Below are 115,343 nucleotides of genomic sequence, written 5' to 3'. Positions count from 1 at the left end.
CCCACGCCTTCGTGACCACCGCCGCGCTCGCGACCGTCGACCCCGCCGGTCTCGACGAGTTCACTCACGTGGCGTTCGGCGGCGAGGCGTGCCCGCCGGAACTGGTCTCCCGCTGGGCGCCGGGGCGCAAGCTCTCGAACGCGTACGGCCCCACCGAGACCACGGTGATGTCGAACATCAGCGCGCCCATGACGCCGGGGCAGCCGATCACCCTCGGCGGCCCGATCCGTGGCGTCCACGAGATGGTCCTGGGCGCGAACCTGCAGCCGGTCCCGGTGGGGGCGCCCGGCGAGCTGTACATCTGTGGACTCGGCCTGGCCCGTGGCTACCACCGCCGCCCCGGCTTCACCGCGGGTCGGTTCGTCGCCGACCCGAGCGGCGCGCCCGGGGAGCGGATGTACCGCACCGGCGACATCGTGCGCTGGGTACCGACGGAGGACGGTTCGCTCGCGCTCGAGTACGTGGGCCGCAGCGACTTCCAGGTCAAGATCCGTGGCTTCCGGATCGAACTGGGCGAGATCGACGCCGAGATCATGGCCCAGCCGGGGGTCGGCTTCGCGGTCACGGTCGCGGCAGTCGGACCGACCGGTGACACCGCCCTGGCGAGCTACGTACTCGCCGCCACCGGTCACCGGGTGGACCCCGCCGAGCTCACCGCGGGCCTGTCGCAGCGCCTGCCCGCCCACATGGTGCCCTCGAGCATTTCCATGCTCGACGAGATTCCACTCACCCCCGTCGGCAAGCTGGACCGCGCCGCCCTACCGGAGCCCGAATTCGCTTCCACACTCGGAGAATTCGTCGCCCCCGACACCGAACTCGAGGAGACGATCGCCGAGATCTTCGGCACCATCCTCGGCCTCGACCGGGTGAGTGTGGCAGACGACTTCTTCGAACTGGGCGGCAACTCGCTGATCGCCACCCGCGTCACCGCACGGCTGAGCTCGGCACTCGGAGCGTCGATCGGGGTGCGTGCCCTGTTCGAAGCTCCGACAGTTCGCGCGCTGGCCGAGCGGATCTCCGCCGCGGAGACCGGGACAGCCCGGCCCGCGCTGACCGCCACCGAGCGGCCGGGCCACATCCCGATCTCCCTGGCGCAACAGCGGATGTGGTTCCTCAACCAGTTCGACACCAGCTCGGCGGCGTACAACATCCCGCTGGCCGTGCGGCTGACCGGGGACCTGGACGTCGCAGCCCTGGGCGCAGCGGTCACGGACGTGCTCGACCGGCACGAGTCGCTACGCACCGTATTCCCGCTGGTGGACGGCAACCCGGCGCAGGTGATCCTGCCGGCCGACGAGGTGGCATCCGACCTCGAGACCCTCGAGGTGGACGAGTCCGAGCTGCCCGGCCGGGTCGCCGAGCTCGCCGCTGCGGGATTCGACGTGACCGCCGCGGTGCCGATCCGCGCGGCGCTGCTGCGGATCGGTGACCGCGAGCACGCCCTGGTCATCGTCGTCCACCACATCTGCGCGGACGGCGCGTCGCTGGCCACCCTCGCCCGCGACGTGATGGCCGCGTACGTGGCCCGCAGCGACGGCAACGCACCCGGCTGGGCTCCGCTGGCCGCCCAGTACGCCGACTACGCCCTGTGGCAGCGCCGGGTACTCGGCCGCGAGGACGACCCCCGATCCCTGACCTCGGCTCAGCTGGAGTTCTGGTCCCGGACGCTGGCGGGCCTGCCCGACGTGATCGGGCTGCCGACGGATCGCCCGCGCCCGCTGCAACAGACGCTGCGCGGGGACCGGATCGAGTTCGAGGTCCCGGCCGACCTGCATCGGGCACTGAACGCCGTGGCGCGCCAACAGGGTTCGACCGTGTTCATGGCCGCACACGCGGTGTTCGCGATGCTGCTCGCTCGGCTCGGCGACGCCGACGACATTGCGATCGGCACCCCTATCGCCGGTCGTGGCGACGCCGCACTCGACGACATGATCGGCATGTTCGTCAACACCCTCGTCCTGCGCACCCGGGTCGAGCCGTCGACCGCCTTCACCGACCTGCTCGACCAGGTCCGCGACGCAGACCTCGCCGCCTTCGGCCACGCCGACCTGCCGTTCGAGCGACTGGTCGAGCAGCTCAATCCCGCACGGTCGACGTCCTATTCGCCGCTGTTCCAGGTTTCGCTCGAGTTCCAGAACACCGAGCGTCCGCACCTCGAACTGCCCGGCCTCCGCGTCGAGGGGGTCGACCTGGCCCCCCGCGTCGCCAAGGAGGACCTCGAGCTGATCCTGGCCGAACAATTCGACTCCGACGGCGAACCGGCCGGACTCCGGGCGGCGTTCGACTTCGCCACCGACCTGTTCGACCCGGAGACGGTGCGCGGCTTCGCGGACCGCTTCGTGCGGATCCTCGATGCGGTGACGGCCGACCCGTCCGTGGCCGTGGGCGACATCGGCATCCTGGACGACGAGGAACTGTCCGAACTGGCCCCGGCACACGGCCGTTCCGGCGGCCGCGCGCAACTGTGGCCGGATCTGCTGTCCGCGGCGGCAGCGGTCGACCCCGACGCGGTGGCCATGACGTTCGAGGACCGGCGGGTCAGCTACCGCGAACTGAACGAGCAGTCGAATCGGCTGGCCCGCTTGCTCGTCGGCCGCGGTGTCGGACCGGAGACGTTCGTCGCGCTCGGACTGTCGCGGTCCATCGACGAGGTGGTCGCGATCTGGGCGGTTGCCAAGGCGGGCGCCGGATTCGTACCGGTGGACCCGACGTACCCGCGGGAACGGATCGAGTACATGCTGAACGACTCGGCCGCGGTGCTCGGACTGACCGTGCCGGCGCGACGCGCACAACTGCCCGACACGGTGCCCTGGCTCGTCCTCGACGGGGACCTCGAAGCGGAGTTGGCGACCTACGACACGGCCGCGGTGACCGACGCGGACCGCACCGCGCCACTGCATCTCGCGCACCCCGCGTACCTGATCTACACCTCCGGGTCGACCGGGTTGCCGAAGGGCGTGATCGTCACCCACCGGGGAATCGCGAACCTGACCGCGGAGGAGCACACCCGGTTCCGCGTCACCCCCGAATCTCGCGTCTCGCACCTGGCCTCACCCAGCTTCGACGCCTCGGTCTTCGAGCTGATGATGGCGTTCTGTGCGGGCGCACGGGTGGTCGTCGTCCCGCCGACCGTCTACGGCGGCCGCGAGCTCGAGGAACTGTTGCGCCGCGAACGCGTCACGCACGCGTTCATCACCCCCACCGCCCTGTCGTCCATGGACGACGCGGATCTCGACGACCTGCTGGTCCTCGCGGTCGCGGGCGAGGCGTGCCCCCCGGAGCTGGTGCAGAAGTGGGCCGGTTCGGGACGCCGAATGTTCAACGGGTACGGGCCGACCGAGACGACCATCCAGGCCAGCGTGAGCGATCCGATGAGCGCGGAGGAGCCGGTGAACATCGGCCGACCCGCCATCGGATTCGAGGAGATGATCCTCGACACCCGACTGCAGCCCGTGCCGGCCGGAGTACCGGGGGAGCTGTACATTTCCGGCCCGGGCCTGGCGCGCGGCTACCACCGCCGTGTCGGTCTCACCGCGGAGCGGTTCGTCGCCGATCCTTTCGGTACGCCGGGTCAGCGGATGTACCGCACGGGCGACATCGTCCGCTGGCACAGCCCCGGCGGGGACGCCACCCCGATCGTGGAGTACATCGGCCGCAGCGACTTCCAGGTCAAGGTCCGCGGATTCCGCATCGAGCTCGGTGAGATCGACGCCGTGCTCGCACACCATCCGGGCATCACCTACGCGGCGACGCTCGGCCACACCGGACCGTCCGGCGACACCCTGCTGGCCGCGTACGTACACGGCGCGGACGGTACGGCACTGGACCCGGGGGAGATTCGCACGTACGCCTCGGGCAGACTGCCGGCGCACATGGTCCCGGCCGCCGTGGTGGTGCTCGACGAGGTACCCATGACGCCGGTCGGCAAGCTCGACCGCAAGGCCCTGCCCGCGCCCGAGTTCGGCACCCGGTCCACGCATTTCGAACCGCCCCGGACCCCCACCGAGCGGGCCATCGCGGACGCGTTCGCCCGGGTCCTCGGTGTGGCCGAGGTGGGTGCGACCGACAGCTTCTTCGACCTCGGTGGCAACTCCATCGTGGCCACCCGGGTGGTCTCCGAACTGCAGACCAGGCTCGGCCGCACCCTCGCGCTGCAGTCGATCTTCCTCGACCCGACACCGGCCGGCCTGGCCCGGTTGGTGGACGAACCGGGGGAGGCCGCGCCGGTGGACGACGCACTGCGCGTGGTGATCCCGCTGCGAGCCGCCGACCCGTCGAGGAACGGACGCGGCAAGTCCCCGCTGTTCTGTATCCATCCCGGGATCGGGCTGTCGTGGGGCTACTCCGGTCTGATCCGGCACCTGGCCAGCGATCGTCCCGCCTACGGCCTGCAGCTTCCGGTCATCAGCGGCGGCCCCAGCTTCACCTCGATCGAACAGCTGGCGCACCGCTACGTGCAGGAGATGCGGTCGGTGCAGGAACACGGGCCGTACCACCTGCTCGGCTGGTCGCTCGGCGGGGTGATTGCGCACGCCGTCGCGGTGGAACTGCGGGGCCTCGGCGAGGAGGTCGCGACATTGGCGATCATGGACAGCTACGTGAGCGTCGACGACGACACACCGGAATCGCTGACCGTCCCGGAGCTGCTGCACGGCCTGGGACTGGACCTCACGGACGCGGACACCGCGGGCAACGGCGCCGGTGAACTGACCTACGCCCGGGCGGTGGAACTGCTCGACGAGTCGTTCGGTCAGACCACCGGCCTGACCGCCGCGCACCTCGAGCGGATCAGCGCAGGATTCACCGATTCGGCCCGAATCATGCGCAGCTTCAATCCGTCCCGGTTCGACGGCGAGATGCTCTTCTTCCGCGCCGACGGCGACGGCGACGACCACGGCGAGCACTCACCACAGGAGTGGCGCGATGCGGTGAGCGGCGCCATCACCGAGGTCACGGTGCACTGCGAACACAACGAGATGATCGAACCGGAGGCGTTGGCGGTGGTGGGTCCGGTTCTCGAGGAGTACCTGTCCAGTCACTGAGCGGAACCGGCGAAGGTCGCCGGAGAATGTCTCCGCGGAAGTCGAGAACCCCACAGCTCGGAGTCAATCCGTTATGTCGCCTTCACGCCACGCCGACGGCCAATTCATCGTCAACCATCACAACTTCAGGTTGAATGCATCAACACCGCCAGTCACCGAGAACCCGCTTCACTGTCAGGGTCGTGTGGTCCGACCGGCAATGGGAATGGGTGACGCTGCGTCCCGAGAATGCGAACTTCGAGGTCGACGGACACATCGACGTCGACGCTCGCGAGACATGGTTCTATCAGGCGATCGCCTCCTCCCCGGTGATGTTTCGACGACAAGCCGGGACCGGATCGCTGTACTGGTTCGTTGCCCGCGACGCCACTGGCGCCTACCTCGACGGCGGCCGCTCCTACCGGCTCCGTGTGCCCCTACCCGTCCCCGCTGGCTTGTTCTGGTCGCTGACCGTCTACGACGCCGAAACCCGCTCGCAGATCGACACCGACCAGGGCGCCGCTGCCGTCCGATCCTTGTTCGAGCTCGACGGCACACTCGATGGCGACCAGGTCGACATCGCATTCGGCCCGCAACCAGCCGAGGGAGACGCTGCTGCATGGGTGCAGACAATCCCGGGACGGGGCTGGTTCGCATACTTCCGCATCTACGGGCCTACTGTCGCCGCATTCGACGACAGCTGGATCCTCGACGATGTCACCGCCATCGGATAGCCCACGAGCCGACCGTTCGACGACGCTCAAGGCGCGGCGCGCGGCCCGTTCCGGCCCTCCAACTGTGCGCGCAGCCGGTCGATGGCACTGCAGTCCTGGACCAGCCGCCCGTCGCCGGGCCCCTCCGCGACCTCCCGCAGCATCTCGTCGGCACCGACCACGCCCACCGTCGCCAGGATCGCAGACCACACCGCGTAGTCGGCGGCGGTGAAGGCCGCGACGCCGTCGGCCATGCCCGCCAGCAGGATTCGGCGGTCGTCGGGGCGGAGCCGGTCGTACACGAGCGCCACCAGTTCAGAGGTCACCGCGGCGTGCGCTCGTTCGTCGCGACGGTGCAGCGCGACCGTCGCCTTGTTGACCGGTTGCACCGTCTCGTCGTCGGCGATCAGGCCCAGATAGGCGCCGATGGACGTCTCGGCGACGGTGGTGAATGCGAGCGTGACCAGCGCCGCCGACCGCGGATCTTCCTGACGCGCCACCGCGTCGCGCCGCCGTCGCACGGTCAGGCTCACCGGCAGTGTCCGCTCGGTCAGCCGCCACGGCCGCCGTCGGCGGGTCAGCGCGCTGGCGTTGAGATGCATGAGGGTGTGGTACTGCTCGTCGACCATCGCCTGGACCACCGACGACCGCGCGGTGTCGCCGAGTCCGGTGCGCAGCGAATCCTCCAGCAGCAGTTGGAAGCCCGGGTTGACGACGTGCTGCTCGATGTCGACGACGTTCTTGTTGTAGGCGATCCACGCCCAGGCGCGGATGCAGTCCCTGGTCGACTCGTCCAGCCCCAGGTACACCGGGTGATCCCGGAACGGGATGAGCTCCTCGGCGAAGTCTGCCTTGGCCGATTCGAACACCTCGTCCAGGTCCGGCTCGGACCTGCGGACGGTGGCACGGTGCGGCCAGCTGCGGACCAGCCCCCCGATCACCGCGCTCTCGACGGGGTCGTCGGGGTCGAACTCAGGCAGCTGCGGGGCGTGCGGTAGGTCCTCCACGCCGGGTGCGCGTCGGTCGTTCACGGTGTCCGCCCTCCCGCGGTGCGCACCCCGAGGGGAAGCGGAAGCGCGTCGAACAGTGCCGCACACAGGTCACCGTAGTGCGGTGCGTGCTCGCCCAACCGACCCCGCGCCTGCGCCATCAAGGCGGCGAACTCTGCCTCGGTGCCGGACTCGCACACCCGCGACAACCGGTCCAGGCCCGCAGCCAACGCGGCCCGCGCCTCGCGCGCAAACGGATTGGCCGCCTGCACATCCCAGTACACCGCCGGACTCCCGAGCGTGATGCGTGCGAGCAACGCGAGGGTGAGGGTGTGCGGCGGGGGCGCGGCGGCAAGTGATGCCTCGGTGCCGGCGTCGAGGTCGGCGAGCGCCAGCCCCAGCGCCAGCACCGACGCGTGCGTCGCCGCCTGCGTCGCCGCACACAACCGGTCGTGCTCGGCCGCTGTCACCGGCACGACCGTCGCGCCGGCCCGCCGCAGCAGGTCGAGAAACACCTCGACCGCGGCTCCGGGGTGGTGGACCACCGCGAGCACGGGCCTGCCCGCCATGCCGAGCGCGGGCGCGTACATGGGATTGATCCCGACCGCGGGCGTCCCCAGAGCCCGAATCGACTCGGCGACCCGCGACTTGACCGACAGGGTCTCCACCAGCAATGCCCCGGGGCGCAGCCGATCTCGCAGCACGACCGTCGCGGCCCGGGCGACGGTCTCGGGCACCGCGAGCAGGGCGGAATCCGCGTCCCCCAGCGCCGCGTCGAGCGCGTCGTCGGGCCGGGTGATGTCGAGCCCCCGCTCGTCCCGCGGATCCGCGACGACCACCTGCTGCCCGTCGGAGCGGAGCAGTTCGACCAGCATCGTGCCGACCGCCCCACGGCCGCCCGCGACGACCGTCGACGGAGCCCGGTTCGCGGTCACGGCCGGGACCGTCCCCCCGGCCTGTCCGACTCCGAAATGTCCGGCAGGGCATCGTCACCCGACGGCTCGTCCGCGACGGAGAGGCACCGCCGCATGGTCAGCGCCTTGACCATCGTCTCCTCGAACTCGTCGTCCGCATCGGACAGCGCGACGATGGCGCCGCCGACCCCGAACGTCACCTCGTTCTCCGCGGCGACCATCGTCCGGATGACGATCGAGAAGTCGGCGGTTCCGGTCAGCGAGAGGTACCCGATGGCCCCCGAGTAGACGCCGCGGGGACCGTCCTCGAGCTTGTCGATGATCTCCATGGTGCGGACCTTCGGTGCCCCCGTCATCGAACCGCCGGGGAAGGTCGCCCGCAGGCAGTCCACCGCGGTGGCATCCGCCCGCAACGTGCCGCGGACGGTCGAGACCAGTTGGTGCACCGGGGCGTACGTCTCGACGTCGAACAATCTCGGGACGTGGACCGAACCGGGTACGCACACCCTCGACAGGTCGTTGCGGACGAGGTCGACGATCATCAGGTTCTCGGCTCGGTCCTTCTCGCTCAAGAGCAGCCCGCGGCGCAGTTCCTCGTCCTCCCCGGGCTCCGACGCCCGCGGCCGGGTTCCCTTGATCGGCTTCGACTCGACGGTCCGATCCCCACCGATCCGCAGGAACCGTTCGGGCGAGGCACTGAGTACGGAGATGCCGGCGAACCTCAGCAGCGCGTTGTAGGGGGTGGGACTGATCTCCCGCAGGCAGGAGAACCCCTCGAGCGGATCCACCGTCCGATTCACCGACGCGACATTGGTCAGGCACACCTCGTAGGTCTCGCCGGAGCGAATCTCACCCAGACACTGGTCGATGAGGCCGAGATACGTGGCGCGGTCGTGCCGGAACCGGATGTCGATGTCGGCCTCCGCGGGAACGAGTGGGGGCGCCGGCGGGGACTGGTCGGGCACCTCGTCGAGCGTACGGATCGCATCGCTCGTCTCGCGCAGCCAGCGGTCGCCCTCCGGCTCGTCGGTGCCGTCGTCGAGGACCAGCAGGTGGCAACAACCCACGGAGTGGTCCACGACCAGCGCCCGGTCGGCGAAGACGACGGCGGCATCCGCACGCGCGGACGCGTGCACCAACTGTCCGCAGGTGTCGGCCTTGAGTTCGTAGCCGAGATAGCCGACGTAACCGAGGGTGAACGCGAACGGCAGGTCGAGCCGGGGTGCGACCGCCCGCGTACGCAGTTGCTCGTCGAGGTAGTCGAACAGGGTGGTGCTCAACTCGGTGGTCGGGTGGCCGTCGCGGTGCACTCGAACCGTTGTCTCCGCGACTCGGTAGGTGACGAATTCGGCGCGCGGACCGGACGAGTCGCCCATCACCGAGAACTTCGACTGCGCGTCGGATGCGGAACTGCCGTCGAGCCAGAAGCTGTTCGGGCCGCCGGCGAAGAGCCTCTCGTACACCGCACGCGGGTCGACCGCACGGTCGACCGTGACACTGCGCACCCGGTAGCGATGTCCCGGCTCGGGCGTCGCCGGCGGCGGTGCGGGGGCATCCACGCGGGGCATCCGGGACCGCGGGGGAGTCAGGTCACGGAAGTTCGTCAGGAGCTCACGCCCGTAGTCGGTACAGATCGACTCGGGATGGAATTGCACGCCCCACAACGGCAATTCGCGGTGGCGGACGGCCATCAACACCCCGTCGTCCGCCCAGGCCTCGGCCTCCAGGTCCGGCGACAACTCGTCGACCGCCAGCGAGTGGTACCGCACGGCACGGAACGGTGACGGGATTCCTGCGAACAGGTCACGGCCGGTGTGCTGCACCGAGCAGATCCGGCCGTGCATCGGCTCCGGGGCACCCGACACCCGTCCGCCGAACAGGTAGCACAGCCCCTGGTGACCGAGGCACACACCCAGCACGGGCAGCCCGGACTCGGTGACGGCGTTGCTGCTGATCCCGAAGTCCCGGCGCCGCTCGGGCCGGCCGGGGCCGGGGGACACGACGATGTTGTCGTACTCGGACCGCCGTACCGTCCCCCAGTCGACGTCGTTCGCGACCACCACGGGTTCACGACCGTTCACCTCCGTCAGCAGGCTGTACAGGTTGTAGGTGAACGAGTCGTAGTTGTCGATGAGCAGGGTCCGCACGGTTCGGCCCTCAGTCGCCGCCGACGGCGCGAACGCGCACGCCCAGTTCGTCCGGTGGCTCGACCGCGTCGATGATGGCGTCCTCGACGCGGCACGTCTCCGCGATCAGGAGGTCGTAGAGGTTCCGCAGAAAGTCCACCGACAGGTCGTGTCGCTGGGCATACGACCGTGCGTGCTCGTGCACGGCGCCGACCCTGCGCGGCTGCATCATCGGGATGGCGGACCGTCGTTTGACGACCGCTATGCGCGCACACACGTCGATCCGGTCTCGCACGCTGTCGAGGAGCTGGCCGTCTATCCGGTCCAGTTCCTCGCGGAGCGACTCGAGTTCGTCGTGGGCATGCGGGGCGGACACCTCTCGGTGGATCGTCCGATCCGTCCTCCCGGCTCCGTTGCGGCCGTTCGTGTCGTCCATGGTCGGCACCGCCTTGCATCGTCCGGGGCCGGCGCGTGCCCAGTTCGACATCGGCGCCGATCCACATCCGTCAGCTGCGTTCGTTGTCCATCCCCGACACGTTCATGTTCTCACGGGGCCGGAATCGGATCAGTTCATCGAACGTTCTCGAAGATCACGATCCCGACTCGACGGGTGAGCGCGCATTCCGCGGTGTGTGATGCCGGGATGCCCACCTCGAGTTCGTTCGCGGACACCGACCAGTCCTGCGCAACGACGCGGTCCAGTTCGGCGCCGAGCTCGTCCAGGACGTTCACCGGTCGCGAACAGCCCTGTCAACCCACGGTGAAGATGCTGGCGACACCAAGGGCTGCATCGCCACGACGTGCGACCGCGAGACCGAATTGCCTGGGTGAACCGCGAATGAAGGGACCGTCATCGGTGTTTACTGGTCTTGGCGAGACCCGCCGAACCGGGCCGAGAAGCCTCTTCCGCCAGCGGAGGTGTGTGCGAAATGTCGGTGTCCAGTGCATTGCTGCGAAGGTGCGGTCGGACAACTCCGCGGGCTCGGCTCAGAGCCGCGGCGCTCGTCGTTGCCGCGTTACTGTCCGGAACGGCCGGCGCGATCCCCGCCGCCGCGACCGAGCGGGCTCAGGCGCCCACCGAGGCCGGCTGCGCCTGGCAGTTCATGTCGAACAACACCGTGCTCAACGTCGCGTTCCCGGACGCGAACGCGACCTACTGGGTGCTGCCGTACGCACTCGGGGCCGGCGAGAGGATCGAGCTCACCGGCCAGTATCCGCACGCGCGGTACATGTCGCTGAACACCTACGGCACCAACTTCGACACCGTCGACACCCTCCGCGACAACCAGATCGCGCCGGATCCGGGCAGCGCCAACCCGTTTGCCGCCGCGAGCGCGACACCGGGCGCACCCGGATACTGGCACGCGACGGTGGTGCCCGGCGCCGCGGACCACGCCGCCAACCAGATCCGCGGCCTGCCGGCCGCGGGCCAGTCCACACCGTTGGGTTTCCTGATCATTCGGGTGTACGTGCCCGACGACCCGAACTCGGCGCCCGGGGGAGTGCCGCTACCGCAGGTCACGCTCGTGCGAGGTAACGGCGCGGTCCGCGCTACCGTCCCGACCTGTGCCGGACCGTTCGACCCGGCCGCCGCCCCGAACGGCCCGGTGAAGCAGGCCCTCACCACCGGCTTCGACAGCGTGATCGCGGGCGCCGCGGCCGGCGCGTTCCCCGGCAACGTGCCCGAGGCCACGTTCGTCAATCCGGCCAGCACGTCCGGCCTGTTCCCCAACGGAGACAACAAGTACCTCGGCGCCGGCCTGACGTACCAGCCGGGCCGGATCGTCGTGGTCCGCGGCCACGCGCCGACGTTCCCGGACACCCGCGCCGGGGCGCCACCGACCGAACCTGCCGCGCAGGTGCGGTACTGGTCGATGTGCCAGAACGATCAGGTCTCGCCCTATCCGGTGGTCGCGTGCGCGGCCGACTTCCAGACCCGCCTCGACGCGGCGGGGGACTACACGTACGTGGTCGCCGCTCCCGCCGACCTACCTGCGAGGGCCACAGCGGATCCGACGGTGACCGTGCTGCCGTGGGGTTCCACGACGGTGGCGAAGAAGGTGCTGTTCCTGCGGCACATGCTGCCGAGCGCACAGTTCTATCCGCAGTCGGTCCAGGCCTCGCAGGACCAGCACAGCGATCCCGCGACCTCCATGGGTGCGTACTACCCGGAGGCGACGTACTGCTCGACAGCGACCTTCGAGAGTGGCGGGTACCGCGCATGCTTCGATTCGGGAGGGCGGTAGCCATGGATCGGCGCACCCTGTTGCAACTCGTCGGCGTCGGAGTTCTCGCCCTCGTCGGTGGCATCGGGACGGCCACTGCCGATCCGCTGCCGATCGTCGACCCCGGATTCACCCTGCCACCGTTGCCGCCACTGCCACCGTTGCCGACAATTCCTGGACTGCCCGTGCCGTCCATGCCGCCGCTGCTCCCACGCGTGCCGGCGCCGTCAGGGGTGATCACCCAGCTACCCGGCGACGGCAACCTGCTCGCCCTGACCGTCGACGACGGCACCACCTCCGACGTGGTCGCCGCGTACGCCCAGCTCTGCCGCGACACCGGCTTTCGAATCACCTTCTTCCCGAACGGGGTCAACCGGTCCTGGACCGACAACGCGCCGGCCTTGCGGCCGATGGTCGAGTCCGGTCAGGTCGTGCTGGGAAACCACACCTGGTCGCATCCGGACATCACCACGCTGTCGGCGGCCGCCCTCGCCGACCAGATCAACCGCAATGCGGACTTCCTGCGAAACGTGTACGGGGTGAGCGGAACTCCCTTCTTCCGCCCGCCGTACGGTCGGCACAACGCGATGACCGACCGCGTCGCCGCAGACCTCGGCTACCGCACCGTCACGCTGTGGAACGGCACCATCGGCGACTCGCGGATCGTCACCGAAGCCGACGTCGTCGCCGCCGCGAAGCAGTCGTTCCAGCCGCAGGCAATCGTGCTGTGTCACGCCAACCAGCGCGTCGTCCCGCGCACGTTCCCGCGGCTCGTGGACATCGTCAACAGCCGGAGCCTGCGTACCGTCACACTGTCCGACGTCTACTCGTAGCGGCTCCGACCCGCGGTGCGGTCAGGCTCCGGCGGCGGTGACCACGGCGTCGGTGAGGAACCCCAGAATCACGCCGAGCAGGATGCCCCAGGTGACCAGCTCCTTCATGCCGCTCGCGCGCGCCACGGCGAGCAGTTCGATGACGACGTACAGGATCGAACCGGCGGCCAGGGTGAGGAAGCCGATCGAGAGGGTGCTGTTGGTGACGTGCTCGCCGACGACGGTGCCCAGGAAGGTCGGACCGCCGGCGATCAGACCGAGCAACCCCAGCCGGCCCCACGACGGTCTCGTGCCCGCCGCGGCGAGCGGCGCCACGATACCGAAGCCCTCGGTCGCGTTGTGCAGCCCGAACCCGATGATCAACAGGATGGCGAGTTGGAGCTCGCCGCTGGCCGCTGAGGTCCCGATGGCCAGGCCTTCCGCGAAGTTGTGCAGTCCGATGCCGACGGCGATCATCATCGACAGGGCGGCGAACCGGGATCGGACTGCGGCGCCGGCGGGGTACTCGGTGATCGAGGCCGCGCCCGGACCGTCCCTGCGTTGACCGGCAGCGGCAGCGACGCGATGCGCGACCCTGCGGTCGAAGTAGACGAGACCGAGCAATCCCAGCCCGAAGCAGCCGACGAAGACAAGGCCGTTGCCGATCGCCGGACCGTAGTCGTGCGCGCCCAGGGACGTGTCGATCGGTTCCCAGGCGTGACTGAGTACGTCCCAGAGCAGGAAGATCAGGATGCCGATGGCGAGCGCGTTGAGGAGCGCGCGGAGCCGGGGCGCGGGCGACCGGAGCCGACCGACCGGCAGTCCGAGGAAGATCGTGAATCCCGCGATTGCACCGAGCAGCGCGATACTGGTTGAACTCATTCTCGACCGCCTCCAGTCGATTGGTGCTGCCCCACCAAGCCTCGATTATTAGGTAAGGCTAGCCCGACACGGAGCGGAGTGTCGAGGGTCGTTGACGGATCGAAGGGACGACGCACCGGCCGCCGGGAACACACCCGATAAACCGTCACAGTGACGTATTGGGTGCGGGCAGCGGAACGCCGGGGGACTGCGAATCGGATTCGGCGATCCGGCAATTCGCAACGGACGGGGAGGCGGTAGACGCCCGGTCGCTTCCTGTCGGGCTCGCGGACACCCGACAGGAAGCGGCCGCGGTCGCAGGATCCAGCGACCGCGGCAGGGCCGTCGGACGGATCCGGCCGACGACGCCCAGAGGCGACGCCTCACACTCCGCCGCGCATGCGTCAAATCGTCACAGTGACGTTTCGACCCGGAGCGCCGGGACCTGAGGGGACCGCGAATCCGGTTCGACCGGAAGGGATTTCACGCGACAAGAGCACGTGCGTCCGGACGGGCGGCGCACATCGACAGTCGGCCGCGGGCGACTGCATCCGAGCCGTGCCGGGCGAGCGCGACGCATCGGCCCATCAGTTCGTCCGAGCTGGCATCAGTGGGGTACAGACCGAATCGAATGGCACGCCGGTCAGGTAACCACCGAGTTGAAGAAGGTACCGATAATCGACATTATGTCATTTCACGTGGCAATGGGTGTCCCCGGACTGGATGCGACGCGGGACCCCGAGATCTGCGAGACCACAAGTCACGCATGCGGTTCGGCCGCGGCGAGGCACCCTGCGCAGACACCGCCCCTGCTGAGTGGCGGTGCGTACCGAACCACGCCGGCATCAGGACAGCGCGTGCGTGCCAGTCGAATGTCGCCACGCACGCATCGGGATTCGACGCCAATGCCAATTCGGCGCCCGCCGACCGGATTGACCGGACTTCGGCGGATCCACGAGATTCCGCACTCCCCGGATCGCCCACACGGACCCCGATCGGACTTTCATGGATAATTGCGATTATCCATGAAATAGACAGTCCTACAACAGTATTCGACTTCCCACTCCTTCGCATCTTCGGAACCTGTTCACCACAGCGCGTAACACCCCCCCGACCACTCCGACCACGGACCGGGATCGACATCTCACTCCCCTCGACGGACAGGTGCGCCCTCATCGACACCCCCTTCCCCACTCAGACCGCCGATCACGACGACGTCGCGGCAGCACAAAGGGTGTCCGGGTGACTGCATCCGCCGTGTCTGCGCTCGATCCTTCGTCGTATCTCCTCGGAGACGAGTTCGTCGAAATCGATCACCCTGGTGTGCGAGCACTCGGCGGCGTACTCGCATCGCAGTCCGTCGACGACATCGACGTCGCACGCCGGGCCTACGAATGGGTCCGGGACGAGGTTGCGCATTCGTACGACGCGCAGGATCCCCGGGTGACGCTGCGCGCGTCCGATGTCCTCGAACAGCGAGTCGGTCTCTGCTATGCGAAGTCCCACCTGCTTGCCGCCCTCCTGCGTGGCCAGGGCATCCCGACGGCGCTGTGCTACCAGCGACTCGCCCACGGCGACGGGCATGTCCTGCACGGGCTCGTCGCGGTCTTCTGCAGGGCGCCTGGCATCGGCAGGATCCGCGCGGCAACCGGGAGGACATCTCCGCCGAGTTCTCGCTCGGCGAGGAACGACTCGCCTGGACCGCCGATCCGAGGCTCGGAGAGATCGACTATCCGACGCGGCACGTCACACCGGCCCGAGTCGTCGTCGACGCCCTGCGGAGCACGACCGATGTCCTCTCCCTCTACGACGCCGGCCTGCCGTCGGATCTCGACTGAGCCAGTAGCACTGCACAGGAGCCGCAGACCACCCCGTCCCTCTCCCTCCGCGACGGAGCACTGCGGCGACAATGGTCCGCATGGACCTGACCTTGATCGCCATCGTCGGCGTCGTCAGCATTGTTGCCGTGGCGGCCTTCTCGCAGTGACGATGCCCGCCCAGGACTTCCGGCGGAAATTCAAGGCGATCAGCGGTCTCGCGGCGCTGCTCGTGCTGGCCACCACCGCCGGCGCAGGCGTGCTGTTCCACCTGCTCATCCCCGACCTCGGGTGGGCGACGGCGTTCGCGCTCGGCGCGGTGATCAGCCCCACCGACGCCGTCGCGGCGACTTCCGTCGGACGCAAGCTCGGCCTGCCCTCCCGCTTGCTGACGGCGCTCGAAGGCGAGGGCCTCGTCAACGACGCGTCGGCCCTCGTGCTGCTGCGTTCCGCGATCGCCGCGATGGCCGGCGCGGTGTCGCTGTGGCACGTCGCCGGCGACTTCGTGTTCTCGGTCATCGTGGCGACCCTGATCGGCGTCGTCGTCGGCGTCGTCAATGTCCGCGTGCGCGGCTGGATCAACGACACGGTCCTCAACACGGCGATCTCGTTCTTCGTCCCCTTCGCCGCGTTCGTGCCCGCCGAGGAATTCGGCGCCTCCGGTGTGCTCACCGTGGTGGTCACCGGACACCTGAGCCCCCGCTACCTGCGTGCCCAGGACCGCATCGGCGAGGAGATGAACTGGCGCACCATCGCGTTCCTGCTCGAGTCGGTGATCTTCCTGATCATGGGCCTGAGCCTCGAGCACCTCCTGGACGAGGTCCAGGACGCCGGACTGCCCTCTCGAGCGGCGAGTCCACCGCACCAGCGCCGACATCGACTTCCTGCTCAACGAAACCCTCGGTTGGCGCGGAGGCGTCGTGCTCGCATGGTCCGGCATGCGCGGCGCGATCACCCTCGCCGCCGCCCAGACGCTCCCCCACGACACCCCGTACCGGGCCGAGCTGATTCTGATCGCGTTCGTCGTCGCCGTCACCACCCTGCTGCTGCAGGGGCTGACGCTGCCGGTGGTGATCCGCTGGGTGAAGGTGCCCGGCGACGACCGGGCCCGACTGCGCACCGAGTACGGCAATCTCCTGACCGAACTCACCGCCGCCGCCGAGGACGCCATCACCGAATCCGGCACCGGCACCGAGCCGGACGTCCTCGCGCGAGTCCGAAACGACAGTCTGATCGGCAAGCGCGAAGGTCGCCCCGTCTCCCCCGATCCCGAACACGACGAGCGCCGCGAAGAGTACATACGACTGCGGCTGGTCGCGATCGCCGCCGAACGCGACGCCCTCCTCGACGCCCGCTCGCACGGCCGATACAGCTCCCAGACGTTCAGCGCCGCCGCACGCATGCTCGACCTCGAGGAGACCCGCCTCGAATCGCTGGGTGATCGGCCCGCCCACTGACGGACCCCTCCCTCATCTCGGCTGTTTGAGACTCCGGTGGGGAACCGCGACATTCCATTCGATTGCCGATAACCCGCGTTATGACAGTATCTTGGCGCGTCGTCAGCGCGGAATCCTCACCCACTCCCGAAAGCTGCCTGCTACCAGCACACTTTCCCTCATCCACTCCGACCGGTGACGGTGAGCCTCCCTGTATCGACATGGTTGACGGGGACATACGGGCACTCCCCCGCATGTGGGCCCGCCCGGTCGTGTCCGCCGCCAGGAGGGCTCAGCGCCCCGCAGCGGAGGCGAACCGAGGACCCAAGGGCACAAAGTAGAAAATGCCGAGGCCGATGCAGACTGCCAGGGTCAGGTACGGCGTCAGCAGACCCGCGAGGGCTGCGAGCAGATACGCCGGGACGGCGACCGCGCCGCGGAGCAGGATCGACCGTCGCTGGACCGGCGTGAGCGGCTCGCTCAGCAGATACGGGCGACGCACCACCAGCAGCCACTGCAACGCCACGAATACCACTGACGTCACCAGGAACGACCCTGCGTAGATCACGGCGGCCAAGTGCGCCCCGGACCGGTCGTTCAGGTAGGTCGAGAACAGTGCCGTGGTGAACGGCAACGCCACTATGCACAGCAGGAGCAGCAGATTCAACACCAGGGCCGAATGATCCACGGCCATCAGACGCTTCATCATCGAGTGATGGTTGATCCACATGATGCCGATAGCCAGGAATGAGATGACGTAGGCCAGGTAGTTGGGCCACAGCTCACCGAGACTGTGCGCGAGGCTGACGCCTGCGATGGGCTCCGGAACCCGCAGGTCCAGCACCAGCAAGGTGATGGCGACCGCGATCACGCCGTCCGAGAACGCCTCGACCCTGCCAGTGCCGTACGTCTGCGCCGGCAATCGGGTGCGCTGATTGTCGCTGCCCATAAGGCATTAGGCCACAGTCGACGACCACACGCCAGGCAAGTCACCGCATGGCAGCGTCGACCTCTCCGCTTGCCACTTCTTCGGGCGGTCGCGCCTGTGCGGTGCGGGCGGCGCGGGCGGACAGTTGCGCGAAGGCGTCGACGAGTTCTGTCGGTCCGAGGACGTCTATCTCGGCATCGAACTGCGCGAGCGACGCAGCCAGAGCGGGCCAGCTCCAGGAGCCGAGTCGCAGGCGAGTTCGCTGTGCGTCCAGGGGTTCCGCTACGCCGTCGCGGGCGAACGGTGCCACGGCTGCAATTGGTGCGTGCAGGATCATCTCCCCCGCGCACGGCCACTCCGAGGAGGTGTCGTCGGCACCGTTGAACCGGGCCGAGAGGAACGCGCCGACATCTGCGCCCGGCACGGTGCGTGGCGTGAATCGAGGGCCGGTCGGGACTCTCGGGGTGATGCGATCGGCACGGTAGGTGCGCCACTGCTCTTTCCCTGGCACCCAGGCGACCAGGTACCAGCGGCCGGACCAGGGCACCAGGTGGTGCGGCTGGACCTGTCGTGGCGGCCGATCGTGCACCCCTGGTCGGCCGTCGGTGTCGTAGTCGAAGCGGAGTTCCTCGTGCGCGCGAATGGCCGCGCCGATCGCAAGCAGGACATCCGGGCTCGCTTGCAAGCCTGCTGGGCCGTCGGTGCGCTCGACCGCGGTGAGTTCCACCGCATCGACTCTTGCGCGCAGCCGGGTGGGAAGCACTCGGCGCACAGTCGCCAATGCGCGGGCCGCAGCCTCGGCGATACCGGCGCCGGTCCCGGACGCCGATCCGAGCGCGATCGCGATGGACACGACCTGATCGTCGTCGAAATACATCGGCGGGGTCGAGGATCCGGCCTGGAGTCGATATCCCCCGTCGGGACCTTTGGTGGCTCGAATCTCGTAGCGAGCTCGGCCCGGCCCAGTGGACACCTGCCTTCGGGATGCTGACCGACCGCTACGGCGTCACGTGGATCCTCGATGTGGCCACCGGCGACTGACCAGCGCTGGAGGGCGAGAAGGGGGTGAACCATCCCTTCCACTTTCAACATATAGCGCAACGGGGGGCTTGCGGCAAGGCCCCGGTCATGCCGCAGAATTGCCGGCCAAGGCCAGAACCTGCAGAAACAGGAGTCACGGCCTTGCCAGCGCTGTTTGTCGCATCAGATCGGAGCCGCTCACGTGACCTCTCTGGGTACCAGTGCGTTCAACCTTCCCGACCGCCTCGCCGCAAAAGCCGACCCGACGCTGATCGCCGAAGACGAGCAGCACTTCTCAGCGATCGCCGAGAGCCTCGAGCGTTCCATCGCGGACCTGTCCCGCCGCCTCGACTCCGCGCGCAAGGTGCCCGCCCGCTTGGGTCAAGAGGTGCTGGAGCGAGACCTGCTGGTCCACCAGCTGAGCGCCGAGCTGCGCGCCCGGCGTCGCTTCGGTCTGGACCTGTGCCTCGGACACATCGTCGGAGCCAGCGCGGAGCCCGTGTACATCGGACGCCTCGGCCTGATGGACGACGCGGGTAGTCAGCTGCTGATCGACTGGCGCTCCCCCGCCGCCGAGCCGTTCTTCGGTGCGACACACGGCAATCCGATGGGGCTGTCACGCCGCCGCAGGTATCGGTGGGCCCGCGACCGGATCAGCGACTACTGGGACGAGGTCTTCACCCGGGACGGGTTGGAGAACGACGCCGCGCTCGACGACCAGTCCGCCTTCATCGCCAGCCTCGGCAGCAACCGGTCGCCGCGGATGCGCGACGTTCTCGGCACCATCGCGGCCGACCAGGACGCAATCGTCCGCGCGGGGTCCCGTGGTGCTCTCGTCGTCGACGGCGGGCCGGGCACGGGCAAGACCGTCGTCGCGCTGCACCGGGCCGCGTACCTGCTGTACTCCGACCCCCGACTTCGGCACGGTGTGCTGTTCGTCGGTCCGCACGAGCCCTACCTGGCCTACGTCGCCGACGTCCTGCCCAGCCTCGGCGAGGAGAGCGCCCAGCTCTGCACCCTGCGCGATCTCGTCGCCGAGGGTGCCGCCGCGACAACCGAATCCGACCCGGCCGTCGCGCGCCTGAAGTCGTCCACGCGGATGGTGAGGGCGATCGAGGCGGCCGTCAAGTTCTACGAGGAGCCGCCCACCACGGGTATGACGGTCGGAACCGACTGGTCCGACATCTGGCTGAGCGCGGAGGACTGGGCCGAAGCGTTCCAGGCACCCGAGCCCGGCACCCCACACAACGAGGCACGCGAACAGATCTGGGAGCTGCTGATCACGATCCTGATCGACAAGCATGACGGCGACGCACCTGCCGCGGAGGTGCGGAAGTCGTTGGCACGGAACGATGAACTGCGGCTGGCCCTCGACAACGCATGGACAATGATCGAAGCCGCCGACCTCGTCGCAGACCTGTGGTCGGTACCCGCCTACCTGCGTCGGTGCGCGCCCTGGCTCAGCCCGGACGAGGTTCGCACGCTGCAGCGCCCGGACGCGCAGCGCTGGACGGTGTCCGACCTGCCGCTGCTGGACGCCGCGCGGCAGCGCCTCGGCGACCCGGGGGCAGCGCGGCGGCGGCGTCGCCACCAGGCCGCCGTCGCCGCCAAACGCGAGCAGCGGTCCAGGGTCGTCGACGACCTGATCGCGTCCGACACCTACGCCGACGGGGAAGGCTTGATGACGCAGCTCCGACAGCAGGACCTGCAGGAGATGCTGGTCGACGAGGACGCGCTGCCCCGCACGGACCCGGACCTCCTGGCCGGCCCGTTCGCGCACATCGTCGTGGACGAGGCGCAGGAGTTGACCGATGCGGAGTGGCAGATGCTGCTGTTGCGCTGCCCGTCCCGGAGTTTCACCATCGTCGGGGACCGTGCCCAGGCCCGGCACGGGTTCACGGCGTCCTGGCAGGAACGGCTCGAAGGTGTCGGGTTCGACCGCATCAGCCAGGCCTGTCTGAGCATCAACTACCGGACCCCGGAAGAGGTCATGGCGGAGGCCGAGCCGGTGATCCGTGCCGCGCTCCCGGACGCCAACGTGCCGACCTCCATCCGGAGTAGCGGCGTTCCCGTCGTCCACGGAACCATGTCGGAGCTGGGGACGGTCGTCGACACCTGGCTCTCCGAGAATGTCGAGGGGATCGCCTGCGTCATCGGGACTGGTGTCGCAGAAGACGGGATGTTCCGGGAGGGCCCACGTGTCCGGTGGCTGACCCCGGAGCTGGCGAAGGGGCTCGAGTTCGATCTGGTCGTCCTCGTCGATCCGGACACGTTCGGCGAGGGCATCGAAGGGGCGGTGGACCGCTATGTGGCCATGACCCGGGCAACCCAGCGCCTCGTGATCCTCACGAGGCCCGCCGATCGCCATCCGGCCTGACGAGAAGCGAAGCGGTATCGGCGCCCGGCGGATGCGCCGGACGCCGATACCCCTGTCACGTCAGCCGGGCGTCACGGTGGCTCGAGAGAGGTGTCGTGCGAAGAACCGGGCCGAAGTGTCGACCTCGAAACCGGGTACCTGGTGGTGCCTGCCCGGGTAGGCGTGCAACGCCTTCTCCTCGGACGCGCAGGCGTCGAACAACGCCAAACCTCCGTCGCGGCCGATTACCTCGTCGTCCCACGGAACGAGGAACTCGACCGGGATGGTGATCCGTCTCGCCGCCTCGATCAGGGCCTCGTACACCAGCACCCCGCCGAACGCCGCCGCGGTGATCCGGGGTTCGACCGACGTCAGCAACAGACCGGTTGCGGCACCCAACGTCATGCCGCCGTAGCCGATCGGCGTGCCGGCGCCGATCTCGGGCAATGCCTGGAGGGCGTCCAGGGTGGCCTGCCATTCCGGCACGGCACGCTCCGCGAGGGAGGAGTTGTACTCGACCACGATCGGACCGATCGGCTCTCCAGCTACTCGAGCCTGCTGGAGAGCGGCGACCCACTGCTGGTCCTGCTCGTTTCGTGGCCGGTCACCGTGCCCCGGCGCGTCGATCGCGGCCACCGTGAACCCGCACGTGGTCACGTAGTGGTGGACCCGGGACAGGATTCCCGGCGCCCTCTTGTGCATGCCGCCACTGTGGCCCATGAGGATCAGGGGTGCACCGTCGGTGCCGGATGCGGCCGACCAGAGCACACCGGTGATCTCGCCCAGAGTGAAGTTGCGTTCGATGACACCGTTCGACGATGTCTCAGCTGTGAAATGCATAGGTTGTTGCCTTTCGGGATTGCCGTGGTGAGGCGCTCCCGGCGACACCTACGTCAGTCGCCGAACCGTGAAGAAGAGGGGGAGCACCCAATGGATACTGCGTTCACGGGTCTCACCTCCTCGCGTGTGTCACGGACCCCGGGAGACTATCAGCCCGAACATCGTGCTGCCCAACCATTTTCCTGTCGACGGACCGAGTGTTCGGCTCACGCGTTCCAGCGGCCGGCGTTCAGGGGGTGGGGTTCGCCGGTGGCGGCCGTCGCGACGATGACCGTCCGCGATGAGTTTGGGCGCCCAGACCGGTCCGCCGGACCACTCTTACTTGACACGCTTGACTTGACCTACTTGACCAGAGAGGATGGGGGCATGAGCAGCCCACTGACCGAGGTCATGGCAGCGGAACTCGCCGCCAGCGGTATCGACGAGACCGAACTGAACTCCGCGGACGTCCAGTACGTCGAGCACCGGATCCGCGACGTGCTCTCCGGCCTCAAGGCGCGACGCGCCTGGGAGAACCACATCGGGCCGATCCTCACGCACAAGCAAACCCTCGAGGTGACCGGCTGGACGAAGCAGGCGCTGAGCCAGGCGGTCCGCGAGCACCGCGTGCTTCGCCTCGTCGCCGAGGACGGGTCGGCCGGCTACTCGGTCGCCGGATTCGACGACAACTCCCCCGCAAGGCCGCTCCCCGGACTCAAGGACGTCCTGCGAGTGTGGTCGCACGCCGACCCCCGCGGCTGGACCGTCGCGTCGTGGCTGATGAGCGAGCAACCAGAACTCGGCGGCCGCACCCCGCGCCAGGCGCTACTCGACAGCGACGGACCGACCGTACTCGAACTCGCGCGCCAGGCCTCCGATCGAGTGGCCGCGTGAGCGCACCCCGCGCCACGCAACACCTCTCGCCTCCCCCTCCCCCGGATCAGCTTCGAAACCGCTTCCCCACCACCGTGATCCCGCCCGGCTCGCCGCTGCATCGAACGCACGGCGCCTCGTTCGCGCCGTGGTGGTTCGGCAGCCGTGGGCACGGGCGGTTCGACCTCGCCGACCCGCGGGGCACCTGCTACGCCGCGGAGTCGGAACAGGTCACCCTGCTCGAAACCTGGGGCGGCATCCGGGTCATTCCCAGCACCGAGCTGGTCGGGCGCGCGATCTCGCGCCTGGAACTTGCCGCCGACCGACGAGTCGCGGACCTGACGTCGAACCTGGCTGTGCAGTTCGGCGTCACCGCCGAGATCTTCACGACTGTCGACTACCACCTCACCCAGCTGTGGGCCGCGGCGCTCGATGCTGCCGGCTACGACGGCGTCCGGTACTGGGCGCGCCACGACCTCACCCACGACCACGCGTGCGTCGCCCTGTTCGACGGCGGCGGCGACCGCACCCGCTCCACCACCTCCTCCAGCGACTACGTCGTCGCCCGCACCGACAAACTCTCCGCCCGCGGAGATGTTTTCGAGGAGCTACGCGTGACCTCGGGCATCGCCGTACTCGCCATCCCCCACTCGCTGTAGCGGCTGCTCGAGCTTCGGATCCGCATCGATTCGCCCGAATCTGCCCGACTACCCCCGGGCATGCACGACCATGGTCGGGTGGAGGCCATTGCGCGCACAACCGACCACGAGGCAGCGGGCGTCGCCCGCGCCGGCGCGGCCTGGTGGACGCCGATCTCCTCGGCGGCGGCTCCGTTGCTGCTGATCGGCGGCTGGGTGGCCGCGGGCAGCAGGCAGCCGCCCACCTACAGTCCGGTCCGGCAGTCGATCAGCGTGCTCTCCGGCGACGCTGCGACCGACCAGTGGGTGATGACGACCGCCCTGATCGCGGTGGGTCTGTGCCACCTGCTCACTGCCGCAGGCCTGTACGGGATACGACCGGCCGCCCGGATCGTTCTCGCCGCGTCGGGTCTGGCCGGCATCGCGATGGCGATGATCCCCCAACCGGAAGTCGGGTCCATACCCGCGCACGTCGCCCTCGCCGTCCTCGGTGCCATCACCCTCGCACTGTGGCCGGCATTCGTGGGCTCGCGTGCGCACCGCTGGCCCTCGTTGCTGAGCGTGCGGATGTGCACGATCGCCACCCTCGTCTTCGTGGTGATGACGGTGTGGCTGCTCATCGAGGCGCAGGGCGGCGCCAACTTCGGTCTGTCCGAACGGATCTGCACGAGCATCGAGTCGAGTTGGCCGTTTCTCGTAGTGCTCGCAGTTCGCCGCGCCGCGGTCTGATCGTCCCCCCACTGCCGACGTCGATCTGTCGTACCGATCCGACAAGATGAGCGGATGCCCGGACATCATCGGCTCGCGCCCTGGTTCGAGGAATTCCTCGTTCATCGCAGTACCGCCAAGCCCTCACCCAACACCCTCAAGGCGTATCGGCAGGACTACCGGTCGATCGCCGATCCGCTCGCCCGCGCCGCAGGGGTCGCGCTGGCCGAGTTGACGGTCGAGGTGATCGGCAAGGGGTCGATGCGGGCGGCGTTCGCGGATTACGCCCGAAGCCACCAGGCGGCGTCCATCCGGCGCTGCTGGTCCACCTGGAACATGCTGTGCGAGTTCCTGTTCACCGCCGACGCGATTGTCGCGAACCCGATGTCGTCGGTGCTCCGCCCGAAGGTCCCGAAGACCCTCCCGAAGGCCTTCCGCGCGGACTCGGTCGAACGTCTCATCACGACGCTGCAGTCACCGGACGAGGGCGGCACCCGTGCCTGGGCGGAACGCGACTTCGCGGTGATCCTCACCGGACTGTTGACCGGGATGCGGGCGGCGGAGTTGATCGCCGTCGATCTCGGCGACCTGCGCGACGACGCCAGCGACGGCGCCGGGTCCGCCAAGGTCATTCACGTGCACGGCAAGGGCAACAAGGAACGGGTGGTCACCGTCGAACCGGTGGTCGTGGACGTGCTCGGGGACTACCTGGCCAGCCGTTCGGAACGCTTCCCGGACACGGTCCGCAGGCGGTCGTCGACCGGCGCGGGTCCGTGGGACCGGTTCCGGGCGAGCGACCCGATGTTCGTGGGCCGGGACGGCCAGCGGATCACCCGCGGTACGCTGCAGTACCGCGTCGAACGCGCCTACCGCCGCGCCGGCATCAACGGCGACCGCGCGAAGGGCGCCCTCGTGCACCAACTCCGGCACACGTTCGCCACCGCGATGGCAGACCAGAACGTCAGCGTCTACACGCTGATGCGGATGCTCGGCCACGAGTCGATGAACACCACGCAGCGCTACACCACCGGGGCGGGAACGGCGGTCCGCGGTGCGGCGGCACTCAATCCCGCATACGAACTGGTCGGGCGCAGCGCCGCATCGCGTGACGCGGGCTCACACGAGTAGAGCGCGCAAGGTTTGGCCCCGCGCCAGTCCGGGTACGCCGCGTTCATGAGTATTCGAGACGTGCTGGGGCGCGCCGAGTCGGTGACCGCCCTCGATCCCGTCAGCGACGCACTGCGCACCCGTGTTCTCCGTGGACTCGACGACCGTCCGGCCGCGGGGCTTCTGCGCGGCTCGTGGCTGGGACATCCGGTGCATCCGGCGATGGTCGCCGTGCCACTCGGTGCGTGGACGAGTTCCCTGGTGCTCGACATCGTGTTCCGCGACCACCTCGCGGCCCGCCGGATGATCGGCTTCGGGTTGATCGCCGTGCCGCCCGCCCTCGCGACCGGATGGGCCGACTGGTCGCTGCGTGATGCACCCCAGCGTCGGGCCGGTCTGATCCACGCTGCGGGGAACACCGTCGCGGTGGTGCTGATGCTCGCGTCGTACCGGCGACGGAAGGCTGCACCCGGGTTCCGTGCCAGCGCACTGAGTGTGCTCGGGCTCGGCGCGGCCGGCGCCGCAGGCGCGCTCGGCGGTCACATCGCGTTCAGTGCAGACGCCTCGGCCACAGTTCCCCAGGCCGCCGTGCGGGACGACGTCGACGTCGGCTGACGGACGAGCCTCCTGCGCAACTCCGTGCGGTTGAGCATCGAACGTTTCAACTCCCGATGCGCGGGCATCCTCCACGCATGAGCCTGAACAGGCCGGCGGCCCAGTCGGTCGTTTCGCGTCGGGTCGGAACGCACCATCCTGATCGGCGACGAGATCTTCGCCAAGGTCGGCGGATACGTCCTGAGCAACCTGCCTGTGCCCTGCTCGCAATTCCGGTCGCCGCCTCGTTGCTTCTGCTCGCGCGCGAGACCATCCTGCCGCAACTCGACCGACACTAGATCGCCCGCGCCACACCCGGGTCCGCCCTCAGTCCGCGCTCAGCTCGTCACGCAGGCGACGCAACGTCCTGGACAGGATTCGCGAGACGTGCATCTGTGAGATGCCGAGACGTTCGGCGATCTGGGTCTGGGTCATGGAGCCGTAGAACCGCAGCACCAGGATGGTGCGCTCACGCTCGGGCAGCCGGGCCAGGGCCGGACCGACCGCGGTGAACTCCTCGACCGTCGCCAGTGCGTCGTCCTCGACGCCGAGCGTCTCCGCGAGCGGCACCTCGTACTCCCGGTCGCCCACCGCAGCGTCGATGGATATCGTCTGGTAGGCGCTCCCCGCGATCAGACCCTCCGACACCTCGTCGACGGCGATTCCCATCTCGGCGGCGATCTCGCTCGCCGTCGGTGCCCGCCCGAGCCGCTGGGACAGCACTCCCACGGCCTTCGCGATCCGCAGGTGCAGTTCCTTCATCCGGCGGGGTACCCGCATCGCCCAACCCGTATCGCGGAAGTGCCTGCGGACCTCGCCCATGATCGTCGGCACCGCGAAGGACACGAAGTCCGATCCGCGGGCGACGTCGAACCGGTCCACCGCGTTGACCAGCCCGAGCCTCGCGACCTGCACCAGGTCGTCGTACGGCTCGCCCCTTCCGCAGAAGCGGCGGGCGATGTGCTCGGCGAGCGGCAGGCACCGCGTGACGATCTCCTCGCGCACCGACAGACCGTCGTCCGCACCGAGCTCCGCGACTCGTTCGAACAGCCCGGCCACATCGTTGTAGTCGTCCGGCGAGGAGTTCGCGCGCCGATCGGGCGCGGCGGGGCTGAACTGCACTACACGCCGCCCCTGAGCTTCGAGAACTCGACGGTGGTGGGATGTCCGCCCTTCGACGTGTCCAACGGTGCCCGTGTCACCGCGATCGAGTCGGTGAGGCTCCGCAGTACGTGCCAGCCGAAGCCGTGCTGGTCGGGCCCTCTGTCGCTGCGGATGATCGACGAGATCCCCACGCACAACTCGTCGCCGGCGAGCTGGAAGCGGCAGGTCAGCTCCGCTCCCTCGACGGTGTCACCGATCAGGTCCGAGCAGACCTGATCCACCGCGAGCGTGACATCGGAGATCTCGTCGAGGTTGAACTCGTTGAGGACCGTGATGGTTTCGGCCATGGCACGCAGCACCGGCAGCTGCGCCAACTCGGCCGTGACGCGCACTTCGACGGCGGCACCCAGTTCCGTGGCTCCGGGTCCCACGCTTCCGACCTCTGTCATCGACACTCCATCGCGTAGTGGATCGCGGGCGTGAACCGTGTCGTCAACTTACCCAGGCCCGCGACAGCTCGAATCTCCGTTCGCCGGATCAGTAATCGTCTGCGGCCCACGCATCCGTCGAGTTACCCCAATCGGCACGGTGTCAAACCCCCGTCTGGCGACCACACGGCCGGTAGGAACGGACTTCGCCGAACCCTGGCGGCCGGATGACCATCGGGACCAGAATCGAGAGTGGCGAAGACGCGGAGGACATCACACGGAGGCAACCGCATGACGCCCACCCGAGAACACGGCACGCCCGACCGGCAGGATGCCGGACCCACGACGAGCTGTCTGAGGTGTGCACGCCTCGCCGTCCTCGTCTCTATCGCCGCGTGTCTGCTGGGGTCCACACCCGCGGTCGCGTCGGCGACCCGAATGGAACCGGCCGCACCCGTGTTCGCCGCGACCGCCGGATCGGGCATTCTGTCCGTCAAGCCCCTCGGTGGCCGCCAGTTCGACGTCACCGTCTACTCGGCGGCCATGAATCGCCCGATCCCCCTATGGGTGTCGCATCCCGATGCGAGTGCACCCGCGCTCTACCTCCTGAACGGCGTCGACGGCGGCGAGAACGGGGGCGCGTGGACCGGCCGGAGCGACGTTGCGTCGTTCTTCGCGGACAAGAACGTCAACGTGGTCGTCCCGATGGCGGGTCGGGCGAGCTACTACACCGATTGGGAACGCGACGATCCCGTTCTCGGACGCAACAAGTGGGCGACGTTCCTCACGCGGGAACTCCCGCCGATTCTCGACGCGGCATTCGGCATGACCGGGCGCAACGCGATCGCCGGCGTGTCGATGTCCGCGACGTCGGTCTTGGACCTCGCGATCCATGCGCCGGGCGTGTATCGCGCCGTCGGGTCCTTCAGCGGGTGTGCCCGAACCGGCGACCCGCTGGGTCAGGCCTACGTCTCGTCTCAACTCGCGCTGTTCGGTGGCACTGCCGCGAACATGTGGGGTCCGCCCGGCGATCCAGCCTGGGCGGACCACGATCCGAGCCTGCAGGCCGAGCGCCTGCGCGGCACGCAGGTCTACATCTCCGCAGGCACCGGACTGCCCGGACCGCACGAGGGGCTCACCTCACCGGGGATCGACGGGAACGTCGGGACCATGCTCGACCGTGTCGCCGTCGGCGGCGTCATGGAAGCAGTGATCGGGCAGTGCACGCGCCCGCTGGTCGACCGCCTGCACGCCCTGAACATCCCGGTCGTCGCCAATCTCGCACCCGTCGGAACCCACGCGTGGCCGTACTGGCAGGACAGCCTGCACGACTCGTGGCCGATGATGGCCGCCGCGATCGGTGCGTGACGCGACGACCTACCGGGCCTGTTCGTCGATGCCGTGCATCCGGAGATCGGCGATCGCCTTGGCGGAGTCCGCGTCGAGTTGCATCCGCTCAGCCATGGCCCACCGCAGCCTGACCGGAAGCACGGGCGCGAAATGCGAGAAGTACGAGAACAACCACTCCCGCCTGCCCACCAGGAACGGGTAGTCGGTGCTCATCATCTTCCGGACCACCAGCATCGGCAGCGGCGCATCCAGCGCGTGAAAGTCCTTGTTCCACAGCCCCGACTGGCGGCAGCCCGGATAGAACTGCCCGAGCATGAGCCCCTTCTCCACGAAGCGTGACTTGAACGCGGCGTGCACCACCTCGACCGTGTGCCCGTCACCGAGGGAGGGAAACACCGTCACCAGGGTGTGGGGTGACGAATCATGGTTCCCGTCAGGCAGTTCCAGGTAGGTGTGCAGCGCGTCGGCGATCACCGGCGACATCTGGTCGACGGTGAGTGCGACGCCCGGCACGAAACCGGCCCAGAACGTGCCGTGGACAACCGACTGCTTGACGAAGGGACACACCGGACCGCCTCGGCCGAGTTCCTCGTGCGGCTCGATCAGGTAGTCGATCACCCATCGAGTCAGCGCGGCCGCGTCGCGATCACGCCGAACGGGTCTGCCCTCGTCGTCGAACAGGCTGATCCAGTCGGTCCCGGACCTCGGCCCGGTGAGGTGCGCTCGAGTCATTCCGTCACCTCCCCGACCCCTGGATGTGACCGGGCCCCAGCCAGATACGCCGCCAGGACGGGTCCGATCACCGCCAGCACCTCGGGATTGGTGAGCTGCGCGTGCGCGGCGTCGACCGGACGCTGGGTCAGAGTTCCCGCAACGTACGGCCGCCACTGCTCCACGTCCATCGACGCGGTGACACCCCGGGTGGCCGAGAAGTACAGCAGGTCGCCGTCGAAGCGGCGCGGCCGGCAGTCGTGCGAGAGCCGAACACCGTCCACGTACCCACGGTGCAGCCGTTCGAGCTGGTCGGCCGTCAGCCCCGAACCCAGACTCGGACCGGACTCGGCGAGCCGACGCGACGCCTGTGCCGCAGTGATCTCGCGGTGCTCGCCGGCATGCTCGGGTTCGCGACCGAGCAGGTGGGTCAGCAGGTCGGACATGGTCGGCAGCGTGGGTTCCGGCGCGTCCTCCGGGATCACCACGCTGTCCAGCATGGCCAGCAACCGCACCTCGTCGCCACGTTCACGGAGCCGGACCGCAACGGCATGCGCGATCTGGCCACCGAGCGACCAACCCAGGAGGTGGTACGGGCCGACCGGTTGAGTCCGGGTGATCTGCCCGACGTAGAACGTGGCGAGTTGGTCGATCGTCGCCGCGGCCGGTGACGGCACCAGGATCGTCGGCGACTGCAGCCCGTAGACGGGGCGGTCCGTCACGTATGGGGTCAATCCCGCGTAGCACCACGCCAGCGGCACCGCGGAATGCACACAGAACAACGGTTCTCGGGTCCCGCGTCGGCTGAGGGTCAGCAATGGCCCCATCGCGTCGGCCGGTTCGTCGGCACCCACCCTGTCGATCCGGTCCGCCAGGTCGGCGATGGTCGGCGCGGCGTAGAGCCAGCGCACGGTGACCGGTGCGCCGGTGGCCTCGGCCAACCGCGCCGCCACGGCCACCCCGAGCAGCGAGTGCCCGCCGAGCTCGAAGAAGTCGTCGTCCAGTCCTACGCGGGGCCGGGCGAGCACCTCGCCCACCACGGCGGCGACCAGCTGTTCGGTCGACGTCACGGGCGCGCGATACCTCTGCGCGACGACCTCGGCCCGCGGCAATGCCTGGCGGTCGAGCTTGCCGTTCGGTGTCACCGGCAGTTCCGCGAGTTCCACCAGTGCCGACGGCACCATCGCGGGCGGCAACTCGGACCGCAGCCGGGCGATGACCGCCGCCGGGTCCAGTCGGAACCCCTTCTCGGCCACCGCGTACGCGACCAGCCGATCGCCCCGGGACCCCGAGTGCGCGACGGTCACCGCGGCCCGCGCGACCGCCGGGTCGGCCGTCAGCACCGCCTCGATCTCCGCCGGCTCGATCCGGTTCCCGCGCAGCGCCACCTGCGCGTCGGCGCGGCCGAGGAACTCGATCGCCCCGTCCTCGCGCATCCGCACGAGGTCGCCGCTGCGGTACATCCGGCCGCCCGCCGGATCCCAGGGGTCGGGGACGAATCGCGAGGCAGTGGCGGCCGGTCGGCGGTGGTAGCCGCGAGCCACGCCGGGACCGGCGAGGTACAGCTCCCCGCGCGCCCCGATCGGCGCGGGCCGCAGGCGCGAGTCGAGGACGCGTGCGTTCACGTGTGGCAGCGGTCGGCCGATGGTGACGGGGGCCGCCTCGGTCATCGCGTCGGTCTGGGTTGCCATCACGGTGATCTCGGTCGGCCCGTAGCTGTTGAGCATCTCGACGTGCGGCGCCCAGCGGCGGACCAGGTCGACCGGGCAGGGCTCGCCGCCCACCACGACGGTGCGCAGGCTCGGCACCGCCTGGGGCCCGATCGTCGCCAGCACCGCGGGCGTGGTGAGCAGATGGGTCACGCTCTGTTCTGCGATCAGCCGGGCCAGCTCGGCGCCCGCGACCGTCGACGGCGGTTCGACGACCAGCCGGGCTCCGCCGGCGAAGGCTGCCAGCAGCTCGAGCAGGTGCGCATCGAACGTGGGCGAATGTGCATGCAGCACCGTCGAACTGCTGTCGACGCGGTAGCTCTCGACGATGTAGTCGGTGAGCGGGCCGAGCCCGGCGTGGGTGACGACCACCCCTTTCGGGATGCCGGTCGAGCCTGACGTGTAGCTCAGGTACGCAGGATCCGCGTCGCGTAGCCGAGCCCGACGGTCCGCGTCACCCACCTCGGTCGATGCGCGCCTCGCGACGTCCCGAACCGTGCCGGGGTCGTCGAGGACCAGCCAGGCGGTGTCGGACGCGGGGAGTGCGTCGGCCCAGTCCGCGACGGTGATCCCGTGCCGCGCCCCGGAATCGGCCAACAGCCACGCGGTTCGCCTCGCGGGGTGCGTGGGGTCGATCGGCACCCGGCACCCGCCCGCCTTCGCTACTGCCCAGGTGGCGACGACCGACTCGACGGAGCGGGTGAGTGCGACCGCGACGACGTCCCCCGGCCCGATCCCGCGGGCGATCAGGGCGCGGGCCCACCGCGACGACGATTCGTCGAGCTCGCGATAGCTCACGGTCCGCGGCCCCTCGGCCAGCGCGACCGCGTCGGGCCGAGTCATGCCGGCGCGCAACAGGTCCGGCAACAGGTGCACGCGATTTTCGGTCCGCGGGCGCGACACGGTAGGCGGCACGGCCGAGGTCGGTACGACGGAGGGCAGGGAGCGGTCTGGCGCGGCCTGGAGGAACCTGTCGAGGAACCCCAGGAACCTCCGATGGTGCGCGGCGATGGTCGCGCGACTGTAGCGCGTGGGATTGGCCTGGAAGTCGATGCGGACACAGGTGTCGTCGGGACCGAGTTGGTAGCCGTTGACCAGGATGTCCTCGACCGGGCCCAGCGAGAGCAGGTGAGCCTGTCCCGACGTCGATCCGAGTGCGATCGGGTCGGTGAACCCGAGAACGTTGACCACCGAACCGAATCCACCGCGGGTGACGTGGCCGATTCCCCGGTCGCGCTGGATGTCCTCGTACCGGTACAACTGATGCCGAAGCGCACCGACGATCTTGGTGCGTACCTGAGCGACGACCTCGGCGACGGAGCGCTCGGTGACTGCCACCAGGCGCAGCGGGACGACGTTCGAGACACTGCCCGCCGACCGTCGCATTGCCGCCGTGGTGCGCGCGGCGACCGGCAGCGCCAGCACCACGTCGTCCTCTCCGGTCATTTGCGCCAGGTAGGACGCCCACGCGGAGATCACGAGCTCTGTGACGCCCGCGCCGTACCGGTTTCGCGCCGCTGCGAGCCGCGCCGTCGTCGCCGCCCCCAGCACGGACCCGACCCGGTGCGGCCGAGCGCTTGCCTCGCCGTACCGGTCGGCGAGACTCGTCACCCGCTCGAACCCGACCAGCTCGCGCAGCCAGTACTCCCGGTCGGCAGCGAACCGCGACGACGCTCGGTAGTCCAGGTCCCGAGCGACGATCTCGGCGGGCGACAGCGTCCGGCTGGCCGAAGGCAGGCCTCCGGTCTGGGCGGCGCCGTACAGTTCGGCAATCCGGTGCAGCAAGGTCGCCGAACCCACGCCGTCGAGCACGAGGTGATGACTGCGCGCGTACCAGAGGTGACGATCGGGCGCGACGCGAAACATCGTCGAGACGGACAGGTCTGCGTCGAGCAGATCCATCGAGGCGTCGAAATCGCGTTCCATCCAGTCCACTGCCGCCCGCGTCGGATCACGATGCCCGCTGACGTCGATTCGCCGCAGCCAGCCCGTCTCCCCTGGGCCGACATACTGGCGCACGCAACCGTCCGCGAGGGTGAACCGGACGTTCGGCGACCCCATCTCGCGGGCTGCACGCTGCCCACAGCGCTCGAGCAGGTCGACGTCGATCGGCCCGGACAGATCGAGGTACACCGCCACCGACATGGGCAGGTCTGGCCGCAGCTGTTGCGCGACCCAGATCGCTGTCTGCGCCGACGACAGGGGGAACAACTCGCAGCGGTACCCGAGGCCGGCCCCGACCGGTCCCGCGGCATGCTCGTCGGGTCTGCTCACCACCACTCCTCAGCGCAGTGCGGTCGACGCAGGGAGTTCCTTGGTTTGACGCTACGACAGCCGCGGCGACACGGAGGTGGTTTCGGGCAGGGGCCGCCCGTCCCCTGAATTCATTTCGCCGACTATCCGTTCCGCCAATTCGCGGACCTTGACGTTCTGGTGCTGCGACTGCTCGACGAGCACCACGAATGCGCCGGCCGCGTCCACCCCACGCGCGGCCATGATGACGCCCTCCGCCTGGTCGATCACGGCGCGGGACTCGAGTGCGCGCCGCAGCTGCTCGATCACCGCCACCGCCCGCCGGTACCGCCGCGCACTGCGGATCGCGCCGGTCGCGGCGGTGGTGTAGAGCTCGAGCATCGCCTCCTCGACCTCGCCGAATCCGTGGTCGGTGTATCCGAACACGTTCAATGTGCCGGCGTACTGGTCCTCGATGACGAGCGGCGCCGAGCCGCACCACCTGTCTGGTCTCGGCGGCGAGCAGACACGGCCCCTGGTTCGTCCGGTACTGCGCCGTGTCGACTCGAACCACCTGCCCGTCGGTCTGCCCCACCGTGCGCGGGCCCTGTTCGTCGACCAGCGTCACGCTGGCCATGTCCGCGCCCGGCAACAGTCACCGCACCTGCGCGCACAGAGCGAACATCGCGACGTCCACCCCGCCGTCACTGTCCAGGACGTCCTGCAGGTCTCGCAGCGAACGGGTCGCGTCGTCCAGCTGTGCTACGTCGGGGAGCTCCGGCCCGTCGTCCACGGCGTCCACACGTGTTGCGACATCTCGGAATCCTCCCGCGACCGGTCCACCGAAGGGCCTACTCGGAACTGGCGGTGCCTCGAAATCTACTCGCGGACAACCCGGAATGCCCCGGCGCATCGGCGCCTGCGCGTAGTGGCGCAACAGCTGATCGGAGCGTGGAGTGACAGCCGATCAGACGGCCGACACCGGTCACCAGCAGCACATGGTCGACTGCCGGCGAAGCCGAGACCAGGACCAGGTCCAGGCGCGACCGAACCGCCCGCTGCTTGGCATCGGCCAGTTGAGCGGCCGCCCCGATGCTGAGGAAATCCGCCTTGGACAGGTCTATCACCACGCCGTGGTAGCACGTGGAGAAGGCGTAGTCGAGGACCCGCCGGAACTGTTCGATGCTCGTTGCGTCGAGATCACCGCGAACCGACACCACTGCCGTGTGACAGCACCCGCCGCGATCAGGGGACCGGTACAGCGGACGGTCCGGATGCGGCGCCATCAAGCGGTGTTCGAGGGTGGTGGCAGCGGTCATGACGAACCTCCATCGACTAGTCGAATGTCAGTCCGCACAACTTTCCGGATGCCAGGAGGGACAGAAGTCCCGAATCGTGCAGGTGAGGCAGACGAACCAGGCCATGCACGTCGCGTGCGGACATGTTCAGCTGTGCGCTCAACCACTTACCGTTCTAGCACGGCCAGACAGGTCTGTACACCGCGGGGATTTCCACACGAAGAACGACTTGGTGCTGGCATTCCTCGAGGAGCGCGAGACGGTCTGGACCTACGGGCTCGTCGATGATCAGTCCCGCGCCCGGGGTGACACACCCGAACAGCAACTACTCGCGATCTTCGACGTCTTCGACGACCTGTTCAGTGACCGGGCACGGTTCGACGGTAGCTCGTTCATCACCGTGCTGCTCAAGATGGGTCCCGACAGCGTCGCCGGCCAAGCCTGCATCGGTCACCTCGAAACGATCCGCGGTGTCGTGCGCGAGCGCGCAGTGCGCGCCGGGTTGCGCGACCCGGAGGGCTTCGCGCGGTCCTGGCACATCCTGATGAAAGGCTCGATCGTCTCTGCCGTCGAGGGTGACACCGAGGCCGCGCGTCGAGCTCAGCGGATGGCACGCGCACTGATCGAAGCGCATCGCGGTGACGGAACTGAGCGCCGGTAACTCGATCGTCGACCCGCTCCGCTCCGGAAACACTGTCACCGGGATCGCGGCGCGCCCGACGTGGTCTCGGCATCGGTCCCGCTCGGCGTCGCCGACCTCTGATCGTCGAGTCGCCGGGACTTCGGGAGCTCGGCCGCGGGCGGCGAACCCTTCCCGTCCGTAGGCGCGAACCCCTCGGCGCGCCGGTAGTCGCGCACGCTCCGTACCGACATCCGCCCGAGTGCAGTGGCACCCAGAAACAGGATCACCGCGCCCAGTCCGTAGAAGTACGCGATCTGCTGCACCGCGACCATGCCGAGTGTGTCGCCCGTGGGACTGCCCGGCGAACCGGTGTTCGCCACCTCGGCGAGTGTCGGCCCGACGATGAACCAGGCGCCGGCGGCGCACGCCAGCCACGCGCCGAGCGCCGCGACAGCTCGATGCCTGCTGACCAGAATGAGGCATCCGCCGACGACCGTCACCGCCCCCGGAAGCACCTCGAGCCATCCGCGACCGGAGGTCCAGGTCCACGCCTCGTCCGGTGTGAATCCGAATGAGAAGGACGGTCCCACGAAGGGGATCACCGCTCCCCAGAGGCCCAGGAGCATCAAGACGAATCCCGTGGCCGCACCCCGGCTACGTGGCACCCACATTCGACCCCGTATCGCGGGCTCTTTCCGCGTCATTGTCCTTCTCCCCGTGCGATCACCGAGTAGCCGCCTCACCGCGGGCCCTCGACTCGTCGTTTACCCAGGTCCGTCACCGGGTAACCGTGGACGGCAATCAGTTGGAGGCGTCATGAGGATCGTCACGCTGCCCGTACTGGTCTGGCTGATCGTCGGGGCGGTCGCGGCGGGCAGAGTCAGTGGCGCGGACCGTGCGATTGACAACTGAAACGCGGGGTTAGGACACCGCAGGGACTGGGTACTCGATGCCTGGCGGCGCGGCGACTTCGTACCTCGCAGCCAACCGAACCGCACACCTGCGATCGGGCCATCACCAACAACAGGAGAAGCCATGGGCGCCGTCGACAAGGCGAAGAACAAGGCAGAAGAACTGGCAGGCAAGGCCAAGGAGAAGGTCGGGCAGGCAACCGGGGACAAGGACACCGAGGCTGAGGGCCAGAAGGACCAGGCCAAGGGCAATCTGAAGCAGGCCGGCGAGAAGGTCAAGGACGCCTTCAAGGACTGATCCGCACTACGACGAGGTGAGTGACGCCGGTCCGATCCCGCATCTTCAGCCGAAAGGTCAACTTGTGGCGGCGGTGGAGGCTCGCAAAAACCCCCGGGGGTGCAACTGCGCGCACCCCCACGTTTTCTCGTTCGGCGGCGACCTCTGCAGGCGACCTCAGCAGTAGTGCGCACGGCCATCCACTGCGTGGCCGCCACGACCCAGCAGCATCAGGATCAGGCCGATCACGAGAGGATCAGGCCGATCACGAGCACGACAATTCCGATCGTCCACAAGATCGGAATGCCGAAAACGAAGCCGACGACCAACAAGATGACCCCGAGAACAATCGGGACGATCTCCAATCGCCGAGGACAGAACAGGCCCTGTCGCACTGGACATACCCGACGCCCGCCAATTCGAAACTCGCGGTTCAGACAAGCATGGATCATCGACCGCGGGTAACAGACGAGTCCAATCGTGGCGAGTCGTCACTTCTCGATTGCACTGCGTGCCAGTCGGTCCCGCCGAGGCCACTGAAATTGCGCGTCCGCCTTCGGTTCGATGCGATCCGATTCGGCCTGACCTCCGTTTCACCCGCGGACGGCCGGGGTAGTCGACATCCACGAGGATTCGAAACGTGCCGGTGTCTGTCGAATCCGAAAATCGCTCGCAAGCGCGGCGGGAAACGCACTGCGCCGGCTGATGACCATCGGAACTGTCCGACACCTCGATCACGGTTCGCTCCACTTCGGGGCGAGTGGCACCACCACCAATCCGAATGGCGATCCGCACCGAATACCCGGCAGTCCACATCGCATCCGTCGCTCAGGAGTGAGACCGATGATCGACTACCGCAAGACCACCGCAGTCGCCCCCGACAAGGGCTTCACCGACGCCCTCACGAGCCTGACGCTGACCCCTGGAGTCGTAGGTACCGCGACACTGGACAACGGATCGGTCATCTTCCCGATCACCGGCGGGCACGTGAAGTACTACCCGCCCGGCACCGTCGACCCGTACGTGCAGGGGCAGATCAAGCACGACGGCAGCGGCCTGTCCCTGACCTCGGGCCCGACCAAGGTCGACGTGACCAATTCCGACATCGACCCCGGTACCTCCCTGCTCTACGGGGACGTGAGCGTGAACGGGACATCTTCGGCGCAGCACGCGATCCTGTTCGATCTGGACAGCCGCACCCTGCAACCGCTGCAGACCGGACCCGACAACACCGCGATCCTGCAGGGCACCCGGGTCCTGGTCTCCAAGGACGCCGCCGCGCTGTTGGACAAGACCTTCAACACCGACGCCGTCAAGGCCGGCCTGCTTGTCGGCACGGCGACGATCACCCTCAACACCACGTAGGCGACTGCATCGGGTCGGACGAAAGTGGCCCGCCCCGGCATCTCACCGGTGGAGACTCGGAAATGGTCCTGCGACACCGTTCCTCTCCCGTGGAGGGCACATGACCGACAGCAGCGGCGACCCGCACGTTCCCGACGGCCCCGTGGGCGGCGCGGACGGCAATGCCGACGACACCGCGTCCTACGGGTTTCCGACACCGGTGTGGAGGGCGATCGAGCGACATCGCCCGCCCGGGCTTCCCGGACCGCGGAGCTGGCGGAGTCCGATCCGCGGCCCGTGGCTCACGTCGATGTTCGGTGCCGTCCTCCTGATCGCCCTGCCGATCGTGTTCCTCACCGGTCTGCTCGACTACCTCGCGTACGGGCCGCGCCTCGGCCAGGCGATCCCCGCCCACGTCGGTTGGCTGCATCTGCCGTACTTCGACTGGCCGACCAGGCCGTCCTGGCTGTTCCGTCTCACGCAGGGCTTGCACGTCGGGCTCGGGTTGGTCCTCGTCCCGGTCGTCCTGGCGAAGCTCTGGTCGGTGATGCCGCGACTGTTCACCTGGCCGCCGGCCCGGTCGGGAGCGCAACTGCTCGAACGGCTCTCGTTGCTGCTGCTCGTCGGCGGCATCGTCTTCGAACTGGCCACCGGTGTCCTGAACATCCAGTACGACTACATCTTCGGGTTCAGCTTCTACACCGCGCACTACTTCGGCGCCTGGGTGTTCGCCGCCGGCTTCGTGATCCACGTGGCCGTCAAACTGCCCCGCATGCTGCACAGCCTCCGGTCCCGGTCACTGCGCACCGAGCTGCACACTCCTCTCGCCGAGACCCGTCCGGAACCGCTCGACCCGGACGGCCTCGTCGCGCGCGACCCCGCACCCCCGACGATCAGTCGCCGCGCGGCGCTCGCCCTGGTCGGCGCCGGCGGGCTCCTGATCGGGGCACTCACCGTCGGCCAGTCGCTCGACGGCCCCCTGCGGCGAACGGCCGTGCTGTTGCCTCGCGGGCGGACCTCCGGCCCCGGGCCGAACGGCTTCCCCGTCAACAGGACCGCCGCGGCCGCCGCGATCGCGCCGTCCGACGTCGGCACCGGTTGGACGCTGACGCTGCTGGGCGGCCCGCAGCCCGTGACAGTGACCCGCGACGAGCTGTCAGCCATGAGCCAACACACCGCCCGACTGCCCATCGCCTGCGTGGAGGGCTGGTCGACCTCCCAGTCGTGGAGCGGTGTGCGACTGCGTGACCTCGCCGAGCGCGCGGGGGTGCCGGCACCCGGCTCCGCCCACGTCGTCTCCCTCGAGCGGGACGGCCCCTTCGGTGCGGCCGCGCTGCACTCGGCGCAAGTGTTGCACCCGGATTCGCTGCTGGCCCTCCGCGTGAACGGCGTGGACCTCTCGCTCGATCACGGTTACCCGGCGCGGATCATCGTTCCGGCCCTGCCCGGGGTGCACAACACCAAGTGGGTCCGCTCGATCGAGTTCAGGAGCTGACATGCGCAAGAGCCTCGGCGCGGTACGTCGCTTCTACGGTGCGAACCCACTCCACCTGCTGTCCCTGATCGCATGTTTCGCCTTCATCGGCTATCTCGTCTCCGTCATCGGCCCCGCGACGCTGTGGAACCACGATGTCTGGTGGCAGTCGATCGTGGTGTGGTTCGTCGCTGCGGTCATCGCGCACGACCTCGTCCTGTTCCCGTTGTACGCACTGGCCGACCGCTCCCTGACCGCGTGGCCGTGGGCCCGGCACGGGGACCGACCACGGCCAGGTGTGCCACCGCTCAACTACGTGCGGGTTCCGGCATTGGGTTCCGGACTGCTGCTTCTGGTGTTTCTTCCCGGGATCATCGAACAGGGACGGTCGACATACCTCGCCGCCACCGGACAGACCCAGGCCGTGTTCCTCGACCGGTGGCTGCTGGTCACCGCTGTCATGTTCGGACTCAGTGCCCTGCTGTTCGCCCTTCGGGTTTCCCTGAGCCGGACACGGTCCGCGCCCGAGCCCGAGCGCGCCGTCGAACCTCCTCCCGGGGCGGCCGAGGAGCGCTGAGTTCACCGGCGGATGCCGTCCACATCGCCCACACCGAAGAAGGCCGAATGCTCATGTCGCGCACAGTGCCCCACGTCAGACGCACGGTGTCCGTCGACATGCTGTACGCGCAGATGCCATCCGGCAGACCGTACTGGGTCGCCACTGCGGGGGGCCCACGCCGTTCGCTCCCGACCGGCCGGTGGCTCGGAGGCGACGCCTCGACCACCGCAGACCGGTTCGTCGACGAACTGCTGGTCCGGGCCTGCACCGGCCCGACCATCGATCTCGGCTGCGGGCCCGGTCGCTTCACCGCGTCGCTGTCTGCGCGCGGCATCGCCGCCCTCGGTGTCGACAACTCGGCCGCCGCGGTCGACATGACGGTGCGCCGCGGTGGGATCGCCCTGCACCGAGACCTGTTCGCGCCGTTACCGGGATGCGGCGGATGGAACCGAGTGCTGCTCGCGGACGGCAACATCGGGATCGCCGGTGATCCCGTCCGCGTCCTGCGGCGGGCTCACCAACTCCTGGCTCCCCGCGGTCTCGTCATCGCCGAGATCGATTCTCCTCAGGTCGGGATCCGCCGCGAACGCGTGCGCTGGGAGACCGACCACAGCATCGGCACCTGGTATCCGTGGGCCCGGGTGGGTGCCGCCTCGGTCGGCATGCTCGCCGAAGCCGCGGGCCTTCGGGTCGTGGAATCGATCGAGGCCTGTGGACGATTCATCGTTGCGATGCTGGCGGACTGACGCTCCCGGGGCGTCACCCCGGCACTCACCAGTTGGTGAACAGGAGATGGTTGAGAGCCAGCGCGCCCGCCACCTGGGCGGCGAGCCAGTACCGATGACTCGGCGGTGGCAGCAGAGCGGGCGCGGCGAGCAACCACAGCGCGAACGGCAACCAGATCCGTTCGGTCTCGGCCTTGCTCAGGGCGGAGAGGTCGGCGCACAGCACGGCGAGCAACGCGGCGACGACGAGGAGGTTCACCGGTTGTCTGGCACGCAGGTCCGGCCAGCACAGTGCTCGAACCAGCCCGGGGACAACCGCGATTCCCGTGGCGCACACCAGCGAGGCGAGGTTCGCCCATCCCCAGTAGGCGAACGGGCGATCCGTCGCGATGCCCTGCCAGTACCGCTCCTGCACAAGCATGTAGCCGTCGAACCACCAGAACCCGGCCGCGGTGAAAATCGCCGCCACGGCTGCCGCGCCGACCAACGCACCCACCAACGGACGGTAGCGGCCTGCGACGACGAGAACCGCCACGGCTGGTAGCGCCATCAGTGCGAGCCCGTAGCTCAGGTAGACCCCGAATCCCAGGAGCACGCCTGCCAGGACCGACGCCAACGCGGTCCGCCGCGCCGTGCCGGTGACCGCCAGTGCGAGCAGAGCGATTCCCCATGCGGTCACGCCGGCGAAGAAGCCGTCGGCGGACACGGCAATCCAGATCGCGGCCGGCGCGATCGCGACGAAGGGTGCCGCCATCCGGGCCCGTAACTCGTCGCCGAGCGCCCGGATCGTGACCACCACCGCGGCCGCCCCGGAGGCCCCCACGATCACGCACACCGCCGCGGCCCACGCGCCGCCGCCGAGTCCGACACGGTCGAGAAGGACAAAAGTGAGTAGCGCGCCCGGCGGGTGCCCGGAGACGTGTGTGTGCCAGGAATCGGGCTGGCCGTCCAGGATTCGCGCCGAGAACCCCCGCAGCATGGCCGGGATGTCGGTGACGCCCGGAACCTCGCTGAGGTACTCGTCCCGCGACACCAGTCGGCCGGCGAACCCGCGCTGCCAGCCGTCGACCATCGCCAGTGAGAACGCCCACGCCACCGCCGAACCCCAGGTGACGAGCGGCAGCCACCGCCACGACACGCGTTGGGCCAGTCCCGGACCCCAGAGCACCGTCGCGACCCCGATGAGCACGGCACAGGGGGTGCCCCAGCCGACGTGCGGATCCCACCACCCGAAGATCGGCGCCGCCTGGGCGAAGTCGTGAATCTTCTGCGGACTGCTCCGGATCAAGGGTGTCACCGTCGTGAACCCGACATGCGGCACGACGAAGGCGACCGCGACCAAGACGACCGCGACCGCCGCCGCGGCCAGGTCTGCGCGGGAGAACCGCCGCGACTGCCGGACTCCGGCCTCGCGCTGATCAGCCGACGTCATCGCGACCGGAGCGCGACAGTGCGCGGAAGACTGCGCGGAAGGAACTGCCCTCGGCCACCTCGCCCGACACCCTCCGCGCGTCGTCGAGGGTGTCGACGTCGGAGAGGACCGCGAGCTCGGTTACCCGACACCCGCACTGCCGCAACGCGTGCAGCGTGCACGCGCCGGTGTCGCGTCGCGACGGCGCGATGTCCGCGAGTATCTCGGCCATGGTCGGCGACGTGACGCCCAGCGCCCACCAACCCCCGTCAGTCGCGGCACCGAACACCGCGTCGACCTCGGTACGCGCGAGTGTCGCGGCGGCGGCGCCCAGCAGCTCCGGCGTCACCTGCGGGGTGTCCATGCCGATCTGCAGCACCGGGCAACGACCGATCGCGGAGGCATCGGCGTGGGCGTTGACGAGCCGGCGCGCGAAGCCCGCCCCGCGTTGCGGGATGACGACGAAGTCGTGCAACAGACCCGCGATCTCGGCGCCGTGCCGGGCCGCGCCGAGGTCGCCGGTGAGCGCGACGATCCGGGTGGCGACCGGGGCGGCCCTGACCGCTTGGAGGGTGTCCCTGAGCGACGCCGAGGCCAGCTCGGCCGCATCGCCCGGGGAGAGCGCGGGGGAAAGTCTCGTCTTCGCCTGACCCGGCACCGGCGCCTTGGACACGACGAGGAGCGCGCACCGGGTCATCGGATCTTCGGCGCTGCGCGTCATGTCAACACCTTCCAGAAGTCCCGCACCGCCCGGACACTGCCCGCGACCGATCCGGACACCTTGGACGACCCCGCTGTCCGCGGGCGGTAGGTGACATCGCGTTCCTCGACGCGCAGCCCCGCCTGCGCGGCGCGCACGAGCACCTCCAGTGGGTACCCCGACCGGCGGTCGGTGACGCCCAGCGCCAGCAAGCGCTCGCGTCGGCAGACGCGAACCGCGCCGATGTCGTGCACGTCCAGTCCGTACCGCCTGCGCAGCCGTCGGGCGATCAACGTGTTGCCCAGTCGTGCGTGCACGGGCCACCCGGCGTGCGGTGCCGGCCGGCGCCTGCCGACCGCGAGGTCGGCGCCCGCACGGACGAGCCGGACGAGTTCGGGTAGCTCTCCGGGGTCGAGCGACCCGTCGCCGTCGAGCACGCACACGATCGGTGTTCGGGCGGCCAGGACTCCGGCGTGTACGGCGGAGCCGTACCCGGGCTCGGGTTCGTAGACGACCTCCGCGCCGCACTCGCGCGCGACGTCGGCCGTACCGTCGGCGGAGCCGTTGTCGACCACCAGTGCGCGATACCCGTCGGGCATCGCCGCCAGGACACCGGGCAGGGAACCCGACTCGTTGCGACACGGAATGACCACCGTCACGCGGTTCTCTCCCGCCGCGGGGTCGACGCGCCAGTCACACACGGGGCGCCCCCTGGGGAACCGTGTCCCGCAGCGGCGAGCGGGCGAACTCGGCCAGCCCCGGCCCGGGCGCGATCGCCGCCCGGAAGCCGAGCAGTGCGGTGGCCCTGCCCGGGTCCGCCACGATGTGCCGCACATCGCCGGACCGATACTGCCCGGTCACGACCGGAACCGGTCCGCCGCCGGCGCGCGTCAACGCGAGCGCCACGTCGCCGATGGTCACGGGGCAGCCCGAGCACACGTTCAGCGGGACGAATCCTCCGAGCTCCGACTCCACCGCCAGGACGTTGGCCTGCGCGACATCGCGCACGTGCACGAAGTCCCGCGCCTGCTTGCCGTCCTCGAACACCGCCGGTGGCTTCCCCCGGGCGAGCGAGGATCGGAACATCGCCGCGACACCCGAGTACGGGGTGTCGCGCGGCATGAGATCGCCGTACACGTTGTGGTACCGCAACGCCGTCACCGCACCGCCGGTCGCGAGCGACCAGGCCAGCGCATAGTTCTCCTGCGCGAGTTTGCTCGCCGCGTACAGGCTCCGCGGATGCAGCGGCGCCGACTCCTGCACCAGTTCCCAGGCCAGGGTCTCACCATCCAACGGGCACCGGTGCTCGAAGACTCCCTCGTCGAGATCGCTCGGCACCCGTTCCTCCGGTTCCACCGGGCCGTGCGTGGGGCACCGGTAGCGACCGTCCCCGTAGACCACCATCGAGGAGGCGAGCACGAGGCGCCGGCACCGGCTTCGGTGCATCGCGGCGAGCAGAACCGCGGTACCGAAGTCGTTGTGGCTCGCGTACGCCGGCGCGTCCGCGATGTCGACGCCGGCACCGACCAGGGCCGCTTGATGACAGACGACATCCACACCGCGCAGGGCGTGTTCGAGGCCGTCGCCGTCCCGGACGTCGGTGCGCACGACGCCGTCGGGGGTCGCGGCGTCACCGTGAGCGGACCCCACGATCGCGTCGATCGCCACGACCTCGTGACCACGCTCGAGGAGTGCGGGCCACACGTGCCCGCCGACGAATCCCGCCGCTCCGGTCAGCAGCACCCTCATGGCAACTCGATCGGCAGAGTCACTCCCTCGTGCACACGGCAATGCGCACATTCCGTGGCCTTCGGTGCCGCCGCGACCGACGAGCGGACGAGATCCTTGAACGGGCCGATGTTCCGCTCGAACTCGGCGAAGACTTCCGACGCACGCACGCCCTCCCCGACGGCGACCCCGGCGTCCAGGTCGGTAATCAGAGCCATTGTCGCGTAACACATTTCAAGTTCCCTGGCCAGGACGGCCTCGGGGTGCCCGGTCATGTTGACCAGGCTCCAGCCCTGCGCGGCGAACCAGCGACTCTCCGCCCTCGTGGAGAACCGCGGTCCCTCCACCACCACCATCGCGCCTCCGTCCACCGTCCCCGGTTGCAGCGCGGCCGCGCGCAGACTCGGGCAGTACGGGTCCGCGAACTGCACGTGCACCGCGCCGCCGTCGAAGTACGTCTGCGTCCGGCCCGACGTCCGGTCCACCAACTGGTCCGGAACGACGACCGTTCCGCGAGCGAGGTCGGGGGTGAGGCTTCCGGCCGCGCACGGCGCCAGCACCTGGCGTACGCCCAGGCTGCGCAGGGCCCACATGTTCGCGCGATAGGGCACGGTGTGCGGCGCGTGCTCGTGGTTGGCGCCGTGCCGCGGCAGGAACGCCGTGCGGCGTCCTCCGACCTCGCCGAGGGCGATCGACGCACTGGTCGCGCCGTACGGAGTCGCGATGTCCACCGACTCGGTACCGCCATCGAAGAACGCGTAGAAGCCGCTCCCCCCGATCACCGCCACGTCCGGACGTGGCCCGCGCATCGGTACCGACACCGTTGCCATGTTCGACATTGTTCTCCCGTGCGATGACCCGCACTGCGGATTCGCCGTGGTGAATCTCGGGATGCTCGTCCTCCACTGACCCGAGACCCGGGCGGGGCAGCCGTGGTGGGTGCCACCGGACAGGGACGAGAGCCGCCGCGATGACCTCCCGTGACCCTGGGTTTGCGACTGGACGCCCGGGTACCCTCGCCTTGTGGCTGAAACACCGCTCCGTCAACACAGGAAGGGCGTTCAACCATGGAGCCGATGCCTTCGATTGCGAATCGCCCGGCGTCAACGGCGGGCTTCGCAGGTTTCCTCAGGATCGTCGGCGCCCGCGGCCTGATTCGGCTGGAGGCCAGCCCTCCCCGACAGTGTGATCTGCGGGTTGGCGAGGCGTTTCGACCGCGAGGCGAAGGTCGGCCGTGCTGACACCACGCGCTGGACTTGTCGTCGCCGGCGCGGGGGCTCGTGGCTCCTACGAAGCGGGAGCCCTCGCAGACTTGTTGCCCCGCATGGTCGACGCCGGGTCGACACCTTCGATTCTGGTCGGGACCAGCGCCGGCGCGCTGAACGTCGTCACGCTCGCTGGACTGGCACACCTCGCCCCCGAGGAGGCCACCGCGCGACTGGTCGGCGGGTGGGCCACGGTGGGTTTGGCCGACGTCTTCGGGATCACCAGTGGAATCGAGACCGGACTACGCTACGTCGGTCAGCTCACCGGACTGCCGATCCGGTTGCCGAGTCTGCTCGACACCGAACGCCTCCGGTCGAGGCTGAGGCGCTGGCTCCCGATGGAGACGCTGCACGCGAACGTGGACAGCGGGCTGATCGAGGCGGTCGCGGTGGCGACCACCTCCGTTGCAACTGGCGGCACCGTCGTCTTCGTGGAGAAGAATCCCGCGCTGGCGCTGCCGCCGGACGATGTCGCGCGCAACATCACCTACGTGGAGACCCGTCTCGACGTCGAGCACGTGATGGCCTCCGCCGCGGTACCCATGCTGTTCCGGCCGGTGCGGGTGCACACGCCCCGGCGGTGGCGGGGTTGGTATGTCGACGGCGGCCTGCGGCTGAACACCCCCCTGACTCCGGCAATCGCCTTCGGCTGCGATCGCCTCGGCGTTGTCGCCACGCAACCGATGACCTCCGCCACCTCCCCACCACCGGTCGACCACCAGCCGACCGAAGGCGAACCGTCAGCCGACCGCGGCCAACCCGACGTCTACGCGGTGGCAGCCCTGTCACTGCGGGTGTTGCTGGCGGACCGCATGATCGAGGACCTCCACAGGCTCGCCGACCGGACCGGTCGTCCGGGGCCCCGCGTCGATGTCCTGTTCGCCGGCCCGCCGCCGGAACGGCGCGGCGACATCGCCGCGCTCGCGGACGAGGCATTCCGCACCCGGTACTCGGGGCTGGGCGCGAAACGCAATCCGTCACTGTGGGTGCTCGACCGGCTGATCGGTGGTGACCCCGACGACCACGGGAACCTGCTCAGCTACCTGTTCTTCGACCCGGCATTCACCGCGCCGGCCGCCGCGCTCGGACTCGAACACGCGCGGTCACGGCCCGGCTAGGGCCCGGCGAGGGTCGCCACCGGTCAGGCGACCAGCGTCCGCTCGTACTTACGCACCGCGAGCGGCACACAGACGGCGAGCAGCAAGACCACCCACACCAGGGTGTAGAGCACCGGATGCTGCAGCGGCCACACGTCGGCGACCGGCACCACCGGGCTGGTGTTCCCGAACAACTCGCGCGCGGCCTGCGTCACCGCCGAGACCGGATTCCACTCGGCGAGCGTGCGGAGGACGGTGGGAAAGTTGTCGCTCGGCACGAACGTGTTCGCGATGAAGGTGAGCGGAAAGATGACGATGAACGAGGCGTTGTTGACGACCTCGGGAGTCTTGACGGTCAACCCGACCACTGCCATCAGCCACGACATCGCGTAGGCGAACAGCAGCAGCAGCGCGTAGGCCGCGGCCGCCTCGAACACCGACGAGTGAATGCGCCAACCGACGATCAGCCCGGTCAGCGACATGATCACCACCGTCAGGACATTGGTTCCCACGTCGGCGGCGGTGCGGCCGACCACGACTGCCGACCGGGCCATCGGCAGTGACCGGAACCGATCCATCACGCCCTTCTGCAGGTCCTCGGCGAGGCTCGTTCCGGTGATGGTCGCCCCGAAGATCACCGTCTGGACGAAGATCCCGGCCATCAGGAACTCCTTGTAACTGACCCCGGGCACCGCGATGGCGCTGCCGAACACGTACGCGAAGAGCAGCACGAACATGATCGGCGAGAGTGTCGAGAACACCAGCAGGTCGGGCACCCGCTTGACCTTGATCAGGTTGCGTTTGGCGACGATCGCCGAGTCGTGCAGGATCCTCATGACCGGTCACCGTCCGCTTCGTCCACCAGATGTCCGGTGAGGCTGAGGAACACGTCGTCGAGGTTCGGCCGTCGCAACCCGACGTCGAGGACGCCGATGCCCGCCGACTTCAGCCGCGCCAGCGCCTCCACGAGGTCGTCGGCGCCGCCGTCCACCGGCATACTCACCCGGCGGACCTGCGTGTCCGTGCTCGGCGGTTCGCGCCCCAGCGGGGCCAGCAGCGCACTGGCGCGTTCGGCCTGCCCCATGTCCGCGAGCACGAACTCGAGGCGTTCCCCGCCGACCTGACTCTTGAGCTGATCGGGCGTGCCCTCGGCAATGACGAAACCCTTGTCCAGCACGATGATCGAGTCGGCGAGCCGGTCGGCCTCCTCGAGGTACTGCGTAGTCAGGAGGATGGTCGTGCCGTCGCGGACGAGGTCGGAGATGAAGTCCCACATCCCGATCCGGCTCCGCGGGTCCAGACCCGTCGTCGGCTCGTCCAGGAACAGCACCCGCGGCCGCCCGATGAGGCTGGCGCCGATGTCGAGTCGTCGGCGCATGCCGCCCGAGTACTGCCGGACGGTACGGTCGCGGGCGTCGAGCAGATCGAACCGGGCGAGTAGTTCGTCGGCGCGCCTGCGTGACTCGGCCTTGCCGACACCGAACAGCCGGCCCACCATCTCCAGGTTTTCGTACCCCGTCAGATACTCGTCGACCGCGGCGAACTGCCCGGTCAGGCCGATGGTGGCGCGCACCTCGTCAGCCCGGGTCACCACGTCGAGGCCGAAGACCGATGCCGTACCCGAGTCCGCCACGAGCAGCGTCGCCAGGATGCGGACCGCGGTCGTCTTGCCGGCGCCGTTCGGTCCGAGCACGCCCAGGACCGTCCCCTCGGGAACCGCGAAACTGGTTCCGCCCAGCGCGAGCGTCTTTCCGTAGTGCAGTACGAGGTCGTGGACCTCGACGGCTGCTGCCATGCAGTCTCCCTACCAGCAGTGCGGGCCCGGGAACCGGGCATGGTGCCTGATCAGGGCAGTGTCCGCAGGAAGTCGAACACCGCGGGCTGCGCGGCCGGATTCGCGTTCACGACCCCGGTGACCGCGCCGATGGTCGCGCCGATCGCCGCGCCGGGGATGCACCCGACGAACAGGAACAGCACGCAGCCGACGACGGCACCGATGCCGGCACCGATGTTCGCGTTGACCTGGCCTCCGTGGAGCCAGCCCCACTCGATCTGCGTGACCATGTTCTGGTACGCGGTCTGGCTGTAGACGGGGTGCACGCCGAGGACGGCGGGATCCGGCGCCTGCGGCGTCAGGGTCAGCGACCGCCCGTCGCCGCCGATCGCGGCGGAAATCGGCACGAGCGCTCCGTCGATGCCGTAGGCCAGCGGAATACGGTCGAGTTGAGCACCGGCGTTGTCGACGACGTCGACCGCGGTCCCCCCCGATGCGAGCTTGAAGGCGCCCGAATCGAGCACCGTTGCCACCGACCGACCTCCCGGCTGCACCGACGTCTGGTATCCCACCGTCGCATCACCTTGCGGCGGAGCCGAATTGGCATAGGAGGTACCGGCGCCGATCCCCATCGCCGCAACTACGGCCACGGACAACACCGCGGCCTTCTGAAGTTTCATCTTGGGGCTCCTCCGATAGCGGGAAGACGGCCCCGATCAGGTCGTAGACCGTCAGGAACATCCTCTAGAATAGAGTCCGGATGGTCTCGCGTCTGCCCCCATCCCCGAGGTATCGACGACCCCTGTCGCCGACACTGATTCGCGCTCGCTCCTCACCCGACACCACTGAATTCACCCGCCGCCACTGCATTTCGGTGAGCTCGACACACGCAGCGCCGCTCTGGTCGGACCGGCACTGAACCCCGAACCCGGTCCGCTCGTGTGTACCCGACAGAGGGATCCACCGATCGACGACGAGAGGGGTTCGGCGATGCCGGGTCTCGCACCGTTCTACAAGAGCGTCCAGGCGCACTACGACCTCTCGGACGACTACTTCCGACTGTTCCTCGATCCGAGCATGACCTACAGCTGCGCCTACTTCGAGCGCCCCGAGATGACCTTGGCACAGGCCCAGACCGCCAAGATCGACCTCGCCCTCGGAAAGTGCGACCTACGCCCCGGAATGACCCTGCTGGACGTGGGGTGCGGGTGGGGCGGGGCGATGGTCCGCGCGGTGGAGAAGTTCGACGTCGACGCGATCGGGCTCACCCTGAGCCGCAACCAGCGCGACTACGCCGAACGGGTGTGCGCGCAGGCGGCCGGGATCCGCAAGACCGAGGTCAGACTGCAGGGCTGGGAGCAGTTCGACGGCCGCGTCGATCGGATCGTCAGCATCGGCGCGTTCGAGCACTTCCGCCGCTACCGGTACGAAGAGTTCTTCCGCCGGTGCCACGAGATGCTCCCCGACGACGGCCGGATGCTGCTGCACACGATCATCGGCTACCAGCGCGGCACACTGGCGGAGCGGGGCATCGAGTTCACCCGCGAGCACCTGCGATTCGCGATCTTCATCCTTCGGGAGATCTTCCCCGGCGGCCAACTGCCCGAGCCGGACTGGGTCACCCGGCCCGCCCAGGCAGCCGGCTTCGAGGTCACCGCCGTGCAGTCGCTGCAGCCGCACTACGCCCGCACGCTGGACTGCTGGGCGGCGAACCTGGAGGCGCACCGTGACGAGGCAGTCCGGATCGCCGACCAGCAGACCTACGATAAGTACATGCGCTACCTGACCGGCTGCGCGGCGCAGTTCCGCAGCGGCCACCTCGACGTCATGCAGTTCACCCTGGCGAAGTGAACCAATGCTCAACAACCTCGGCTGGGATCACGTGCTGATCCTGGCCCTCGCCGCGCTGGTCATCTTCGGCCCCGAGCGACTGCCCGGCGCTGTCACCTCCTTCACGGGGCTTCTCCGGCGCGCCCGTCAGTTCGCGACGGACACCCAGGAACAGTTCAAGGACGGATTGGGACCCGAGCTGGAAGAACTTCGAAAGCCACTCGAAGATCTGCAGCGGCTGCGCCAGGGTCCACGGCAACTCATCACCGATCACCTGTTCGGCGGCGACGACTCGCTGTTCACCGGGCGCCCGCCCGTCCCGCGCGTAACGCCCGGGACCGCGCCGGTGTTCGGACCCGCGACGCCGCTCGCCGCCGGCGAACGTCCGACGTTCGACACCGAGGCGACCTAGGCCGGCGACGACCAGCCGCAGTTGCTCACCGGCCCGGAACATCGTCGCCGACTGACCTAGCGGAATATCTACCGGCACAACTTCACCCGGCTGCAGCGGGGCAGGTGGGAGCAGTCCGGGACGGGCTCGAACGAACCCCTGCGCCGTCAGGGCCGGTCCGGAGCGGGAGCATCGGGTGCGGACATCGTGGGTCCTCCGCTCTCATTCACGGACTGTCGAGTTCAGTTCACGACAAGACGAGGATAGATGCTCCCGTCAACACCTGAACGTGCCCGAGATCCTGCGTCACATCAAAGTTGTTGCCGCACAGCACCCGAACTGTCGGACGACATACCAGAACGCCGTGGAGACGGGCGCTTGATGTGGCGCCGCCGCGCCCTCGTCAGCTCAACCGCACACAAGGCCAGGGTCGCGACCTCGGCCACCACGCTGATCGCCACCTGCGGCGAGGGTTCCCAGCCACGCTCGGTGAACCCGAACAGACCCACCGAGCGCGACAAGGCCAACGCCGCCAGCGCCCCCGCCGACAGCAACGCTGCCACCGCGCGCAGCCACCACGGCCCACCGAGCAACACCAGCACAGCGACGGCGAACGACACGGCGGCCTGCAGCAGGAACGACGGCCCGATGACGTGGACGTACCGGTAGCCGTGGTTCAGGTACAGGTCGGCGTGGACGTAGCCGCCGACGGCGACGGCCCCGGCGAGCGAGACCCGGAGCCCCGTAGCCGCGGCGTTCATTTCAGAACCTGGTCGCGGATCGCCAGCATCTGGCTGCCCTCGACGTAGCCGACCTCGCGGATGCCGAGCGCGTCGTGCAGTCTGCCCGCGGGCAGGGTGACAGGCTTGGGGGCGGGCCCGTCGCCGGGGTGTGGCAGCGGGTACGCGGTGGTGGTGCCGCTGTGGAAGGTGATGTTGCCGTCGGTCTTCGTGAACAGTTGGTGCACGTGCCCGTTGAGGCAGGTGACCGATGCGAAGCGGCGCAGATAGCTCAGTGCGATCGTGGCGTCGTCGGTGCCCCACCCCCAGCTCGGATACATCGCGAAGAGCGGGATGTGGCTGAAGACCACGATCGGGGTGTCGTCGGCCAGCCCCGCGACGTCCTTGCGGACGAACTCGAGCTGGTCCTGACCCAGGTGACCGAGCAGCTTCAGGTTGAGCGTGTTGACCAGGCCGATGACGTGTACGCCCGCAATGTCGAAGCTGTACCACCCGTCCCCCCTGGTGCCTGCACCGAAGGCCGCCCGGTACTTCTGGCCGGCGTCGTCGATCGAGTCGTGTTCGCCGGGCACGACGAAAACGTGCGGGGTGCCGAGCCCGGTCATCATCTGTTTGACCTGGTCGAACTGGCCGGGGGTGGCCAGGTGCGTGAGGTCGCCGGTGTGGATGACGAAGTCGGGGGTGTAACCGAGCGCGTTGACCTGGCCGATCGCCTCGCCGAACGTGCCCACGACGTCGCCGTTCGCGGTTCCCTGGAAGCCGATGTGACTGTCGCTGATCTGGGCGAATCGCAGTGCCGGCCGCTGGGTCGCGGCGCCGGCGGGTGTTCCCGCGACATGCGACAGGACCTGGCCACCGACCACCGACAGCCCGACAGCCGCCCCGAACCACGCGCTGTGCCGCAGCAGTTGTCGCCTGGTCATCGCATGGGGGTCGCGCGGATCGGTGCGCTCCAGCGGCTCTTCGGCGGTCACGGCGTCACCACCACAGTCGCGTGCATGAACGGGTGCACCGAACAGATGTACGTGAATGTCCCCGGCGCGGTGAAGGTGTAACTGAACGTCGCGCCGGCATCCATGCCCGGCGAGTGGAACGATCCGCCGTCAGCGACCACGGTGTGCGGCTCCTGATCGTCGTTGGTCCAGGTGACGGTGGCGCCGACCGGAACCGTGATGCTCGCCGGATCGAAGGCGAAGTTCTCGATCTTCACAGCGGTCGACGCCACCGCCAGGGAGGCGGTCGGGTTCGCTTGTGCCACAGCCATTCCCGACATGCCGGACATAGGAGCAGCGGCCGAACCCTCGCCGACCATGCCCGGCGTCGGGCCGCCCGCCGAACCGAAGTCGACGGTCGGCGCCGCGCCCGGGGATCCCTGTCCGCCGCAGCCGGACACGAGGATCAGGCCGACCGCGGACAGCGCGGCGGCACCGACCCGCGCGGTGGGAGCTCGGCGGTGTCGCGTGGTGGAAGATGTCATGGGTGGTCGCCTCCTGGAGTGGGCATCCGCGTGGAGCGGATCTCTCACCAACAGATAGGGCGGCGGGTTACAACGACCGGCTTCCGGTCACGCAGGTTCGGACGGCACGTACACCTCGACGGTGCCGTCGTTGTCCCGAATCCGGATGTGCGGCAAGGGTCCGGGCGCCACCGGGAGCTGGTGGGTCAGCACCTCCCCCGTCACCGCGAATGCGGTGGCGTGACAGGGGCATCGCAGCCGGTCGGTCGGGCCGTCGAACCACAGGCGGCAGCCCTGGTGGGTGCAGATTCCCGACACCGCCTGCAGCTTCCCGTTCGTGCGGTGCACGAATCCGGTCACGGAGCCCAGCTCGAACGGGTACACCCCGCCCTCGGGCACATCCGCGCTCGACGCAACCGCTCGCCACTCCCCCGCCACCGGGACCAGCGTCTCCTCCGGGGGCGGAGCGGCGGGCGTACCCGACTCCCGGCCCGGCGCAATCGAGCGGTCGACGACGGCGCCGATCGCAGCCGCGGCGGCGGCAATCGAGACGCCCGCCATGACCTGGCGTCGGGTACCGGTCAGGAGGTGCGTAGGTTCGGGGGCCGGTTCCGGCCGCGCCATCTCGGCCGCAAGGCGCCGATGCAGGTCGGCGACGAACTCCTCGCCGGGTTCTCCGCTGCCGGGCCTCGAGGCCCGCAGTTCGATCGCCGCTCGGATCTCGGCGGCCTCGGCGTCGTCCGGACGGAACGGCTTCGGTCGCCTGCCGCGCAGCAGGTCCTCGACGAAACGGCGTACCTCTCGCCCACTCATCGACCGCCCTCCTCGCTCAATTGCGCCGCGAGTTTCAGGGCCCGGTGCTGGAGGACCTTCGCGTTCGTCACGGTCACCCCCAGTTCGGCCGCGGCCTCGCGCACCGACCGCGCATCGAGGAACCGTAGCTCCAGAATGCGCCGGTAGCGGTCGGGGAGCCTGTCGAGGACGGCGAGCGCATGCGCGGGCGCGTCGGACACCGGGACCTCGGCATCGTTCCGGTCGGCAATGTCGTCGTCGATCGTGGTGACCTGCCTGCCCGCGTAGTGACGCCAGTGCGCCGCCAGCACGGTCCGCGCGGTGGCCCGAAGGTAGGCCCGCACCTCGCCGATGCTGGCCGAGACCCGCAGCGGGCGCAGCGCCGCCACGAACACCTCCGCGGTCAGGTCCTCCGCGTCCGCGCGATTACCGACCTTGGCGAACATCAGCCGGTACAGCCAGGTGACATTGTCCTGGTAGATGGCATCCCAGTCGGCGTACACCTCACCCGAGACCACCCGGAGCCTCCGCTCGGCAGTGGGCCCGGTGACGGGCTCGGGTCGCGCCATCGGTCGCCTCCGCTCCGGCCCCTCGCCGCCGGACCACACCGGTCCGGCGGCGAGGGGTCGCACTCACATGGAGATAGGCGACGGGGTTACGCGTACCGCGCATCGTCTCAGTCTCGCACCGACGGGCGGCCCGCCGGCGCCGATCCGGCGGCCGCTACGCGGCGGGCACCTTGTCCAGGAATCCGAGCACGTGCACCAGGCGGCCGGTGCCGTCGCGCTCGACCACGTCGAACCCCTCGATCAGGTCCTCCGCGCCCGCCGGCCCCAACTGCCAGCCGAAGCGGGCCTGGTCGTGATGCCCGTCGACCGGGCCGAGCAGACGGAAACGCATCCCGGCGAACTGCTGCTGGACCGCGCCGATGGTGGCGTCGATCTCGGCGGGACCCGCTGCGGCGGCCATCGGGTCCACGTAGCGACCGTTCGGCGCCCACAGTGCCTCGACCGCGGCCCGCCGCTTGTCCGCGTCGGTCTCGTTCCAGACGGAGATGTACTGGGCCGCAAGGTTGTCGAACTCGCTCATCATTGTCTCCTTCTCGTTCCGCGGCCCGGGCGGCCGTGTCGGACGAGACAACTCTGCGACGGCGAACTCTCCGCGTCGATTACCCCGGAGGTAATAGGCGCGCTTCCACGTTCCCAATGCCAGGGGTGCGGGCGCCGCCGCTTCTCTCGTGCGCCCCTTCGCGATCGATGTCGACAAGGAACGTGCGGCGGCGAGTCCGCTGGGCGGACCGAGGCCTTGTCGATGCCCGGCGTGCAGGCGTCAGATCGAGGGGACAGTCGGCGAGAACTCGGGGTGTCGCCGACTGTCACACATCACGCCGCGCGATGAACGTAGTAGGACTGGCCCGGTCGCATGCCGGCATCCGAGAGATGCAGGACTGCTCCGAGTACCGCTATCGAGTCCTCACGGCTCGGAACGCGCAGCGCTCCACGCCGATTGCCGGGCTCGATCGTCAGGAGAGTGCCTCGATGTTCACCTCAACGGGTCGGCCCACCGGCCACCACTGCACCACACGACGTTCGGCCGGTCAGCGCAGACAGTCGGCCCGGTCGCTCTGCCGGACCTTCCTCGTTGTCGGCGCCGTCGCCGCGACCGGTGTGCTGTTCGCGGCCACCGCCACGGCAGCGGTGCCGACGACAACCACGGTGGTGGTCTCCGCTGGCGGATCGGTCGGCATGTACGGCACCGGCTGCCCCGTCACTCTCACCACCCACACCACCGACTCGGGAGGAATTCCCGTGCCCAGCGGGACGGTCGCCTTCTACGACAACACTGCACCCATCGGCACCGCAGGGGTCGACAGCACCGGCGTTGCCAACCAGACCTGGACCCCGACGACCACCGGCAACCACCAGATCATCGCCCACTACTTCCCGAACGGCAGCTACCTGGGATCGTTCGGTGTACCCGTCACGGTCAAGGTGACCACCGGCGTCAGCCTGGGTGTGATCTGCTTCGTCACACCTTTCTGACCAACGGAGTGACGCCCGCACACGTGGGTCGCCCTCTCCTCGGCCTGCACCGACGGCTCGAACTCACAGGAGGAACCCAGCTCTGACCGAGGTTGGATGGAAGGCCGAGCCCGACGAGCACGACTACCCCGCCGCGGCGGACTACCTTGCGTTGCTCGCACCGCCCGAACAGGTCACGAGCATCGTCGCGGCGCTGGAAGCGGTGCCGATCGCGCACAAGAAGGCCAAGGACCTCCTGCGCGCATCCCGGCTGGAACTGCTGCCCCCCGACAACCCGCACGTGAAGTCCGACCTCACGAAGATCGGGAAGGGCAAACCGCTCTCCCAGATTCTGGTCGTTCAGGGCGACCTGTCGACCGGGGTGCCGTTGCAGATCGCCGACGGCTACCACCGCGAGTGCGCGAGCTATCACACCGACGAAAACACAGACATCCCAGTCAAGATCGCACCCTCGACCCGCTGACGCACTCCCTGGATTCGCCGTGCGCTGTCGATGCCGCAGTCCGCGAGGACATTCGGACCGCGCCAACCCTCGCATTCCGCACCCGGGAAGTGCAGACTGGTTGGTATGGGAACAGCGGATAGCGCTGCTGCTTCCCCCGCGCGAGACGGTCGGGGCGTCCTCGACGGCGCCTTCACCGTCCTCGAAGCCCTCGCCCAAACCGAAGAAGGGCTCGGCCTGACCGCCCTGGCCCGCCAGACCGGGCTGGCCAAAACAACCGCCCACCGGCTCGCCGAACAACTCGTCGCCACAGGCGCGGCCCAACGCCTCGACCACCGCTATTTCGTTGGACCTCTGATCGGCCGGCTCGGCCGCTGCTGGCAGCCCGACCCCCGACTGCGGCGGGCCTCCTACCAGCCGGTGCGCACACTGGCGACGCTCACCCACGCAGCGGCATCGATGTACGTCCTGCACGACGGCCGGGCGCGACTGGTCATAGCCGCGGTACCCCGCGGCGAATCCTGGGTGCCATCAGGAGACACGAACGCCGAATCCACCCCGTTCACCGCCGTCGGACGGGCACTGCTCGCCACCCAGCACAACAGGCCGAGTCCCGATTGCCCCACCGCACAAGACTGGCGGCGAATGCGAGCGTGCGTCGACGATCTGTGCGGCGTAGTCACCGACAATCACGAAGCGGCGCACGGAATCTGCTGTGTCGCGGCGCCCGTGTGGTTACCCGACGGGCGGTGCGCGGCCGCGGTCGCCGCACTGGTACTCGGCCCCAAAGTGCCGCCCGGTCTCAACGACCTGGTCACCTGCGCCGCCCGGCAGATCGGCCACAACCTGCAGTGACCACCCGGTCCATTAGACGGACCGGCGGCTTGCCGGGACGGACCTTCGGGGCGCGCAATGAAGGTGTTGCAGGCCGACGGCCCAGCAACCACCGCAGGCACTAAACGTCGCATCAACAGACCGTGGAGAGCTGTCATGGCGGACACAGACCCCGAACGCTCACCACCCGGCGGCGGCGAGCACCCGACCATAGCCGCCGACAGGACGCCGCCGCAGCTGAGGGTCACCGGGCACGGCTTCCTGCCCCGACACGGCGTCACCATCCGGGTCCTCGACCCGGAGGACACGACCAGCTACTTCCAGTACGTCGCAGACGGCGACGGCGACCTCGACGCGCGGCTGCCGACCACACTGCCGCACGGCACGCTGCAGATCTCCGCCACCGACGACCGCCCCGACCCCACCGACGACACCGGGCGGCTGTGGACCAACACCGACACCCTTACCTGGTGACCCGGCCAGCGGCGGCAAATCCGCGTCGGCGACCACACGCATCGAAGGGAAGAGGTCACGATGACCACCGGACTCGGCGCCATCGACCACATCGTGGTGCTGATGCTGGAAAACCGTTCGTTCGACCACATGCTCGGCTACCTCTACCACGACACCGGCAACGTCTCCCCCCACGGAGACCCCTACGAAGGACTGACCGGAACCGAAACCTGCGCCGGCGTCGATGGTACGGCGGTACCGGTGTTTCCGATCACGGCGTCCACGCCGAATGCGTACTTCATGCCGGGCGCCGACCCGGGCGAGGGATTCGTCGCGACCAACCAACAACTCTTCGCGACCACCTCTCCCCCGCCGGGGGCGACCCCGTCCATGCAGGGCTTCGTCACCGACTACGCCCAGGCCGTCGCCGCGAACGCGGCCAAGCACTGGTACGTGGTGCCCGGAACCACCCCGGACATGATCATGGGGTGTCACACCCCGCAGACGCTGCCGGTACTCAGCGCGCTGGCCCGCGGCTATGCGGTGTGCGACCGGTGGTTCGGATCCGCCCCCACCGAGACGATGCCGAACCGGGCCTTCGCATGCGCGGCCACCAGCCAGGGACACCTCGACGACGTCACCAAATCGTTCACCGTCCCCAGCATCTTCGGGCTCCTGGGCCAACACACCCTCTCGTGGAAGATATACGGGTACAACCGAAAACCCCTGACCCGCCTGAACTTCCCCGACACGGCCGCCGCGACCGCGGGCAACATCGGGCTGTTCACCGACTTCCAACACGACGCCGCCGCCGGCAGCCTGCCGGCGTTCGCGTTCCTCGAACCCAGCTGGAACTCGACCGGCAACAGCCAACACCCCAACTACAACGTCGCGCTCGGCGAACAGCTGATCCTCGACACCTACCGCGCCGTCTTCGCCGGACCCGGATGGCCGCAGACGCTGCTGATCGTCACCTACGACGAGCACGGCGGCTGCTACGACCACGTCCCCCCACCCGGTGGGGCGACACCACCGGACGACAGCGTCGGCGAGTACGGATTCGACTTCACCCGCTTCGGCCCCCGCGTTCCCACCGTGCTCGCCAGCCCACTCATCAAGCCCGGCACCGTCTTCCGCCTGCCCGACACCGCCACACCGTTCGATCACACCAGCATCCTGGCCACCGTCGAGCACCGCTGGTCGCTGCCGGCGCTGACCCGACGCGACGCCGCCGCTGCCGACGTCGGCGCCGCACTGAACCTGGATGCCGCCCGCACCGACGACCCTCTGGCCGGGGTGACCGCACCCGAGGCTCCGGCCACCCCCGCCGCGTTGGCTGCCCAGCCGGCGCACCTGGATCAGGTGCGCGAGGAGCTCGAGGCCCGGAGCACGTTGAGATGACCACAGCCACAATGCGCTCCGCTAGACGGACCGCACTCCCTTTGTTACTCGCTCGAATTCTGCGCTGCAGTCGATGCACTCCGGTGACCTTGCCCCGTGGAACGCGCGGAGCCGTCCAATGTCAATGCGAGTACCGGGCAATGTACTTACCATCGGATAAGTACCTGGGCACGGCGAGGGATTGTCGCTGACGGAGGTGTGTATGACCATCTGGCCCGAAATGGAGTTCTGCCGATCGTTCGACTGCCTACACGATTCGACTCGACGGCCCCAGTCACCGCCCTCTCCAAGACCGCCCGGGTCGCCGATGTCCGGCTCGCAATCACTTGGCAAATGAACGTCGTCCAGGTCGCGCCCATCGCTGGCCCATCGCGGCACCAACTGTCTGTCGTCGACGGTTTCGAATTGCGGCGCGGTGGGCTGGAGGTACCCGTCGCCCACAGCGCACAGCGACTACTGGCCTTCCTCGCTTTGCAGGCCCGCCCGGTGCTGCGCTCCTACGTCAGCGGCTCACTGTGGCCGGACAGCGACATAGCCCATGCCAACGCGAGTCTTCGCTCGGCGCTGTGGCGGCTCCCAACACTGCTGCAGTCACCCGTCGTGTCCGCGACCGCAACCCATCTCGCGCTGTCCCCATCGGTGGAGGTCGACGTCCAACAGGTCATCGGATGGGCTAAGACCCTGCTCAAAGACACTGGGGACGACACCTCGAGTTGGACATTCCAAGAGATCGACCGGCTCGGCGGCGAACTGTTGCCGGATTGGTACGACGACTGGGTCACCTTGGAACGTGAGCGGTTTCGCCAACTTCGCCTTCACGCTCTCGAAGCACTCAGCGACAGACTCACCGCCGCCGAGCGCTATGGCGAGGCACTGCACGCAGCGCTCAGCGCCGTCGCGATCGAACCGCTGCGCGAAAGCGCGCACTGCCGGGTAATCGCCGTCCACCTGCGCGAGGGCAACCGAACCGACGCCCTCGACCACTACCGCAGCTACGAGCGGCTGCTGGCAACGGAGCTGTCACTGACACCTTCGGCGACGATGAGGTCATTGATCGCGTCTTGCTTTGAGTAAGGGATAGACGGCGATCCAGCGGTTCCGAGTGATCGCAACTGTCAATGGTGACGCGGTCGTGACGGGCAGGTGATGGCTCCGGGGGCATCATTGGCGCAAGTAGCTTCGGGAAACGAAGATTTCGGGAAATGGGAGTACTTGATGACCACAACCGCCGTGGTCGGCACATCTCCAATCGCCTTCACCAGGAACTCGGACGGTGGGCAGATGATAGTGCCCTTGTCCGCGCTGCAATTCGACGGCTCGACGTACATAGTGAACCAGGCGTGGTCGACTGTATTCACTGATCCCCAGGATCAAACAACATTGGTCGAAGTGGCCAAGGCCCGCGCCGCGGCAGGCGAACTGACCTCGGCGCCGCCGACCAGTTCATCCGGTGCGGGTTCCGCAACACAATCGGGCGGAGTCCCGGGGACCAACCCCACCACCGCCGCCGGTGCACCGGCTACCGGCGGGGCCGGAGGAGGCCAGTAAACCGTGAAGGGGACCGACTCCTGTCCTGGATTGACGGACGCCACAGATCGGGGTCACCGGTTCATCCAAACCCCCGAATTCGGTGTGGCTGTGTGCGGGTCTCTGCGTCAATGCCGGGACGCCGCAGCCGACTCGGTCAGGAGCCTGCGGCCCGGTAGTTCGATGTGGTGGACATGTCAGCATCGCAGCCATTCATGCTGGCCGGCGGAACGACTCCTACGGGCCAGCCACCGGTCACGGTCGACGGCGGCGCGCCGGATGCCACGCATGGTGAAGGTCTGGACGGCGGGAACGCCAACGCAGGTGACTAACCGCGTCAAGGCGATAGCGCCACGCAACGCCGCTCCCAGATGCAGCGTGATTCTTGTGCAGGTCGGCGGAGCGGATGGCGCTGGCAGCTGCCGTCCGGCCCTACAGAAGACCTACGAACCGATGTGAAGAGGGAAGTCGCATGCCTGTCACCCCGACCTATCCCGGGATCTACATTGAGGAGATCCTCAGCAACGCCCATACCATCACGGCCGCACCCACTTCGGTGACGGTGTTCGTGGGCTATACGCACCCGTTTAAGACCAAGCACTACGGCGAAGCGATCGAGATCTTCTCCTTCTCGGACTATGAACGCGAATTCGGAGGCCTGTTCAGCGTCGACTGGCTCGCCGACGACGTGGGGAGGGCCGTCTACCAGTTCTTCCTTAACGGCGGCGCGGACGCCTACATCATCGCCATCCTGCCCCAATTTCACGATCTCGGCGGTGCACCGAGCCAACCGATCCCACAACCAATCCTGACCGGGTCGGCCACGGGCGGGATCGAGTTCGTCGGCCGTGAGCCGGCCGACAACTACCACTCGCTTACCGTGTCGTTCACGAATGTGAGGAAGTCACCCAACGGTGTGGCGAATGCCCTGGCGGACATCACGGTTGCCTACGGAACCCAGACCGAGACTTTCCGGGGCGTGAGCCTCGACTCGACGGACAAGGCGAACTTTGTGGAGGTGCGGATCGGCACACCGACCATTCCGGTGTCGTCGCTCGTCACCGTCGCGCCGCCATCTGGTGGCACCTACCCGTCCGCTTGGCCAGGTGCGCTTGCACCGACACCATTGAACCCGGGTCTGCCTACAAACCCGTACACGACGTACCTGCCCGGTGACTTCACGGCGGCCTTCGATCAGGACAAGGCGCTCGACAAGATCTCGGTCTTCAATCTGTTGCTGACGCCCGGCATCTGGGATCCCCCGGTGGTCGCCGAGGCATTGGCCTTCTGCGAACGCAAGCGGGCGTTCATGGTGCTCGATCCACCAGCCGACGCGGTCGCCGACCCGACCGGGACCCCGCTACCGATGATCGGCGACATCATGTCCGACAAGGCATCCCCCCGGATGATCCACAAGAGTGAAAACGGTGCGCTGTACTTCCCATATCTGAAGTCCCCGGATCCCTACACCGGCGGCCCGCTGTCGCTGCCGCCGTCCGGATTCGTCGCCGGCGTCATTGCCCGCGAAGACACAAACAGAGGTGTGTGGAAGGCTCCAGCCGGCTACGAGGCGCTGGTCTCCAACACCACCGGGGTGGTAGCGGGCGGGCGGATGACCGATCCCCGACAGGGCACGCTCAATCCCCTCGGCGTCAACTGCCTGCGGGATTTCCCGGGCATCGGAACCGTCGTGTTCGGCGCGCGGACGCTCGTCGCGGCGAACCCGTCGTTCCAGCAGTACCGGTACGTGCCGATCCGGCGGATGGCGCTATTTCTCGAACAGTCCCTGCTTGCGAGCCTGGGTTGGGTGATCTTCGAACCCAACGACGTCCCGCTGTGGGTGTCGATCAAGACGACGATCGACAGCTTCATGCTCGGGCTGTTCAACCAGGGCGCCTTCCAGGGCACCACTCCCAGCCAGGCATTCCAGGTCAAATGCGACTCCACGACCACCACGCCCGACGACCAGGCCAACGGGATCGTGAACATCGTCGTCGCGTTCGCCCCGCTCAAACCCGCCGAGTTCGTGATCATCAAGATCGCGCAACTCGCCGGCCAGAGCCAGAGCTAAGGAGCGCCGCACAGATGTCCAAACAATTCCCGGTCAACGTCGGCCGATTCAACCCGTACAACGCCTACCGATTCCTCGTCTACTTCGGACATGACATAACACCTGTTGCTGGGGTCAGCAAGGTCAGCGCGTTGAAGCGATCGGCCGATGTCGTCGAGTACAAGGAAGGCGGAAACGCCCTCATCCGCAAGGGGATCGGTAGGCACAAATATGAGCCGATCACTATCGAACGCGGCATCACCTGTGATCCCGACTTCGAACAATGGGCAAACGCAGCGCAGGTGCTCGACAAGGGCGCGGCCAGCTCGTCGCTGGCGAACCTACGCAAGGAGATCCGGATCGAGCTGCTCAGTGAGCAGGGTCAGCCGGTGCATCGTTACCTGGTGCACCGCTGCTGGGTTTCCGAATACCAGTCACTACCGGACCTGGACGCGGGCGCGAACGCGATCGCGATCGAGCACATCAAGATCGAGCACGAGGGCTACGAGCACGATCTGTCGTTGACCGAGCCCAAGGAGTTCTGAGCGAAATGATCCGGCTGCCGATCAGTGGTCTGCTCGCCCGCTGGCGGCCCGCCACCGGATACGACGATCTGACCCTGATCGAATGTCCGCCGGGTCTCGAGGGCGCCGTCCGGTACGTCGCACGCTGCGTCACGGGCGCTGACAACCGGGCGTTGGATGCGCCCACCTTGGCGATCGGTGACCTGGACTGGCTGATCATGGCCCGCCGCCGGGATGTACTGGGGGATGGGATGATTGACGAGGGATCGTGTCCGCACTGCCGAGCGCGGGTCGACGTCCGGTTCAGTCTGGCCGCCTTCGCCGAGTACCACCGACCGCGACGGGCCCGGTCGGCGACCCCGACCGGCGAGCGGGGCTGGTGGAGGCTCTCTTCTGCCGAGATCACCTTCCGGGCGCCCACGGTCGCGGACGTTCTGACGGCGGTCGGTGAACCGGACGCGAAAGCCGCTCTGCTGCAACGGTGTGTTCGCGGCGAACTGGACCCGGCTAGCCGTCGGTCGGTGGAGAGAGCCATGGCCCGTGTGGCGCCGACGCTTCGCGCTGATGTGGCGGGCAGCTGTCCCGACTGTGGTGCAGCCGTCACCCTGGATGTGGATGTGCGGGAGGTGTGTCTGTCCGAGTTGCGATTCGACGCCGATTCGGTGCTCGACGAAGTTCATCTGCTTGCCTCGACCTACCACTGGTCGCACCGGACGATCCTGGGCCTACCCAGTGTGCGTCGGGGGGCGTATGCCGACCTGATCAGCGGCCGGAGCCCCGTCCCGCGGGGCCTGAATCTGAGTGAGGTGAACGTTGGCTAGCAGGCGTCCCCGCGGCTCGGGCTACCTGGATCGACTGCTCGAGCAGAACAATCCTGGCCAGACTCGGTCGCTGCGAGCCCCTCGCCGTATCGCGTGGGGCCCCGACACGGCACCCACGGACGCGTCAACCCCGCCGGCCACCGACAACCACCAGCCTGTCATTCGCTCACGACACGCTCATGGACCCGCCGGGCAAGACACCGATCTCGAACCGCGCCCCAAGGTACCCGCAATCGAGCCGTGGCCACCTCCTCGGTCACCGAGCGCGGCCTTCCCGCAACAGACGCGATCGATGTCCCGACCAGGAGCGGCCCCCCACCCAAACCGCAAGGACGACCGCGGGGTCGACCCCGATCATCTCGCGCCGGATGCAGCGGTACCGACACCGGGGCGAGGCCACCGCACAGGTCGGACGCAACCCGGGGCACCCGCCGACGTTCCCTCAGGCCCGCCTTCGGAACCGCACACCGCCGCCCTTCCCAGCCGGTCCGCCCAGCCCCCCGACCCGTCGGAGTGGTCGGGCCGTCCCGTCGCCACCACGCCCGCGTTCACCCATTTGCGGGCGCGCTCTATGCCATTCGACGAACCGGCACCGCCACCAACCCAGCCGCCCGCGGTGCCCGCTGACGCGCCGGACCCGGCGCCCCGGCGGCGCCTCACCGTCGCCGCACCACCCCCGGCGGCGGGTGCCGCCACCGCTGACCGACGTGCGAGCAGCCCCGGGGACACGCCGACAGTGCACATCGGCACCGTCGAGGTGCGGCTCAACCCTCCACCACCGCCCTCGGCGCCTGCGTCGCAGCCCGCGGTGATCACCCCCACCACGCAGACGGTCACCCGACTGAGCCGGCTGACGGGTCCCTTCGGCCTGGGACAGGGGTGAGAACATGCAGGATCTGTCTCTCGTGACCGACACGCTGATCACGATCCTCACCACCGCGGTCAACAGCAGTCCGCTCTGGGGAGGGCAGGCGCCGCCCTTCAGCATCGTGGTGTCCGGCCAGCATCCGGAACAGCCCGCCACCTCCGGTGATTGCGACCTGAACCTGTATCTGTTCCACGTCAGCATCGACAAGTTCCTGGCCAATGCGTTTTGGACGCAACAGGGACAATCGGGCGGGCCGAAGGGCCTCCAGCCAGTGGCGTTCGAGCCGCTGTGCCTGGACCTGTGGTATTTGCTGTCGGCTCAGTCCAGCGTCAGCTACGCGCATGAGCAGCAGGTGCTCGGCGTCGCGATGCAGGCGTTCCACGAGCACGGCACGATCACGCTCGACACGCCGACACCGCCGTCGCCGCCTGCCCCGCCGCCGGGATCGGTCACCCCGAGCGAGGCGTCGTTGGTGCTGGAGGCCCCGACGTTCGACGAGCTCAGCCGCCTGTGGCAGGCATTGGGGGTGCCGCTGCGCACCACCGCCCAGTACCGCGTCAGCGTCGTATTCATCACCCCGGAGGATCTGCCTGCCCCGCAGCCGCCGGTGCTCTCGATGACCCTGTTCGCCGCACCGACAGCGGTGGAGGGGCCGCTCCCACGACTGTTCGGCACGATCCGGAGAGTGTCCTATGTGGTGCCTGCGGCGCCGGGTCAACCGCTGACGCGGGAGTTCGATCAGGCCCCGGCCGCAACAGCACCAGCACCGACTGGCGTTGCGGGACAAGAGTTCTGGCTCAGGGGCGAGGGCCTGACAGACACCGATCGGGTCCTGCTCGTCGCGTTTGGCCCCGGCGGCGTGGAGACGACCACCGACATCACCGACACCTGGAAGGTGCCGTTGGTTCCGCCATACCCGAGCCCACCCTCCGACGGGGTGCCGTTCCTGCTCCGGCCGCCCGATGCCCCCGGCGCGTGCCCGCCGCCCGGCCGATACGAGCTCAGGATCCTCCGCCCGACCGTTTCCGGCGGGGTGCCGGTGGACATCGCGGCGTGGGTCGATCCGAGCGGCGGACCGCTAGTCACCGCGGGCCCCCACGCGATCACGGTCGCCAATGTTCCGGACACCGGCGCCGAACTGCGACTGGGCACGGTGCCACTCGAACGCATCGCGTCCGGATCGACGCCGGCGGCCGGGCAGTGGCAGCGCACCGGGACCACCCTCACCTTCGCCGCCCCAACCGATTTGGCGGCCGGCCGGTATCCGGTCCGCTTGCGGGCCGGCGACATCGAGTCGGACCCCGCATTGTGGGTGGAGTTGCCGTGACCGCCGCACCGAAGTGGTTGGACGCCGTCCGCGAGGTGGCCCGCGCCCGGGTCGACCAGACCCGGGCCCCCTGGATGCGACGGGGCCGGGCGAACACCGTCCACGACTCGATCGACGACATCCTCGAGCCCACCCCCGCGGACTCCGATGAGGTGAACGCCGCGGTCGATCGCGTGGCCAACACGGTGTCGGCGTCCTCACGTTGGCAACGACTCGTCGAGATCTGCGAGCTGCCTCGGCGGGACATCCAGTGGATGGCATTGCTGACGGCCTGCGAGGTCGATCCCCGGATGACCCGGGTGCTCGCCTATCTCGACGATGCCAGCATGCCGGTGGAGCCGAGCCCCGCCGCGGCGGCGCAGTTCTGGGGATGGCCCCCCGGCGACCAACCAGGACCCGCCTCCGGGGTGTACCGGTGGCGGCTGGCCACCGCACTCGACCCCGACCCGTGGCGCAGCAGCACCGCCTGGGCGGTAGATGCGGACGTGGCGGCCTACCTGTGCGCCAGAGACGACTGGGCCGGCTATCGCCCCGGCTTACGGCAACCGGACCCGAACAGCGGAGAGTGTCTCTACCCGAACCTGCTCGACGAGATGGCCGCCGCCGTGTCCCCGATCCTCGACCGCGGGACCGCAGCCTGCGAGGTCGAACTGGTCGGCGAACCCGGCAGCGGACGGCGCACCCTGCTCACCCAGCTGACCCGCGCGATCGGCCTGACCCCCCTCGTCGTGCCCGCCGACCTCGGCGTGCGGGCGCTGCGCACGGCCCGCCTGCGCGGCGACGTGCCGGTATGGGTGGTCGATAGCCCGGACACGCCGGTCGTCCCGGATACCCGCCCGGGCGCACTCTCCGCGGTGGCGCGAGAGGCGCCCTCCGGCGCGACACCGGATGGGGTCGTGCGGCTGTCCTGGCGGGTGCCGAGGTTGGATCGCGCCGCCCGTGACCGACTGTGGTCGACGTGCACCGCGCATACACCGCCTCCCGCCGCCCTCGAGGACTGGGACCTGTCGCCGGCCGACGTTGCGCTGGCCGCGGCGGCGACGCCGGCCGGCCCGCACGTGGCCGCCTCGGTGATCCGTCGGCGGCGGCGCGCGGTGTCACTGACCACGATGACGCCGCTCGAATGTCCCTACGACTGGTCCGATCTGATCGTCGCCGACCAGATCGACGCCGCGCTGCACGCGTTGGACAACCAGGTCCGGCTGACCCGTGAGGTGCTCGACGACTGGGAGTTTCGACGCCTGTGCCCCACCACCAGCGGGGTCACCGCCCTGTTCGGCGGGCCCAGCGGAACCGGGAAGACCATGGCCGCGCAGGTGCTCGCCGCGTCGCTGGACCTCGACCTTTACCGCGTCGACCTCGCCGAGGTGGTCAACAAGTACGTCGGCGAGACCGAAAAACGCCTGGCCCAGCTGTTCGACGAGTGCGAGCGAACCAACGTGATGGTGCTCTTCGACGAGGCGGACGCACTCTTCGGCCAACGCACCCGGGTCCGGGACGCGCACGACCGATTCGCGAACATCGAGATCGACTATCTGCTGCAGCGGATGGACACCTTCCGCGGCATCGCGATTCTGGCGACCAACCGCAAGGGCGACCTCGATCCCGCCTTCCTACGACGAATCCAGGTGATCGTCGACTTCGTCCCACCCGCCGAACCCCAACGCCGACGGCTGTGGGAACTGGCGCTACCGTCGCACACCTCGGCCGGGGCGCCGCTCACACGGCAAGTGGACCACCAATGGTTGGCCCGCGAACTCGAACTGACCGGCGCCCAGATCAAATCCATCGCCCTCGCCGCCGCATTCGCTGCGCGCCAGCGCGGCGAGCTGATCGATGCCGCACTGCTCCTCGAGGCGACCCGCCGCGAACTCGCCAAACACGGCGAAATCCTGCGCGTGACGGATCCGACTCCGGCAGGGTTGCCATGACCGCCGCGGCCACCAGCCTGCGCATCGACCGGCTCACCCTGCACGCCGGACAGCTCGGCGAATCCGACGCCCGCCGGCTCGCCGCCCTGGTCTCCCGAGGCTTGGCGTCGTTGCCGGTAACCGGTCATGTCGACCACGTCGAAGCCACCGTGGAAACCGGTGAGAGACAACCGATCGACGAACTCGCCGCGGCCGTGGCGATCGCGATCGAGGCCGCGATCCTCGATGCGGGGGTGCGCTGATGCCCTCCTATCTGCGCGGTGCGCTCGTCGAGCTCATCCCCACCGGACTGATCCCGATCCCGAATGTGATCGTCTTCCAGTACAACCCCGAGACGATGACACACACCTGGACACAGCCCGAACCGGCGCCCCCCGGCGACAACGCGCGGAAGCCAAACCCGCTTGCCGTGCAGGGAAATCCGGGTGAATCGTTCAGCTTCACCCTCTTCCTCGACGCCAACGACGCCATCGCCGACGGCACCGCCGCCGCGCCCCTTGCACAGAAAAGCGGCGTCTACAGCAGGCTCGCCGCGCTCGAGATGCTGTTGTTCCCGGCCAGCGCGACCACCGACAGCCTGCTCGGGACGGTCACCGCCAGCGTCAGCGTCTCGGCCGGCGGAGCAGCCGGCGGCATCCGGGCCGCCGGCGGGATCGGGGGCACCACCAAACGAACCGTCCCCGCGAGCGTGATCAACACCGTTCTGTTCGTCTGGGGCCCCGGACGGATCGTCCCGGTCCGGGTCACCGCGCTCACCGTCACCGAGCGCCTCTACGACGGCACCCTCAACCCGATCGCCGCCGAGGCGCAGATCACCTTGCGGGTCCTCACCCTGGACGAACTCATCGCCGACCAGGACGCGCTCGCCGGTGTCGCCCGGGTCGCCTACACCTACACCCAGGACCTGCGCGAGGCGCTGGCCGTCGCCAACCTCGTCAATGCCGCCGACTCAGTCGTCGGCATGCTGCCGATCTGAAACGAGGTTTGTCGCCATGTTCTTCACAGGCAGCCGCTATCTCACCGCTGGCACCTACCAGGTGACCCGAGCCGACGGCACGGTGGTCACCGTCACCGCGATCCCGGCGCCCACGATCTGCGCCGTCCGCGGCTGGCACCGCCGGGCCACGGACAGGCTCGACCTGATCGCCTACAAGTACCTACAGGACGCCACCGCCTCGTGGGCGCTGTGCGACGCGAACAACGCCCTCGTCCCCGACGCGCTGGCGGCCCGTGAGCTCATCGGCATCCCGGAACCGGGAAGGTGACATGTCCACCTATCAGGTCCTCTTCGACGACACCCCGGCCGACGACACGTTCTACGACGTGCTCGACACGCTCGAGGTCGAGGAGAACGCCGACCTGCCCGACGCGCTCAGCCTGCTGCTGCCGGTATCGGCCGCAGGCAACGACCTGACCTGGGTCGGCGACGACCGGATCGGCCCCTACGCCAACATCGCTGTCGTCGCCACGCCCGACGGCGCCGGCTCCCCGCAATGCATCTTCGACGGCTACGTGCTCTCCCACAAGATCCACCTGCCGGCCGGGTCCGCCGCCGCCACCGTGCAGGTGTGGGGTCAGGACGCGACGGTTCTGATGGGGCTGGAGGAAAAGACCAAGGAATGGTCCGGGATGTCCGACGGCGCGGTCGCCAACGCGATCTTCTCCGGGTACGGCGCGACACCCGACGCCACCAACACCGACAACGACACGCCCGCGCACACCGAGGACGGACACACCCTGATGCAACGCGGATCGGACATCGACTTTCTGCGCCAACTGGCCCGCCGCACGGGCCGCTGGTGCCGGATGATGTGCGCCGACAAGCCCGGCCAGCGCACCGGCTACTTCGCCACACCCACCCTCACCGGTGACCCGGTCGTCACACTCGATCTCAACGACCCGGCCACACGCAGCGTCCCATCGCTGGACTTCACCTGGGATGTCGCCCGCCCCACAACCGTCCAGGCCCGCCAGGCCAGCCTCACCGACCCGGACCCAGGCGGGATGTCCGCCGACACCACCGACAGCGGCCTGCCCCCACTCGACGCCCGGGGGCTCACCGACTTCGCAGGACGCGAGCGCCGCGTGATCCTCACCGCGACCGCGGACACGGCCGAGCTACCCGGCCGCGCCCGAGCCCTGCTCCGCGAGGCCGACTGGTTCGCCCGGTGCGAGGGAACCGCCGACCTGGCCGTTCTCAAATCGGTCCTCAGGGTCGGCTCGGTGGTCGCCGTCGAGGGCGTCGGAAAGCTACTGTCCGGCCCCTATCTGGTGTGGAGCGTGCGACACACCATCACCACCCGCAGCCACCAGATGGCATTCACCCTAGTCCGCAACAGCGTCGGCCCCGCGGGCGCCGGGCCGGTCGGTCTCCCCGGGGGGGCGCCGTGACCGACGACCGACTCCTGCTCGACTTGGCCGACCGCGTCCACAACCGCTTCTACGGCAAATACCGCGGCACCGTCACCGACGTCGACGCCAGCACCCTGAGGATCAGGGCGACCGTGCCGGCCGTGCTCGGCGCGACACCGACCGGCTGGTGCCTGCCCTGCGTGCCGTACGCCGGACCGGGCGCCGGGGTCTTCTTCATCCCGGACGCGGGCGCGGCCGTGTGGATCGAGTTCGAGGGCGGCGACGTGTCGTATCCGATCTGGACCGGATGCTTCTGGCGGGCCGGGGAACTCCCCGACGACGCCGCGCCGACCACCCGCGGCCTGGTCACCTCGGCCGGACACAAACTGCTCTTCGACGACGACGCGCAGTCAGTCACACTCACCGACGCCAACAACGGTGCGGTGACCCTGGACTCGAGCGGGGTGAGCGCCGCCCGCGGCGGGCAGCAGGTGGTCGTCAGCGACAGCTCGGTCAGCGTCAACGACGGCGCGATGGAGGTCACGTGATGGGCGACTTCCTCACCACGGCCTCGACCCTGACCTGTCCGCACGGCGGCACCGTCGCGGCGATCCCCTCCGCCGCAAACCTGACCGCCGGCGGCGATCCGATCGTCCTCGCCACCGATACCTTCACGATCGCCGCCTGCCCGTTCATCCTCGTGGTGCCGCACCCGTGCGTCCTGGTGCAGTGGATCGTCCCGGCCGCCCGGTGCACAGGCACCAGCGCGCCGATGCTCACCACCGACAGCGTCGGGCTGTGCGTCGCCGCCGACGGCGCCGTCCAGGGCCCGGTCCTCATCCAGGTCACCCAAACCAGCGCCGGGGGACTGTGATGATCCGCCACGACTACGCGTTCCCGCTGCGAATCGACGCCGGTTCGAGCCAGGTCGCCCGCGCCTCCTACCCCGACCACGTCGACCAACTGCTGCGCCAACTCCTGCTGACCAGCCCCGGCGAACGGGTCTGCCAACCCGAATTCGGGTGTGGGCTGCGCAGACTCGTGTTCGCCGGCCAATCCGACGCCCTGGTCGCCACCGTGCGGATCCAGGTGCAGCAGGCCATCAACCGCTGGCTCTCCGATCAGGTCAAGCTCGACAACGTCGACGTGCTCGCCGGCGCCGCCGCCCCGGCCAGCGGACTCGACGAGGGGTCGCTGCTGATCACCGTGTCGTACACGCTCGTCGACACGCTCACCCCAACCGAACTCCAGGTGAAGGTGATCTGACATGCCCGACCGCCTCACCGACCTGATCGCCTCGACCACTTTCAACGGCATCGACTTCGTCGAGATAGCGAACCCCGGCCAGACCCGGCTCGTCGTCCACTTCCTCAACCAGGTCCCCGTGCAGGGGACGCTGACCGGAACAGCGCCGATCACCATCGCCGACGGCGACACCGTGCCGGCCGTGCCGGTGGCGCCGATTTCCCCGGCGGACTGGACCGTCGACGACGACGGTCGCCCGCTGCTCGCCCTGGCCACCGCGTACCCGGGCGACTTCTCCACCTACACGCTGACGATCGCCTCCACGGTGCTCGACCGGTACTTCGCGGCCATCGCGTTCACGTTCAAGGCCGGCTGCCCCTCGACCCTCGACTGTGCTACGCCGGCAATAACATGCGAGATCCCCGGCGGCGGACCGGTAATCGACTACCTCGCCAAGGACTTCACCAGCTTCCGCGCCGGACTGCTGGACTATTCGGCCCGCACCTACCCCGACTGGGTCGAACGCGACGAGCCGGATCTGGGGGTGATGCTCGCCGAACTGCTCGCCGCGGTCGGCGACGATCTGAGCTACACCCAGGACCGGATCGCCGGCGAGGCGACACTGCCCACCGCCACCCAACGACGGTCGGTGATGCGCCACGCCCGGCTCGTCGACTACGAACCCACGCCGGCCACCTCAGCCCGGGTGCTGCTTCAGGTCGACGTCACCGCCGGTCCGCTACCGTCCGGCGCCGTGGTCCTAGCGACGGTGCCCGACGGTGGCACCCTGGCGTTCGAGACCGGCGCCGGCCTGATCGACCCGGCCACCGGCGCCGTCGACACAACCCCGCTGGTGGTCGACCCCCGCTGGAACCGGCGCGACCACGGCACCAACCCGCCGCAGGACCAGATCGTGCCGTACCTGTGGGACGACTCGCAACGCTGCCTGCCGGCAGGGGCCACCCAAATATGGGTGCACGGACACGGATACGGCTTCCCGGTCGGCGACCCGAAATTGGGAACCACCGGACTTGCGATCCTGATCGACACCGCCTCCGTGTCCCCCGTCGACCCGCCGATCCGACAAGTGGTGCACCTGACCGGGGCGGACGAGAAGACCGACAATCTTTACAAGGACCCGGTGACCCACCTGGGAATCCCGGTGACCCGCTTGACCTGGGACGCCGCCGAGGCCCTGACCGCCGATCACGACCTGACGCGAACCGTGCTGGCCGGGAACCTGATTCCCGCCAGCGAGGGCCGCCGGCACCTCGAATCGTTCGTCATCGACCCCCCGGCCGATTCCCCGCAGGCGGCACGCGCGGCGGTCGTGCGCACCGGACCCGACCAGTTTTGCGGGAACCCGTCCCCGCTCCACCTGCACACGCTGCAGAGCGGTCGGCTGGCCTGGCTGACCGACGACAGCGGCGACACCGTCCCCGAGGTGTCGCTGGCGCAGATCGACGGCGCCACAGGCGATCCCGCACAGTCGTGGCGATGGCGTCGCCGGCTGCTCGACGCCGAGCTGTTCGAGGCGGCGTTCACCATCGACCCGGTCCGCTACAGCGACCTGCGCGCCGACCGCGCCGCCGGCGTGCCGCGCTGGGACTACGACGGCGACGACGCCGACTCGATCCGCTTCGGCGACGGCACCTTCGGCGAGCGCCCGGCCACCGGCAGCGCCTTCGAGGTCACCTACCGGGTCGGCAACGGCGCGGCGGGCAACGTCGCCGCCGGCACCATCACCGGCATCGACCCGTCGATGACCGGCGTGATTCTCTCGGTGAGCAACCCGTTCCCCGCCGCCGGCGGCGCCGATGCGGAACCACTCGAGCGGGTGCGTCGCGCCGCCCCCTACGCCTACCGTGCCCGCCAATTCCGCGCCGTCCGGCGCGAGGACTACACCGCCGCGGCGCAGGAACTGCCCTGGGTTCTCGATGCCGGCACCGAGCAGCGTTGGACCGGAAGCTGGTTGACCGTCTTCACCACCGCGCAGCCGACGACGGGCGAGGACATCACCCTGCGCGAGCATCTCGAGCTGATCCAGCTGCTCGACCGGCGAAGGATCGCCGGCTACGAGGTGTACACCCCGCCGCCGAGATACGTCGGCCTCGACCTGATCGTCACCGTCTGCGCGAGGCCCGACGCGTTGCAGGGCGAGGTTGCCGCCGCGATCGGCGTTCAACTCGGCACCGGCCTCCGATCCGACGGCCGGCCTGCCTTCTTCGCCCCCGGCCAGCTGCGCTTCGGCACCCCGCTCGAACGCAGCGACCTCGACAGCGCAATCCAAGAGGCGACGGGCGTCGCCGGGGTCCTCGCCATCGACTACCGCCGCCGCGGTTACCTCCCGCACTTCACCCCGATGCCCGAGACCGTCACCGCCGGTCGCGACGAGATCCTGCGCGTCGACAACGACCCGAACCGGCCCGACCGCGGATCACTGCGCATCGTCGTCGAGGGGGGCAAATGACCACCGCCACCCGACGGATCACCCCTTGCCGCTGCGGCGGCGACGGGGGATGCCCCTGCGACGACGCAGCGATCGAATTGTGGACCCTCAACAATCCCAGCGGTCTCACCGAAATCAACTACCGCATAGGCGATTTCACCACCTTCCGGAGGCGTCTGCTGCAGCATCTGCCCGGTGAGAGTGAACTCGCCGTGTGGCGCCCCACCGCCGGCACCGACCTGGGCCTGCAGGTGCTGGACTGGTGGGCGTACATCGCCGACATCCTCACCTTCTACACCGAGCGGATCGCCAACGAAACCTACCTGGACACGGCCACGCTGGCGCCGAGCGTGCGCCGGCTCGTCGCGCTGTTGGGCTACCGGCCGCGGCCGGGCATCGGGGCGACCGGCTCCCTGGCTGTCATCGCCGCCCGCCCCGCACCCCTGACGATCCCACCGCGGCTGGCGGTAGCCTCGAAGGCCAGCCCGGCGTTGGACTCCCAAACCTTCGAAACCACCGCCGCCGTCACCTTCACCCAACCGACCAGCGTGCCCGAGCCGGCCCCGGACGATCTGACCGACCCGCCCACCGCCGGCGGACCGCCCGCCTCGACGCCCCCCGGCACCGCGGAACCGCCGCCCTACACCCAGCTGATCGCCCGCGGCGGCGTGCTGGTCAAGGGCACACCCACCGCCGTGAGGGTGGGGGACCGGCTCCTGCTGATCGCCAAGCCCTGGCAAAAACCGGACGATCCGGCCAACATCGTCGCGGTCACCGGGCTGGTACCGGAGAAGGACCCGCACGGACGCACCAACACCCGAGTACTGCTGTCCGGAACCGACGGCCTCGGGTCGGCGAAGGCGGGCGACTTCCGGCTTGCCCGGCCCACCCGCAGCGCCCACCTGGACAGCCTGCCCACTGGCGTCACCGTCATCAAGGACGCGACCAGCACCGCGAGCCCGTCGATCGTGCTCGACAGCACCGCCCGCTACCTGCAGGTCGGCGATCCACTGCTGATCGAACTTCCCGGAGACGGCGTCGGAGCCAACTCTGACACCAAACCCGGTGAACAGTTCGCAGTCCTGCAACTCACCGCGTACACCGAAGTCCTCTGGTACGCCAACGGAGATTCAAACAATCCGTCCAGCCCGCCAGCGACGCCGACCCCGGGCATCCCGCTGATGCTCGCGAGCCTGGCGGTCGCAGTCCCCACCGCCCCCTCCCCCGGCGGTGACATAGACCTTGCGGGCACGTACGGGAAAAACCCTGCCGAGGTGACGGTGAGCGCCGGATGGGCGGACATCGGTGTCCTGCTCGACACCCCCGCCCAGACCCTGACCGCGCTACCCGACACGGTCACACTCGCCGGATCGCCGGCCGCTCAGGCTGGCGTCGCCACCCCGGCGCTCGTCGAGGACGCCAACGGCAACGGAGCCGCCGTCACGGCCACCCCCACCATGGGAACGGCCCAGGTGACGATCGCCGCCGCACCGGGGGCGGTGACGTTGCAGTCGCCGCTGCGCCTGTTGTGGGACCTGGTCACGGTCACCCGCGGCGCCACCGTCACCGGTGAGCTGCTCGGCACCGGCGACGCCACCCTCGCCGGCGAGGACTTCACCCTCACCAAGGCGCCCGTCACGTATCTCGCCGACGCGCCGGGCCGCTCCCACGACGGCTACTCGAGCACCATCACCCTGAGCGTCGACGGGCGGATCTGGACCGAGGTGCCCTTCCTGTACGGCCACGGCCCGGACGAGACCCTGTTCGCCACCTACGAGGACGACGCCGGGCACACCCACGTCCGCACCGGCGACGGCATCACCGGCGCACGCCTGCCCAGCGGCGCGGTGGTCCGCGCCAGCTACCGCGTCGGGTCCGGCGCCGCCGTGCCGCCGCCGGGCGCGCTGTCCCAGGTGCTGACCCCGGTGCCGAACCTGCTCTCGGTCCGCAACCCGGTGCCACCGACCGGCGGCGCCGACCCCGACCCGGCCGACCAGCTGCGCCGCCTCGCGCCCCGCTCGGCGCTGACCCTCGGGCGAGCGATCTCCGGCGACGACTACGCGGCCGTCGCCGCCGCCGCACCCGGCGTCAGCAGGGCCGCCGCCGTCTGGGGCTGGGACGCCGACGAACAACGCCCGGTGGTGCAGGTGTACGTCGGCGACGACGACGGCGCGGTCACCTCCGCCACGACAGCGCTGCGGGAGCAGTCCGACGCCAACCGGCCCCTGACCGTCCTGCCCGCCGTCGGGCGCCCGACCCGGCTCTCGATCGCACTCCGTCTCGACCCCACCTACGTCCCGGCCCCCGTCTTCGCGGGCGTGCGGGCCGCGCTGCTGGACCCGCCGGGCGGGCTGTTCGCCCCCGGCGTGCTCGCCCTCGGGGAAACGCTGTACCGCAGCCGGATCGAGGAGGTCGTCTGCGCCGTGCCCGGCGTCCTCGCCACCCACCACGTGACCATGAGCTGGAGGTGGAACCGGTTCATCCCGCTGATCAGCCCGCACGGTAACGAGGACCGGTATTGGCCCGGCGACGGAGGCTACTTCCAACTGGACGCCGACGGGCTTCGCCTCGATCAGGAGGTGGACCCGTGACCGGCACCCCGGTGGCCGACGGCTACGCCGACCTCTACGCCGACAAGCTGTGGTCGCTGGTGCCGGCCGCCCACCGCGCGGCGGACAGCACCACCGGCGAGACCCCGGGACCGCTGCAGGAGTTGCTGCGCCGCGTCGCCGCTCAGGTCGCCGACATCCACCGCAGCCTCGACCGGCTGTGGGAGGACCAGTCGATCGAAACCTGTGACAGTTGGGTGATCCCGTACATCGCGCAGCTGCTCGCCACGAACCTGGTGGCGAGCATGGACGCCCGCGGCCAACGCCTCGACGTCGCGAACACCATCTACTACCGGCGCCGCAAGGGCACGGTGGCGCTGCTCGAACAGCTCGCCGCCGATGTCACCGGCTTCGACGCCCGGGTCGTGGAGTTCTTCCGCAGCCTCGGGCGCACCCGCCATGGCCTCGACCCCGAGATCGGGCGCCCCGCCGACGACACCACCGACCCGACCGGCGCCCGCCAGCTGCAACACGCCGAAGGCCTCGCCGGGCTCCTCACCCACACCCCCTCCGGCGGGCTGGCAGACCTCCGCAACCCGCTCGGCGCCACCCTCACAGGAACCGCGTTCGACGAATTCCATCACCGGCTCGACGCGCGCCGCGGCGTCGGCGCGCGGGGCTGGTACGGCATCAGCAAGGTCGGATTCTTCCTGTGGCGCACCGTCTCGCTCCAGGTCGACCGGGCCACCCCGGTCCCGGTCGCCGGCTGCCCGAACCACTACAGTTTCGACCCGACCGGACGCCAGATCCCGCTGTTCCAGGCCGCCGCCCGCTCGGCCGGCGACTACGGGGAGCACTGGCTACCCCAGGCCGCCTGGCAACTACCGGCCCCGATCACCGGGCCGCTGTGGGACGCGCTCGCCGACGAGGCAGCGCCCGCGCCGGGACCGCTGGCCTACCCCGACCCGCACGCCAGCCTGTGGCCGGCATCGGTGTCCGTCCGCGCGGCCGGGGCCGCCGACCCGCTGGACCTCTCGCAGGTCCTGCTCTGGCCGGAGGTCGGCCGCTTCGCCGTCGCCGCCGGACCCGCCGACGTCGAGGTCGGCTACCACCACGGCCTGTTCTCGCGGATCGGCGCCGGACCGTACGACCGGCGCCAACTCGGCACACCGGCGCGCCCCGACCCCGCCCCGGTGCAGCAGATCGTCGGCGGATCGGCCACCACGCTCCCCGCTGCCCTCGCCGCGCTCGGTGGCACCGGCACCGTGATCGTCGCCGACGGGCTCACCCTGTCGGCCACCGCACCCGTCGGATCAGCCAGCACCCCGATCGTCGACGTCACCGTCCGCGCCGCCGACCAGCGGCGCGCCGTGATCCGTACCGCCGCCGGCGCCGGCCCGTGGATCTTCACCGGCGCCCCAGCAGGGACACCGCCGGCGCGTCTCCGACTCGAGGGCATGCTGCTGAGCGGGTCGGACCTCGTCCTGCGCGGCCGGTTCGACGACGTGACACTTTCCTGCTGCACCATCGACCCGGGCACCGGCGGCAACCTCCGCCGGCCCGCAACGGTGTGGGAGCCCGGCGTCGACGGGCGTGAGCTGTCCCCGAGCACGATCTGGATCGAAGGCGCCGTCCGGTCGCTGACCCTGGACCGCTGCATCACCGGGCCGATCCGCACCCGATACGGCGGCCTGGCCTCGCAGCTCACCGCGCAGAACAGCATCGTGCAGGGCCTGCCGACCGCGCTCGGCCCGGATCTGGTCAACGCGCCCGTGTTCGACGCCGACACTCTCGTCAGCGCCCTGCACCACCGCGGTGACCCGCTCACCGACTGGCTGGCCGGCCAATTGAGCCCGGCGGCGGCCGCGGTCGTGGCCGCCCACGTCGACGCCGCACCCGTCGCGGATCTGCAACCGATCCTCAACGACCTGCAGAAGATCATCGACGGCCCCCTGCTGTGGACCGCCGACCGCTTCGCCGACCGGCCACTGCGCGCCTCCACCCAGACGGCCGTCATCTCCACGCCGACACCGACGGGGGAGCCGCTGCGGGCTCTGAACCGGGAACTGCTCGCCGAGGCCTACCCGCTTGCCCTCGCCGACGCGGCCATCGCCACCGACGCCGGCACCGTGACATTGGACCGATGCACAATGCTCGGGGCCGCCTACCTGCACCGGTTGCAGTGCAGCGAAACGATCCTCGACGACGTCGTCCGCGTCAACAACGCGCAAGACGGTTGCGTCCGGTTCAGCGTCTGGACCACCGACAGCGCCCTGCCCCGCCGATACGAATCGGCCCAGGTGCCGGCCGGATCGCCGATCTTCGTCAGCCGCCGCTACGGCGAATGGGGCTACGCGCAGGTCCACGACGGCGCCGACACCGCGATCGTCAGCGCCAGCACCGGCGGGGTCCCGAGCATCGTCACAGGCAGCCACGACGGCTCCGAGATGGGCGTGTACTGCCGCGACGGCGCCGCGATCAAGGACCGCTCGCTGCTGATCAAACTCGGCGAATACCTGCCCGTCGGGCTCACCCCGGTGCTGGTTCACCTGCCCACGCCGGACAACGACGGCGAAACGAGGAGAGGCAGACCATGGCCAGCGACGTAGCGCGACTGTCCTACGACCCCGCGCGCCGGTACACCGGCGTGGTTCACCAGCAGGGCCGCGTGACCCTCGAAGCCGAGGAGAACGAACAACGCGTCATCGACGCCGACGAACGCCGCAAGGAACTCCTCGACATGATCGGCCCGGCCGGCACCCCCGACAACGGGTACGCGCTCCTTGGCGGAAAAGACTACGACTTCTACATCGGCGTGGGCTCGATGTACGTCGGCGGGATCAGGGTCGAACTCGACAATCAGATCACCTACAGCGACCAACCGGATTGGCTGGACCATCTCGACGACCCCGCCTGGGTCCCGCTCGGCCCCCCCGCTGACAACGAACACGTGGTGCTGGTGATCGAGGAGCGTGACGTCACCGCGATCGAGGACCCGGCGCTGCGCGAGCCGGCGCTCGGCGGCCCCGACGGGGCGGCCCGCACCCGGCTGCTGCAGCACACCCAACGACTCCCCGCTGCCGCCACCGACTGCGCCGACGCACTCACATCCGACCAAGCGCTGTGGGCAAACCAGGGCCTCGAGTTCGACCCGACCACGATGCGACTCGACTCGATGTCACGGCTGCACGTCACCTGGCAGGGCACACCAAACCAGCCGAATCCCTGCGAACCAACCAGCACCGGCGGCTACCTCGGCGCCGAAAACCAACTCATCCGAATCCAGGTCACCGAGGTCGACACCAAAACCGGCACGTTCGACCTCGTCTGGGGCTACGACAACGCGTCCTTCCTCTACCGCGTTACCGCCGACGCGAGCACCGACCCCGTGTTGACCCTCAAACCCAGCCCCGTCGACGACTACCACCGACCCCGCGCCGGCCAGGCGGTGCAGCTCCTGCGCTCGGCCGCCACACTCGACACCACCGACGGGACCACAGAGGGTTACGTGGCGTCGGCGGACGGCCCGGTCGCGGCCCTCACGGCGCGGTACGACCCGGACGCCGGTACCGTCCAATTCCCGAACCCGAACGCCGCGCTGCCTGCTTGGTACACCGACCCCACCCAGACCCCGCAGCTGTACCTACGGGTGTGGGAAGAACAGATCACCGGCAGCACGCTGGGCACCCCGATCACGCTGACCGGCACCGGCATCCAAATCACACTCACCACCGCAGGCAGCGGACCCCTCCACGTCGGCGACTTCTGGTCCATCGCCGTCCGGCCCAACACCCCCACCGAGGTCTATCCCGACCGCTACCTGCTCGAGCCGCAACCGCCCGAAGGACCGCGGTTGTGGGCCTGCCCGCTCGCCGTCATCACCTGGGACGTACCTCTCGATCCGGTACTGGCCATCAAAGAAGACTGCCGACGGCACTTCGAGCCGCTCGTCGACTGTGCCTGCTGCTGCACCCTGCACCTGCACCCCTCCGACGCTCGGGCCGGGCGTATCCAACACCTCATCGACCAGACCACCGCCGGGCGGTCCGCCACCGACCGCTCGAGCCGACTGACAATCTGCCTCACGCCGGGCCGCTACGAACTCCAGCAGCCCATCGTGCTTCAAGCCCAACATTCCAACCTCATCCTGCGCGCCTGCTCCGACGGAGCCGTCCTCGCCGCCGCAGCCGGCAGCGAGGACGCCTTCGTGCAGGGCCTGATCGTCCTCATTGAGGCCAGCAACGTGACAATCAGCGGCCTCGAACTCGACCTACCCCAGGTCCCCCTTGCCGCCATCGCCGACGTCAACACCGCCATTGGTATCCGCCCGGTGAACTGTGCGACCCTGGAGATCAGCGACTGTCTGTTCCAGTTCGGTGTCGGCGACCCCACCACACCGTCCGGCGTCTTCGGTGTCGGCGTCTGGCCTGTCGGATCATGCATCGGTTTCCGGATGCGGGACAACCAATTCCGGCAGAGTCCGCCGGTCACCGGCAACACGCAGGGCAGCACCCCGGATGCCCTCTACGGCTACCTGCTCATGCCCATAAACTCCACAAACACCCCGTCCGCGTCTTTGGCCGACGCCGTCATCACCGACAACGTCTTCGACGGCATCAGCGCGGGTATCGTCGTCGTGGCGGAGCTCGGCACCGTCCGAACCTCCCACAACACCATTCTCCGTTCCTACGGTGGAATCTGGATTCTCGACGACCAAGCCCAGTCCGCGGTCGGCGGCCAGGTCCGCGGGGCCATCGCCGAACAGGGAGTGATCGACCGCGCGGCCGCCACGTCCGGCTCCCTCGACCCACTTCTGCTGTTGGCGAACGTAATTGCCTGGATAGTGCCACCACCCGGATCGTCGCCATCGCAGGCGGACAACCCGGTTCCGACGGAACAGCCAACAAACGTGGTCGCCGGCGACCACACGCGCCACGAGTGGATCACCAAGCTCGCCAAAGCCGTCGAGGCGCAATTCACTCCTCTCAAAACAACCACATCCGGGGCGAAGCCACCGGCCTCGACCGAAGCTGACGTCACCCCCGGCATCGGGGGAGAGGACCCTGCGACCCCAAAGGAGACGCCCTTCGAGCAGCTGTTACGCCTCGCGCGGGGCCTCACCTGGGCGCCTCCCAACCCGGGGATTCGGCGACGGCAGCTGCAGTTGCGCGTCGAACATAACGACGTGGACTGCGGAATCGTGGATCCGTCCGCGCGGCTTCAACAGGTATCCGGTGCCGCCCTCTACGTACTCGTCACGCCGGGTTTCGACACATCGGCAGTCCTGGATGCGAATCGACTCCACATTCCGGGGCTTGTGCAAGGGGCAAGGGTGTTGGGTGTACCCGCGGCGTCCGTGCTCGGGGTAACCACGCAGACCATTACCGGCAACATCATCGGCACCGCCAACCCCGGGTCCTATTCGCTTATCGTCGCCGAACTTGCCGACGAACGCGTTCCGCGGTTGTCCATCACCGGCAACGTCATTGAGGGGCCGACGAACCTGCAGAAACTATCGAATCCACCTGCACCGCAACTGAAGCGGCCATTCCAGACGCCGCTGGACACCTGGCTGCCACTGAACACGGTGCTGCCATGACCTGCATGATAAGCCCAACGATGGATATCCCCACGACGAAGCTGGCCACGGACTCGCCGCCCGGCCGGCTCGCACGCGCCCCGCGCCGACGCCCATCCCCGGCGCCGGTCACAGCCGCAGTTCGTCCATCAAGCGAGCTGCTGCCTGGGTTACAAACAAAACTTGCAATCAACAAGCCGGGCGACGCCTTCGAACAGGAGGCCGACCGGGTCGCCGAGAAGATCATGCGTATGCCTGATACACAACTCCAACGCACATGCGCATGCGGCGGAGCAGGGTCCGGCGAGGACTGCCACTGCAAAAAGCTGGCAGAAGGAGTTCAACGCTCACACTCCGGATCAAACGCCGCCGAAACATCCGCCACCGCGCCAGCCGTAGTCCACAAAGTTTTGAACTCGCCGGGTGAGCCTCTGAGTGCGACAGCCCGCGACTATCTGGAACCGCGGTTCGGCCGGGACTTCGCTGCCGTACGTATTCACACCGACACCACGGCAGCTGAATCCACCAAAGCAGTCGACGCCCAAGCCTATACGGTCGGACACGACGTCGTCTTCGGACCGGGTCAATATGCGCCACACACCGAGTGTGGACGGCTATTGCTGGCACACGAAATGGCGCACGTCGTTCAACAAGCACCGGACGCCGTTGGGAACTCCGGGTTCAGGCAAACCGATGCCAACACGAACAGCCCAGGAACGGTCCCAGCGATCAATGCGAGCATGGACGGCTATTCAGGTCACCGGTCGTCAATTTTGCAACGTCAGGCCAGCGGGTCTGGATCCCAGTCGAACCTCCACTCAAGGCTGTTTCTCGGCGACGCCCGCCTCGAAAAGTGTCTGCATTCTGATCAGGCACATGTTCTCCCGGGCGCAGCTGGCGACCATGTACAAAAGATCCAGACGGCCCTTGAGACGCTCGACAAGGCGACAATCGCAGCCGACGAGAAGACAGCAATAAATTACGGGGCAACCACAGCGGCAGCTGTCCTGAAATACAAAACCACGAGAAAAATAATCAACTATGCCTATCAGCAACAGCCTGACAATATCGTCGGCAAGATGACGATCCGCAGCATGGACGATGAACTCGCCGCAACGCCCCCCAGCTCCACCCACCTCGAATTCGTCATTGTTGCGAAAAGCTTCATACGCCCTATCGGGGGTAATATCGGTACTCCAAGATGCTCGTCACTACTACTCCCTGTACCAGCCCCGGTACCAGTCCCGGTATTTACCACGCCGATCGAACGGCTCACCTCTTTGGCGGCAGTGACCGACTTTCTGTTTAGTGAGACCGCTCCGGACGATAAACTGGACAAGGCATACAGATTGTTCTCACGGGTCCATATCAGTATGGACTGCGCCCCGGGAAACCCGCCGTCTGTCCAGGTCTCCGGGGTCGAGACCGACCACGGAAGCGAGGGATGGGGGAAGCTTAAGGTTGAGCCGCCTGCGCTGACTGTCTTTGGTGTCAACCACTCTGATGGTCACCTTTCGTGGTCGGTGAAGGGACGACCGGCACTGGCAGTCGAGGGCACGTTCCAGTTGGTTTGTCCACGGACGTCGCGCTTCATATGGCATCACGTCGACTTCTGGTTCGACTGCAACGGGGTAAAGCTGACGGCCCTCTCCGGCAGCCAATTCCCCACCCACCGGCTTTACGTCGATGGAGCGGTACGCACAACGATCCCACAAGGTGTATTCGAAAACCTGTGGATTCCGGCGAGTGACGACCCCAATATCGTCAAGTAGTCGACGTGTCCAACCGGAGCCTGTACATGAGTCTCGTCGTTAGCCGCCGTACCAATAATTCCCCCACAGCGCAGACCTTTTGGACCTCCCTTGGTGTCGATCACCGGGAAGGCGATCGGTCCTGGAAGCAATGCTGCCGAATGATAGGGCGATTCCGAAGTCTCTTGGACACATGGCTAGCACTGAACACGGTGCTGTGATGATCGGCCCGATAACAAAGAACCCCGCGACACTACCCGTGGTGGATCGGGCACCCGTCCCCGATTCAGGCGCGGCCCCACGACGCATATCCCGATTGGGAGGTCCCCGATTGGGGCGGCCACCAATAGTGTCCCGGCCATCGAGCGTGCCACTGCCTGCGGTGCAAATGAAACTAGCAATCGACGAGTCTAAAGACGCGCGAACACGAGTGAGGCCGCGCTCCGAGACGCGCAAGCCCGATCCCCAACTATCGTGCCAAGGCCTCGGCGGATTCAGGGGCCCGGTGAATACTGCGATTATGGTCCAACGTCAAACGGACGAACAGGGTGTGATCACGCTCCCAGAGCAGACTGTTGTGGCAATCGGAGCGAAGTCGCTACGTAGCGCAATCGGAAGCGTCGACTATTATCTCTTGCGATACGCCGACTTCATGAGCCGAGCTGATCCAGACGAACAAGCTCCAGACTACTATCTCGGCTACGGCGACTACTACGTGCGGAATTTTCACACGGTAGTTCGACCTGAACTGAGTCCTGCTGGACAGGCCTGGGTCGACAAAACCCTAGTACTATTGCAGAGGTATATGGAAGACCGTCGCGACGCCAACCCGTTCGCATTTGCCGACCTTGAACACAATGGAGAGGATTTTCGTGCCTTTGCCTATGGGACACATAGCCAGGCGTATATCAATGCTGGCGTTTGCGATCTGCCTATCAACGACTTACGGATAATTCTATTTACGCCAAGACTATTTGATCTCCTGACACTCGGCGGGGTGGAAGAGATGACTGACGTCTTGATTATGTGCTTGGGCATATGGGGATCCCCTGAAGGAATGGCTCCGTGGGGTCCGCCATAGTGGCCCCGTGACCGAGAGCTCTATCTTGCCGGGGTTGTGGGTGGCCAGCGAGCGCCGTCAGTTAGCCCGGTTTTCTCCGCAGCACGCAGCAACAAGGTCGCGCCGGCGCGCTTTCGCAGCCCCGGTTCCGTAGGTGTCGACGGACATGCCAGGGAGGACTGCACCTCGAACTCGGCCTTAGACGAGTCGAATCATCCCAGTTCAGGGTACTACGTTGGTCACGACACGGGCTTCCGCTCAGTCGGCGTGTACGCGAGGCTAATAGACGCCAATCGGAAACCCAGTCAGTCCCGAAGGACAGGCGCGAGGAGGGTCGCTGTGACCAATCCCACACTACCGGCGAGGGCGTCGCTGAAGGCGGCGCGGAGGACGTCATGTGCCCGAATGCCCCAGAGCACTTCGGCATTGACCCAGGCAGCGTCGCGGGCACTATCGATGCTCCAGTTGCCGACTAGGTTAAGCACGGGTGACACGTCACGGTCGGCGGCGAGTGAGCCTCCGTGCAGGAAGGACTCCCGTACCTGCTGATCTACCTGTCCGAGTAGCTGGTTGACTTTGAGATAGTCATCGTGGAATGGGGGTGTTTCTGGTGCTATAGCAAGGTGCAGGCAGGTTGATACGATAGCCATGGGCAGGTCGTGGTTTATGTGGGCATTCGCACCGGCGATGGCGAACTGCAGAGAGGTAATGTTGTTGTCACCACGGTTGGCAAAAAGCGGTGCCCAGGCGGCCGGCACCGGGGTGTCCGAGGCGCCGGCCTCCACTGCAGTGAAGTAGAAATTGGCGAAGGTAACATCGAGCGCCTGCATGGTCGCGGTGTCGGCGAAGAAATTCGCGGCGAGCCGGTCGCGTATCAGCTCGGTGACGGTCAGATACATTCGGTTGAAAGAGGCGACACCATCTGATGATGAAAGCGCTGCGTCGATGGATTGCAGGCGCTCAACGACGTCGTCCACAGTCCGCGGCTGAGACGGTGGGGCTGAATCTGTCATCGTCCGACCTTCCAACTTGATGAGGCTCGTTGAATTTGAATTCCCCACTTGTGCTCACCGAAATTCCCCACCCCGCGGGCGGTAATCACTGTAGCGACTGGCGGGTGCCGGTGGTGGTCTTGCGGAGATCTCCGCCCGGGCGTGACGCTCACGCAGCCGGTAGGAGTCACCATCGAGACCCGTATCAGATTGTGTCGTTGCGGTCCAATGACGGGACCCGCCAAGCCGAGGGGCGGCAATTGCCCAACGAGGGTCACGCAACCCCGGCAGATCGAACCGGAGCGGGAATATCGGGCTCAGCCAACTCGACCTGGCGCACCGCGCGGGCGTCTCGCCGCGGCACGTCAGCTTCCTCGAGACCGGCCGGTCGCGCCCGACCAAGGCGATGCTGCTGCGGCTGAGCGAACAGCTCGACATTCCACTGCGCGAACGCAATTCGCTACTGCTGGCCGGCGGGTTCGCACCGGCCTACCCCGAGCACTCGCTCTCCGCTGTGCCGATGGCGGCGGTCGCCGCGGCCGTCGGTCAGATCCTCGAGGCGCAGCTACCCAACCCGACGGTCGTGGTGGACCGGCACTGGACGATGGTCGCCGGCAACGCCGCGGTCGCGCTGTTCACCGACGGGTGCGCCGCGCGCCTGCTCGAACCGCCGGTCAACGTGCTGCGGCTGAGCCTGCATCCGGACGGAATGGCGACCCGGATCGTCAATCTCGGGCAGTGGCGCGCACATCTGCTGCATCGGCTCGACAGTCAGATCGCGGCGACCGGGGACCCGGTGCTGCGCGAACTCGCCGCCGAGCTGGCCGAGTACCCGGGCGGGGACGACGACACCGTCCCGGGACGCCACGAGGGCGCCGGGCTGATGCCCGGCGCCCTCGTGGTGCCGATCCGGTTCGCCACTGCCGCAGGCGAACTGGCCTTCCTGAGCACCACCACGGTGTTCGGGACTCCGCTGGACGTCACGGTCGCCGAACTGGCGATCGAGACGTTCTACCCGGCGAATCCCGAGACCGCGGCGGCGTTGCGCGCGTACGCGGGAAGGTGAATCAGATGACGCCGAGCGCGAACATCGCGTCGGCGACCTTGACGAAGCCTGCGATGTTGGCGCCGAGGACGTAGTCCCCCGGCTTGTCGTACTCGTCGGCGGTGGTCACGCAGCGGTCGTGGATGTCGCGCATGATCTTCGACAGGCGCTGATCGGTGTAGTCGAAGTCCCAGGAGTCACGTGAGGCGTTCTGCTGCATCTCGAGCGCGGAGGTCGCGACGCCACCGGCGTTCGCGGCCTTGCCGGGCGCGAACGCGACGCCGGCACCGCGCAGCACCTTGAGCGCGTCGGGGGTGGTGGGCATGTTCGCGCCCTCGGCGACGACCTTGACGCCGTTCTCCACCAGCGTCAGCGCGGCCTTCTCGTCGAGCTCGTTCTGGGTGGCCGACGGGATCGCGACGTCGCAGGGGACGTCCCAGATCGAGCCGCCCTCGACGTACGTGGCGGAGGTGACGGTGTCGGCGTACTCACAGATGCGAGCGCGACGCACCTCCTTGATCTCCTTGAGGAGTTCGACGTCGATGCCCTTCTCGTCCACGATGTAACCGGCCGAGTCCGAGCAGGCGACGACGGTGCCGCCGAGCTGGTGCACCTTCTCGATCGCGTAGATCGCGACGTTGCCGGAACCGGAGACCACCACGCGGCGGCCCTCGAGGCTTGTGCCGGCGGTCTTGAGCATCTCGGCGACGAAGTACGCAGCGCCGTAGCCGGTGGCCTCCTTGCGCACCTGCGAGCCGCCCCAGGTAAGCCCCTTGCCGGTGAGCACACCCGACTCGTACGAGTTGTTGAGTCGCTTGTACTGGCCGAACAGGTAGCCGATCTCGCGGCCGCCGACGCCGATGTCGCCGGCGGGCACGTCGGTGTACTCACCGACGTGACGGTGCAGCTCGGTCATGAAGGACTGGCAGAAGCGCATGATCTCGGACTCGGACTTGCCCTTGGGGTCGAAGTCGGAGCCGCCCTTGCCGCCGCCGATCGGCAGACCGGTGAGCGAGTTCTTGAAGATCTGCTCGAAGCCGAGGAACTTGACGATGCCCAGGTTCACGCTGGGATGGAAGCGCAGGCCACCCTTGTACGGGCCGAGCGCGCTGTTGTACTGCACTCGGAAACCGCGGTTGACGTGCACGTTTCCGTTGTCGTCGGTCCACGGCACGCGAAAGATGATCTGCCGCTCGGGCTCGCAGAGGCGCTCGATCAGGGCACCGTCGGCGTAGTTCGGGTGCCGTTCGAGCACCACGGTGAGTGATTCGAAGACCTCGGCGACCGCCTGATGGAACTCCGGCTCACCGGCGTTGCGACGCACGACGTCGTCGAAGTACTTGTCTACACGCGCACGGACCTGCCCACTCACAGCGACAGCCCTCCTCATTCTTCACAGGGATGGAAAGTAAAGGTAATCACAAGAACTGTTCACATACCTAGTGTCCTGACGGTGATATTTCACGCATGTGAAATATCAGCCATTCGGTGTACACGGCGCGACACGCTGGCGCCCGCATCCGTTTCGCAAAGACGCAACGCAGGCGCGCGACTACCGTGGGCACGAACGTCCACATTGCGGAGGAGCGTGCGTATGAGCGTCCAGTCGGAGCAGTCGCGTCGCCATCGGGTCGTGGTCATCGGTTCCGGCTTCGGCGGACTGTTCGGTACCCAGGCCCTCAAACGGGCCGACGTGGACGTCACCCTGATCGCCCGGACCACCCACCACCTGTTCCAGCCCCTGCTCTACCAGGTGGCCACGGGCATCCTCTCGATCGGCGACATCGCGCCCGCCACCCGCCTGATCCTGCGGAAACAGCGCAACGCGGACGTCCTGCTCGGCGACGTCATCGACATCGACCTGGAGGCCCAGACCGTCACCTCCCGACTGCTCGACCGCACCACGGTGACCGAGTTCGACAGCCTGATCGTGGCCGCCGGGTCCGGCCAGTCGTACTTCGGCAACGACCAGTTCGCCCGCTACGCGCCCGGAATGAAGACGATCGACGACGCCCTGGAACTGCGCGGCCGGATCCTGGGCGCCTTCGAGGAGGCCGAACTGTCCGACGATCACGAGGAGCGTGCGCGCCTGCTCACCTTCGTCGTCGTCGGTGCCGGACCGACCGGCGTCGAACTCGCCGGGCAGATCGCCGAGCTGGCCAACCGGACGCTCAAAGACGCGTTCCGGAAGATCGACCCGAGCGAGGCGCGAGTCATCCTGCTCGACGGAGCGCCCACCGTACTGCCCGTGTACGGCGGCAAGCTGAGCGCGAACGCCACGTCCCGGCTCGAGAAGCTGGGAGTCGAGATCCAACCCAACGCGATGGTCGTCGACGTCGACGCGGAGGGCCTCGTCGTCAAGGACAAGGACGGCACCGAGCGCCGGGTCGACTCGCAGTGCAAGGTCTGGTCCGCCGGCGTGCAGGCCAGCCCGCTGGGCAAACAGCTCGCCGAGCAGTCCGGCGCCGAGATCGACCGGGCCGGCCGGGTGCACGTCAACCCCGACCTGTCGCTGCCCGGGCACCCGAACGTCTACGTCATCGGCGACATGATGGCCCTCGACAAGCTGCCCGGCCTCGCGCAGGTCGCGATGCAGGGCGGCAAGTACGCCGCCAAGCAGATCAAGGCCACCGTCGCCGGCCAACCCGTCGAATCGCGGCAGCCGTTCAAGTACTTCGACAAGGGCTCGATGGCGACCATCTCGCGGTTCAGCGCGGTGGCCCAGGTCGGCAAACTGGAGATCACCGGCTTCGTCGGCTGGCTGATGTGGCTGGTCGTCCACCTGATGTACCTGGTCGGCTTCCACAGCAAGTTCTCCACCGTCCTGTCGTGGACGGTCGCCTTCTTCAGCCGTGGTCGCGGCGAGATGGCCGTCACCGAACAGCAGGTCTTCGCCCGGAACGCCATCGAGCACCTACACGACTACGAACGCGCCAGAGCCGCCGAGCAACTCGGTGACCCCACCGCCGTCGAGACCGGCGAGGAACGCGAGCGGGCCGCAGGCTGACGGGACGAGTGAGTCCGTGACCGATTCGCTGCGCGTACTCGTCTACAGCGACGACGCCACCACCCGACGACAGGTCGTGCAGGCCCTGGGTACGCGACCGCACCCGGACCTGCCGGGACTCGAGTTCGTCGAGGTCGCGACCGCGCCCATCGTGATCTCCCACCTCGACGCCGGCGGGATCGACCTGGCCATCCTGGACGGCGAGGCGACCCCGGCAGGCGGGTTGGGTATCGCCAAGCAGCTCAAGGACGAGATCGACGACTGCCCGCCGATCCTGGTGCTGACCGGCAGACCGGACGACGCCTGGCTGGCCGACTGGTCGCGTGCCGAGGCCGCCGTGCCGCACCCGATCGACCCGCTCCGGTTGACCGAACCCGTCGTCGCGCTGCTGCGGGCACGCCTCGACGCGTCGCCACACCCGTAGCCCAGTTACTCACGACGTGGGAGTCCCATTGCCGCCGTTGACTCTTCACCAGCCTCCCCAGCGACTCCGGTGCGCGACGCGCCCACCGCTCAGCCCGCCGTGAACGGGCGACGCCGGTAGTGTTGTGTCGTGGCTCACAGGGTGTCGTAGCTCAGAGGCGGTGTCGACCGGATGAATCTCTACCTCCCCATCGTGGTGCTCGGCGCGATCGCCGTCGGGTTCGCGGTCGTCTCGGTGGTCATCGCGTCGATCGTGGGACCGAAGCGTTACAACCGCGCCAAGCTCGAGGCATACGAATGCGGGATCGAGCCGACGCCGTACCCGCTGGCCGCGACGTCGCAGCACGAGGGCGGAGCCGGCGGAGCGACCAGGCAGTACATTCCCGTGAAGTACTACCTGACGGCGATGCTGTTCATCATCTTCGACATCGAGATCGTCTTCCTCTACCCGTGGGCCGTGCACTTCGACGCACTCGGCGCGTTCGGTCTCGTGGCGATGGCCGTGTTCATCTTCAACGTCTCGGTGGCCTACGCGTACGAGTGGAGGCGAGGCGGGCTCAGCTGGGACTAGGCGGCACACGCCGCATCCGATCGAGTGACGGGAGCAGAACCGAACATGGGTCTCGAGGAACAGCTACCGAGCGGATTCCTGCTGAGCACCGTCGAGGGCCTGGCCGGTTATCTGCGCAAGGGATCGTTGTGGCCGGCGACGTTCGGGCTCGCGTGCTGTGCGATCGAGATGATGGCCACCGGCTCCCCCCGCTACGACATCGCCCGATTCGGCATGGAGGCCTTCCGCGCCTCGCCCCGCCAGGCGGATCTGATGATCGTCGCGGGCCGGGTCAGCCAGAAGATGGCTCCGGTACTGCGGCAGGTCTACGACCAGATGGTCGAGCCGAAATGGGTTCTGGCCATGGGCGTGTGCGCCTCCTCGGGCGGCATGTTCAACAACTACGCGATCGTGCAGGGCGTCGACCACATCGTCCCCGTCGACATCTACCTCCCCGGTTGCCCTCCGCGACCGGAGATGCTGCTGCACGCGATCCTGAAGTTGCACGAGAAGATCGGGCAGATGCCACTGGGTGTCAACCGGGAGCAGGCCGCGCGCGCCGCCGAGGAGGCCGCCCTCGTCGCAACGCCCACCATCGAGCTGGGTACGCCTGGTCGCTCCGCAGGCTCCGCTCCTGGGGGTACGCCTGGTCGCTCCGGAGGCCTGCTGCGATGACCAGCGATCGGGGAATGTTCGGGGTGCACGGCTCCGGCGACACGTCCGGGTACGGGCGCCTGGAACGTCCGATGGCGTTGCCGGACACCGCAACCCGACCGTTCGGCGGGTACTTCGACGCGATCGCGGACGGGCTCGCGGCGGCCCTGGTCGCCGAGGGCAGCAACTGCGACGACGCGATCGATCAGGTCGTCGTCTTCCGCGACGAGCTCACCCTGCACGTGCGACGCGAGGCCCTGCCCCGGGTCGCACGACTGCTGCGCGACGACCCTGACCTGCGATTCGAACTGTGCCTCGGCGTCAGCGGCGTGCACTACCTGCAGGAGTCCGGCCGGGAACTGCACGCGGTCTACCCGCTGACCTCGATCACCCACAATCGCCGGGTCCGGCTCGAGGTCTCGGTGCCGGACGCCGACCCGCACATCCCCTCGTTGGTCGCGATCTACCCGACCAACGACTGGCACGAGCGGGAGACCTACGACTTCTTCGGCATCGTCTTCGACGGCCATCCGTCGCTGACCCGGATCCAGATGCCCGACGACTGGATCGGCCATCCGCAACGCAAGGACTATCCACTCGGGGGGATCCCGGTCGAATACAAGGGTGCGCAGATACCGCCGCCCGACGAGCGGAGGTCGTACACCTGATGCCAGACCCCACCTACACAGTCACCGGCCAGGACTGGGACGAGATACCCGGTGCCGCGGCCGGCGAGGAACGCATCGTCGTCAACATGGGACCGCAACACCCGTCCACGCACGGCGTGCTCCGCCTGATCCTCGAGATCGACGGCGAGACCGTCACCGAGGCGCGGTGCGGAATCGGCTACCTGCACACCGGAATCGAGAAGAACCTCGAGTACCGCAACTGGACGCAGGGCGTCACCTTCGTCACCCGCATGGACTACCTCGCGCCGTTCTTCAACGAGACGGCCTACTGCCTCGGCGTGGAGAAGCTCCTCGACATCACCGAGCAGGTCCCCGAACGCGCGAGTGTGGTGCGGGTGCTGCTGATGGAACTCAACCGCATCTCCTCGCACCTGGTGGCCCTCGGCACCGGTGGCATGGAGTTGGGCGCGGTCACCGCGATGCTCTTCGGGTTCCGCGAACGCGAACTGGTGCTCGACGTGTTCGAGATGATCAGCGGTCTGCGGATGAACCACGCCTACGTCAGGCCCGGCGGCCTCTCCCAGGACCTGCCGGACGGCGCGGTCGAGAAGGTGCGTGAACTGCTCGCGCTCATGCCCACCCGCCTGCGCGATCTGGAGTCGATGCTCAACGAGAACCCGATCTGGAAGGGCCGCACCCTCGGCATCGGCTACCTCGACCTGACCGGCTGCATGGCGCTCGGCGTCACCGGCCCGGTCCTGCGGGCCACCGGCCTGCCGTACGACCTTCGCAAGTCGCAGCCGTACTGCGGTTACGAGAACTACGCGTTCGACGTCGTCACCGACACCGGCGGCGACTGCTACGGCCGCTACCGCATCCGGGTCGAGGAGATGAAGCAGTCACTCGCGATCGTCGAGCAGTGCCTGGACCGACTGCGGCCCGGCCCGGTCATGGTCGAGGACAAGAAGATCGCCTGGCCCGCGGACCTGACTCTCGGGCGCGACGGGCTCGGCAACTCTCCGGAGCACGTTCGCGACATCATGGGGACCTCCATGGAGGGTCTCATCCACCACTTCAAACTCGTGACCGAGGGAATCCGGGTACCGGCCGGGCAGGTGTACGTGTCGGTCGAGTCACCCCGCGGCGAACTGGGAGTACACATGGTCTCCGACGGCGGTACCCGCCCCTACCGGGTGCACTTCCGGGACCCGTCCTTCACCAACCTGCAGGCCGTCGCGGCGATGTGCGAGGGCGGCATGGTCGCCGACGTCATCGCCTCCGTCGCCAGCATCGACCCGGTCATGGGCGGAGTGGACCGATGAGCGATCAGCCGGTGTTCGTCGAGTTCGGTCGCAGGCCGTCAGAGCCGGGTCTGCTGGTGAAGCCCGGTGCCCGACAGTCGTATCCGCCCGAGGTGCTCGCGCGCCTCGAACTCGACGCCAAGGCGATCGTGGGACGGTACCCGGACTCACGGTCGGCGCTGCTCCCCCTGCTGCACCTGGTCCAGGCCGAGGACGGGTACATCACCCCCGCCGGGGTCGAGTTCTGCTCGGGCACAATCGGTCTCACCGGCGCCGAGGTCGCCGCGGTGGCGACCTTCTACTCGATGTACCGACGCGACCCGACCGGTGACTACCACGTCGGCGTCTGCACCAACGCCCTCTGCGCCACCATGGGCGGCGACGCGCTCCTCGCCGCGCTCGAGCAGCACCTCGGTGTCGGCGACGGCGAGACCACCGCCGACGGCAAGGTCACGATCGAGCACATCGAATGCAACGCGGCCTGCGACTTCGCCCCGGTGATGACGGTCAACTGGGAGTTCTTCGACAACCAGACGCCCGAGTCGGCGACGGCGATCGTCGACGCACTGCGCGCCGGCGACCAGGTCACGCCCACCCGCGGCGCACCGCTGTGCACGTTCCGCGAGACCGCCCGGATCCTCGCCGGATTTCCCGACGAGCGGCCCGGGGCGCTCGAATCGACCGGCGGCGCGGGCGAACCCACGCTGGCGGGTCTGCGCATCGCCCGGGAGCTCGGCGAGGAGTCGTTGCTGACGCCCGTACTGAGCAGGTACTGGGACGAACCCGAATCCTGGACGCTCGCCACCTACCTGCGCCACGCCGGATACCAGGCGCTGCGAACCGCGCTCGACACCGACCCCGATCAGATCATCGCGACCGTCAAGGACTCCGGTCTTCGTGGCCGCGGCGGCGCCGGCTTCCCGACCGGCACCAAGTGGTCGTTCATTCCGCAAGGTGACGAACGTCCGCACTACCTGGTGGTCAACGCGGACGAGTCCGAACCGGGCACCTGCAAGGACATGCCGCTGATGCTGGCGACGCCGCACGCGCTGATCGAGGGCGCCATCATCGCGGCGTACGCGATCCGGGCCCGGCACGCGTTCATCTACCTGCGCGGGGAGGTCGTGCCGGTGCTGCGCCGGCTGCAGGCCGCGGTCGCGGAGGCGTACCAGGCCGGGTATCTCGGCCGCGACATCCTCGGCTCGGGCTACGACCTGGAGCTGGTAGTGCACGCCGGCGCCGGGGCGTACATCTGCGGCGAGGAGACCGCGCTGCTCGACTCGTTGGAAGGCAGGCGCGGGCAGCCCCGGCTGCGACCGCCGTTCCCGGCAGTGGCGGGCCTGTACGCCTCCCCGACCGTGGTCAACAATGTCGAGTCCATCGCGAGCGTGCCGCCGATCATCCGGGGCGGCGTCGACTGGTTCCGGTCGATGGGCCCGGTCGAGTCCCCCGGGTTCACCCTGTACTCGCTGTCCGGGCACGTCACCACCCCCGGACAGTACGAAGCACCCCTGGGCATCACGCTGCGCGAGCTACTCGGCTACGCGGGCGGCGTCCGCGCCGGCCACACGTTGAAGTTCTGGACCCCCGGCGGTTCCTCCACTCCGATCCTGACCGGGGAACACCTCGACGTCCCCCTCGACTACGAACACGTCGCCGGCGCGGGCTCGATGCTGGGCACCAAGGCGCTGCAGATCTTCGACGAGACAACATGCGTAGTCCGAACCGTGTTGCGCTGGAGTGAGTTCTACGCGCACGAGTCCTGCGGCAAGTGCACGCCCTGCCGCGAGGGGACCTACTGGCTGGTGCAGATCCTCGAACGGCTCGAACGCGGCGACGGCAGCGAACAGGACCTGGAGAAACTGCTCGACATCTCCGACAACATCTTCGGCCGGGCCTTCTGCGCGCTGGGCGACGGCGCGGTCAGCCCGATCACGTCCTCCCTCAAGTACTTTCGCGACGAGTACCTGGCGCACTTCGAGTCCGGTTGCCCGTTCGACCCACACGAGTCCATTCTCGCTCCGCCCACCGGCGCCCCATCCGTCCAGGGTGATGGGAACCATCATTCGGTCCACCTGGCAGAGGGTTCCCATCACCCCGGCGGGAGCGATGAAGGAGGGAGGTCGCGATGACCGTCACGGACAGTTCGAAGGCCGGCGACGTGGCATCGGCGGACCTGGTGACCGTGTCCATCGACGGCGTCGATGTCGCGGTGCCGAAGGGCACCCTGGTGATCCGGGCTGCCGAGTTGATCGGCGTCCAGATCCCGCGGTTCTGCGACCACCCGCTGCTCGCCCCCGTCGGCGCATGCCGGCAGTGCCTGGTGGAGGTGGAGGGCCAGCGCAAGCCGCTCGCGTCGTGCACGACGACGGTCACCGACGGGATGGTCGTCCACACCCAACTGACCTCCCCGGTGGCGGACAAGGCGCAGCGGGGTGTGATGGAGCTGCTACTGATCAACCACCCGCTGGACTGCCCCGTGTGCGACAAGGGCGGCGAGTGCCCCCTGCAGAACCAGGCCATGTCCAACGGCCGGTCCGAGTCGCGCTTCGACGGCGTCAAACGCACCTTCCCCAAACCGATCCCACTGTCCACCGAGGTACTGCTCGATCGGGAACGGTGCGTGCTGTGCGCGCGGTGCACCCGCTTCTCCCAACAGATCGCGGGTGATCCGTTCATCGAACTCACCGAACGCGGGGCACTGCAGCAGGTCGGCATCTACGCGAAAGAGCCTTTCGAGTCGTACTTCTCGGGCAACACCGTGCAGATCTGCCCCGTCGGGGCCCTCACCGGCGCGTCGTACCGGTTCCGGGCCCGTCCGTTCGACCTGGTGTCGAGCCCCAGCGTGTGCGAGCACTGCGCCAGCGGCTGCGCGCAACGCACCGATCACCGTCGCGGCACCGTTGTGCGCCGACTCGCCGGCGACGATCCCGAGGTCAACGAGGAGTGGAACTGCGACAAGGGGCGGTGGGCGTTCGCCTACGCCACCGCGCCGGACCGAATCACCAGCCCGATGGTCCGCGACGCGGGTGGGGTCCTGGTGCCCGCGTCCTGGTCGGAGGCACTGACCGTCGCGGCGCGCGGCCTGACCGCCGCGCACGGGCGCGCCGGCGTCCTGGTCGGCGGGCGGTCCACTGTCGAGGACGCCTACGCCTACGCGAAGTTCGCGCGGATCGCGCTGGGCACCAACGACGTCGACTTCCGCATCCGGGCACACTCGGCCGAGGAGGCGGACTTCCTCGCCGCCCGCGTCGCCGGTCGGGGCCTCGGCGACGGGGTCAGCTACAGCGACCTGGAGAAGGCGCCTGCCGTACTGCTCGTCGGCTTCGAGCCCGAGGAGGAGTCACCGATCGTCTTCCTGCGGCTGCGCAAGGCCGTGCGCCGCAACAATGTGCAGGTTCTCTCCGTGGCCCCGTACGCGAGCAACGGGCTGACCAAGATGTCGGGCAGCCTGCTGCAGGCGGCGCCGGGCGGTGAGCCGGCGATGCTCGACTCCCTCCGCGACTGCGACCTGCTGCGCAGGCCGGGTGCGGTGATCCTGGTCGGCGAACGACTCGGTGCGATGCCGGGTGCGCTGTCGGCGGCCGTCCGTCTGTCCGACGAGACCGGGGCCCGCCTGGCGTGGGTGCCGCGCCGGGCCGGTGAACGCGGGGCAGTCGAGGCGGGCGCCCTGCCGAACCTGCTCCCCGGCGGCCGACCCGTCCTCGATCCGGACGCCCGCGGCCAGGTCGCCGCGGCCTGGGGCGTCACGGGGCTACCCGACAGCCCGGGCCGGGGCACCGCCGACATCCTCGCGGCGACGCGGGACAAGACCGTGAGTGCACTGGTGGTCGGCGGGGTCGAACTGGCCGACCTGCCCGATCCGCAGGCCGCGGCCGATGCCCTCGATACCGCCGAATTCGTTGTCAGCCTGGAACTTCGACACAGCGCGGTCACGGAGGGAGCGGACGTGGTGTTCCCGGTGGCGCCGGTGGCCGAGAAGCCGGGCACCTTCGTCGACTGGGAGGGCCGCGAACGTCCGTTCGCGGCCGCCCTGCGCGAACCGGCCGCGATGCCCGACCAGCGGGTACTCGACGCTCTCGCGGAAGTGATGGGCGTTCGACTCGGCCTTCCCGATGCCGCCGCCGCCCGCGCCGAGCTCACCGAACTCGGCGGGTGGGACGGGAATGCGCCCACCGCGCCCGCGGTCGGTCCGGCTCCGGCGCGCTCGCCTGGCCGAGGCGAGGCGATCCTGGCCTGCTGGCGGATGCTGCTGGACTCGGGCCGGATGCAGGACGGGGAACCGCAGTTGGCGGGCACAGCCCACCGACCGGCGCTGCACCTGTCGCCCGCGTCCGCCGCCGAGATCGACGCCGAGGACGGCGATCTGGTGACCGTCAGCACCCACCGCGGCGCGATCACCCTGCCACTGACGATCACGGACATGCCCGACCGGGTGGTGTGGCTGCCCCAGAACTCCCCCGGTTCCCAGGTGTACTGGCACCTCGCCGCGACGGCGGGCGAGATCGTCGGGGTCCAGCTGTTCGAGAAGAGCGCTGACGGCGGGGCGCTGCGATGAACGGCTACACCGACCTGTCCGCATTCGGCCACGACCCCTGGTGGCTGATCCTGCTCAAGGCGCTGGCCATCTTCGTCTTCCTCATGCTGTCCGCGACCGCGATGGTCTTGATCGAACGCAAGGTCATGGCGCGCATGCAGATGCGCATCGGACCGAATCGGGTCGGTCCGGGCGGCTTGTTGCAGAGCATTGCCGACGGCGTCAAGCTCGCACTGAAAGAGGACATCATCCCGAAGGCGGTGGACAAGCCGATCTACATCCTCGCGCCGGTCATCGCCACGGCACCGGCCTTCATGGCCTTCGCGGTCATCCCTGTCGGGCCGGAGGTCTCGATCTTCGGTACCCGCACCCCGCTGCAGTTGACCGACCTGCACGTCGCGGTCCTGTACGTCCTGGCGATCGCCTCGGTCGGCGTGTACGGCATCGTGCTGGCAGGCTGGGCGTCCGGCTCGACCTATCCCCTGCTCGGCGGGCTGCGGTCGACCGCCCAGGTCATCTCCTACGAGATCGCGATGGGACTGGCGTTCGCCGCGGTCTTCCTCGACTCGGGCACCATGTCGACCTCGGGCATCGTCGCCGCCCAGGACGGGAACTGGTACGTCTTCCTGCTGTTGCCGTCCTTCCTGATCTACCTCGTCTCGATGGTCGGCGAAACCAACCGGGCCCCTTTCGATCTCCCCGAGGCGGAGGGCGAACTGGTCGGCGGCTTCCACACCGAGTACTCCTCGCTCAAGTTCGCCATGTTCATGCTCGCCGAGTACGTGAACATGGTGACGGTCTCGGCGCTGGCCACCACGCTGTTCCTCGGTGGTTGGCACGCGCCGTGGCCGCTGAACATGTGGTCGGGCGCGAACTCTGGGTGGTGGCCGCTGCTGTGGTTCGTGGCGAAGGTCGCCGGGTTCATGTTCGTGTTCGTCTGGCTGCGCGCCACCCTGCCGCGGCTGCGCTACGACCAGTTCATGAAGCTCGGCTGGAAGGTACTGATCCCGGCCTCCCTGCTGTGGGTGATGGTGGTGGCCACGGTCCGCCAGCTCAGCGACACCGTCGACCAGTTCCGGATCACGACCGCCCTGATCGGCGTGGTGGCCGTCGCCGCGGCCGCGGTCGGGCTGCTGTGGACCCTGCAGCGCGGCGGCACACCGCCCGAATCCCCGCCCACGCCAGGACCGTTCGACCCGCTGGCGGGCGGGTTCCCGGTGCCGCCGCTGCCGTGGCAGGCGCTCCCGGACCGCCCCCGAACTCGCGGCGCCGCCACCCCGAAGACCCCGAGCTCCGACAACTCCGAGACACAGGAGGGCAGCGATGCCCGAGCGCACTGACAGCCCGCCCCGCCACTCCCGCGGCTTCGTCCGCCGGCTCCTCGATCCCCTCGCCGGGTTCGGCGTCACCCTGACGACGATGTTCAAGAAGCCCGCCACCGAGTCGTACCCCGAGCAGAAGACGCCGACGGCGCGCCGCTTCCACGGCAGGCACCAACTCAACCGCTACCCGGACGGGCTCGAGAAGTGCATCGGCTGCGAACTGTGCGCGTGGGCGTGCCCCGCCGACGCCATCTACGTCGAGGGCGCGGACAACACCGACGCCGAACGCTTCTCGCCCGGTGAGCGCTACGGCCGCGTCTACCAGATCAACTACCTGCGGTGCATCGGCTGCGGACTGTGCATCGAGGCCTGCCCGACGCGGGCGCTGACCATGACCAACGAGTACGAGATGGCCGACGACAACCGGGCCGACCTGATCTTCGAGAAGGACCGACTGCTGGCACCGCTCGAGCCCGGCATGGACGCGGCCCCGCACCCGATGCGCCCGGGGACCACCGCGCAGGACTACTACGGGGGTTCGGTCCGGTGAACCCGAACGGCGCCACGGTAGTGCTCGCCGAGACGTTCACCCGGACGTCGACGGCCGAGGGCGTGCAGTTCTGGATCCTGGCCACCCTCGCCGTCGTCGGCGCGCTGGGGGTGGTGAGTGCGACCAAGGCGGTGTACTCCGCCATCTTCCTCGCGACCACCATGATCATCCTCGCCGTCTTCTACATCGCCCAGGGGGCAGTGTTTCTCGGCGTCGTGCAGGTGGTCGTGTACACGGGCGCGGTCATGATGCTGTTCCTGTTCGTGCTCATGCTCGTCGGGGTCGACTCCTCCGAGTCGCTGGTGGAGACGATCCGCGGGCAGCGGGTCGCCGCGATCGTGGTGGGCATCGGATTCGGGACCCTGCTGATCGCCGGCCTCGGTAATGCGCTCGCGGCCGCGGCCGAGGGCGGGCGCGGATTCGTCGGCGCGGACCGAGCCAACGCCGCAGGCAACGTCCCCGCGCTGGCCGATCTCATCTTCGTCCGCTACGTGTGGGCCTTCGAACTCACCGGCGCCCTGCTCATCACCGCGACCATCGGAGCGATGGTGCTTGCTCACCGAGAACGGTTCGAGCCGCGCCGCACCCAACGGGAGATGTCGGAGGACCGGTTCCGCGGGGGCGGCCTGGCCGCGCCGTTGCCCAGTCCCGGCGTGTACGCCCGTCACAACGCGGTGCACCTGCCCGCCCTGCTGCCGGACGGTACGCCCGCGCAGTCGTCGGTCAGCGCGGTGCTGCAACGCCGCCGCGCCCGCGACGAGGCGACGACGGCGGCGCACGAAAGCAGCGACACGCCAACCGAACACGGATCGGACGAACACGGAGAGGACGGGACGCGATGAACCCCGACAACTACCTGTACCTGTCCGCACTGCTCTTCTCCATCGGCGCAGGCGGTGTGCTGATCCGCCGCAACGCGATCGTGGTGTTCATGTGCGTCGAACTGATGCTCAACGCGTCGAACCTCGCGTTCGTGACGTTCGCGCGGATGCACGGCACCCTCGACGGGCAGGTGTTCGCGTTCTTCACGATGGTGGTCGCCGCCGCCGAGGTCGTGGTCGGCCTGGCGATCATCATGACCATGTTCCGTTCCCGCCGTTCGGCTTCGGTCGACGACGCCAACCTGCTGAAGTACTGACGTGACGGGGGGAATCTGGCTCCTGCCGGCTCTGCCGTTGCTCGGTGCCGTCGTGCTGCTCCTCGGCGGCCGGCGTACGGACCAGTGGGGACACCTGCTCGGCTGCGCCACCGCGCTGGCTTCGTTTGCCGTGGGCGTGGCGATGTTTGTCGGCATGCTCGGCCGCAGCGACGCCGACCGCGCGGTCCACGAGAATCTGTACAGCTGGGTGCCGGTCAATTCGCTGCAGGTGGACTTCGGTCTGCAGCTCGACCAGCTGTCGATGTGCTTCGTGCTGTTGATCACCGGGGTCGGCTCGCTCATCCACGTCTACTCGGTCGGCTACATGTCGCACGACCCCGAGCGACGTCGATTCTTCGCGTACCTCAACCTGTTTCTCGCGGCGATGCTGCTGCTGGTGCTGGCCGACAACTACCTCGGCCTGTACGTCGGCTGGGAAGGCGTCGGCCTCGCCTCCTACCTGCTCATCGGTTTCTGGCAGTACAAGCCGACCGCGGCCACCGCCGCCAAGAAGGCGTTCGTGGTCAACCGGGTCGGCGACATCGGCCTGATCGTCGCCCTGATGATCATGTTCGCGACCTTCGGATCCGTCGACTTCGCAGCCGTTTTCGGAGGTTCCCCGGCGGCGAGCGAGGCCACCACCACCGCCGTCGGACTGATGCTGCTGCTCGCGGCCTGCGGCAAGTCCGCGCAGGTACCGCTGCAGTCCTGGCTCGGCGACGCCATGGAGGGTCCGACGCCGGTGTCGGCGTTGATCCACGCCGCGACGATGGTGACCGCGGGCGTGTACCTGATCGTGCGGTCCAATCCGGTCTTCGACCTGGCGCCGGGCGCGCAACTGGCGGTGGTGATCGTCGGCGCGGTGACGCTGCTGTTCGGCGCGATCATCGGCTGCGCCAAGGACGACATCAAGAAGGCGTTGGCAGCCTCGACCATGAGCCAGATCGGCTACATGGTCCTGGCCGCGGGACTCGGCCCCGCGGGATACACCTTCGCAATCATGCTGTTGCTCAGTCACGGCTTCTTCAAGGCTGGCCTGTTCCTCGGTGCCGGGTCCGTGATGCACGGCATGAACGACGAGACCGACATGCGCCGCTACGGCGGACTGCGCACCGTCATGCCGATCACCTTTGTGACGTTCGGCCTGGGTTACCTTGCCATCATCGGCATTCCGCCGTTCTCCGGGTTCTTCGCCAAGGACAAGATCATCGAGGTGGCGTTCGACGCGGGCGGCGCGAAGGGCCTGATCCTCGGTGCGGCCGCACTGCTCGGCACCGGCATCACGGCGTTCTACATGACCAGGGTGATGCTGATGACCTTCTTCGGCGAGAGGCGGTGGCGCAGCGAGGGTGCCGCACCCGAACCGCACGAGTCACCGGGGGTGATGACAGTGCCGATGATCCTGCTCGCGGTGGGTTCGGTGGCCTCGGGTGCGGTGTTCGCCGCCGGCTCCTCGCTCGAACACTGGCTCGAACCGGTCGTCGGCACGCACGCGCCGCGCGAGGGAGGACTGCCGGTGTGGGCACTGACAGTGATCACGCTGGCGGTGGTGCTGGTCGGCGTGGCAGCGGCGTACCAGCGGTACGCCACCGCACCGATTCCCGAGACCGCGCCGGTGGCGGTCTCGGCGTTGACCGTCGCGGCGCGCAATGACCTGTACGGAGATGCGGTCAACGAGGCGGTGTTCATGCGGGGCGGCCAGTACCTGACCAGACTGCTCGGGTTCCTCGACAGTAGAGCGATCGATGGCGCGGTCGGCGGGGTCGCCGCGCTGGTCACAGGCACCTCGAATCGCTTCCGGCGCATGCAGACCGGGTTCGTCCGGTCCTACGCCCTGTACATGTTCACTGGGGCCGCGGTGGTCGTCGCGGCGATGGTGTGGGCGGGGGTCCGGTGAACGACTTTCCCTGGCTGACCGCGTTGTGGGTGGTGCCGCTGGTCGGTGCCGTCGTTGTCCTGCTGCTGCCCGCGGGTGCGCGGCGACTCGCGAAGGTGGTCGCGTTGGCGACCTCGCTGGTGGTTCTCGCCCTGGTGGTGATGCTGGCGCTACGGTTCGACTCGTCGGGTGCGCAGTACCAGTTCGTCGAATCGCACGCCTGGATACGGGCTTTCGGCACCAGGTACGCCCTCGGGCTCGACGGCATCGCACTGGTGCTGGTCGCGTTGACGGCGGTCCTGGTGCCGCTGCTGGTGCTCGCGGGCTGGAACGACGCCGAGCAACCGGACGGCACCGGCGACCGATCACGTTCGACCCATATGTACCTGGCGCTGTTCCTGGTCGTCGAGGCGATGGTGATCGTGTCGTTCGCCGCGCTCGACGTCCTGCTGTTCTACGTCTTCTTCGAGGTGATGCTGATCCCGATGTACTTCCTCATCGGAGGATTCGGCGGGGACCGCACGCGCCGGTCCCGCGCCGCGGTGAAGTTCTTGCTGTACAACCTCTTCGGCGGCCTGGTCATGCTGGCCGCCGTCATCGGACTGTACGTGGTGACCGCCGGGCAGGGCAGCCCGTTCGAGGCGGGCACGTTCGACTTCCGTGAGATCGTGGCGGCGGTCTCCTCCGGCACCCTCACGATCGACCCCGGCGTCGGGAAGGCCCTGTTCCTCGGCTTCATGTTCGCGTTCGCGGTCAAGGCACCGCTGTGGCCGCTGCACAGCTGGCTCCCGGACGCGGCGGTGGAATCCACCCCCGCCACAGCGGTTCTCATGATGGCGGTCGTCGACAAGGTGGGCACCTTCGCGATGCTGCGCTACTGCCTGCAACTGTTCCCGGACGCGTCGCGGTACTTCGCGCCGGCGATCGTGACACTCGCGGTGATCGGCATCGTCTACGGCGCGGTGCTGGCGATCGGGCAGTCCGACATGATGCGGCTGATCTCGTTCACCTCGATCTCGCACTTCGGCTTCATCGTGCTCGGCATCTTCGCACTCACCACCCAGGCTCAGGCCGGGTCCGTGCTGTACATGGTCAACCACGGCATCTCGACCGCGGCGTTGTTCCTGGTGGCCGGGTTCCTGGTGGCCCGCCGCGGCAGCCGGCTGATCGCCGACTACGGCGGGGTGCAGAAGGTCGCGCCGATCCTGGCCGGCACCTTCCTCGTCGCCGGGCTGGCCACCCTCTCCCTGCCCGGGCTGGCACCGTTCGTCAGCGAATTCCTGGTCCTGGTCGGCACGTTCACCCGCTACCCGGTCGCCGCGGTGGTCGCGACCAGCGCACTGGTGCTCGCCGCGATCTACGTGCTGTGGATGTACCAGCGGACGATGACCGGGCCGGTGACCGAGGGCAACGGGAAGATCACCGACCTGATGCCACGGGAGATCGCGGTGGTGGCGCCACTGATCGCGCTGCTGATCCTGCTCGGCTTCTGCCCGAAACCGGTACTCGACGTGGTCAATCCCGCAGTGACGGCAACCCTGACCACCATCGGCCAGCAGGATCCGGCACCGACAGTGCCGAGCGGACCATTCGTCACCGGCCACGTCGGCGATGACGCCCACGGAGGTGCGCACCAGTGAATACCGCCACCCTGCCCACGCCGTCGATCGAGTACGGCCAGCTCTCGCCGATGCTGATCGTGTTCGGCGCTGCCGTCCTCGGTGTGCTCGTCGAGGCGTTCGTGCCGCGCCGCGGCCGCTACCCGAGCCACCTGGTGATCAGCCTCGGCGGTCTCGTCGCCGCCTTCGTTGCGGTGATCGTCCTTGCCACGCACCTGCATTCGTCCGGTTCGGTGGGACACCTCGCGGTCGTGGGGTCGGTGGCCGTCGACGGCCCCACCCTGTTCCTGCAGGGCACCCTCCTGCTGGTCGCCATCGCGACGATCCTGCTCGTCGCCGAGCGTCGGGTCGAGGTCGGTGCCGGCGCGGCGACCGACCGGGCCGACACCTTCGCGCCGCGCGCCTCCACCCTCCCCGGTAGCGTCGCGGAGCGCGAGGCCGCGAAAGTCGGAGTGGCACAGACGGAAGTCTTCCCACTGACCCTGCTCGCGGTCGGCGGCATGCTGCTCTTCCCCGCCTCCGACGACCTGCTGACCATGTTCGTGGCGCTCGAGGTGCTCTCGCTACCGCTGTACCTGCTGTGCGGGCTGGCCCGCCGCCGACGCCTGCTGTCCCAGGAATCGGCGATGAAGTACTTCCTGCTGGGCGCGTTCTCCTCGGCCTTCTTCCTCTACGGCGTCGCGCTGCTGTACGGGTACGCGGGCACCGTGCAGCTCGGCGAGATCGGCGACGCCGTGGCCGCCAGGCCGGGCGCCGACAACACGCTCCTGATCGGCGTCGCGCTGCTCTCGGTCGGGCTGCTGTTCAAGGTCGGCGCGGTGCCGTTCCACTCCTGGATCCCGGACGTGTACCAGGGCGCGCCCACCCCGGTCACCGCGTTCATGGCGTCGGCGACGAAGATCGCCGCGTTCGGTGCGATGCTGCGCGTGTTCTACGTTGCGTTACCCGACCTGCACGAGGACTGGCGGCCGGTGCTGTGGGCGGTGGCCATCGCGACGATGGTGGTCGGGTCGGTTGCGGCAGTCACCCAGACCGACGTCAAGCGAATGCTCGCGTACTCCTCGATCGCGCACGCCGGGTTCATCCTCACGGGTCTGATCGCCGGGAACCGCGCCGGGCTGTCGTCGACGTTGTTCTACCTGCTGGCCTACGGATTCAGCACACTCGGCGCGTTTGCCGTCGTCAGCCTGGTGCGGGACAGCACCGGGGAGGCCGGCGAGATGTCGAGGTGGGCCGGTCTCGGGCGCCGGTCGCCAGTGGTCGCCGGCCTGTTCGCGTTGTTCCTGCTCGCCTTCGCGGGCATTCCGCTGACGAGTGGGTTCGTCAGCAAGCTCGCGGTCTTCCAGGCCGCGGAGTCCGGCGGGGCGGTGCCCCTGGTCCTGGTCGGCGTGGTGTGCAGTGCAATCGCGGCGTTCTTCTACGTGCGGGTGATCGTGCTGATGTTCTTCACCGACGCGACGGCCCACACCGATCAGCCGACCGCGGTGGTGCCGAGCGTGCTGACATCCGCGGCGATCTTCGTCAGTGCGGCGGTGACCGTGCTGCTCGGGATCGCGCCGCAGCCGGTCCTGGACCTGGCCGACCGCGCCGCCGAGTTCCTTCAGTGACACAAGGCTCCGAAGGCTCAACTTTCATGGTGTGGGCTTGCGGGGCACCGGTGGCGACACCCACATGCTCGCCAAGAGTTCCGCGTTCGCTGGATCGGCGTACGGATCGGGCTGAACCCAGTGCATCGTGCCACGAGTACGAACATCGAGATCGACCTGCCGGCGGGTGCCGTCCGGGGACTGCGCGGTGAGATCGCCGACGGCGACCCATTCCGTGCCGTCGGCGGCGTGCGCCGTGTCTGCGCGTCGCCGCTGAGCCGTCACCCGGGCCACGGTAGCCGGATCGTCGACGGGGACCAGCCGTAGCTCGTCGTCGAGCATCCGCACCGGGTGGGCGTCGGCATCGACCCGCACCATGCCGTACCGGCGGTCCGTGTGCAGTGCCGGACGCGTGGTGCCGACCAGGAAGAGTCGCCCGTCGACGACGCTGCTGTAGTTGCCGCCCTCGGCGCAGACGCGTTCTATGGTCACCGCCGCGTCCCCGGTGCGGTCGCATCGGAACACGTCGTGTCGAGACGCGATCCAGCATCCGCCGCGGTCGGCGTGGACCGTGCGGGTCCACTGATCCTTCGGCGACTCGATCGTCAACGGCAGCAGGTACTCGACGACTCGTGGTGGCGTCGCGGCCGTATCGACGTGCAGCAGGAAGGGATTCGAGCGGTCCATCACCCACACGTCGGCTCCGTGGACGGCGACCGCGCCGGCGACGAACCCCACCTCGGTGGCCGGTACGTCGTCGACGTCCAGGTCGATCAGCACTCCCGTCTCCTGGAAGTGGTCCTCGGACTGCACGTCCCAGTTCGACCAGAAGCGGCGCGGGGCGGCCTCGACGTCCGTCAACCGCTCGGTGCCGTCGACGGCGCGCAGCCCGCGGTCGGTGCGGTCGACGCGGTGCTCGACCACCCGGACCCGACGAACTCGTCCTCGAACCCGAACGGGATCGTCGGACGCTGTCCAGGAGATACCGGCGAAGAGCCTTCCCGTGAGTTCGACTCGTCCCGCCAGTGGCCGGTCGGACAGCCACTCGGCGGACCATCCGTCGCCGACCACTTCGTGCGGCCAGCGCAGTTCACCGTCGGGCTCGCCGTACGGCGTGAGTCCGAGCAGCGGCCGCACTGTGGCCCGCACGGTGTGCGCGCCCGGCACAGTCGGATCGGTGGGGTCGAAGGTCAGTACGACGTCGACAAGGTCACCGAGAGCGGGCGGTGCGAGCGACCTGTCGTCGAGGACCCATCCCGGGACGAAGACAGGAAGAGTGCGATCAGCCGATTCGGCAGTCATCGTGAAACCCCACACACTCGAGGATCCGATGGGCGACGCCATCGGGCGCGGGGCTACCTTGCGGGCAACAGTACCGGCGGCGTCGGGGCCGCGCGAACCGCGAACGCTCGATCAGCTACCGAGACGGTCGGTGTCGGTGATGTTGGCGAGCCGGACCTGACCGCGCGCGATGAGGCGGTCGCGTTCGTCGACGACCGTCACCTGCCAGAGCTGCTGGGTGCGTCCGCGGTGAACGGGGGTTGCCTCGGCGAACAGGGTGCCCTCGCGTACCGCCCGCAGGAAGTCGGTGTTGTTGTTGACGCCGACGACGTGACCGCGCTCGCCCAGCCAGATGCCGCCGCCGGTGCTGGCGAGGGTTTCGATGACCGAGCAGTACACGCCGCCGTTGACGATCCCGGCCGGCTGGTGGTGTGCCGGGACCGCCGCCCACTGGGCCCGGACCCGGTCGCCGCTCAGTTCGGTGTATTCGAGCCCCAGGACCTCACCGAATCCCTTGTTGAGGAACGGGGTCACCTGGGCGGGATCCGCGGTGGCCAGGTCGCTGATCGAGACCGCGTCGCTCATGTTCCACTCCATCGTTCACGAACCGTCCTCGTCGACGGTCATCCCTGTCAGTGCTACACGACGGCGGCTCGGTGATCGCACGCGGCACTGCCGGGCGCGGGCGATCTACCCGGGAATGCCGACGGGCCCCGCACCTTTCGATGCGGGGCCCGTCGCGGGAAGGACCGGGAGTCACTGCAGCCCTCAGGACTCCGGCGCGGTCCGTTAGTTCGTCACCACCATGACTATAGGGCAGCCTGCCCTAACTAGCAAGGGCGTGTGCCGCCGGCCGTCGAATCGACTGCCTCTCGGCGCGCGCCCGCACGGGGACGCCCACCGCCTCGAACGCGTCGAGCAACCCCTGGCCACGGCGGGTGGCAACAGACTCTGGAACACCGCCGAGCACCGGCATCAGCGTCGCGGCGCCGAGCACGGACTCCCCCACCATCGCCCACAGCAGGGCTCGATCGACGGGGGCGACGCACACCAGCGCGTCGAACACCACCGACAGCGCGGTTCGGCAGCGGCAAGCGGTCCACATCAGAAGCGCTCGCTCGCACGGCACCGTCACGGCAGCGGGCGAGCCGGACCAGCAGTCCCCGGGCAGCACCCGCAGCACCGGATCGGCCACACCCGCCCAGTCGATGCAGCCGTCGCTGTCCATGTGGATCCAGAGGTTGTCCAGGCCCGCATCCCAGGCCCGCCCCTCCAGCACGACCAGCGCCGCCACCCGCCCGACCACCGCGTGGATCAGCGCGGCCGCGACCTCCGCCCCCGCCGCCTCGAGGTCGCCGACATCCTCGAGCGCACGCGCGACCATCCGATGCAGCCGATCTCCACGAATGCCCTGGGCGAGCGCCCACCAGCGCCGCTTCGGCTGCTCGGCCATCTCCGCGACCGCGTAGACCCGCGGATAGTCCCGATGGACGGCCCGCAGTCGCGTACAGGACTCGGCGAGCGCGGCGGTCGACTGGGGCACGGCACCCTCGCGTACGGCGGTCACTGACACGGCACACTCCTTGGTCGTCGAGCACAAGGCCCTCGAATATGCGAACGAAGGTTAGCCTAACCATAAGTCCGTCGCCGAACGGAACCCGGGCGTCCCGTCAAGATAGGGTTCCGTAACCTAAGCTCGACAAACTCGGCGACCAGGAGCGCGTGACGTGACAACCACCCCCGACACCGGTGTGGTTGCCGCGCACCCCCGGTCCCGCGAGGTGTACGGCAGCGAGGACGTCCCCCGAGGCCCCGCACCGCGCTGGCGACGCCTCGCGGCCACCGCCGCCGACCTCGCAGTTGTCGCCGGACCGCTGGTCGTCGGCTGGTACCTCGTCACCGCCCTCCGCGACGCGAACGGCGGCGGCCAGATGGACCGCCTCGTCTTCGGCGCGGTCGCCGTGGTCGTCGCGGCCGCCTTGCTCGTGTGGAACCGTGGCGTCCGGGAAGGCAACACCGGCCAGAGCCTCGGCAAGGGCTGGCTCGACCTGGTCACCCGCGACGGCGTGACCCGCGGTCCGCTCGGGCCGCGCCGGGCACTGCTCCCCCGTTCGCGGACCGAGGTCGTCCGGTCCGCCACCGCGTACGCCGACGGTTTCGCCCCCGTCCGCGCCGACAACACGATTGCCGCGATCCGCAAGAGGCGCCTACTCGGCCTCGCCGCGCTGGTTGTGCTGCTCGCCGCGACCGTGCTCGCGAGCATCGCCGTCGGCGCACGGCCGATGGACTTCGCCGAGATCTTCCACGCCGTGTTCACCCCGACCGGCACCGACACCGACCTCGTGGTCCGGACCCTACGAGTTCCCCGCACCGCCCTCGCTCTCGCCGTCGGCGTCGCGCTCGGCATCGCCGGCGCATTGATCCAGGGCCACACCCGCAATCCGCTGGCCGACGCGGGCCTTCTCGGCCTCAACGCCGGCGCGGCACTGTTCGTCGTGCTGTCGATCTACCTGCTCGGCCTCGCGGGTCCCAGCCAGTACCTGTGGTTCGCGTTCGCCGGGTCGCTGGTCGCGAGCGTCGTGGTGTTCGGCGTGTCGTCGATCGGTAGCGGCCGGTCCAGTCCGCTGAGCCTCGCGCTCGCGGGCGCGGCGGTCGCGATGTTTCTGCAGGCCATGACCCAGACGGTCATCATGCTCGACCAGACCAGCCTCGACGGATACCGGTTCTGGGTGGTCGGCTCGGTGGCCGGCCGTGGCCCGGAGATCCTCTGGCAGGTGCTGCCGTTCCTGGTGATCGGCGTCCTGATCGCGCTTGCGAGCACCCCGAGCCTGAACGTGCTGAGCCTGGGCGAGGACGTCGCCCGCGGACTCGGCACCAACATCGCGCTCAGCCGCGCGATCGGCATCGTCGCCATCGTCCTGCTCACCGGCGCCTCGACCGCCGCCTGCGGGCCGATCGCCTTCGTCGGCCTCGTCGTACCGCACGTCGCCCGTTCGATCACCGGCCCCGACTACCGCTGGCTGGTCCCGTACGCGGGACTGCTCGGCGCGGTCATGGTCCTGCTCGCCGACGTCATCGGCCGGGTGGTGGTCCGCCCTGGCGAACTGCAGGTCGGGATCGTGCTGGCCATGTTCGGTGCGCCGTTCTTCATCGCGCTGGTGCGGCGCAGGAAGCTGGTCTCGCTGTGAGTGTCACCGACGAGACGACCAGGGATGCGGCAGGAGTGGAGCCTGCGGAACGACCCACAGGCACCGAACTACCGTCCACGGTCCCGTCCCGCCCGGCATTCCGGGTCGGGCCGGTGTCGATGGTGCGCCGCACCGTGATGGTCGCGATCACCCTCGCACTCGTCGCCGCCGCGTTCGTGTTGCTGTGCGTCAACATCGGCCGGGGCGAGTTCGCCGTCCCGATCCCCACCGTCGTCGACATCCTGTTCGGCGGCGGCACCAAGGTGCAGCGGTTCATCGTGATGGACCTGCGTCTGCCCCGCGGTCTGACGGCCCTGCTCACCGGCATCGCCCTCGGCATCTCCGGCGCGATCACCCAGTCGATCCTGCGAAACCCGCTCGCCAGTCCCGACCTGCTCGGCGTCACCGCCGGCGCCAGTGCCGCGGCGGTGACACTGATCGTGGTCGGGGGCGGCGGCACCTTCGTCGGCGCCCTCGCACTGCTCGGCATCCCGCTCGCCGCACTCGCCGGTGCCGTCGTCACCGCGCTGGCGATCTACGCGCTGGCCTGGCGCGGCGGCGTGCAGGGCTACCGCGTCGTGCTGATCGGTATCGGTGCCAACGCGATGCTGGTCGCCGCGATCCAGTGGATGCTGATCTCCGCCGACATCAACGACGTGGCCCGGGCGCAGGTGTGGCTCAACGGTTCTCTCAATGGCAGCGACTGGGCGCAGGTGTGGCCGGTCGCGATCGGCGTCGCCGTCGTCGGGACCCTCGCCCTGGTCTCGTCGTTCACGCTCGGTGCGCTGCGCCTGGGCGACGACAACGCGCGCGCCCTCGGGGTGCGGCTGCAGTCCGGTCAGGGCGTGCTGCTGCTGGCCGCGGTCGCGCTGGCGGGCATCGCCACCGCCGCGGTCGGGCCGATCGGATTCGTCGCACTCGCGGCGCCGCAGGTGGCGATGCGGATCCTGCGCACTCCCGGTCCGCCGATCCTCGCCTCGGGGCTGGTCGGCGCGGTGCTGGTGCTCGGCAGCGACGTGATCGGCCGGACCGTGCTCCCGGTGGAACTGCCGGTCGGCATCGTCACCTCCGCGCTCGGCGGGCCGTTCCTGATCTACCTGCTCGTCCGCAACAACCGAAAGGTGTCCGCATGAGTGCGAGTCCGCGCCTGGCGGCCGAGAACCTGACCGTCGGTTACGGCGACCGGGTGATCGTTGACCGCCTCGACCTCGAGATCCCCACCGGCGTGGTCACCACGGTCATCGGACCCAACGGATGCGGCAAGTCGACGTTGTTGCGCTCGCTCGCGCGGCTGCTCAAGCCGAAGTCCGGTCAGGTCCTGCTCGACGGCAAGGCGATCTCGCAGATGCGCACCAAGGACGTGGCTCGCACCCTCGGCATGCTGCCGCAGGCGCCGGTCGCGCCCGAGGGCCTGACCGTCGCGGATCTGGTGGCGCGGGGGCGGCACCCGCACCAGTCGTGGCTGCGGCAATGGTCCTCCGACGACGAGCGCGAGGTGGCGAAGGCGCTCGCACTGACCGGGGTCTCCGAACTCGCCGACCGCTCGGTGGACCAACTGTCGGGCGGCCAGCGGCAACGGGCCTGGATCTCGATGGCGCTCGCGCAGGGCACCGACATCCTGCTGCTCGACGAGCCGACCACCTACCTGGACCTCGCGCACTCGATCGAGGTCCTCGACCTGGTCGACCAGCTGCACTCCGAACTCGGCCGGACCGTGGTGATGGTCCTGCACGACCTCAACCTCGCGATTCGCTACAGCGACCGGTTGGTCGTCATGAAGGAGGGGGCGATCGTCGCGCAGGGCACTCCCGCCGAGGTGATCTCCCCGGAACTGCTCCTCGACGTGTTCGGGCTCGACGCTCGGGTGATCGAGGACCCGGTCTCGGACCGTCCGCTGATCGTCCCGGTCGGCACCCGGCACGTGTACGGGTCGGTCGGCGGCCCGGCCGCCTGAGAGGTCTCGGTGCAGGTCGCGCGGCGTCAGGTGACGACGTAGCCGAGTTGGTGAGCGGCGGTGTCGACCGGGCCGGACAGCGCGGGATGGTGGGGCACCGCACCGGCACCGGTGAACTGGGCAGCGGGCAGCAACCGGTTGCGACCAGCACTGAACGCCCACAGAGTGCCCTCGGCGATGCGTTGCCGGATCCGGGCGCCGGTGACACCCAGGCGAGTCGCCGCGTCGGCGATCGACAGGGAGTTCTGGACCAGGTTCGGCATGCGGACGTCGCGGTCGACCCGGGCGGCGGTGGCGGAAGTGGGGTCGGACTCGAACCCGGCATCGGCAAGCAACTGGGCGTCGTGCTCGGACAGGGCGGGGCTGCTCGGCGACTTCCGACTCCCTGTCACATTCCACTCGTCACCGGTGTCTCCATGTCAGGAGACAACCAGAGGAGGAATCATGGCCGGCAACACGCGCATCCCGAGGGCCGAACTGACAGGCGTCTACGGCGCGATCGTCAAGCGGATGTCCCGCAGGATGCTCGGCGAGGTAGCCGAACCGGTCGAGGTGGCCTGGCACAACCGCAAGGTGCTGAACTTCAGCTTCAGCGTCGGCCGCAAGGCGCAGAAGTGGGACCAGTGCGACGAGAGCTTGAAGTCGTTCGCCCACATGGCGGTCGCCAGCCTGGTCGGCTGCAGCTTCTGCCTCGACTTCGGCTATTTCCAGGCACGTAACGAGGGACTCGACCTGACGAAGGCTCGCGAGGTGCCGCGGTGGCGTGAGTCGGAGGTGTTCACGCCACTCGAGCGCGACGTCATGGAGTACGCCGAAGCGATGACGCAGACCCCGCCGACAGTGACCGACGAGATGTCCGCGCAACTGCTCGAGCGGCTCGGCGCGCCCGCGATGGTGGAGCTGACCGCGTTCATCGCGCTGGCGAACTTCATGACCCGGTCCAACACCGCGTTCGGCATCGAATCGCAGGGCTTCGCGGCGGCGTGTGACCTGAAGCCGCTCGCCCTACGCTCGACCCCATGACCGACGACCCGTTCGTCACCCACCGCGGCCTGCTCTTCACCGTCGCCTACGAGATGCTCGGCACCGCCGTCGACGCCGAGGACGTCGTCCAGGAGACCTGGCTGCGGTGGGCCGACGTCGACCGGGCCGAGGTCCGCGACCCGCGCGCCTATCTGGTCCGGATGGTCACGCGGCAGGCGTTGAACCGCCTCCGAACGGAGTCCCGCCGCCGGGAGGAGTACGTCGGCGAATGGCTGCCCGAGCCGATGCTCACCGGTCCCGACGTGGCCGAGGACGCCGAACTCGCCGAGAACGTCTCGATCGCGATGCTCACCGTGCTCGAGACCCTCGGCCCGACCGAGCGGGCCGTGTTCGTGCTGCACGAGGTGTTCGCGACGCCGTACCGGGAGATCGCCGAGGTGGTGGGCAAGACCCCCGCCGCGGTCCGGCAGATCGGTCACCGCGCCCGCGAGCACGTCGCGGCGCGGCGCCCGCGGGTGCAGGTGGGCCGCTCCGAGCAGCAGGCAGTGGTCGAGAAGTTCATGGCGGCCGTCGCGAGCGGCGACATGCAGGCACTGCTGGACGTGCTGGCCCCGGACGTAGTGGTGGTCGCCGACGGCGGCGGCGTGGTGACGGCCGCCCGGAAGCCGATCATCGGGGCACTGCGGGTGGCGACGTTCCTGGCCCGCGCGGCGACGTTCCCGGACTTCGCGGCGACCACCGCGTGGTTCAACGGAATGCCGGGCGCCCGGTTCGACGTCGGCGGCGGTGCCACGGCGGTGAGTGTGGTGGTCGCGGACGGCCGGATCACCCGGATCTACGCGATGCGAAACCCGCACAAGCTCGGATGGCTGGACAGGCCGGCGGAACTGCGGCGATGATCGCAGGTGACGTGAACCGCGTCAACTACGAATCATCGTGCGCACCAGCCGCATCCCCTGGCCGATCGAGACCTCCGGAAGGTAGGCGCGGCCGATCGCGTTTCCGATGCTCGGCAACGCGCCGGGGTCGGCGAAGGTCATGTGCATCGGCACGTACTCGGGCTGGAACTTGGACTTGAACGCGAGCAGCGAGCGGAACCCGTAGACCGGTTCGAGGGTACGGCCGAGTACGTCGAGGACCTTGTCCATGACCACACCGAGCGCGGTCCGCTCCCGTTCCTCCTCCTCGGTGATGCTCGCACCCGCCGGGTCCTCGACCTTCGCGAGCGGTGCACCGGACAGGCTGACGAACTCCGCGCCCTCCTCCTCGAGCAGCAAGGCCGCCGAGGCGATGAGGAACTCCATCGCGGGCCGGAAACCCTCACTGCGCCTGCGCATGAAATCCAGGGTCCAGCCGACGATCTCGCCGTCCCGGTACACCGGCATCCAGGAGGTGATGCCGTGCACCGTGCGTTCGGCGTCGACAGCGATCAGGCACCGCACCTCCGGGTCGTCGATCTCGTCGAGGCCGCCGAGGGTGAACCCCATCTCGGGCATGCCCTTGTCTGCGACCCATTCCTCCGAGATCGCGGTGATCTGATCGGTGATGGCCAGCGGCGCGGTGGGAAAGCTGATCCACTCGGCGTGCACGCCCGCCTTCTTCGCGCGGTTGAGCGCGG

Annotated in this window: 105 protein-coding genes and 4 pseudogenes (2 of these 109 cut by a window edge); 69 read left to right on the top strand and 40 right to left on the bottom strand. The window is 68.7% G+C overall.

What is annotated here, in order from left to right; all coding sequences use genetic code 11:
- Together FK531_RS14655 and FK531_RS14650 are read left to right on the top strand one after the other, a co-directional pair.
- On the top strand, positions 1-5,042 hold the final stretch of the coding sequence (locus FK531_RS14655; protein ID WP_142100529.1) for a non-ribosomal peptide synthase/polyketide synthase. The gene continues 21,964 nt to the left of window position 1, outside the view; only the last 5,042 of its 27,006 coding nucleotides appear in the window; the start codon falls outside the window, past its left edge; its stop codon occupies positions 5,040-5,042.
- Positions 5,043-5,224: 182 nt separating this feature from the next.
- Positions 5,225-5,755 (top strand): DUF1214 domain-containing protein, encoded by a 531-nt coding sequence (locus FK531_RS14650; protein ID WP_220126953.1) that lies wholly within the window; start codon positions 5,225-5,227, stop codon positions 5,753-5,755.
- Between the two features lie 26 nt (positions 5,756-5,781).
- On the opposite strand, the gene FK531_RS14645 is transcribed toward FK531_RS14650, so the two are convergent.
- The 5 genes from FK531_RS14645 to FK531_RS22415 all read right to left on the bottom strand — a co-directional run bounded on the left by FK531_RS14645 (position 5,782) and on the right by FK531_RS22415 (position 10,495).
- A complete protein-coding gene (locus tag FK531_RS14645; RefSeq protein WP_246098166.1) occupies positions 5,782-6,765 on the bottom strand; it encodes a diiron oxygenase in 984 nt (327 codons plus the stop codon).
- Entirely contained in the window at positions 6,762-7,658 is an 897-nt protein-coding gene (locus tag FK531_RS14640) for a prephenate dehydrogenase dimerization domain-containing protein (RefSeq protein ID WP_246098165.1), read from the bottom strand. The genes FK531_RS14645 and FK531_RS14640 overlap by 4 nt, the downstream gene beginning before the upstream one ends.
- Positions 7,655-9,784 carry an aminodeoxychorismate synthase component I gene (pabB, locus tag FK531_RS14635; protein ID WP_142100525.1) on the bottom strand — a complete coding sequence of 710 codons (2,130 nt, stop codon included), beginning with the start codon at positions 9,782-9,784 and terminating at the stop codon, positions 7,655-7,657. The genes FK531_RS14640 and pabB overlap by 4 nt, the downstream gene beginning before the upstream one ends.
- A 10-nt stretch (positions 9,785-9,794) precedes the next feature.
- The gene (locus tag FK531_RS14630; RefSeq protein WP_142100523.1) at positions 9,795-10,199 is read right to left on the bottom strand and encodes a chorismate mutase family protein; all 405 of its coding nucleotides are present in this window, start codon (positions 10,197-10,199) and stop codon (positions 9,795-9,797) included.
- A gap of 134 nt (positions 10,200-10,333) precedes the next feature.
- Positions 10,334-10,495 carry a hypothetical protein gene (locus tag FK531_RS22415; RefSeq protein ID WP_181762968.1) on the bottom strand — a complete coding sequence of 54 codons (162 nt, stop codon included), beginning with the start codon at positions 10,493-10,495 and terminating at the stop codon, positions 10,334-10,336.
- A gap of 197 nt (positions 10,496-10,692) precedes the next feature.
- Here FK531_RS22415 and FK531_RS14625 point away from each other — a divergent pair, with 197 nt between their 5' ends.
- Both FK531_RS14625 and FK531_RS14620 read left to right on the top strand, forming a co-directional pair.
- Positions 10,693-12,009, top strand: a complete 1,317-nt coding sequence (locus FK531_RS14625) for a hypothetical protein (RefSeq protein WP_181762967.1) — start codon at positions 10,693-10,695, stop codon at positions 12,007-12,009.
- A gap of 2 nt (positions 12,010-12,011) precedes the next feature.
- Entirely contained in the window at positions 12,012-12,821 is an 810-nt protein-coding gene (locus tag FK531_RS14620; protein WP_142100521.1) for a polysaccharide deacetylase family protein, read from the top strand.
- A 21-nt stretch (positions 12,822-12,842) separates the two neighbouring features.
- Here FK531_RS14620 and FK531_RS14615 read toward each other — a convergent pair whose 3' ends face one another.
- Positions 12,843-13,682 carry a ZIP family metal transporter gene (locus FK531_RS14615; protein ID WP_142100520.1) on the bottom strand — a complete coding sequence of 280 codons (840 nt, stop codon included), beginning with the start codon at positions 13,680-13,682 and terminating at the stop codon, positions 12,843-12,845.
- A 1,143-nt stretch (positions 13,683-14,825) separates the two neighbouring features.
- Here FK531_RS14615 and FK531_RS23000 point away from each other — a divergent pair.
- Both FK531_RS23000 and FK531_RS22815 read left to right on the top strand, forming a co-directional pair.
- A pseudogene (locus FK531_RS23000) lies at positions 14,826-16,226 on the top strand (cation:proton antiporter domain-containing protein); the annotation flags it as partial.
- A 172-nt stretch (positions 16,227-16,398) separates the two neighbouring features.
- The gene (locus FK531_RS22815; RefSeq protein ID WP_253037038.1) at positions 16,399-16,935 is read left to right on the top strand and encodes a cation:proton antiporter; all 537 of its coding nucleotides are present in this window, start codon (positions 16,399-16,401) and stop codon (positions 16,933-16,935) included.
- A 271-nt stretch (positions 16,936-17,206) separates the two neighbouring features.
- On the opposite strand, the gene FK531_RS14600 is transcribed toward FK531_RS22815, so the two are convergent.
- The gene (locus FK531_RS14600) at positions 17,207-17,863 is read right to left on the bottom strand and encodes a TMEM175 family protein (RefSeq protein WP_142100518.1); all 657 of its coding nucleotides are present in this window, start codon (positions 17,861-17,863) and stop codon (positions 17,207-17,209) included.
- A 40-nt stretch (positions 17,864-17,903) separates the two neighbouring features.
- On the bottom strand, positions 17,904-18,695 hold the full coding sequence (locus FK531_RS14595; protein ID WP_246098163.1) for a helix-turn-helix transcriptional regulator: 792 nt from the start codon (positions 18,693-18,695) through the stop codon (positions 17,904-17,906).
- Between the two features lie 369 nt (positions 18,696-19,064).
- On the opposite strand from FK531_RS14595, the gene helR reads away from it, so the two are divergent.
- Positions 19,065-21,239, top strand: a complete 2,175-nt coding sequence (gene helR, locus FK531_RS14585) for an RNA polymerase recycling motor ATPase HelR (RefSeq protein ID WP_142100514.1) — start codon at positions 19,065-19,067, stop codon at positions 21,237-21,239.
- Positions 21,240-21,299: 60 nt separating this feature from the next.
- Here helR and FK531_RS14580 read toward each other — a convergent pair whose 3' ends face one another.
- On the bottom strand, positions 21,300-22,058 hold the full coding sequence (locus tag FK531_RS14580; RefSeq protein WP_142100513.1) for an alpha/beta hydrolase family protein: 759 nt from the start codon (positions 22,056-22,058) through the stop codon (positions 21,300-21,302).
- Between the two features lie 366 nt (positions 22,059-22,424).
- On the opposite strand from FK531_RS14580, the gene FK531_RS14575 reads away from it, so the two are divergent.
- The 5 genes from FK531_RS14575 to FK531_RS14555 all read left to right on the top strand — a co-directional run bounded on the left by FK531_RS14575 (position 22,425) and on the right by FK531_RS14555 (position 25,978).
- Positions 22,425-22,931, top strand: coding sequence for a hypothetical protein (locus FK531_RS14575; RefSeq protein ID WP_142100512.1), 507 nt, complete (start codon positions 22,425-22,427; stop codon positions 22,929-22,931).
- Positions 22,928-23,569: an RES family NAD+ phosphorylase gene (locus FK531_RS14570; RefSeq protein WP_181762966.1), complete on the top strand. Its 642-nt coding sequence runs from the start codon at positions 22,928-22,930 to the stop codon at positions 23,567-23,569. The genes FK531_RS14575 and FK531_RS14570 overlap by 4 nt, the downstream gene beginning before the upstream one ends.
- A 78-nt stretch (positions 23,570-23,647) precedes the next feature.
- On the top strand, positions 23,648-24,277 hold the full coding sequence (locus FK531_RS14565) for a DUF998 domain-containing protein (RefSeq protein ID WP_181762965.1): 630 nt from the start codon (positions 23,648-23,650) through the stop codon (positions 24,275-24,277).
- A gap of 54 nt (positions 24,278-24,331) precedes the next feature.
- Positions 24,332-25,384, top strand: a complete 1,053-nt coding sequence (locus tag FK531_RS14560; protein ID WP_142100510.1) for a tyrosine-type recombinase/integrase — start codon at positions 24,332-24,334, stop codon at positions 25,382-25,384.
- Positions 25,385-25,429: 45 nt separating this feature from the next.
- The gene (locus tag FK531_RS14555; protein ID WP_142100508.1) at positions 25,430-25,978 is read left to right on the top strand and encodes a DUF2231 domain-containing protein; all 549 of its coding nucleotides are present in this window, start codon (positions 25,430-25,432) and stop codon (positions 25,976-25,978) included.
- Positions 25,979-26,284: 306 nt separating this feature from the next.
- Here FK531_RS14555 and FK531_RS14545 read toward each other — a convergent pair whose 3' ends face one another.
- Together FK531_RS14545 and FK531_RS14540 are read right to left on the bottom strand one after the other, a co-directional pair.
- On the bottom strand, positions 26,285-27,079 hold the full coding sequence (locus FK531_RS14545) for a SigB/SigF/SigG family RNA polymerase sigma factor (RefSeq protein ID WP_142100504.1): 795 nt from the start codon (positions 27,077-27,079) through the stop codon (positions 26,285-26,287).
- On the bottom strand, positions 27,079-27,510 hold the full coding sequence (locus tag FK531_RS14540; RefSeq protein ID WP_142100502.1) for an ATP-binding protein: 432 nt from the start codon (positions 27,508-27,510) through the stop codon (positions 27,079-27,081). The genes FK531_RS14545 and FK531_RS14540 overlap by 1 nt, the downstream gene beginning before the upstream one ends.
- 417 nt (positions 27,511-27,927) lie before the next feature.
- On the opposite strand from FK531_RS14540, the gene FK531_RS14535 reads away from it, so the two are divergent.
- Entirely contained in the window at positions 27,928-28,857 is a 930-nt protein-coding gene (locus FK531_RS14535; protein ID WP_435531055.1) for an alpha/beta hydrolase, read from the top strand.
- A gap of 9 nt (positions 28,858-28,866) precedes the next feature.
- Here FK531_RS14535 and FK531_RS14530 read toward each other — a convergent pair whose 3' ends face one another.
- The 5 genes from FK531_RS14530 to FK531_RS14515 all read right to left on the bottom strand — a co-directional run bounded on the left by FK531_RS14530 (position 28,867) and on the right by FK531_RS14515 (position 34,810).
- The gene (locus FK531_RS14530) at positions 28,867-29,571 is read right to left on the bottom strand and encodes a DUF6875 domain-containing protein (RefSeq protein ID WP_142100498.1); all 705 of its coding nucleotides are present in this window, start codon (positions 29,569-29,571) and stop codon (positions 28,867-28,869) included.
- The gene (locus FK531_RS14525; protein ID WP_246098162.1) at positions 29,568-33,533 is read right to left on the bottom strand and encodes a non-ribosomal peptide synthetase; all 3,966 of its coding nucleotides are present in this window, start codon (positions 33,531-33,533) and stop codon (positions 29,568-29,570) included. The genes FK531_RS14530 and FK531_RS14525 overlap by 4 nt, the downstream gene beginning before the upstream one ends.
- Positions 33,534-33,584: 51 nt before the next feature.
- Positions 33,585-33,938, bottom strand: coding sequence for an ANTAR domain-containing protein (locus FK531_RS14520; protein WP_246098188.1), 354 nt, complete (start codon positions 33,936-33,938; stop codon positions 33,585-33,587).
- 208 nt (positions 33,939-34,146) lie between these two features.
- Positions 34,147-34,293 carry a hypothetical protein gene (locus tag FK531_RS22410; protein ID WP_181762964.1) on the bottom strand — a complete coding sequence of 49 codons (147 nt, stop codon included), beginning with the start codon at positions 34,291-34,293 and terminating at the stop codon, positions 34,147-34,149.
- A 49-nt stretch (positions 34,294-34,342) separates the two neighbouring features.
- Positions 34,343-34,810: an STAS domain-containing protein gene (locus FK531_RS14515; protein ID WP_142100494.1), complete on the bottom strand. Its 468-nt coding sequence runs from the start codon at positions 34,808-34,810 to the stop codon at positions 34,343-34,345.
- Between the two features lie 190 nt (positions 34,811-35,000).
- Here FK531_RS14515 and FK531_RS14510 point away from each other — a divergent pair.
- Positions 35,001-35,450: pseudogene (locus FK531_RS14510) on the top strand (TetR/AcrR family transcriptional regulator); the annotation flags it as partial.
- Between the two features lie 35 nt (positions 35,451-35,485).
- Here FK531_RS14510 and FK531_RS14505 read toward each other — a convergent pair.
- Entirely contained in the window at positions 35,486-36,037 is a 552-nt protein-coding gene (locus tag FK531_RS14505; RefSeq protein ID WP_181762963.1) for a hypothetical protein, read from the bottom strand.
- A 409-nt stretch (positions 36,038-36,446) separates the two neighbouring features.
- On the opposite strand from FK531_RS14505, the gene FK531_RS14500 reads away from it, so the two are divergent.
- Positions 36,447-36,620: a CsbD family protein gene (locus tag FK531_RS14500; RefSeq protein ID WP_142100492.1), complete on the top strand. Its 174-nt coding sequence runs from the start codon at positions 36,447-36,449 to the stop codon at positions 36,618-36,620.
- Positions 36,621-36,776: 156 nt separating this feature from the next.
- Here FK531_RS14500 and FK531_RS23070 read toward each other — a convergent pair.
- Positions 36,777-36,949: pseudogene (locus FK531_RS23070) on the bottom strand (DUF6131 family protein).
- A gap of 493 nt (positions 36,950-37,442) precedes the next feature.
- On the opposite strand from FK531_RS23070, the gene FK531_RS14495 reads away from it, so the two are divergent.
- The 4 genes from FK531_RS14495 (at position 37,443) to FK531_RS14480 (ending at position 40,722) form a co-directional block, all read left to right on the top strand.
- Positions 37,443-37,964, top strand: a complete 522-nt coding sequence (locus FK531_RS14495) for a hypothetical protein (protein WP_246098161.1) — start codon at positions 37,443-37,445, stop codon at positions 37,962-37,964.
- Between the two features lie 100 nt (positions 37,965-38,064).
- Positions 38,065-39,438 (top strand): molybdopterin-dependent oxidoreductase, encoded by a 1,374-nt coding sequence (locus tag FK531_RS14490; RefSeq protein WP_142100490.1) that lies wholly within the window; start codon positions 38,065-38,067, stop codon positions 39,436-39,438.
- Position 39,439: 1 nt separating this feature from the next.
- The gene (locus FK531_RS14485; RefSeq protein WP_142100488.1) at positions 39,440-39,994 is read left to right on the top strand and encodes a hypothetical protein; all 555 of its coding nucleotides are present in this window, start codon (positions 39,440-39,442) and stop codon (positions 39,992-39,994) included.
- Positions 39,995-40,047: 53 nt separating this feature from the next.
- Entirely contained in the window at positions 40,048-40,722 is a 675-nt protein-coding gene (locus FK531_RS14480; protein WP_246098160.1) for a methyltransferase domain-containing protein, read from the top strand.
- A 25-nt stretch (positions 40,723-40,747) separates the two neighbouring features.
- On the opposite strand, the gene FK531_RS14475 is transcribed toward FK531_RS14480, so the two are convergent.
- Genes FK531_RS14475 through FK531_RS14455 form a run of 5 tightly spaced genes read right to left on the bottom strand, consistent with a single transcriptional unit; the run spans position 40,748 to position 45,370 of the window.
- Positions 40,748-42,133 carry a hypothetical protein gene (locus tag FK531_RS14475; protein ID WP_142100486.1) on the bottom strand — a complete coding sequence of 462 codons (1,386 nt, stop codon included), beginning with the start codon at positions 42,131-42,133 and terminating at the stop codon, positions 40,748-40,750.
- The gene (locus FK531_RS14470; RefSeq protein WP_142100821.1) at positions 42,120-42,809 is read right to left on the bottom strand and encodes a TIGR04282 family arsenosugar biosynthesis glycosyltransferase; all 690 of its coding nucleotides are present in this window, start codon (positions 42,807-42,809) and stop codon (positions 42,120-42,122) included. Before FK531_RS14470 ends, FK531_RS14475 begins: the two co-directional genes overlap by 14 nt.
- A 20-nt stretch (positions 42,810-42,829) precedes the next feature.
- Complete coding sequence (locus tag FK531_RS14465; protein ID WP_246098159.1) at positions 42,830-43,471, bottom strand: glycosyltransferase family 2 protein; 642 nt, start codon at positions 43,469-43,471, stop codon at positions 42,830-42,832.
- A gap of 34 nt (positions 43,472-43,505) precedes the next feature.
- Positions 43,506-44,561, bottom strand: a complete 1,056-nt coding sequence (locus FK531_RS14460) for an NAD-dependent epimerase/dehydratase family protein (protein ID WP_142100482.1) — start codon at positions 44,559-44,561, stop codon at positions 43,506-43,508.
- Positions 44,558-45,370 carry an S-methyl-5'-thioadenosine phosphorylase gene (locus FK531_RS14455; RefSeq protein ID WP_142100480.1) on the bottom strand — a complete coding sequence of 271 codons (813 nt, stop codon included), beginning with the start codon at positions 45,368-45,370 and terminating at the stop codon, positions 44,558-44,560. Before FK531_RS14455 ends, FK531_RS14460 begins: the two co-directional genes overlap by 4 nt.
- Before the next feature lie 404 nt (positions 45,371-45,774).
- On the opposite strand from FK531_RS14455, the gene FK531_RS14450 reads away from it, so the two are divergent.
- On the top strand, positions 45,775-46,923 hold the full coding sequence (locus FK531_RS14450; protein ID WP_354003513.1) for a patatin-like phospholipase family protein: 1,149 nt from the start codon (positions 45,775-45,777) through the stop codon (positions 46,921-46,923).
- Positions 46,924-46,946: 23 nt separating this feature from the next.
- Here FK531_RS14450 and FK531_RS14445 read toward each other — a convergent pair whose 3' ends face one another.
- Genes FK531_RS14445 through FK531_RS14435 form a run of 3 tightly spaced genes read right to left on the bottom strand, consistent with a single transcriptional unit; the run spans position 46,947 to position 49,356 of the window.
- A complete protein-coding gene (locus FK531_RS14445) occupies positions 46,947-47,738 on the bottom strand; it encodes an ABC transporter permease (protein ID WP_142100478.1) in 792 nt (263 codons plus the stop codon).
- Positions 47,735-48,697 (bottom strand): ATP-binding cassette domain-containing protein, encoded by a 963-nt coding sequence (locus FK531_RS14440; protein ID WP_142100477.1) that lies wholly within the window; start codon positions 48,695-48,697, stop codon positions 47,735-47,737. The genes FK531_RS14445 and FK531_RS14440 overlap by 4 nt, the downstream gene beginning before the upstream one ends.
- A gap of 50 nt (positions 48,698-48,747) precedes the next feature.
- Entirely contained in the window at positions 48,748-49,356 is a 609-nt protein-coding gene (locus FK531_RS14435) for a DUF8020 domain-containing protein (protein WP_246098158.1), read from the bottom strand.
- Positions 49,357-49,666: 310 nt separating this feature from the next.
- Here FK531_RS14435 and FK531_RS14430 point away from each other — a divergent pair, with 310 nt between their 5' ends.
- Both FK531_RS14430 and FK531_RS14425 read left to right on the top strand, forming a co-directional pair.
- The gene (locus tag FK531_RS14430) at positions 49,667-50,527 is read left to right on the top strand and encodes a cyclopropane mycolic acid synthase family methyltransferase (protein WP_142100475.1); all 861 of its coding nucleotides are present in this window, start codon (positions 49,667-49,669) and stop codon (positions 50,525-50,527) included.
- A gap of 4 nt (positions 50,528-50,531) precedes the next feature.
- Positions 50,532-50,918, top strand: a complete 387-nt coding sequence (locus FK531_RS14425; RefSeq protein WP_142100473.1) for a twin-arginine translocase TatA/TatE family subunit — start codon at positions 50,532-50,534, stop codon at positions 50,916-50,918.
- On the opposite strand, the pseudogene FK531_RS14420 reads toward FK531_RS14425, so the two are convergent.
- From FK531_RS14420 to FK531_RS14390, 7 genes and pseudogenes are all read right to left on the bottom strand, one after another.
- Positions 50,919-51,049, bottom strand: a pseudogene (locus tag FK531_RS14420) (CocE/NonD family hydrolase C-terminal non-catalytic domain-containing protein); the annotation flags it as partial.
- 159 nt (positions 51,050-51,208) lie between these two features.
- Positions 51,209-51,658: a hypothetical protein gene (locus FK531_RS22405; protein ID WP_181762962.1), complete on the bottom strand. Its 450-nt coding sequence runs from the start codon at positions 51,656-51,658 to the stop codon at positions 51,209-51,211.
- The gene (locus FK531_RS14410) at positions 51,655-52,560 is read right to left on the bottom strand and encodes a metallophosphoesterase family protein (protein WP_142100815.1); all 906 of its coding nucleotides are present in this window, start codon (positions 52,558-52,560) and stop codon (positions 51,655-51,657) included. Before FK531_RS14410 ends, FK531_RS22405 begins: the two co-directional genes overlap by 4 nt.
- 47 nt (positions 52,561-52,607) lie before the next feature.
- Positions 52,608-53,114, bottom strand: a complete 507-nt coding sequence (locus FK531_RS14405; RefSeq protein WP_142100469.1) for a cupredoxin domain-containing protein — start codon at positions 53,112-53,114, stop codon at positions 52,608-52,610.
- A gap of 87 nt (positions 53,115-53,201) precedes the next feature.
- Positions 53,202-53,906, bottom strand: coding sequence for a Rieske (2Fe-2S) protein (locus FK531_RS14400; RefSeq protein ID WP_142100468.1), 705 nt, complete (start codon positions 53,904-53,906; stop codon positions 53,202-53,204).
- On the bottom strand, positions 53,903-54,454 hold the full coding sequence (locus FK531_RS14395) for an RNA polymerase sigma factor (RefSeq protein ID WP_142100466.1): 552 nt from the start codon (positions 54,452-54,454) through the stop codon (positions 53,903-53,905). Before FK531_RS14395 ends, FK531_RS14400 begins: the two co-directional genes overlap by 4 nt.
- Positions 54,455-54,608: 154 nt before the next feature.
- A complete protein-coding gene (locus FK531_RS14390) occupies positions 54,609-54,974 on the bottom strand; it encodes a nuclear transport factor 2 family protein (protein ID WP_142100464.1) in 366 nt (121 codons plus the stop codon).
- Positions 54,975-55,279: 305 nt separating this feature from the next.
- Between FK531_RS14390 and FK531_RS14385 the strand changes: the two genes are divergently transcribed.
- The 26 genes from FK531_RS14385 (at position 55,280) to FK531_RS14260 (ending at position 85,110) form a co-directional block, all read left to right on the top strand.
- Positions 55,280-55,927, top strand: a complete 648-nt coding sequence (locus FK531_RS14385) for an Ig-like domain-containing protein (RefSeq protein WP_181762961.1) — start codon at positions 55,280-55,282, stop codon at positions 55,925-55,927.
- 82 nt (positions 55,928-56,009) lie between these two features.
- Positions 56,010-56,390, top strand: a complete 381-nt coding sequence (locus FK531_RS14380; RefSeq protein WP_142100461.1) for a hypothetical protein — start codon at positions 56,010-56,012, stop codon at positions 56,388-56,390.
- Positions 56,391-56,495: 105 nt separating this feature from the next.
- On the top strand, positions 56,496-57,224 hold the full coding sequence (locus FK531_RS14375; protein ID WP_181762960.1) for a helix-turn-helix domain-containing protein: 729 nt from the start codon (positions 56,496-56,498) through the stop codon (positions 57,222-57,224).
- Positions 57,225-57,359: 135 nt separating this feature from the next.
- On the top strand, positions 57,360-57,677 hold the full coding sequence (locus FK531_RS14370) for a hypothetical protein (protein WP_142100457.1): 318 nt from the start codon (positions 57,360-57,362) through the stop codon (positions 57,675-57,677).
- Between the two features lie 60 nt (positions 57,678-57,737).
- Entirely contained in the window at positions 57,738-59,057 is a 1,320-nt protein-coding gene (locus FK531_RS14365) for an alkaline phosphatase family protein (RefSeq protein ID WP_142100456.1), read from the top strand.
- A 333-nt stretch (positions 59,058-59,390) separates the two neighbouring features.
- Positions 59,391-60,131, top strand: a complete 741-nt coding sequence (locus tag FK531_RS14360; protein WP_142100454.1) for an AfsR/SARP family transcriptional regulator — start codon at positions 59,391-59,393, stop codon at positions 60,129-60,131.
- A 141-nt stretch (positions 60,132-60,272) separates the two neighbouring features.
- Positions 60,273-60,605 carry a hypothetical protein gene (locus FK531_RS14355; protein ID WP_142100452.1) on the top strand — a complete coding sequence of 111 codons (333 nt, stop codon included), beginning with the start codon at positions 60,273-60,275 and terminating at the stop codon, positions 60,603-60,605.
- Positions 60,606-61,056: 451 nt separating this feature from the next.
- The gene (locus tag FK531_RS14350) at positions 61,057-62,655 is read left to right on the top strand and encodes a phage tail sheath family protein (protein WP_181762959.1); all 1,599 of its coding nucleotides are present in this window, start codon (positions 61,057-61,059) and stop codon (positions 62,653-62,655) included.
- Between the two features lie 14 nt (positions 62,656-62,669).
- Positions 62,670-63,179, top strand: coding sequence for a phage tail protein (locus FK531_RS14345; RefSeq protein ID WP_142100448.1), 510 nt, complete (start codon positions 62,670-62,672; stop codon positions 63,177-63,179).
- A 5-nt stretch (positions 63,180-63,184) separates the two neighbouring features.
- The gene (locus tag FK531_RS14340) at positions 63,185-63,979 is read left to right on the top strand and encodes a hypothetical protein (RefSeq protein ID WP_142100446.1); all 795 of its coding nucleotides are present in this window, start codon (positions 63,185-63,187) and stop codon (positions 63,977-63,979) included.
- 571 nt (positions 63,980-64,550) lie between these two features.
- On the top strand, positions 64,551-64,862 hold the full coding sequence (locus FK531_RS14335; protein ID WP_142100444.1) for a hypothetical protein: 312 nt from the start codon (positions 64,551-64,553) through the stop codon (positions 64,860-64,862).
- Positions 64,863-64,866: 4 nt separating this feature from the next.
- Positions 64,867-66,174, top strand: a complete 1,308-nt coding sequence (locus FK531_RS14330) for a Pvc16 family protein (RefSeq protein ID WP_142100442.1) — start codon at positions 64,867-64,869, stop codon at positions 66,172-66,174.
- A complete protein-coding gene (locus FK531_RS14325) occupies positions 66,171-68,105 on the top strand; it encodes an ATP-binding protein (protein ID WP_142100440.1) in 1,935 nt (644 codons plus the stop codon). The genes FK531_RS14330 and FK531_RS14325 overlap by 4 nt, the downstream gene beginning before the upstream one ends.
- Complete coding sequence (locus tag FK531_RS14320; protein ID WP_142100438.1) at positions 68,102-68,347, top strand: hypothetical protein; 246 nt, start codon at positions 68,102-68,104, stop codon at positions 68,345-68,347. The genes FK531_RS14325 and FK531_RS14320 overlap by 4 nt, the downstream gene beginning before the upstream one ends.
- Positions 68,347-69,081, top strand: a complete 735-nt coding sequence (locus tag FK531_RS14315; protein ID WP_142100437.1) for a hypothetical protein — start codon at positions 68,347-68,349, stop codon at positions 69,079-69,081. Before FK531_RS14320 ends, FK531_RS14315 begins: the two co-directional genes overlap by 1 nt.
- A gap of 16 nt (positions 69,082-69,097) precedes the next feature.
- Positions 69,098-69,370 (top strand): hypothetical protein, encoded by a 273-nt coding sequence (locus FK531_RS14310; protein ID WP_142100435.1) that lies wholly within the window; start codon positions 69,098-69,100, stop codon positions 69,368-69,370.
- A gap of 1 nt (position 69,371) precedes the next feature.
- The gene (locus FK531_RS14305) at positions 69,372-70,496 is read left to right on the top strand and encodes a phage late control D family protein (RefSeq protein ID WP_142100433.1); all 1,125 of its coding nucleotides are present in this window, start codon (positions 69,372-69,374) and stop codon (positions 70,494-70,496) included.
- On the top strand, positions 70,493-71,005 hold the full coding sequence (locus FK531_RS14300; RefSeq protein WP_142100431.1) for a phage baseplate assembly protein V: 513 nt from the start codon (positions 70,493-70,495) through the stop codon (positions 71,003-71,005). The genes FK531_RS14305 and FK531_RS14300 overlap by 4 nt, the downstream gene beginning before the upstream one ends.
- Positions 71,005-71,331: a hypothetical protein gene (locus tag FK531_RS14295; protein ID WP_142100429.1), complete on the top strand. Its 327-nt coding sequence runs from the start codon at positions 71,005-71,007 to the stop codon at positions 71,329-71,331. Before FK531_RS14300 ends, FK531_RS14295 begins: the two co-directional genes overlap by 1 nt.
- A complete protein-coding gene (locus FK531_RS14290; protein WP_142100428.1) occupies positions 71,331-71,723 on the top strand; it encodes a GPW/gp25 family protein in 393 nt (130 codons plus the stop codon). Before FK531_RS14295 ends, FK531_RS14290 begins: the two co-directional genes overlap by 1 nt.
- Position 71,724: 1 nt before the next feature.
- Positions 71,725-74,172: a baseplate J/gp47 family protein gene (locus FK531_RS14285; protein ID WP_142100426.1), complete on the top strand. Its 2,448-nt coding sequence runs from the start codon at positions 71,725-71,727 to the stop codon at positions 74,170-74,172.
- Entirely contained in the window at positions 74,169-76,742 is a 2,574-nt protein-coding gene (locus FK531_RS14280) for a baseplate J/gp47 family protein (protein ID WP_142100424.1), read from the top strand. Before FK531_RS14285 ends, FK531_RS14280 begins: the two co-directional genes overlap by 4 nt.
- Positions 76,739-79,309, top strand: coding sequence for a phage tail protein (locus FK531_RS22720; protein WP_142100422.1), 2,571 nt, complete (start codon positions 76,739-76,741; stop codon positions 79,307-79,309). Before FK531_RS14280 ends, FK531_RS22720 begins: the two co-directional genes overlap by 4 nt.
- On the top strand, positions 79,294-82,299 hold the full coding sequence (locus FK531_RS14270) for a DUF6519 domain-containing protein (protein WP_246098186.1): 3,006 nt from the start codon (positions 79,294-79,296) through the stop codon (positions 82,297-82,299). Before FK531_RS22720 ends, FK531_RS14270 begins: the two co-directional genes overlap by 16 nt.
- Positions 82,296-84,050: an eCIS core domain-containing protein gene (locus FK531_RS14265; protein WP_142100418.1), complete on the top strand. Its 1,755-nt coding sequence runs from the start codon at positions 82,296-82,298 to the stop codon at positions 84,048-84,050. The genes FK531_RS14270 and FK531_RS14265 overlap by 4 nt, the downstream gene beginning before the upstream one ends.
- A gap of 484 nt (positions 84,051-84,534) precedes the next feature.
- The gene (locus FK531_RS14260; RefSeq protein WP_142100417.1) at positions 84,535-85,110 is read left to right on the top strand and encodes a hypothetical protein; all 576 of its coding nucleotides are present in this window, start codon (positions 84,535-84,537) and stop codon (positions 85,108-85,110) included.
- 284 nt (positions 85,111-85,394) lie between these two features.
- On the opposite strand, the gene FK531_RS14255 is transcribed toward FK531_RS14260, so the two are convergent.
- Positions 85,395-86,066 (bottom strand): DUF5995 family protein, encoded by a 672-nt coding sequence (locus tag FK531_RS14255; protein WP_142100415.1) that lies wholly within the window; start codon positions 86,064-86,066, stop codon positions 85,395-85,397.
- 274 nt (positions 86,067-86,340) lie between these two features.
- Here FK531_RS14255 and FK531_RS14250 point away from each other — a divergent pair, with 274 nt between their 5' ends.
- Complete coding sequence (locus FK531_RS14250) at positions 86,341-87,147, top strand: helix-turn-helix domain-containing protein (RefSeq protein WP_142100413.1); 807 nt, start codon at positions 86,341-86,343, stop codon at positions 87,145-87,147.
- Between the two features lies 1 nt (position 87,148).
- Here the strand turns inward: FK531_RS14250 and gdhA are convergent, their stop codons facing one another.
- Complete coding sequence (gdhA, locus tag FK531_RS14245) at positions 87,149-88,516, bottom strand: NADP-specific glutamate dehydrogenase (protein WP_142100411.1); 1,368 nt, start codon at positions 88,514-88,516, stop codon at positions 87,149-87,151.
- 204 nt (positions 88,517-88,720) lie between these two features.
- Here gdhA and FK531_RS14240 point away from each other — a divergent pair, with 204 nt between their 5' ends.
- The 15 genes from FK531_RS14240 (at position 88,721) to nuoN (ending at position 106,339) form a co-directional block, all read left to right on the top strand.
- Positions 88,721-90,133, top strand: coding sequence for an NAD(P)/FAD-dependent oxidoreductase (locus tag FK531_RS14240; RefSeq protein WP_142100409.1), 1,413 nt, complete (start codon positions 88,721-88,723; stop codon positions 90,131-90,133).
- Between the two features lie 16 nt (positions 90,134-90,149).
- The gene (locus tag FK531_RS14235) at positions 90,150-90,557 is read left to right on the top strand and encodes an Rv3143 family two-component system response regulator (RefSeq protein ID WP_142100407.1); all 408 of its coding nucleotides are present in this window, start codon (positions 90,150-90,152) and stop codon (positions 90,555-90,557) included.
- 171 nt (positions 90,558-90,728) lie between these two features.
- A complete protein-coding gene (locus FK531_RS14230; RefSeq protein ID WP_142100405.1) occupies positions 90,729-91,127 on the top strand; it encodes an NADH-quinone oxidoreductase subunit A in 399 nt (132 codons plus the stop codon).
- Positions 91,128-91,172: 45 nt separating this feature from the next.
- Positions 91,173-91,781: a NuoB/complex I 20 kDa subunit family protein gene (locus tag FK531_RS14225; RefSeq protein WP_142100813.1), complete on the top strand. Its 609-nt coding sequence runs from the start codon at positions 91,173-91,175 to the stop codon at positions 91,779-91,781.
- On the top strand, positions 91,778-92,428 hold the full coding sequence (locus tag FK531_RS14220; protein ID WP_142100403.1) for an NADH-quinone oxidoreductase subunit C: 651 nt from the start codon (positions 91,778-91,780) through the stop codon (positions 92,426-92,428). Before FK531_RS14225 ends, FK531_RS14220 begins: the two co-directional genes overlap by 4 nt.
- Positions 92,428-93,711, top strand: coding sequence for an NADH-quinone oxidoreductase subunit D (locus tag FK531_RS14215; RefSeq protein WP_142100402.1), 1,284 nt, complete (start codon positions 92,428-92,430; stop codon positions 93,709-93,711). Before FK531_RS14220 ends, FK531_RS14215 begins: the two co-directional genes overlap by 1 nt.
- Complete coding sequence (nuoF, locus tag FK531_RS14210) at positions 93,708-95,822, top strand: NADH-quinone oxidoreductase subunit NuoF (RefSeq protein WP_142100400.1); 2,115 nt, start codon at positions 93,708-93,710, stop codon at positions 95,820-95,822. The genes FK531_RS14215 and nuoF overlap by 4 nt, the downstream gene beginning before the upstream one ends.
- Positions 95,819-98,248, top strand: a complete 2,430-nt coding sequence (locus FK531_RS14205; RefSeq protein ID WP_142100398.1) for an NADH-quinone oxidoreductase subunit G — start codon at positions 95,819-95,821, stop codon at positions 98,246-98,248. Before nuoF ends, FK531_RS14205 begins: the two co-directional genes overlap by 4 nt.
- Positions 98,245-99,567 carry an NADH-quinone oxidoreductase subunit NuoH gene (gene nuoH / locus FK531_RS14200; protein ID WP_142100396.1) on the top strand — a complete coding sequence of 441 codons (1,323 nt, stop codon included), beginning with the start codon at positions 98,245-98,247 and terminating at the stop codon, positions 99,565-99,567. Before FK531_RS14205 ends, nuoH begins: the two co-directional genes overlap by 4 nt.
- Positions 99,551-100,099 carry an NADH-quinone oxidoreductase subunit NuoI gene (nuoI, locus tag FK531_RS14195; protein ID WP_142100394.1) on the top strand — a complete coding sequence of 183 codons (549 nt, stop codon included), beginning with the start codon at positions 99,551-99,553 and terminating at the stop codon, positions 100,097-100,099. The genes nuoH and nuoI overlap by 17 nt, the downstream gene beginning before the upstream one ends.
- Positions 100,096-100,941: an NADH-quinone oxidoreductase subunit J gene (locus FK531_RS14190; RefSeq protein ID WP_142100392.1), complete on the top strand. Its 846-nt coding sequence runs from the start codon at positions 100,096-100,098 to the stop codon at positions 100,939-100,941. Before nuoI ends, FK531_RS14190 begins: the two co-directional genes overlap by 4 nt.
- Positions 100,938-101,237, top strand: coding sequence for an NADH-quinone oxidoreductase subunit NuoK (gene nuoK / locus FK531_RS14185; RefSeq protein ID WP_142100390.1), 300 nt, complete (start codon positions 100,938-100,940; stop codon positions 101,235-101,237). The genes FK531_RS14190 and nuoK overlap by 4 nt, the downstream gene beginning before the upstream one ends.
- Position 101,238: 1 nt before the next feature.
- Positions 101,239-103,134 carry an NADH-quinone oxidoreductase subunit L gene (gene nuoL, locus FK531_RS14180; RefSeq protein ID WP_142100388.1) on the top strand — a complete coding sequence of 632 codons (1,896 nt, stop codon included), beginning with the start codon at positions 101,239-101,241 and terminating at the stop codon, positions 103,132-103,134.
- Complete coding sequence (locus tag FK531_RS14175; protein WP_142100386.1) at positions 103,131-104,753, top strand: NADH-quinone oxidoreductase subunit M; 1,623 nt, start codon at positions 103,131-103,133, stop codon at positions 104,751-104,753. Before nuoL ends, FK531_RS14175 begins: the two co-directional genes overlap by 4 nt.
- Complete coding sequence (gene nuoN, locus FK531_RS14170; RefSeq protein WP_290367628.1) at positions 104,750-106,339, top strand: NADH-quinone oxidoreductase subunit NuoN; 1,590 nt, start codon at positions 104,750-104,752, stop codon at positions 106,337-106,339. Before FK531_RS14175 ends, nuoN begins: the two co-directional genes overlap by 4 nt.
- A gap of 24 nt (positions 106,340-106,363) precedes the next feature.
- Here the strand turns inward: nuoN and FK531_RS14165 are convergent, their stop codons facing one another.
- From FK531_RS14165 to FK531_RS14155, 3 genes are all read right to left on the bottom strand, one after another.
- The gene (locus FK531_RS14165; RefSeq protein WP_142100384.1) at positions 106,364-107,620 is read right to left on the bottom strand and encodes a hypothetical protein; all 1,257 of its coding nucleotides are present in this window, start codon (positions 107,618-107,620) and stop codon (positions 106,364-106,366) included.
- Positions 107,621-107,731: 111 nt separating this feature from the next.
- Positions 107,732-108,184 (bottom strand): PaaI family thioesterase, encoded by a 453-nt coding sequence (locus tag FK531_RS14160; protein ID WP_142100382.1) that lies wholly within the window; start codon positions 108,182-108,184, stop codon positions 107,732-107,734.
- Positions 108,185-108,425: 241 nt separating this feature from the next.
- Positions 108,426-109,166, bottom strand: coding sequence for a hypothetical protein (locus FK531_RS14155; RefSeq protein WP_142100809.1), 741 nt, complete (start codon positions 109,164-109,166; stop codon positions 108,426-108,428).
- A 160-nt stretch (positions 109,167-109,326) separates the two neighbouring features.
- Here FK531_RS14155 and FK531_RS14150 point away from each other — a divergent pair, with 160 nt between their 5' ends.
- The 3 genes from FK531_RS14150 (at position 109,327) to FK531_RS14140 (ending at position 112,741) form a co-directional block, all read left to right on the top strand.
- A complete protein-coding gene (locus FK531_RS14150; protein ID WP_181762958.1) occupies positions 109,327-110,787 on the top strand; it encodes a FecCD family ABC transporter permease in 1,461 nt (486 codons plus the stop codon).
- Positions 110,788-110,906: 119 nt separating this feature from the next.
- Positions 110,907-111,920: a FecCD family ABC transporter permease gene (locus FK531_RS14145; protein ID WP_142100805.1), complete on the top strand. Its 1,014-nt coding sequence runs from the start codon at positions 110,907-110,909 to the stop codon at positions 111,918-111,920.
- Positions 111,917-112,741: an ABC transporter ATP-binding protein gene (locus tag FK531_RS14140; protein WP_142100380.1), complete on the top strand. Its 825-nt coding sequence runs from the start codon at positions 111,917-111,919 to the stop codon at positions 112,739-112,741. The genes FK531_RS14145 and FK531_RS14140 overlap by 4 nt, the downstream gene beginning before the upstream one ends.
- Before the next feature lie 26 nt (positions 112,742-112,767).
- On the opposite strand, the gene FK531_RS14135 is transcribed toward FK531_RS14140, so the two are convergent.
- Complete coding sequence (locus tag FK531_RS14135) at positions 112,768-113,133, bottom strand: hypothetical protein (protein ID WP_246098156.1); 366 nt, start codon at positions 113,131-113,133, stop codon at positions 112,768-112,770.
- A 52-nt stretch (positions 113,134-113,185) separates the two neighbouring features.
- Between FK531_RS14135 and FK531_RS14130 the strand changes: the two genes are divergently transcribed.
- Together FK531_RS14130 and FK531_RS14125 are read left to right on the top strand one after the other, a co-directional pair.
- A complete protein-coding gene (locus FK531_RS14130) occupies positions 113,186-113,764 on the top strand; it encodes a carboxymuconolactone decarboxylase family protein (RefSeq protein ID WP_142100378.1) in 579 nt (192 codons plus the stop codon).
- Complete coding sequence (locus FK531_RS14125) at positions 113,761-114,624, top strand: RNA polymerase sigma-70 factor (RefSeq protein ID WP_142100376.1); 864 nt, start codon at positions 113,761-113,763, stop codon at positions 114,622-114,624. Before FK531_RS14130 ends, FK531_RS14125 begins: the two co-directional genes overlap by 4 nt.
- 21 nt (positions 114,625-114,645) lie before the next feature.
- On the opposite strand, the gene FK531_RS14120 is transcribed toward FK531_RS14125, so the two are convergent.
- Positions 114,646-115,343 carry the 3' portion of a bifunctional lysylphosphatidylglycerol flippase/synthetase MprF gene (locus tag FK531_RS14120; protein WP_142100803.1) on the bottom strand. 1,852 nt of this gene lie beyond the right edge of the window, so 698 of the gene's 2,550 nt are visible here — the last part of the coding sequence; the start codon falls outside the window, past its right edge — the gene reads right to left on this strand; the stop codon is at positions 114,646-114,648.

It is taken from the genome of Rhodococcus spelaei, from assembly GCF_006704125.1.
Classification (GTDB): Bacteria; Actinomycetota; Actinomycetes; order Mycobacteriales; family Mycobacteriaceae; genus Rhodococcus_G; species Rhodococcus_G spelaei.
This window is presented reverse-complemented; position numbering and strand designations above follow the sequence as displayed.

Excerpts from the sequence above, each read along its gene's own strand:
- FK531_RS14410 (WP_142100815.1), bottom strand. The coding sequence starts at position 52,560 with ATGACCAGGCGACAACTGCTGCGGCACAGCGCGTGGTTCGGGGCGGCT.
- FK531_RS14335 (WP_142100444.1), top strand. The coding sequence starts at position 64,551 with ATGCCATTCGACGAACCGGCACCGCCACCAACCCAGCCGCCCGCGGTG.
- FK531_RS14225 (WP_142100813.1), top strand. The coding sequence starts at position 91,173 with ATGGGTCTCGAGGAACAGCTACCGAGCGGATTCCTGCTGAGCACCGTC.
- FK531_RS14620 (WP_142100521.1), top strand. The coding sequence starts at position 12,012 with ATGGATCGGCGCACCCTGTTGCAACTCGTCGGCGTCGGAGTTCTCGCC.
- FK531_RS14305 (WP_142100433.1), top strand. The coding sequence starts at position 69,372 with ATGTCCACCTATCAGGTCCTCTTCGACGACACCCCGGCCGACGACACG.
- FK531_RS14340 (WP_142100446.1), top strand. The coding sequence starts at position 63,185 with ATGATCCGGCTGCCGATCAGTGGTCTGCTCGCCCGCTGGCGGCCCGCC.
- FK531_RS14470 (WP_142100821.1), bottom strand. The coding sequence starts at position 42,809 with ATGACCCGGTGCGCGCTCCTCGTCGTGTCCAAGGCGCCGGTGCCGGGT.
- FK531_RS14395 (WP_142100466.1), bottom strand. The coding sequence starts at position 54,454 with ATGGCGCGACCCGAGCCCGTCACCGGGCCCACTGCCGAGCGGAGGCTC.
- FK531_RS14330 (WP_142100442.1), top strand. The coding sequence starts at position 64,867 with ATGCAGGATCTGTCTCTCGTGACCGACACGCTGATCACGATCCTCACC.
- FK531_RS14495 (WP_246098161.1), top strand. The coding sequence starts at position 37,443 with ATGATCGACTACCGCAAGACCACCGCAGTCGCCCCCGACAAGGGCTTC.
- FK531_RS14280 (WP_142100424.1), top strand. The coding sequence starts at position 74,169 with ATGACCACCGCCACCCGACGGATCACCCCTTGCCGCTGCGGCGGCGAC.
- FK531_RS14345 (WP_142100448.1), top strand. The coding sequence starts at position 62,670 with ATGTCCAAACAATTCCCGGTCAACGTCGGCCGATTCAACCCGTACAAC.
- FK531_RS14375 (WP_181762960.1), top strand. The coding sequence starts at position 56,496 with ATGGGAACAGCGGATAGCGCTGCTGCTTCCCCCGCGCGAGACGGTCGG.
- FK531_RS14220 (WP_142100403.1), top strand. The coding sequence starts at position 91,778 with ATGACCAGCGATCGGGGAATGTTCGGGGTGCACGGCTCCGGCGACACG.
- FK531_RS14295 (WP_142100429.1), top strand. The coding sequence starts at position 71,005 with ATGGGCGACTTCCTCACCACGGCCTCGACCCTGACCTGTCCGCACGGC.
- FK531_RS14390 (WP_142100464.1), bottom strand. The coding sequence starts at position 54,974 with ATGAGCGAGTTCGACAACCTTGCGGCCCAGTACATCTCCGTCTGGAAC.
- nuoI (WP_142100394.1), top strand. The coding sequence starts at position 99,551 with ATGCCCGAGCGCACTGACAGCCCGCCCCGCCACTCCCGCGGCTTCGTC.
- nuoK (WP_142100390.1), top strand. The coding sequence starts at position 100,938 with ATGAACCCCGACAACTACCTGTACCTGTCCGCACTGCTCTTCTCCATC.
- FK531_RS14310 (WP_142100435.1), top strand. The coding sequence starts at position 69,098 with ATGTTCTTCACAGGCAGCCGCTATCTCACCGCTGGCACCTACCAGGTG.
- FK531_RS22405 (WP_181762962.1), bottom strand. The coding sequence starts at position 51,658 with ATGAACGCCGCGGCTACGGGGCTCCGGGTCTCGCTCGCCGGGGCCGTC.
- FK531_RS14205 (WP_142100398.1), top strand. The coding sequence starts at position 95,819 with ATGACCGTCACGGACAGTTCGAAGGCCGGCGACGTGGCATCGGCGGAC.
- FK531_RS14290 (WP_142100428.1), top strand. The coding sequence starts at position 71,331 with ATGATCCGCCACGACTACGCGTTCCCGCTGCGAATCGACGCCGGTTCG.
- FK531_RS14125 (WP_142100376.1), top strand. The coding sequence starts at position 113,761 with ATGACCGACGACCCGTTCGTCACCCACCGCGGCCTGCTCTTCACCGTC.
- FK531_RS14500 (WP_142100492.1), top strand. The coding sequence starts at position 36,447 with ATGGGCGCCGTCGACAAGGCGAAGAACAAGGCAGAAGAACTGGCAGGC.
- FK531_RS14360 (WP_142100454.1), top strand. The coding sequence starts at position 59,391 with ATGAACGTCGTCCAGGTCGCGCCCATCGCTGGCCCATCGCGGCACCAA.
- FK531_RS14530 (WP_142100498.1), bottom strand. The coding sequence starts at position 29,571 with ATGACTCGAGCGCACCTCACCGGGCCGAGGTCCGGGACCGACTGGATC.
- FK531_RS14490 (WP_142100490.1), top strand. The coding sequence starts at position 38,065 with ATGACCGACAGCAGCGGCGACCCGCACGTTCCCGACGGCCCCGTGGGC.
- FK531_RS14575 (WP_142100512.1), top strand. The coding sequence starts at position 22,425 with ATGAGCAGCCCACTGACCGAGGTCATGGCAGCGGAACTCGCCGCCAGC.
- nuoH (WP_142100396.1), top strand. The coding sequence starts at position 98,245 with ATGAACGGCTACACCGACCTGTCCGCATTCGGCCACGACCCCTGGTGG.
- FK531_RS14540 (WP_142100502.1), bottom strand. The coding sequence starts at position 27,510 with ATGACAGAGGTCGGAAGCGTGGGACCCGGAGCCACGGAACTGGGTGCC.
- FK531_RS14480 (WP_246098160.1), top strand. The coding sequence starts at position 40,048 with ATGTCGCGCACAGTGCCCCACGTCAGACGCACGGTGTCCGTCGACATG.
- FK531_RS14320 (WP_142100438.1), top strand. The coding sequence starts at position 68,102 with ATGACCGCCGCGGCCACCAGCCTGCGCATCGACCGGCTCACCCTGCAC.
- FK531_RS14485 (WP_142100488.1), top strand. The coding sequence starts at position 39,440 with ATGCGCAAGAGCCTCGGCGCGGTACGTCGCTTCTACGGTGCGAACCCA.
- FK531_RS14560 (WP_142100510.1), top strand. The coding sequence starts at position 24,332 with ATGCCCGGACATCATCGGCTCGCGCCCTGGTTCGAGGAATTCCTCGTT.
- FK531_RS14215 (WP_142100402.1), top strand. The coding sequence starts at position 92,428 with ATGCCAGACCCCACCTACACAGTCACCGGCCAGGACTGGGACGAGATA.
- FK531_RS14455 (WP_142100480.1), bottom strand. The coding sequence starts at position 45,370 with ATGGCAACGGTGTCGGTACCGATGCGCGGGCCACGTCCGGACGTGGCG.
- FK531_RS14445 (WP_142100478.1), bottom strand. The coding sequence starts at position 47,738 with ATGAGGATCCTGCACGACTCGGCGATCGTCGCCAAACGCAACCTGATC.
- FK531_RS14270 (WP_246098186.1), top strand. The coding sequence starts at position 79,294 with ATGGCCAGCGACGTAGCGCGACTGTCCTACGACCCCGCGCGCCGGTAC.
- nuoF (WP_142100400.1), top strand. The coding sequence starts at position 93,708 with ATGAGCGATCAGCCGGTGTTCGTCGAGTTCGGTCGCAGGCCGTCAGAG.
- FK531_RS14165 (WP_142100384.1), bottom strand. The coding sequence starts at position 107,620 with ATGACTGCCGAATCGGCTGATCGCACTCTTCCTGTCTTCGTCCCGGGA.
- FK531_RS14365 (WP_142100456.1), top strand. The coding sequence starts at position 57,738 with ATGACCACCGGACTCGGCGCCATCGACCACATCGTGGTGCTGATGCTG.
- FK531_RS14460 (WP_142100482.1), bottom strand. The coding sequence starts at position 44,561 with ATGAGGGTGCTGCTGACCGGAGCGGCGGGATTCGTCGGCGGGCACGTG.
- FK531_RS14515 (WP_142100494.1), bottom strand. The coding sequence starts at position 34,810 with ATGACCGCTGCCACCACCCTCGAACACCGCTTGATGGCGCCGCATCCG.
- FK531_RS14160 (WP_142100382.1), bottom strand. The coding sequence starts at position 108,184 with ATGAGCGACGCGGTCTCGATCAGCGACCTGGCCACCGCGGATCCCGCC.
- FK531_RS14355 (WP_142100452.1), top strand. The coding sequence starts at position 60,273 with ATGACCACAACCGCCGTGGTCGGCACATCTCCAATCGCCTTCACCAGG.
- FK531_RS14505 (WP_181762963.1), bottom strand. The coding sequence starts at position 36,037 with ATGCTCCTGGGCCTCTGGGGAGCGGTGATCCCCTTCGTGGGACCGTCC.
- FK531_RS14430 (WP_142100475.1), top strand. The coding sequence starts at position 49,667 with ATGCCGGGTCTCGCACCGTTCTACAAGAGCGTCCAGGCGCACTACGAC.
- FK531_RS14140 (WP_142100380.1), top strand. The coding sequence starts at position 111,917 with ATGAGTGCGAGTCCGCGCCTGGCGGCCGAGAACCTGACCGTCGGTTAC.
- FK531_RS14145 (WP_142100805.1), top strand. The coding sequence starts at position 110,907 with ATGGTGCGCCGCACCGTGATGGTCGCGATCACCCTCGCACTCGTCGCC.
- FK531_RS14400 (WP_142100468.1), bottom strand. The coding sequence starts at position 53,906 with ATGAGTGGGCGAGAGGTACGCCGTTTCGTCGAGGACCTGCTGCGCGGC.
- FK531_RS14240 (WP_142100409.1), top strand. The coding sequence starts at position 88,721 with ATGAGCGTCCAGTCGGAGCAGTCGCGTCGCCATCGGGTCGTGGTCATC.
- FK531_RS14385 (WP_181762961.1), top strand. The coding sequence starts at position 55,280 with ATGAACGTAGTAGGACTGGCCCGGTCGCATGCCGGCATCCGAGAGATG.
- FK531_RS14625 (WP_181762967.1), top strand. The coding sequence starts at position 10,693 with ATGTCGGTGTCCAGTGCATTGCTGCGAAGGTGCGGTCGGACAACTCCG.
- FK531_RS14600 (WP_142100518.1), bottom strand. The coding sequence starts at position 17,863 with ATGGGCAGCGACAATCAGCGCACCCGATTGCCGGCGCAGACGTACGGC.
- FK531_RS14315 (WP_142100437.1), top strand. The coding sequence starts at position 68,347 with ATGCCCTCCTATCTGCGCGGTGCGCTCGTCGAGCTCATCCCCACCGGA.
- FK531_RS14230 (WP_142100405.1), top strand. The coding sequence starts at position 90,729 with ATGAATCTCTACCTCCCCATCGTGGTGCTCGGCGCGATCGCCGTCGGG.
- FK531_RS14630 (WP_142100523.1), bottom strand. The coding sequence starts at position 10,199 with ATGGACGACACGAACGGCCGCAACGGAGCCGGGAGGACGGATCGGACG.
- FK531_RS14580 (WP_142100513.1), bottom strand. The coding sequence starts at position 22,058 with ATGCATTTCACAGCTGAGACATCGTCGAACGGTGTCATCGAACGCAAC.
- FK531_RS14425 (WP_142100473.1), top strand. The coding sequence starts at position 50,532 with ATGCTCAACAACCTCGGCTGGGATCACGTGCTGATCCTGGCCCTCGCC.
- FK531_RS14535 (WP_435531055.1), top strand. The coding sequence starts at position 27,928 with ATGGAACCGGCCGCACCCGTGTTCGCCGCGACCGCCGGATCGGGCATT.
- FK531_RS14555 (WP_142100508.1), top strand. The coding sequence starts at position 25,430 with ATGAGTATTCGAGACGTGCTGGGGCGCGCCGAGTCGGTGACCGCCCTC.
- FK531_RS14615 (WP_142100520.1), bottom strand. The coding sequence starts at position 13,682 with ATGAGTTCAACCAGTATCGCGCTGCTCGGTGCAATCGCGGGATTCACG.
- FK531_RS14130 (WP_142100378.1), top strand. The coding sequence starts at position 113,186 with ATGGCCGGCAACACGCGCATCCCGAGGGCCGAACTGACAGGCGTCTAC.
- FK531_RS14370 (WP_142100457.1), top strand. The coding sequence starts at position 57,360 with ATGGCGGACACAGACCCCGAACGCTCACCACCCGGCGGCGGCGAGCAC.
- FK531_RS14435 (WP_246098158.1), bottom strand. The coding sequence starts at position 49,356 with ATGAAACTTCAGAAGGCCGCGGTGTTGTCCGTGGCCGTAGTTGCGGCG.
- FK531_RS14285 (WP_142100426.1), top strand. The coding sequence starts at position 71,725 with ATGCCCGACCGCCTCACCGACCTGATCGCCTCGACCACTTTCAACGGC.
- FK531_RS14475 (WP_142100486.1), bottom strand. The coding sequence starts at position 42,133 with ATGACGTCGGCTGATCAGCGCGAGGCCGGAGTCCGGCAGTCGCGGCGG.
- FK531_RS14440 (WP_142100477.1), bottom strand. The coding sequence starts at position 48,697 with ATGGCAGCAGCCGTCGAGGTCCACGACCTCGTACTGCACTACGGAAAG.
- gdhA (WP_142100411.1), bottom strand. The coding sequence starts at position 88,516 with ATGAGGAGGGCTGTCGCTGTGAGTGGGCAGGTCCGTGCGCGTGTAGAC.
- FK531_RS14265 (WP_142100418.1), top strand. The coding sequence starts at position 82,296 with ATGACCTGCATGATAAGCCCAACGATGGATATCCCCACGACGAAGCTG.
- FK531_RS14405 (WP_142100469.1), bottom strand. The coding sequence starts at position 53,114 with ATGACATCTTCCACCACGCGACACCGCCGAGCTCCCACCGCGCGGGTC.
- FK531_RS14350 (WP_181762959.1), top strand. The coding sequence starts at position 61,057 with ATGCCTGTCACCCCGACCTATCCCGGGATCTACATTGAGGAGATCCTC.